This is a genomic window from Pseudomonas sp. F-14 TE3623, assembly GCF_053629015.1.
The window spans coordinates 4,812,740-4,923,777 of sequence record NZ_JBRJHM010000001.1 but is presented as its reverse complement, the minus strand read 5'-3'; the positions used below and the strand labels follow the sequence as shown (position 1 = coordinate 4,923,777).

Annotated in this window: 116 protein-coding genes and 5 pseudogenes (1 of these 121 cut by a window edge); 73 read left to right on the top strand and 48 right to left on the bottom strand. The window is 59.0% G+C overall.

Features of this window, described 5'->3' with window-relative positions; all coding sequences use genetic code 11:
• On the top strand, window positions 1–831 hold the 3' portion of the coding sequence (locus AB7M29_RS22980; protein WP_454248052.1) for an FAD/NAD(P)-binding protein. The gene continues 597 nt to the left of window position 1, outside the view; only the last 831 of its 1,428 coding nucleotides appear in the window; its start codon lies beyond the left edge, outside the window; the stop codon is at window positions 829–831.
• A gap of 514 nt (window positions 832–1,345) precedes the next feature.
• Window positions 1,346–1,705: a DUF6124 family protein gene (locus tag AB7M29_RS22975; protein ID WP_217858506.1), complete on the top strand. Its 360-nt coding sequence runs from the start codon at window positions 1,346–1,348 to the stop codon at window positions 1,703–1,705.
• Window positions 1,706–2,049: 344 nt separating this feature from the next.
• Here AB7M29_RS22975 and ppnN read toward each other — a convergent pair whose 3' ends face one another.
• Window positions 2,050–3,423, bottom strand: coding sequence for a nucleotide 5'-monophosphate nucleosidase PpnN (gene ppnN / locus AB7M29_RS22970; RefSeq protein WP_052966886.1), 1,374 nt, complete (start codon window positions 3,421–3,423; stop codon window positions 2,050–2,052).
• A gap of 226 nt (window positions 3,424–3,649) precedes the next feature.
• Between ppnN and AB7M29_RS22965 the strand changes: the two genes are divergently transcribed.
• Complete coding sequence (locus AB7M29_RS22965; RefSeq protein WP_217858507.1) at window positions 3,650–4,177, top strand: DUF3087 domain-containing protein; 528 nt, start codon at window positions 3,650–3,652, stop codon at window positions 4,175–4,177.
• A gap of 150 nt (window positions 4,178–4,327) precedes the next feature.
• Complete coding sequence (locus AB7M29_RS22960; RefSeq protein WP_217858508.1) at window positions 4,328–5,905, top strand: sensor domain-containing diguanylate cyclase; 1,578 nt, start codon at window positions 4,328–4,330, stop codon at window positions 5,903–5,905.
• A 15-nt stretch (window positions 5,906–5,920) separates the two neighbouring features.
• On the opposite strand, the gene AB7M29_RS22955 is transcribed toward AB7M29_RS22960, so the two are convergent.
• Both AB7M29_RS22955 and dapA read right to left on the bottom strand, forming a co-directional pair.
• Complete coding sequence (locus AB7M29_RS22955) at window positions 5,921–6,307, bottom strand: DUF2784 domain-containing protein (protein WP_123360792.1); 387 nt, start codon at window positions 6,305–6,307, stop codon at window positions 5,921–5,923.
• Window positions 6,308–6,367: 60 nt separating this feature from the next.
• The gene (gene dapA / locus AB7M29_RS22950; RefSeq protein ID WP_217858509.1) at window positions 6,368–7,243 is read right to left on the bottom strand and encodes a 4-hydroxy-tetrahydrodipicolinate synthase; all 876 of its coding nucleotides are present in this window, start codon (window positions 7,241–7,243) and stop codon (window positions 6,368–6,370) included.
• Between the two features lie 393 nt (window positions 7,244–7,636).
• On the opposite strand from dapA, the gene AB7M29_RS22945 reads away from it, so the two are divergent.
• From AB7M29_RS22945 to AB7M29_RS22920, 6 genes are all read left to right on the top strand, one after another.
• Window positions 7,637–8,335 (top strand): AzlC family ABC transporter permease, encoded by a 699-nt coding sequence (locus AB7M29_RS22945; protein WP_032830637.1) that lies wholly within the window; start codon window positions 7,637–7,639, stop codon window positions 8,333–8,335.
• The gene (locus AB7M29_RS22940; RefSeq protein ID WP_162830927.1) at window positions 8,335–8,646 is read left to right on the top strand and encodes an AzlD domain-containing protein; all 312 of its coding nucleotides are present in this window, start codon (window positions 8,335–8,337) and stop codon (window positions 8,644–8,646) included. Before AB7M29_RS22945 ends, AB7M29_RS22940 begins: the two co-directional genes overlap by 1 nt.
• Window positions 8,647–8,713: 67 nt before the next feature.
• Complete coding sequence (locus AB7M29_RS22935; RefSeq protein ID WP_217858510.1) at window positions 8,714–8,872, top strand: hypothetical protein; 159 nt, start codon at window positions 8,714–8,716, stop codon at window positions 8,870–8,872.
• A gap of 345 nt (window positions 8,873–9,217) precedes the next feature.
• Window positions 9,218–10,165 (top strand): ABC transporter substrate-binding protein, encoded by a 948-nt coding sequence (locus AB7M29_RS22930; RefSeq protein ID WP_454248051.1) that lies wholly within the window; start codon window positions 9,218–9,220, stop codon window positions 10,163–10,165.
• Window positions 10,166–10,334: 169 nt separating this feature from the next.
• Window positions 10,335–11,234, top strand: coding sequence for a polysaccharide deacetylase family protein (locus AB7M29_RS22925; RefSeq protein ID WP_454248050.1), 900 nt, complete (start codon window positions 10,335–10,337; stop codon window positions 11,232–11,234).
• Between the two features lie 134 nt (window positions 11,235–11,368).
• Entirely contained in the window at window positions 11,369–11,620 is a 252-nt protein-coding gene (locus AB7M29_RS22920; RefSeq protein ID WP_454248049.1) for a DUF1652 domain-containing protein, read from the top strand.
• On the opposite strand, the gene AB7M29_RS22915 is transcribed toward AB7M29_RS22920, so the two are convergent.
• Entirely contained in the window at window positions 11,617–12,507 is an 891-nt protein-coding gene (locus AB7M29_RS22915; protein WP_217858513.1) for a LysR family transcriptional regulator, read from the bottom strand. The two genes, AB7M29_RS22920 and AB7M29_RS22915, sit on opposite strands and share 4 nt — an antisense overlap.
• A 127-nt stretch (window positions 12,508–12,634) precedes the next feature.
• Here AB7M29_RS22915 and AB7M29_RS22910 point away from each other — a divergent pair, with 127 nt between their 5' ends.
• The 8 genes from AB7M29_RS22910 (at window position 12,635) to AB7M29_RS22875 (ending at window position 20,249) form a co-directional block, all read left to right on the top strand.
• Window positions 12,635–13,783: a muconate cycloisomerase family protein gene (locus AB7M29_RS22910; RefSeq protein WP_454248048.1), complete on the top strand. Its 1,149-nt coding sequence runs from the start codon at window positions 12,635–12,637 to the stop codon at window positions 13,781–13,783.
• Window positions 13,784–13,793: 10 nt separating this feature from the next.
• A complete protein-coding gene (gene catC, locus AB7M29_RS22905) occupies window positions 13,794–14,084 on the top strand; it encodes a muconolactone Delta-isomerase (RefSeq protein ID WP_007936026.1) in 291 nt (96 codons plus the stop codon).
• Between the two features lie 55 nt (window positions 14,085–14,139).
• Complete coding sequence (gene catA / locus AB7M29_RS22900) at window positions 14,140–15,069, top strand: catechol 1,2-dioxygenase (protein ID WP_454248047.1); 930 nt, start codon at window positions 14,140–14,142, stop codon at window positions 15,067–15,069.
• 192 nt (window positions 15,070–15,261) lie between these two features.
• Entirely contained in the window at window positions 15,262–16,221 is a 960-nt protein-coding gene (locus AB7M29_RS22895; RefSeq protein WP_302470707.1) for an AraC family transcriptional regulator, read from the top strand.
• 175 nt (window positions 16,222–16,396) lie between these two features.
• Window positions 16,397–17,761, top strand: a complete 1,365-nt coding sequence (benA, locus tag AB7M29_RS22890) for a benzoate 1,2-dioxygenase large subunit (protein WP_050683358.1) — start codon at window positions 16,397–16,399, stop codon at window positions 17,759–17,761.
• Window positions 17,758–18,246, top strand: coding sequence for a benzoate 1,2-dioxygenase small subunit (gene benB, locus AB7M29_RS22885; RefSeq protein ID WP_217858517.1), 489 nt, complete (start codon window positions 17,758–17,760; stop codon window positions 18,244–18,246). Before benA ends, benB begins: the two co-directional genes overlap by 4 nt.
• A gap of 10 nt (window positions 18,247–18,256) precedes the next feature.
• Entirely contained in the window at window positions 18,257–19,270 is a 1,014-nt protein-coding gene (gene benC, locus AB7M29_RS22880) for a benzoate 1,2-dioxygenase electron transfer component BenC (protein WP_454248046.1), read from the top strand.
• A 205-nt stretch (window positions 19,271–19,475) separates the two neighbouring features.
• The gene (locus AB7M29_RS22875) at window positions 19,476–20,249 is read left to right on the top strand and encodes a 1,6-dihydroxycyclohexa-2,4-diene-1-carboxylate dehydrogenase (RefSeq protein WP_448724510.1); all 774 of its coding nucleotides are present in this window, start codon (window positions 19,476–19,478) and stop codon (window positions 20,247–20,249) included.
• A 33-nt stretch (window positions 20,250–20,282) separates the two neighbouring features.
• Here the strand turns inward: AB7M29_RS22875 and AB7M29_RS22870 are convergent, their stop codons facing one another.
• Complete coding sequence (locus AB7M29_RS22870; protein ID WP_217858518.1) at window positions 20,283–20,645, bottom strand: NUDIX hydrolase; 363 nt, start codon at window positions 20,643–20,645, stop codon at window positions 20,283–20,285.
• A gap of 221 nt (window positions 20,646–20,866) precedes the next feature.
• On the opposite strand from AB7M29_RS22870, the gene AB7M29_RS22865 reads away from it, so the two are divergent.
• Window positions 20,867–21,085: a hypothetical protein gene (locus AB7M29_RS22865; protein ID WP_038982785.1), complete on the top strand. Its 219-nt coding sequence runs from the start codon at window positions 20,867–20,869 to the stop codon at window positions 21,083–21,085.
• A gap of 53 nt (window positions 21,086–21,138) precedes the next feature.
• Here AB7M29_RS22865 and osmE read toward each other — a convergent pair whose 3' ends face one another.
• Window positions 21,139–21,501, bottom strand: coding sequence for an osmotically-inducible lipoprotein OsmE (gene osmE, locus AB7M29_RS22860; RefSeq protein WP_217858519.1), 363 nt, complete (start codon window positions 21,499–21,501; stop codon window positions 21,139–21,141).
• 11 nt (window positions 21,502–21,512) lie between these two features.
• Window positions 21,513–21,752, bottom strand: coding sequence for a hypothetical protein (locus AB7M29_RS22855; protein WP_052964464.1), 240 nt, complete (start codon window positions 21,750–21,752; stop codon window positions 21,513–21,515).
• 91 nt (window positions 21,753–21,843) lie between these two features.
• On the opposite strand from AB7M29_RS22855, the gene AB7M29_RS22850 reads away from it, so the two are divergent.
• The 4 genes from AB7M29_RS22850 (at window position 21,844) to AB7M29_RS22835 (ending at window position 24,167) form a co-directional block, all read left to right on the top strand.
• A complete protein-coding gene (locus AB7M29_RS22850; protein ID WP_217858520.1) occupies window positions 21,844–23,070 on the top strand; it encodes an RtcB family protein in 1,227 nt (408 codons plus the stop codon).
• A gap of 98 nt (window positions 23,071–23,168) precedes the next feature.
• The gene (locus tag AB7M29_RS22845) at window positions 23,169–23,405 is read left to right on the top strand and encodes a hypothetical protein (protein ID WP_217858521.1); all 237 of its coding nucleotides are present in this window, start codon (window positions 23,169–23,171) and stop codon (window positions 23,403–23,405) included.
• 63 nt (window positions 23,406–23,468) lie between these two features.
• Window positions 23,469–23,804, top strand: coding sequence for a hypothetical protein (locus tag AB7M29_RS22840; RefSeq protein WP_201060746.1), 336 nt, complete (start codon window positions 23,469–23,471; stop codon window positions 23,802–23,804).
• Window positions 23,805–23,936: 132 nt separating this feature from the next.
• Window positions 23,937–24,167 (top strand): hypothetical protein, encoded by a 231-nt coding sequence (locus tag AB7M29_RS22835; RefSeq protein WP_454248045.1) that lies wholly within the window; start codon window positions 23,937–23,939, stop codon window positions 24,165–24,167.
• 263 nt (window positions 24,168–24,430) lie between these two features.
• On the opposite strand, the gene AB7M29_RS22830 is transcribed toward AB7M29_RS22835, so the two are convergent.
• A complete protein-coding gene (locus AB7M29_RS22830; protein ID WP_080370446.1) occupies window positions 24,431–24,625 on the bottom strand; it encodes a hypothetical protein in 195 nt (64 codons plus the stop codon).
• A 188-nt stretch (window positions 24,626–24,813) separates the two neighbouring features.
• Here AB7M29_RS22830 and AB7M29_RS22825 point away from each other — a divergent pair, with 188 nt between their 5' ends.
• The 3 genes from AB7M29_RS22825 (at window position 24,814) to AB7M29_RS22815 (ending at window position 25,914) form a co-directional block, all read left to right on the top strand.
• Window positions 24,814–25,008 carry a hypothetical protein gene (locus tag AB7M29_RS22825; protein ID WP_454248044.1) on the top strand — a complete coding sequence of 65 codons (195 nt, stop codon included), beginning with the start codon at window positions 24,814–24,816 and terminating at the stop codon, window positions 25,006–25,008.
• A 119-nt stretch (window positions 25,009–25,127) separates the two neighbouring features.
• Window positions 25,128–25,433, top strand: coding sequence for a hypothetical protein (locus tag AB7M29_RS22820; protein WP_217858523.1), 306 nt, complete (start codon window positions 25,128–25,130; stop codon window positions 25,431–25,433).
• A 226-nt stretch (window positions 25,434–25,659) separates the two neighbouring features.
• A complete protein-coding gene (locus AB7M29_RS22815; RefSeq protein WP_217858524.1) occupies window positions 25,660–25,914 on the top strand; it encodes a hypothetical protein in 255 nt (84 codons plus the stop codon).
• A 182-nt stretch (window positions 25,915–26,096) separates the two neighbouring features.
• Here the strand turns inward: AB7M29_RS22815 and AB7M29_RS22810 are convergent, their stop codons facing one another.
• The 3 genes from AB7M29_RS22810 to AB7M29_RS22800 form a co-directional block, all read right to left on the bottom strand.
• On the bottom strand, window positions 26,097–26,513 hold the full coding sequence (locus tag AB7M29_RS22810; RefSeq protein ID WP_038982771.1) for a CBS domain-containing protein: 417 nt from the start codon (window positions 26,511–26,513) through the stop codon (window positions 26,097–26,099).
• A gap of 76 nt (window positions 26,514–26,589) precedes the next feature.
• The gene (locus tag AB7M29_RS22805; RefSeq protein WP_454248043.1) at window positions 26,590–27,300 is read right to left on the bottom strand and encodes an SOS response-associated peptidase family protein; all 711 of its coding nucleotides are present in this window, start codon (window positions 27,298–27,300) and stop codon (window positions 26,590–26,592) included.
• Window positions 27,301–27,383: 83 nt separating this feature from the next.
• Window positions 27,384–27,647 carry a hypothetical protein gene (locus AB7M29_RS22800; RefSeq protein WP_454248042.1) on the bottom strand — a complete coding sequence of 88 codons (264 nt, stop codon included), beginning with the start codon at window positions 27,645–27,647 and terminating at the stop codon, window positions 27,384–27,386.
• Window positions 27,648–27,920: 273 nt separating this feature from the next.
• Between AB7M29_RS22800 and AB7M29_RS22795 the strand changes: the two genes are divergently transcribed.
• The 10 genes from AB7M29_RS22795 to AB7M29_RS22750 all read left to right on the top strand — a co-directional run bounded on the left by AB7M29_RS22795 (window position 27,921) and on the right by AB7M29_RS22750 (window position 40,003).
• A complete protein-coding gene (locus AB7M29_RS22795; protein WP_454248041.1) occupies window positions 27,921–28,364 on the top strand; it encodes a CopD family copper resistance protein in 444 nt (147 codons plus the stop codon).
• Window positions 28,365–28,480: 116 nt separating this feature from the next.
• The gene (locus AB7M29_RS22790; RefSeq protein WP_454248040.1) at window positions 28,481–29,827 is read left to right on the top strand and encodes a coproporphyrinogen III oxidase; all 1,347 of its coding nucleotides are present in this window, start codon (window positions 28,481–28,483) and stop codon (window positions 29,825–29,827) included.
• Window positions 29,828–29,849: 22 nt separating this feature from the next.
• Window positions 29,850–31,238 (top strand): oxygen-independent coproporphyrinogen III oxidase, encoded by a 1,389-nt coding sequence (hemN, locus tag AB7M29_RS22785; RefSeq protein WP_217858528.1) that lies wholly within the window; start codon window positions 29,850–29,852, stop codon window positions 31,236–31,238.
• 109 nt (window positions 31,239–31,347) lie between these two features.
• Window positions 31,348–33,528, top strand: coding sequence for a transcriptional regulator NosR (nosR, locus tag AB7M29_RS22780; RefSeq protein WP_454248039.1), 2,181 nt, complete (start codon window positions 31,348–31,350; stop codon window positions 33,526–33,528).
• Window positions 33,529–33,581: 53 nt separating this feature from the next.
• Window positions 33,582–35,504, top strand: coding sequence for a TAT-dependent nitrous-oxide reductase (nosZ, locus tag AB7M29_RS22775; protein ID WP_437180808.1), 1,923 nt, complete (start codon window positions 33,582–33,584; stop codon window positions 35,502–35,504).
• A gap of 27 nt (window positions 35,505–35,531) precedes the next feature.
• Window positions 35,532–36,824: a nitrous oxide reductase family maturation protein NosD gene (locus tag AB7M29_RS22770; protein WP_454248038.1), complete on the top strand. Its 1,293-nt coding sequence runs from the start codon at window positions 35,532–35,534 to the stop codon at window positions 36,822–36,824.
• On the top strand, window positions 36,821–37,744 hold the full coding sequence (locus AB7M29_RS22765) for an ABC transporter ATP-binding protein (protein ID WP_454248037.1): 924 nt from the start codon (window positions 36,821–36,823) through the stop codon (window positions 37,742–37,744). Before AB7M29_RS22770 ends, AB7M29_RS22765 begins: the two co-directional genes overlap by 4 nt.
• Window positions 37,741–38,571, top strand: coding sequence for an ABC transporter permease (locus tag AB7M29_RS22760; protein WP_030130697.1), 831 nt, complete (start codon window positions 37,741–37,743; stop codon window positions 38,569–38,571). Before AB7M29_RS22765 ends, AB7M29_RS22760 begins: the two co-directional genes overlap by 4 nt.
• 31 nt (window positions 38,572–38,602) lie before the next feature.
• Window positions 38,603–39,130, top strand: coding sequence for a nitrous oxide reductase accessory protein NosL (locus AB7M29_RS22755; protein WP_217858532.1), 528 nt, complete (start codon window positions 38,603–38,605; stop codon window positions 39,128–39,130).
• Window positions 39,131–39,259: 129 nt separating this feature from the next.
• Window positions 39,260–40,003: an SDR family NAD(P)-dependent oxidoreductase gene (locus tag AB7M29_RS22750; protein WP_217858533.1), complete on the top strand. Its 744-nt coding sequence runs from the start codon at window positions 39,260–39,262 to the stop codon at window positions 40,001–40,003.
• Window positions 40,004–40,716: 713 nt separating this feature from the next.
• On the opposite strand, the gene AB7M29_RS22745 is transcribed toward AB7M29_RS22750, so the two are convergent.
• From AB7M29_RS22745 to AB7M29_RS22695, 11 genes are read right to left on the bottom strand one after another with little or no spacing between them, the layout of a single operon-like run.
• A complete protein-coding gene (locus tag AB7M29_RS22745) occupies window positions 40,717–42,210 on the bottom strand; it encodes a cytochrome D1 domain-containing protein (RefSeq protein WP_454248036.1) in 1,494 nt (497 codons plus the stop codon).
• Window positions 42,207–43,046, bottom strand: a complete 840-nt coding sequence (gene cobA / locus AB7M29_RS22740; protein ID WP_454248035.1) for a uroporphyrinogen-III C-methyltransferase — start codon at window positions 43,044–43,046, stop codon at window positions 42,207–42,209. Before cobA ends, AB7M29_RS22745 begins: the two co-directional genes overlap by 4 nt.
• Before the next feature lie 51 nt (window positions 43,047–43,097).
• A complete protein-coding gene (gene nirJ / locus AB7M29_RS22735) occupies window positions 43,098–44,276 on the bottom strand; it encodes a heme d1 biosynthesis radical SAM protein NirJ (protein WP_217858536.1) in 1,179 nt (392 codons plus the stop codon).
• 26 nt (window positions 44,277–44,302) lie between these two features.
• Window positions 44,303–44,806, bottom strand: a complete 504-nt coding sequence (ahbB, locus tag AB7M29_RS22730; protein WP_217858537.1) for a siroheme decarboxylase subunit beta — start codon at window positions 44,804–44,806, stop codon at window positions 44,303–44,305.
• Window positions 44,781–45,224 (bottom strand): Lrp/AsnC family transcriptional regulator, encoded by a 444-nt coding sequence (locus AB7M29_RS22725; protein WP_008075024.1) that lies wholly within the window; start codon window positions 45,222–45,224, stop codon window positions 44,781–44,783. Before AB7M29_RS22725 ends, ahbB (AB7M29_RS22730) begins: the two co-directional genes overlap by 26 nt.
• On the bottom strand, window positions 45,217–45,732 hold the full coding sequence (gene ahbB / locus AB7M29_RS22720) for a siroheme decarboxylase subunit beta (RefSeq protein WP_217858538.1): 516 nt from the start codon (window positions 45,730–45,732) through the stop codon (window positions 45,217–45,219). Before ahbB (AB7M29_RS22720) ends, AB7M29_RS22725 begins: the two co-directional genes overlap by 8 nt.
• A complete protein-coding gene (locus AB7M29_RS22715; RefSeq protein WP_201060731.1) occupies window positions 45,729–46,187 on the bottom strand; it encodes a hypothetical protein in 459 nt (152 codons plus the stop codon). The genes ahbB (AB7M29_RS22720) and AB7M29_RS22715 overlap by 4 nt, the downstream gene beginning before the upstream one ends.
• Before the next feature lies 1 nt (window position 46,188).
• Window positions 46,189–47,367: a cytochrome D1 domain-containing protein gene (locus AB7M29_RS22710; protein ID WP_217858539.1), complete on the bottom strand. Its 1,179-nt coding sequence runs from the start codon at window positions 47,365–47,367 to the stop codon at window positions 46,189–46,191.
• On the bottom strand, window positions 47,364–47,690 hold the full coding sequence (locus AB7M29_RS22705) for a c-type cytochrome (protein WP_454248034.1): 327 nt from the start codon (window positions 47,688–47,690) through the stop codon (window positions 47,364–47,366). The genes AB7M29_RS22710 and AB7M29_RS22705 overlap by 4 nt, the downstream gene beginning before the upstream one ends.
• Before the next feature lie 16 nt (window positions 47,691–47,706).
• Window positions 47,707–48,021 (bottom strand): c-type cytochrome, encoded by a 315-nt coding sequence (locus AB7M29_RS22700; RefSeq protein ID WP_052964437.1) that lies wholly within the window; start codon window positions 48,019–48,021, stop codon window positions 47,707–47,709.
• Window positions 48,022–48,045: 24 nt separating this feature from the next.
• Window positions 48,046–49,737, bottom strand: coding sequence for a cytochrome D1 domain-containing protein (locus AB7M29_RS22695; RefSeq protein ID WP_454248033.1), 1,692 nt, complete (start codon window positions 49,735–49,737; stop codon window positions 48,046–48,048).
• A gap of 208 nt (window positions 49,738–49,945) precedes the next feature.
• Between AB7M29_RS22695 and AB7M29_RS22690 the strand changes: the two genes are divergently transcribed.
• The 6 genes from AB7M29_RS22690 to AB7M29_RS22665 all read left to right on the top strand — a co-directional run bounded on the left by AB7M29_RS22690 (window position 49,946) and on the right by AB7M29_RS22665 (window position 55,606).
• Window positions 49,946–50,728, top strand: coding sequence for an AAA family ATPase (locus tag AB7M29_RS22690; RefSeq protein WP_454248752.1), 783 nt, complete (start codon window positions 49,946–49,948; stop codon window positions 50,726–50,728).
• A complete protein-coding gene (locus AB7M29_RS22685; protein WP_454248032.1) occupies window positions 50,712–51,299 on the top strand; it encodes a cytochrome c oxidase subunit 3 in 588 nt (195 codons plus the stop codon). The genes AB7M29_RS22690 and AB7M29_RS22685 overlap by 17 nt, the downstream gene beginning before the upstream one ends.
• Before the next feature lie 11 nt (window positions 51,300–51,310).
• A complete protein-coding gene (locus AB7M29_RS22680) occupies window positions 51,311–51,568 on the top strand; it encodes a cytochrome C oxidase subunit IV family protein (protein ID WP_454248031.1) in 258 nt (85 codons plus the stop codon).
• A 246-nt stretch (window positions 51,569–51,814) separates the two neighbouring features.
• On the top strand, window positions 51,815–52,255 hold the full coding sequence (locus AB7M29_RS22675; RefSeq protein ID WP_038982840.1) for a c-type cytochrome: 441 nt from the start codon (window positions 51,815–51,817) through the stop codon (window positions 52,253–52,255).
• Between the two features lie 3 nt (window positions 52,256–52,258).
• Complete coding sequence (locus AB7M29_RS22670) at window positions 52,259–53,686, top strand: cbb3-type cytochrome c oxidase subunit I (protein ID WP_454248030.1); 1,428 nt, start codon at window positions 52,259–52,261, stop codon at window positions 53,684–53,686.
• A 78-nt stretch (window positions 53,687–53,764) separates the two neighbouring features.
• Window positions 53,765–55,606, top strand: a complete 1,842-nt coding sequence (locus AB7M29_RS22665) for a VWA domain-containing protein (protein ID WP_454248029.1) — start codon at window positions 53,765–53,767, stop codon at window positions 55,604–55,606.
• 23 nt (window positions 55,607–55,629) lie between these two features.
• Here AB7M29_RS22665 and AB7M29_RS22660 read toward each other — a convergent pair whose 3' ends face one another.
• Together AB7M29_RS22660 and AB7M29_RS22655 are read right to left on the bottom strand one after the other, a co-directional pair.
• Entirely contained in the window at window positions 55,630–55,821 is a 192-nt protein-coding gene (locus tag AB7M29_RS22660) for a protein DnrP (RefSeq protein WP_217856517.1), read from the bottom strand.
• Window positions 55,822–55,826: 5 nt separating this feature from the next.
• The gene (locus tag AB7M29_RS22655; protein WP_217856464.1) at window positions 55,827–56,510 is read right to left on the bottom strand and encodes a Crp/Fnr family transcriptional regulator; all 684 of its coding nucleotides are present in this window, start codon (window positions 56,508–56,510) and stop codon (window positions 55,827–55,829) included.
• Between the two features lie 617 nt (window positions 56,511–57,127).
• Here AB7M29_RS22655 and AB7M29_RS22650 point away from each other — a divergent pair.
• The gene (locus AB7M29_RS22650) at window positions 57,128–58,318 is read left to right on the top strand and encodes an NnrS family protein (protein ID WP_454248028.1); all 1,191 of its coding nucleotides are present in this window, start codon (window positions 57,128–57,130) and stop codon (window positions 58,316–58,318) included.
• Window positions 58,319–58,346: 28 nt separating this feature from the next.
• Window positions 58,347–58,784, top strand: a complete 438-nt coding sequence (locus AB7M29_RS22645) for a hypothetical protein (RefSeq protein WP_454248027.1) — start codon at window positions 58,347–58,349, stop codon at window positions 58,782–58,784.
• Between the two features lie 75 nt (window positions 58,785–58,859).
• Here the strand turns inward: AB7M29_RS22645 and ytfE are convergent, their stop codons facing one another.
• On the bottom strand, window positions 58,860–59,534 hold the full coding sequence (gene ytfE / locus AB7M29_RS22640) for an iron-sulfur cluster repair protein YtfE (protein WP_008075057.1): 675 nt from the start codon (window positions 59,532–59,534) through the stop codon (window positions 58,860–58,862).
• 154 nt (window positions 59,535–59,688) lie between these two features.
• Here ytfE and norR point away from each other — a divergent pair, with 154 nt between their 5' ends.
• The 7 genes from norR (at window position 59,689) to ubiT (ending at window position 66,471) form a co-directional block, all read left to right on the top strand.
• Window positions 59,689–61,218: a nitric oxide reductase transcriptional regulator NorR gene (gene norR, locus AB7M29_RS22635; RefSeq protein WP_454248026.1), complete on the top strand. Its 1,530-nt coding sequence runs from the start codon at window positions 59,689–59,691 to the stop codon at window positions 61,216–61,218.
• A gap of 78 nt (window positions 61,219–61,296) precedes the next feature.
• Window positions 61,297–61,944, top strand: coding sequence for a pyridoxamine 5'-phosphate oxidase (gene pdxH, locus AB7M29_RS22630; RefSeq protein WP_454248025.1), 648 nt, complete (start codon window positions 61,297–61,299; stop codon window positions 61,942–61,944).
• 247 nt (window positions 61,945–62,191) lie between these two features.
• Complete coding sequence (moaB, locus tag AB7M29_RS22625) at window positions 62,192–62,746, top strand: molybdenum cofactor biosynthesis protein B (protein WP_201060718.1); 555 nt, start codon at window positions 62,192–62,194, stop codon at window positions 62,744–62,746.
• The gene (locus tag AB7M29_RS22620) at window positions 62,743–63,978 is read left to right on the top strand and encodes a molybdopterin molybdotransferase MoeA (RefSeq protein ID WP_454248024.1); all 1,236 of its coding nucleotides are present in this window, start codon (window positions 62,743–62,745) and stop codon (window positions 63,976–63,978) included. The genes moaB and AB7M29_RS22620 overlap by 4 nt, the downstream gene beginning before the upstream one ends.
• A gap of 132 nt (window positions 63,979–64,110) precedes the next feature.
• Window positions 64,111–65,106 carry a ubiquinone anaerobic biosynthesis protein UbiU gene (gene ubiU, locus AB7M29_RS22615; RefSeq protein WP_454248023.1) on the top strand — a complete coding sequence of 332 codons (996 nt, stop codon included), beginning with the start codon at window positions 64,111–64,113 and terminating at the stop codon, window positions 65,104–65,106.
• 10 nt (window positions 65,107–65,116) lie between these two features.
• Entirely contained in the window at window positions 65,117–66,007 is an 891-nt protein-coding gene (locus tag AB7M29_RS22610; RefSeq protein WP_217856452.1) for a U32 family peptidase, read from the top strand.
• Window positions 66,001–66,471 carry a ubiquinone anaerobic biosynthesis accessory factor UbiT gene (gene ubiT / locus AB7M29_RS22605; protein WP_454248022.1) on the top strand — a complete coding sequence of 157 codons (471 nt, stop codon included), beginning with the start codon at window positions 66,001–66,003 and terminating at the stop codon, window positions 66,469–66,471. Before AB7M29_RS22610 ends, ubiT begins: the two co-directional genes overlap by 7 nt.
• A 123-nt stretch (window positions 66,472–66,594) precedes the next feature.
• Here the strand turns inward: ubiT and AB7M29_RS22600 are convergent, their stop codons facing one another.
• The 4 genes from AB7M29_RS22600 to AB7M29_RS22585 form a co-directional block, all read right to left on the bottom strand.
• A complete protein-coding gene (locus AB7M29_RS22600) occupies window positions 66,595–66,993 on the bottom strand; it encodes a putative zinc-binding protein (RefSeq protein ID WP_454248021.1) in 399 nt (132 codons plus the stop codon).
• Between the two features lie 74 nt (window positions 66,994–67,067).
• Window positions 67,068–67,742, bottom strand: coding sequence for a Crp/Fnr family transcriptional regulator (locus tag AB7M29_RS22595; protein WP_201060713.1), 675 nt, complete (start codon window positions 67,740–67,742; stop codon window positions 67,068–67,070).
• Between the two features lie 86 nt (window positions 67,743–67,828).
• Window positions 67,829–68,476, bottom strand: a complete 648-nt coding sequence (narL, locus tag AB7M29_RS22590) for a two-component system response regulator NarL (RefSeq protein WP_052964418.1) — start codon at window positions 68,474–68,476, stop codon at window positions 67,829–67,831.
• Window positions 68,473–70,275, bottom strand: a complete 1,803-nt coding sequence (locus AB7M29_RS22585) for a HAMP domain-containing protein (protein ID WP_217856444.1) — start codon at window positions 70,273–70,275, stop codon at window positions 68,473–68,475. The genes narL and AB7M29_RS22585 overlap by 4 nt, the downstream gene beginning before the upstream one ends.
• Window positions 70,276–70,579: 304 nt before the next feature.
• Between AB7M29_RS22585 and AB7M29_RS22580 the strand changes: the two genes are divergently transcribed.
• The 11 genes from AB7M29_RS22580 to AB7M29_RS22530 all read left to right on the top strand — a co-directional run bounded on the left by AB7M29_RS22580 (window position 70,580) and on the right by AB7M29_RS22530 (window position 85,235).
• The gene (locus AB7M29_RS22580; protein ID WP_454248020.1) at window positions 70,580–71,884 is read left to right on the top strand and encodes an MFS transporter; all 1,305 of its coding nucleotides are present in this window, start codon (window positions 70,580–70,582) and stop codon (window positions 71,882–71,884) included.
• On the top strand, window positions 71,862–73,259 hold the full coding sequence (locus AB7M29_RS22575) for a NarK family nitrate/nitrite MFS transporter (RefSeq protein WP_454248019.1): 1,398 nt from the start codon (window positions 71,862–71,864) through the stop codon (window positions 73,257–73,259). The genes AB7M29_RS22580 and AB7M29_RS22575 overlap by 23 nt, the downstream gene beginning before the upstream one ends.
• Window positions 73,260–73,328: 69 nt before the next feature.
• Window positions 73,329–77,102, top strand: a complete 3,774-nt coding sequence (locus AB7M29_RS22570) for a nitrate reductase subunit alpha (protein WP_454248018.1) — start codon at window positions 73,329–73,331, stop codon at window positions 77,100–77,102.
• A gap of 1 nt (window position 77,103) precedes the next feature.
• The gene (gene narH, locus AB7M29_RS22565; protein ID WP_038982852.1) at window positions 77,104–78,642 is read left to right on the top strand and encodes a nitrate reductase subunit beta; all 1,539 of its coding nucleotides are present in this window, start codon (window positions 77,104–77,106) and stop codon (window positions 78,640–78,642) included.
• Between the two features lie 2 nt (window positions 78,643–78,644).
• Window positions 78,645–79,400: a nitrate reductase molybdenum cofactor assembly chaperone gene (narJ, locus tag AB7M29_RS22560; RefSeq protein ID WP_048392506.1), complete on the top strand. Its 756-nt coding sequence runs from the start codon at window positions 78,645–78,647 to the stop codon at window positions 79,398–79,400.
• Complete coding sequence (gene narI, locus AB7M29_RS22555) at window positions 79,393–80,073, top strand: respiratory nitrate reductase subunit gamma (RefSeq protein ID WP_048392509.1); 681 nt, start codon at window positions 79,393–79,395, stop codon at window positions 80,071–80,073. The genes narJ and narI overlap by 8 nt, the downstream gene beginning before the upstream one ends.
• A gap of 10 nt (window positions 80,074–80,083) precedes the next feature.
• A complete protein-coding gene (locus AB7M29_RS22550) occupies window positions 80,084–81,043 on the top strand; it encodes a peptidylprolyl isomerase (RefSeq protein WP_454248017.1) in 960 nt (319 codons plus the stop codon).
• Between the two features lie 25 nt (window positions 81,044–81,068).
• A complete protein-coding gene (gene moaA, locus AB7M29_RS22545; protein ID WP_038982858.1) occupies window positions 81,069–82,061 on the top strand; it encodes a GTP 3',8-cyclase MoaA in 993 nt (330 codons plus the stop codon).
• A gap of 266 nt (window positions 82,062–82,327) precedes the next feature.
• On the top strand, window positions 82,328–84,343 hold the full coding sequence (locus AB7M29_RS22540) for a ribonucleoside triphosphate reductase (RefSeq protein WP_454248016.1): 2,016 nt from the start codon (window positions 82,328–82,330) through the stop codon (window positions 84,341–84,343).
• Window positions 84,344–84,375: 32 nt separating this feature from the next.
• Entirely contained in the window at window positions 84,376–84,543 is a 168-nt protein-coding gene (gene nrdD, locus AB7M29_RS22535) for an anaerobic ribonucleoside-triphosphate reductase (protein WP_017338867.1), read from the top strand.
• Entirely contained in the window at window positions 84,540–85,235 is a 696-nt protein-coding gene (locus AB7M29_RS22530) for an anaerobic ribonucleoside-triphosphate reductase activating protein (RefSeq protein WP_187326478.1), read from the top strand. Before nrdD ends, AB7M29_RS22530 begins: the two co-directional genes overlap by 4 nt.
• Window positions 85,236–85,251: 16 nt before the next feature.
• Here AB7M29_RS22530 and AB7M29_RS22525 read toward each other — a convergent pair whose 3' ends face one another.
• From AB7M29_RS22525 to AB7M29_RS22510, 4 genes are read right to left on the bottom strand one after another with little or no spacing between them, the layout of a single operon-like run.
• The gene (locus tag AB7M29_RS22525) at window positions 85,252–86,631 is read right to left on the bottom strand and encodes a 4Fe-4S binding protein (protein ID WP_454248015.1); all 1,380 of its coding nucleotides are present in this window, start codon (window positions 86,629–86,631) and stop codon (window positions 85,252–85,254) included.
• Complete coding sequence (locus tag AB7M29_RS22520; RefSeq protein WP_217856425.1) at window positions 86,619–87,473, bottom strand: FTR1 family iron permease; 855 nt, start codon at window positions 87,471–87,473, stop codon at window positions 86,619–86,621. The genes AB7M29_RS22525 and AB7M29_RS22520 overlap by 13 nt, the downstream gene beginning before the upstream one ends.
• Before the next feature lie 22 nt (window positions 87,474–87,495).
• Window positions 87,496–87,828 (bottom strand): cupredoxin domain-containing protein, encoded by a 333-nt coding sequence (locus tag AB7M29_RS22515; RefSeq protein ID WP_217856423.1) that lies wholly within the window; start codon window positions 87,826–87,828, stop codon window positions 87,496–87,498.
• Window positions 87,829–88,359, bottom strand: a complete 531-nt coding sequence (locus tag AB7M29_RS22510) for an iron transporter (RefSeq protein ID WP_217856421.1) — start codon at window positions 88,357–88,359, stop codon at window positions 87,829–87,831.
• Window positions 88,360–88,566: 207 nt separating this feature from the next.
• On the opposite strand from AB7M29_RS22510, the gene AB7M29_RS22505 reads away from it, so the two are divergent.
• On the top strand, window positions 88,567–88,812 hold the full coding sequence (locus tag AB7M29_RS22505) for a DUF3079 domain-containing protein (RefSeq protein ID WP_217856419.1): 246 nt from the start codon (window positions 88,567–88,569) through the stop codon (window positions 88,810–88,812).
• 93 nt (window positions 88,813–88,905) lie between these two features.
• On the opposite strand, the gene AB7M29_RS22500 is transcribed toward AB7M29_RS22505, so the two are convergent.
• The 3 genes from AB7M29_RS22500 to AB7M29_RS22490 all read right to left on the bottom strand — a co-directional run bounded on the left by AB7M29_RS22500 (window position 88,906) and on the right by AB7M29_RS22490 (window position 91,291).
• Window positions 88,906–89,580: a polysaccharide lyase family 7 protein gene (locus tag AB7M29_RS22500; RefSeq protein WP_217856417.1), complete on the bottom strand. Its 675-nt coding sequence runs from the start codon at window positions 89,578–89,580 to the stop codon at window positions 88,906–88,908.
• A gap of 282 nt (window positions 89,581–89,862) precedes the next feature.
• Complete coding sequence (locus AB7M29_RS22495; RefSeq protein ID WP_454248014.1) at window positions 89,863–90,654, bottom strand: XRE family transcriptional regulator; 792 nt, start codon at window positions 90,652–90,654, stop codon at window positions 89,863–89,865.
• 103 nt (window positions 90,655–90,757) lie between these two features.
• On the bottom strand, window positions 90,758–91,291 hold the full coding sequence (locus AB7M29_RS22490) for an HD domain-containing protein (protein WP_225922990.1): 534 nt from the start codon (window positions 91,289–91,291) through the stop codon (window positions 90,758–90,760).
• A gap of 286 nt (window positions 91,292–91,577) precedes the next feature.
• On the opposite strand from AB7M29_RS22490, the gene AB7M29_RS22485 reads away from it, so the two are divergent.
• Window positions 91,578–91,937, top strand: a complete 360-nt coding sequence (locus tag AB7M29_RS22485; RefSeq protein WP_052964391.1) for a VOC family protein — start codon at window positions 91,578–91,580, stop codon at window positions 91,935–91,937.
• A gap of 121 nt (window positions 91,938–92,058) precedes the next feature.
• Here the strand turns inward: AB7M29_RS22485 and AB7M29_RS22480 are convergent, their stop codons facing one another.
• The 7 genes and pseudogenes from AB7M29_RS22480 to AB7M29_RS22450 form a co-directional block, all read right to left on the bottom strand.
• Complete coding sequence (locus tag AB7M29_RS22480; protein ID WP_007895617.1) at window positions 92,059–92,259, bottom strand: hypothetical protein; 201 nt, start codon at window positions 92,257–92,259, stop codon at window positions 92,059–92,061.
• 18 nt (window positions 92,260–92,277) lie between these two features.
• Window positions 92,278–92,343 (bottom strand): annotated as a pseudogene (locus AB7M29_RS22475) (transcriptional regulator); the annotation flags it as partial.
• 406 nt (window positions 92,344–92,749) lie between these two features.
• Window positions 92,750–93,772 carry an XdhC family protein gene (locus tag AB7M29_RS22470; protein ID WP_217856407.1) on the bottom strand — a complete coding sequence of 341 codons (1,023 nt, stop codon included), beginning with the start codon at window positions 93,770–93,772 and terminating at the stop codon, window positions 92,750–92,752.
• 11 nt (window positions 93,773–93,783) lie between these two features.
• Window positions 93,784–95,136 carry a c-type cytochrome gene (locus AB7M29_RS22465; protein ID WP_454248013.1) on the bottom strand — a complete coding sequence of 451 codons (1,353 nt, stop codon included), beginning with the start codon at window positions 95,134–95,136 and terminating at the stop codon, window positions 93,784–93,786.
• Window positions 95,137–95,153: 17 nt separating this feature from the next.
• Window positions 95,154–97,403: a molybdopterin cofactor-binding domain-containing protein gene (locus tag AB7M29_RS22460; protein ID WP_454248012.1), complete on the bottom strand. Its 2,250-nt coding sequence runs from the start codon at window positions 97,401–97,403 to the stop codon at window positions 95,154–95,156.
• Entirely contained in the window at window positions 97,403–97,858 is a 456-nt protein-coding gene (locus tag AB7M29_RS22455) for a (2Fe-2S)-binding protein (protein WP_217856401.1), read from the bottom strand. Before AB7M29_RS22455 ends, AB7M29_RS22460 begins: the two co-directional genes overlap by 1 nt.
• Before the next feature lie 180 nt (window positions 97,859–98,038).
• Window positions 98,039–98,536 (bottom strand): annotated as a pseudogene (locus tag AB7M29_RS22450) (AraC family transcriptional regulator); the annotation flags it as partial.
• Between the two features lie 231 nt (window positions 98,537–98,767).
• Between AB7M29_RS22450 and AB7M29_RS22445 the strand changes: the two are divergent.
• Together AB7M29_RS22445 and AB7M29_RS22440 are read left to right on the top strand one after the other, a co-directional pair.
• Window positions 98,768–99,964: an MFS transporter gene (locus tag AB7M29_RS22445; RefSeq protein ID WP_454248011.1), complete on the top strand. Its 1,197-nt coding sequence runs from the start codon at window positions 98,768–98,770 to the stop codon at window positions 99,962–99,964.
• Between the two features lie 81 nt (window positions 99,965–100,045).
• Window positions 100,046–100,525, top strand: a complete 480-nt coding sequence (locus AB7M29_RS22440) for a cyclophilin-like fold protein (RefSeq protein ID WP_454248010.1) — start codon at window positions 100,046–100,048, stop codon at window positions 100,523–100,525.
• Window positions 100,526–100,943: 418 nt separating this feature from the next.
• On the opposite strand, the gene AB7M29_RS22435 is transcribed toward AB7M29_RS22440, so the two are convergent.
• Window positions 100,944–101,276 (bottom strand): hypothetical protein, encoded by a 333-nt coding sequence (locus tag AB7M29_RS22435; protein ID WP_454248009.1) that lies wholly within the window; start codon window positions 101,274–101,276, stop codon window positions 100,944–100,946.
• 821 nt (window positions 101,277–102,097) lie between these two features.
• Between AB7M29_RS22435 and AB7M29_RS22430 the strand changes: the two genes are divergently transcribed.
• Window positions 102,098–102,358, top strand: a complete 261-nt coding sequence (locus tag AB7M29_RS22430) for a hypothetical protein (RefSeq protein ID WP_123722349.1) — start codon at window positions 102,098–102,100, stop codon at window positions 102,356–102,358.
• Between the two features lie 336 nt (window positions 102,359–102,694).
• A pseudogene (locus tag AB7M29_RS22425) lies at window positions 102,695–103,057 on the top strand (site-specific integrase); the annotation flags it as partial.
• Window positions 103,058–103,070: 13 nt separating this feature from the next.
• Here the strand turns inward: AB7M29_RS22425 and AB7M29_RS22420 are convergent.
• Entirely contained in the window at window positions 103,071–104,348 is a 1,278-nt protein-coding gene (locus AB7M29_RS22420; RefSeq protein ID WP_217856396.1) for a sugar MFS transporter, read from the bottom strand.
• A 287-nt stretch (window positions 104,349–104,635) separates the two neighbouring features.
• Between AB7M29_RS22420 and AB7M29_RS22415 the strand changes: the two are divergent.
• The 3 genes and pseudogenes from AB7M29_RS22415 to AB7M29_RS22405 all read left to right on the top strand — a co-directional run.
• Window positions 104,636–104,838, top strand: a pseudogene (locus AB7M29_RS22415) (transposase domain-containing protein); the annotation flags it as partial.
• Window positions 104,839–104,907: 69 nt separating this feature from the next.
• Window positions 104,908–105,315, top strand: coding sequence for a DUF3224 domain-containing protein (locus AB7M29_RS22410; RefSeq protein ID WP_030131260.1), 408 nt, complete (start codon window positions 104,908–104,910; stop codon window positions 105,313–105,315).
• Between the two features lie 117 nt (window positions 105,316–105,432).
• Window positions 105,433–105,572: pseudogene (locus tag AB7M29_RS22405) on the top strand (IS66 family transposase); the annotation flags it as partial.
• Window positions 105,573–105,676: 104 nt separating this feature from the next.
• On the opposite strand, the gene AB7M29_RS22400 reads toward AB7M29_RS22405, so the two are convergent.
• On the bottom strand, window positions 105,677–106,627 hold the full coding sequence (locus AB7M29_RS22400) for a LysR family transcriptional regulator (protein WP_217856394.1): 951 nt from the start codon (window positions 106,625–106,627) through the stop codon (window positions 105,677–105,679).
• A 237-nt stretch (window positions 106,628–106,864) separates the two neighbouring features.
• On the opposite strand from AB7M29_RS22400, the gene AB7M29_RS22395 reads away from it, so the two are divergent.
• Together AB7M29_RS22395 and umoC are read left to right on the top strand one after the other, a co-directional pair.
• Window positions 106,865–107,290, top strand: a complete 426-nt coding sequence (locus AB7M29_RS22395; RefSeq protein WP_217856392.1) for an ester cyclase — start codon at window positions 106,865–106,867, stop codon at window positions 107,288–107,290.
• Window positions 107,291–107,894: 604 nt separating this feature from the next.
• Entirely contained in the window at window positions 107,895–108,395 is a 501-nt protein-coding gene (gene umoC / locus AB7M29_RS22390; RefSeq protein WP_217856390.1) for a lysozyme inhibitor LprI family protein, read from the top strand.
• A gap of 602 nt (window positions 108,396–108,997) precedes the next feature.
• Here the strand turns inward: umoC and AB7M29_RS22385 are convergent.
• Window positions 108,998–110,191, bottom strand: a complete 1,194-nt coding sequence (locus AB7M29_RS22385; protein ID WP_217856388.1) for an MFS transporter — start codon at window positions 110,189–110,191, stop codon at window positions 108,998–109,000.
• Complete coding sequence (locus AB7M29_RS22380; protein WP_217856386.1) at window positions 110,188–110,928, bottom strand: SDR family NAD(P)-dependent oxidoreductase; 741 nt, start codon at window positions 110,926–110,928, stop codon at window positions 110,188–110,190. The genes AB7M29_RS22385 and AB7M29_RS22380 overlap by 4 nt, the downstream gene beginning before the upstream one ends.
• Window positions 110,929–111,038: the final 110 nt, after the last annotated feature.

Here is a 111,038-nt window from a genome sequence, read left to right as displayed (position 1 = left end):
GATGTGACCGCCATGCGTCAGCTCGATCCACAGTCGACGGTGCTGATCATCGGCTCGGGCCTGACCATGGTCGATGCCGTGGTGTCGCTGGAACAGGCCGGGCATCGCGGGCCGATCGAAGTGTTTTCCCGGCATGGGTTGCTGCCGCATGTGCGGCGACAGCCTCCGACCTGGGCCGATTTCTTGGCCGAGGATCACAGCATTCGCACGCCGCGTCAGTTGATGCGCGAACTGCGCCGGCATTGCCGCGACGCCATCGCCCAGGGCATCGACTGGCAAGCGCCACTCGACACCGTGCGGGCGCACATCGGGCGGCTGTGGAGTCAGGCGACGGATGTGCAGCGTCGGCAGTTTGTGCGGCATGTGCGGCCATGGTGGGAAAGCCATCACCATCGCTCGCCGCCGTTGAGCGCCGAGTTGGTGGAACGGTTGCACGGGGAAGGGCGGTTGCGGATTCAGGCTGCATCGTTCAAAGGGTTGGAGCCTTCGTTGAACGGGGAGGTCAGCATTCGCATTCGTCGTCGGGGCGAGGCACAGACTTGCGTGGTGCACGGCGCGGCGCTGATCAACTCCAGTGGCATCGAATACGACTGGCGACGAGTGGCGCGGCCATTGCCGCAGCAGCTATTGGCGCGCGGGCTGGTGCGGCCGGGGCCATTGGCGTTGGGCATTGCGGCGGCGGATGACGGCGCGGTGCTAAGCGCCGATGGGCAGACCGCCAGCCGTTTGTTCGCCATGGGCCCACCGTTGCGCGGAATGTGGTGGGAGAGCACGGCGGTGACTGATGTGGCGAGCCAGGCCAAATCTCTTGCGGCGCGATTGGCGGGTTGACAGATAGTTGGAGGGTGTTTTTTCGGGCCTCTTCGCGAGCAAGCCCGCTCCCACATTTGATCTCAGGCGTACACAGATAGTGTGTTCACCGAAGATCCCCTGTGGGAGCGGGCTTGCTCGCGAAGAGGCCGGCCCATCCACCACAAGACCCACAGTCAGACCACTAAACAAGCACTGTTTAAACGACACTTCCAGATACTCACTCAGGCTACACAGCCTTGCGCCGTTGCCTACGACTACGCCAGAATCCGCCGGCTTGTGCGCCTTGAGGCCGGGCTCTATCGTTTGCCTGTCGCTGAAAAACAGCGATCGGGTTTGGTAGCCCGGTTTGACTTGCGTGCATAGCGCACCTGATGCAGAGCCTTTTCGGCTTGCGTTTATGGTGGCCATGCGCAGGGCGCCTTCGGGCGCGCCGGTTCTCCAAGTCACCGGTCTACCAACCTTCGTATGGCCACCACCCCTTCGTTTGGTAGCGAGAGTGATGGCTCCTCTTTTCTGATTTGGAGTTTCATCTATGTTCAAACCAACACCTAACCCGCCGGAAACCGATCCAACATCCCCCTACGAATCCCTCGATTCCAAAAAGCTCAACGAAGCCGCCGACCGCGCCCTCGACCATTACCTCAAGCCGCCCATCCCCAAAGACAACAAGCGCAAACCCAGCACCATTTACCATGTCGGCGCCGAGGTCGATAACGAGACCCTACTGGTCAACGCCTGCGAATCCCTGGCGTCAGCGAGCATGATGCTCAGTGAGTTCGCCGGATTGATGGACATGCCACATCGCAACATGATGTTGGGGATTCAATCGGTGGTCATGCTTGGTGAGTTGGCCGTCAACCGGGTGCTGGATAACCTCGATCCACCTGCCTGACACTGGATCTGAAGTGACTGGGCATCTGTGGCGAGGGAGCTTGCTCCCGCTCGGCTGCGCAGCAGTCGCAAAACGGCATATGCGGTGTGCCAGAAAAAATGCGGTTGCAGAATTTGGGGTCGCTTCGCAACCCAGCGGGAGCAAGCTCCCTCGCCACAATGGGCTCCACTGACACAGTCCCCAAAAACAAGAAACCCCGCTTCACGCGGGGCTTCTTGTCAAAGTGTAGGAGCGGGCTTGCTCGCGAAAGCTGCTTAACATTCAACAGAGATGTCGACTGTTACGCCGCCTTCGCGAGCAAGCCCGCTCCCACAGGGGGGATGTTAAAGCTCACATCAATATTGTTACGCCACCACTCGATAACACGGCACATACTCCGCGCCACCCGGCAGTTTCATCCGGTGCTGGGCGACGAAGGCTTTGAGCAGTTTGTCCAGCGGCTGCATGACGGCGGCATCGCCACGGATCTGGTATGGCCCGTGTTCTTCGATCAGGCGGATGCCCTTGTCCTTGACGTTGCCGGCGACGATGCCGGAGAACGCGCGGCGCAGGTTGGCGGCCAGTTCGTGGGATGGCAGATTGCGGCTCAATTGCAGGTTGGCCATGTTGGCGTGGGTCGGGTCGAACGGGCGCTGGAAGCCTTCGTCGATTTTCAGCAGCCAGTTGAAATGGAACGCGTCGTTGCGTTCGCGACGGAATTGTTTGACCTCTTTGAGGCCCTGAGTCATCTGTCGCGCCACTTCAACCGGGTCGTCGATGATGATCTCGTAGTGCTGCTGCGCGGCTTCGCCGAGGGTGGCACCGACGAAGGCGTGCAACTGCTCCAGGTACGGTGCGGCGCTTTTCGGCCCGGTGAGGACCACGGGGAAGGGCAGGCTTTCGTTGTCCGGGTGCATCAGGATGCCGAGCAGGTACAGGAATTCTTCGGCCGTGCCCGCGCCGCCCGGGAAAATGATGATGCCGTGGCCGACGCGGACGAACGCTTCCAGGCGTTTCTCGATGTCCGGCAGGATCACCAGTTCGTTGACGATCGGGTTCGGTGCTTCGGCGGCGATGATCCCGGGTTCGGTCAAGCCGAGGTAGCGGCCACCGTGGATGCGCTGTTTGGCGTGGGCGATGGTCGCACCCTTCATCGGGCCTTTCATCACGCCTGGGCCGCAACCGGTGCAGATGTCCAGGCTGCGCAGGCCGAGTTCGTGGCCGACTTTCTTGGTGTATTTGTATTCTTCGGTGTTGATCGAGTGGCCGCCCCAGCACACCACGATTTTCGGTTCGACGCCGGGGCGCAGGGTGCGGGCGTTGCGCAGCAAGTGGAAGACGTAGTCGCTGATGCCCTGGGAGGTGCTCAGGTCGATGCTCAAGGCGTCGAGTTCGTTTTCGGTGTAGACGATGTCGCGCAGGGCGCTGAAGAGCATTTCCCGGGTGCTGGCGATCATTTCGCCATCGACGAAAGCGTCGGCCGGGGCGTTCAGCAGTTCCAGGCGTACGCCACGGTCTTGCTGGTGAATGCGGATTTCGAAGTCTTTGTAGGCTTCCAGGATGGTCTTGGCGTTATCGACGTGGGCGCCGGTATTGAGGATGGCCAGGGCGCACTGGCGGAAAAGGGTGTAGGTGAGGCCGGTTCCGGCTTCGCTCAGTTGCTGTACTTCACGTTGGGACAGTGTTTCCAGGCTGCCTTTAGGGCTGACCGAGGCGTTGATTACATGTCGTTGGGTCATTCAATGATCCTTAAAACGATGTCACCCGCCGGCAGGCGCATGGCATCCGAATAGTGTGTATCCATGGAGAAGATGGCACGAACTGCGCTGTATCGCCATGTTCCCCGTTTGACGATGGAAAGATGAAAAGGAGCCCCAGCATAGCTAAATCCTTCGGGGAGGCGATAATGCCCCGCAGTCTTTTTGCCACAGAGCCTTTCCCATTGATGCAAGGAACCCCGTCGCGATGTTCGAAATCCAGCCAATGAATGCCGAAACCTATCGACGCCAGACGCGACGCAGCACGGTGATCATCGCCCTGATATTCCTGGCGCTGGCGATGGTGCTGTCCACGGCGGCGGTGGCGCTGTTCGGTGAGCCCGGCGGCGACAATCTGCGTTTTAACGTGGGCGGCGTGTTTGCTGCATTGTTGCTGATGGCGGCGCTGATGCGCGGCAAGTTCTGGACCCAGGAATGGATGGCGCCAGCGGTCTACGGTTGGCAGCTCAAACGCAGCCTGATGAGCATCACCAACGTCATGCACCAGGTGACGGCGGCAGTGGAGAAGGGCGATCCTAGCGCCATGAAGCTGCTGCGTTTTTATCATCTGGGACTGAGCCAGATGCACCAGTTGGACGGCAATTCCAGCGACCATAGCCAGCTGGCCCGTGAGATGGATCAGCACAAGGCGCGGATGGAAGCGCTGGGCATCGAGACCGAACAGACGCAATTGAATCCGGCCTGGCTTGAGGCGGTGAAGCAGACGCGGATGTAGCCTTACGATCGTTGACGATGAGCATTTTCGTGCAAATCACCTATCGTATTCGTTGATGAGTCATAGTGGTCCGAGCGCCAGCCACGGCCGGCTGGCGCTAAAAGGGCGAACGGGAAAATTCGCCATGTCATAAGGGATTAAGGGAGCGTCATGGGGCATCCGTCCGTCAAAGATCGTATTGAAGGCACCCGGCTCGCCACGCCTTGGGTGCCTGGGCAGGTTGAGTCGAAACTCAAGGTTCGATACGCAGTCTTCCTGCTCGTTGCGGTGTGCCTGTCCATGACGGCCATTGCGATCGGGGAAGGCTGGAACGCGCGTCAGTATCATTTGCGCGACAGTGAAGTGGCGATGTCCAACCTGGCGCAAACCCTGGCCTCGCAGGCGCAGGCCTCGATCAAGCAGGCCGACACGCTGCTGTTTGCCGTGGTGGACCGTCTCGAAAACGACGGCATGGAACCGGCGAAAATTCCCAGACTGCAACGTTTGCTCCAGGCCCAGCGCGGTGAACTGGCGCAGATCCATGGGCTGTTCGTTTTCGACGAAGAAGGACGCTGGCTCGCCGACTCCAATAACGCTGTGCGGGCCAATACCAATAACTCCGATCGTGAATATTTCATCTACCACCGTGATCACCCCGAGCGCGGCCCTCATATCGGTCCATCGATAAGAAGTCGTTCGACCGGTGAGTGGGTCATGACCGTGTCACGAAGGATCAATCACGCCGATGGGCGGTTTGCCGGTGTGGTGGCGGCTTCGATCTATCTCAACCATTTTCTGGACCTGTACAACAGCATCGACATGGGCAGTAACGGGGTGGTCAATCTGATCACCGACGACGCCCGCATCGTCGTTCGCCGCCCGTTCAACGAAGCCGAAATCGGTACCAGCGTGGCGCAGGGGCCGCTGTTTACCCAATTGTTGCCCAAGGGCGACTCGGGTACGGCGATCGTCAAATCCTACGTGGATGGGGTGGAGCGGGTGGTGGGATTTCGACGGGTAGAAGGTTATCCGCTTGTGGTATTTGTCGCGCTCGAAAAGGAAGAAGTCCTGGCCAGTTGGCGGCAGGAGTCGATACTCAGTGCGGGCATCGTGTCATTACTGCTGGGGTTTCTGGGCGTTCTCGGCTATCGCCTGATCCGCATCATGAAGCAGCAGAATCATATTCAGAACGAATTGCTGGAGGCTCAGGAAAAACTCATTGAGGTCAACCACAGCCTTAAATTGCTGGCTCTGGAGGATGCACTGACCGGGCTCTCCAACCGGCGGCAATTCGATTTGTTCATCCTGGCGGAAATGGGCCGCGCCAGACGTACCCACACCAGCCTTGCGTTGTTGATGATCGATGTCGATCACTTCAAGAGTTTCAATGATCACTATGGGCATCTGGCGGGCGATGAGTGTTTGCGCAAGATCAGCACCATCATCACCGACAACATCCAGCGCCCCGGCGATCTTGCTGCCCGCTTCGGTGGCGAGGAGTTTACGGTGGTGCTGCCCGGCACCGATTATGTGGGGGCGTTTCTGGTGGCGGAAAAGATCCGTCGCGCGGTTCAGCAAACGGACATCAAGCATAGCGGCAGCCCCGAAGGCCTGGTCACGGTCAGTATTGGGGTTTGTGCCTACAACCAGACGGCGCAGAGCCAGCCCGAAGACTTGATCGGCGCAGCAGACAAGGCGCTGTATGTGGCCAAGGCTAGTGGCCGGAACATGAGCGTCATTGCCAACTGAACTCAGCCAGACCGGTTACTGCCCTGAACGAGTCGGGTGCCGCAATCTCCATAAGCGGATCAGCCGCAGGTAGATCAGCACGTTGATCGCCAGCACCACGCTGCCCAGCCCCAGCTGAATCGTGGGTGTCAGCCCGGCCGGATAAATAATCGGCCACACGTAATGTTCGATAAAACCGCCGCCGTAGCCGGTTTGGCCGGCCGCATGGCGCATGAGGTTTTCCCAATCGGTCAGTGGGCACGTCAGGTGGAAAACTTCCACGATCACGCCCCACGCGGCGGCGGGCAGGTGCCACCAGGCCAGGTGGTGCCATTTGAGCACCAGCAGCCCGCCGAACAGCACGAACAGAATGAACAGCAAGTGAGACAGCACCAGCCCGTCGGCGGCGATTCGGTAAAGCATGTCGATTCCCTGAGGCGTTATGTGAATCGCTCCATGGTACTCGGGCTGGGTGCGTGTGCTCTATCGATTGCTGTTTTCAAGCACTGCCAATACTTCTTTCAAGCGCACCGCCGTGGCTTCGCTGCTGCATTGCATCGGCGCGCGCAGCTCGTCGTGGATCAACCCCTCAAGGGCCAGGGCGGTTTTCACCGGGGCAGGATTGGGCTCGATGAACAGGCTATGAATCATTGGCAGCAACTGGAAGAAGGTCGTTCGGCCGGCCGCTAACTGGTTGTCGCGGATTTGTTGATACAGCGTCACGAACAGCTCGGGATGAACATGGGCCGAGGCGGCAATCGCGCCTTTGGCTCCCAGACACAAAGCGCCGAAGATTTGGTTGTCTTCACCGCACAGCACGTCGACTTTGCCGCTGGCGAGCAGCGCAAGAGTGGTGGCGGGATTGCCGCCGCAGTCCTTGATCGCGACGATCCGCTCATGGGCGACGATCCGGAGCAAGGTTGCCTGCTCGAAGGCTATGCCGGTGCGATAGGGAATGTCGTAGAGAATGACCGGGATGCTGGACGCATCGGCGACGGTCTTGAAAAAGGCTTCAAGGCCGGCCTGGGACGGGCGGATGTAGTACGGCGGCGGAACCAGCAAACCCGCCAGAGAACGGTTCAGGATTTCGCTTTGAAATGTCAGCAATTCGGCAAGGTTGTTGCCGGCCAGGCCCATGACCACACGTTCTGGCGGAACCAGTTCCAGCACCGCATCGAGCACCGCCAGCTGCTCATGTTTGCCCAGCGCCGCGGCTTCCCCGGTGGTGCCGCAGACCACAATGCCATCGACGCCTTTTTCCAGCAGGTGACTGACCAGCCGCCGCAACCCGTCGAAGTCGATCGCGCCATGGTGAAACGGCGTAACGATGGGAACCCAGATACCTTGAAACGATGACATGCACTTTCTCCTGAAGGTTGACCGATTTCGTCACCGTCAGAAGCGTAGAAGGAAGTCAGCAAGAAGGAGGGAGTTTCCGCCGCGCTCAATGTCCTGTCAGCTCATCTGACGGGACAGCGCGCCCCGGTCACATGAGCGACTGTTTCTTGGATTTAAGGGCGTGCGCAACGCAACCTTGCGCCTTGGCATTCAAGCCAATGACGACAGTGTTGAGGTTGAAGGTTGCGGACATGGTTGCTTACACCCTGAATGAGGTGCTCAGTTTTAAAAGTCGGCGCGATGTTTGTCAATCTCGAAAATCAGCACCGGTCGCGTGCAAGTGCGCAAGATTGTTCAAGCCATCCGCCACGACTGCTGGCACAGTCTGGGGTCTTTCCCTGGTTGTAGAGCGTTATGTCCAACTCACTCATGCCGCGCAGTGCATTCCTTCGCGGTGCCGCGGCCATCATGCCGTTGTCCCTGGCGACCGCGCCTTGGGGGCTGCTGGCCGGTTCCATGGCCATCGAGGCCAATCTCACACCGCTGCAAGGCCAGGGGCTGTCGAGCATCGTGTTTGCCGGCGCGGCTCAATTGGTCGCCATCGGCATGCTCAAGGGCGGCGCCGGGGTCTTTTCGATTCTGCTGACCACGTTGTTGCTGACTTCCCAGCATTTGCTTTACGGGATGAGCATGCGTTCGGTGATTTCCCCGTTGCCGGGCCGCTGGCGTGTGGGGCTGGGCTTTTTGCTCACCGACGAGTTATTCGCCCTGACCAGTCAGCATGACAAACAGCAGTTCAATCGCTGGTATGCCTTGGGCGTGGGCCTGACGTTTTACATCGCCTGGAACCTCTTCACTCTGGCGGGCATTGTGCTGGGCAGCAGCATTCCGGGTCTTGAACACCTGGGGCTGGACTTCTCTATCGCGGCGACCTTTATCGCCTTGATCACACCCGTGGTGCGCAACGTTCCGACGGTGGTCTGCGTGGCGGTCTCACTGTTCTGTTCGGTGCTGTTCAGCTATTGGCAATGGGGCTCGGCCTTGGTGCTGTCGGGGTTGGCGGGCATGACCGCAGGCTTTATCTGCAACAAACTCTATGTGGGGCGCACATGATGGTCTGGGCTGTAATTATCGGGATGGGCCTGCTGGTGTTCCTGAACCGCTACGTATTTCTTGAGCCTCGACTGCCGGTGCGCTTGAGCAGCAATGCCCGGCAATTCCTCGGTTTCGCGGTCCCGGGCATGCTTACAGCAATCTGCGGACCGATCGTGTTCATGCCCGACAAGCAGCTGAACCTGCAGTGGGACAACCCCTATCTGATCAGTTCGCTGGTGGCCGTGGGTCTGGTGCTTTACACCCGCAACACCTTGCTCAGCATGTTGTTGAGCATGGGGTTCTTCTTTTTGCTGCGATGGTGGCTCTGAGTCGTCTTATCCGAAACTGTTCTACGCTTAAAAAAGATGACTGATCTTTTGAGGAAGGGAGGTGGACATGGCCACTGAACCAACGCGTCCGGACCCGGATGAGGACACCGATGAACCGACGGAGGAGGAACTCGAGCGCCAGAGACGTTCGAGGCCGGACTGGAAGCATCCTGACGACGGTAAAGAACTGTCGGACCGCGACCAGGAGCGCCCGTTGAAGCCCTGACAGATCTGCACATGCCAAAGCCCCGCCATAGATAGCGGGCTTTTTAATTTCCGATGCCTGAAATGCAATCACCTGTGGGAGCGGGCTTGCTCGCGAATACGGTGTGTCATTCAGCATTGATTTTGACTGTCACACCGCTTTCGCGAGCAAGCCCGCTCCCACAGGGAAGAGGAGGCAATCCCCCCGCCGCGCTCATCGGGATGTACCGGGAAATGCAGTTTGTTGAGCCACTGTTGCTGGGTAAGCACTCACTGTTCCCGGTCATGAGCTTATGCATAAATAGAATTTAAAATTGCACCTGTAAGAGCGTTATGGTCTATAAAAATAACCCTCCAGGAGCCCCGGATGAACCTGTCCCGATACCTGCGCGGTCTGTTGACCAGCGCCCTGTTTGCCGCGCCTTTGACCTACGCTGCCGATCCTGTGGTGTTGCACATCGGCGATCAGAATTACTACAACATTCGCGCCTCGGTGGAAGCGTCGGGTGTGTTGGAAGGGGCGCCCTATACCGTCGACTGGAAGCACTTTCAGGCCGCTGCGCCGCTGGCCGAAGCGCTGAACACCGGCGCATTGGACCTGGGTTTTCTCGGTGATTCAGGTTTTCTGTTTCTGGCCGCCAAACAGGCGCCAGTGAAGCTGATCGGTGTGTCGCGGCAGAACCCGGACACCATCGCCTTGCTGGTGCCCAAGGACTCGCCGGTCAAAACCATCGCCGACCTCAAGGGCAAGAAAGTCGCTTACTGGCCCGGCGCCTGGAGCCAGCAGTTGACCCTGCGCGCCTTGGAACAAGCCGATTTGCCGGATAACTACGTCGACTTCATCAAACTGATGCCGATTGACGCCGCCGCCGCGTTACCCCAAGGCAGCATCGATGCGTTTCCGGTCTGGGAACCCTACATTTCCCAGCAGATTCTGTTCTCCGGCGCCCGGCCGATTCTCACCGCCAAAAACCTGATGCCCGGCCTGAGCGCCATCGCCGCTTCGACGCCTTCGATCGACAGCAAGCGCGAAGCCATTGCCGACTTCCTGGGGCGCCTGAAAAAGGCCCGGGCCTGGGTCGACACCCACTCCGACGAGTACGCCGATCTCTGGGCGAAAAAGGCCAACCTTGATCAGAACGTGTCACGTCATTGGTTGCGCCAGGCGCACATGACCGTTGGCCCGGTGGATCAACAAGCCGCGGCGGATCTGCAAAGCACTGCGGACTTCCTGTTCAAGGTCAAGGCATTGCCGGCCGCCTTGGCGACGGCACCGATTATCGACAGCTCGTTCCAGCAGGCGCTGACGCAATAACCGAAAATCGAAGGCATAACGCGAGTCCGGGAGCGGGCGCTGGAACCAAACACTGTGTACCCTTATCCAACCTCGGCTTGCAGCGATCTGCAGGCCGGTCGAGGGATGAATGGGCGAGGGGTTTTTGCCATTAAACGTGATGACCGCAAGGTCTGGTCCAAGGCAAAACATGAAGCAGCTAGTCAAGGTTCTCTCCGCGTTCGCCATCGCAGTCGGCTTGTTTGGCTGCATCGCCGGGCCCATTGAAATGACGCCGCAGACGCAACAGGGTCTGCGCACACAAGCGCCGATCCGCTTTCTGCTGACCTTCGACGACGGACCCAGCGCGTCCGGTTTTTACAACCCGACCGTCACCGTGCTCGACAGCCTCGCGCGCAATCCGCTGCAGCCCGACATTAAAGCCGTATTCTTCGTGCAGACCCGTGACTCACGCGCCGGCGGCAGTGAAGCGGGTCGACAGATCATGCGTCGCGAGCATGCCGAAGGTCACCTGCTGGGCTTCCACACCGCCACGCGCCGGCACACCAACCATCGTTCACTGGACCCGGAAGAACTGGAGCAGTCGCTCACTGATGGCGGCGCAGACATCGCCGCGATCACTAGCGCTGCGCCGACCCTGGTCCGTCCGCCGTTCTGGAACTACGACAAGCGCACCTTCGCCGCCTATCAGCAACATGGCATGCACGTATTGCTGACCGACCTGAGCGCCAATGACGGCAAGATCTGGGGCTTCAACGCCAGCCCCCGTCGGCGGGCCAATATGCTGCGGCAACTGTCCGAAGTCCGCGAGCGCATCGCCCTCGGCGAGTTGCCGACGGTGGACGGGGTGATTCCGGTAGTAGTGACCTTTCATGATCTCAATCGTTACACCGCCCGGCATACCCGGGAATACCTGCAAATTCTCCTCGACAGTGCCAGTGCCACAGGCCTGGTCACGGCGCAGAAAGCGTTTTACGACGACACGGCAGCACTGCAGCGGGCGGCCATGGCGCGTACTGTCCGTGACAGTTCTGAGGCGGTTGAGCTACCAGGGATCTGGAACTGGTTGTGGGACGGGGATGCTCACTGAGGGATGTCGGGACGATTAACTGTTCAAAGTGAGAAGTAGCTAACACTAATTGTTAGCGTTCGCTGGCGCGGGTTTATTGAAGTTGATCTACGCTGAGTGGATCCAATCGGAAAACCGTCCCGAGGGCGCTCGCCATGGTTCCAGTTCCCCAGCTTTGCAGCATTGTGGAGTCCGGTTTCAAACCGCTGTCCTGCGAATGCACCGTGAATCGCGATGAAACGTTGCGGATCAAGGTCTTCGATCGCACCACCGGGCGGATTGAGCTCTTGATTACCGGTGTATCGCCCGACGAGTTGATCAGTGTCCGCGATATTTCCAACCTGATCGGCGAACTTCGCACGGAAATGCGCGCCGGGCGCCGAGCCTTCGCTGGTGTAATGGCCTAGGGGCTGTCGCGCGGCAGCAGTTCATCGATCATCTGCAAACAATGATTCAACCCCGGCGATACATCGCCCACGCGCCTGCTGAGGATGATCGGCGAGGTGGCGTTGTCTTCCAGCACCGGGGTGAAGCCAATGTCGTCGCGGTGCAGCAACTGTACTGAGGCTGGTACCAGCGTTACCCCGATTCCCGCCCCCACCAGACCGATTGCTGTTTGCAGCTCGTTGGTCCATTGCGCCACGTTGATGTGTACGCCATAGGATTCGAATAACGCGATCACATGATCGGCGTAACTGGGGCGCGGGTTGCCGGGGTAGAGCACGAAGGGTTCTTTTGCCAGTTCACGAAGGCTGATCGGCCCGGCCAGTAATGGATGGCCGGCGGGGAGGGCGGCGACCAGCCGGTCTTCAGTCAAAACAGTCTGGATGATCGCCGGGTCGTCGATGCGGATTCGCCCGAAGCCGATATCGATGCGCCCGGCCTTGAGCGCCTGCACCTGTTGCAACGTGGTCATTTCCGAGAGCCCCAACTCAAGCGCCAGCGGCTCACCGCTGCGCAGTCGGCGAATCAGTTCCGGCAGCACGCCATAGAGGGTCGATGGCGCAAAGCCGATGCCCAGCCAGGTCTTTTCACCCAAACCAATCCGTCGTGTGTTGTCGCAAACCTTGCCCAACTGTTCGAGCAGGGCGGTGGAATGTTCATGGAAAAACCGTCCGGCGTCGGTCAGCTTCAGCGGTCGGCCGCGCTCCAGCAGAAGCACCCCGAGTTCGTCTTCCAGCTGCTGGATCTGCCGGCTCAGCGGCGGTTGGGCGATGTGCAGCAGTTCGGCGGCGCGGGTGAAGTTGAGGGTTTGAGCCAACACCTGAAAATACCGCAGGTGACGCAGTTCCATGAGGCCTCCGGACGTTGATCTGTTAAATACCTATAAGGTATCGAGCCAGACCAATTCTATATTGGCCGCCCGGAAAAAGCCGTACGAGAATCCGTTCCAGAACTTTAAGAACCTGACGGGTATCGACATGCATGCAACTGCCATTGAATCGATCGAGACGATCATCGTCGATCTGCCGACCATTCGCCCGCACAAGCTGGCGATGCACACCATGCAGAACCAGACCCTGGTGATCATTCGTGTGCGCTGTGCCGACGGCATTGAAGGGGTCGGTGAATCGACCACCATTGGCGGTCTGGCCTATGGCAACGAAAGCCCGGACAGCATCAAGACCAACATCGATAAACACTTCACGCCATTGCTGCTTGGCCAGGACAGCGGCAATGTGAATGCCGCGATGTTGCGCCTGGAGCGCAGCATTCGTGGCAACACCTTCGCCAAATCGGGTATCGAAAGCGCCTTGCTCGACGCCCAGGGCAAGCGCCTGGGCCTGCCGGTCAGCGAACTGCTGGGCGGCCGCGTTCGCGATGCGCTGCCGGTGGCCTGGACCCTGGCCAGCGGCGACACCGCCAAGGACATCGCCGAAGCGGAAAAAATGCTCGACCTGCGTCGGCATCGGATCTTCAAGCTGAAAATCGGCGCAGGGGAGGTCAACCGCGACCTGGCCCACGTCATTGCGATCAAAAAGGCGCTGGGCGATCGCGCCAGCGTGCGGGTCGATGTCAATCAGGCCTGGGATGAAGCGGTCGCGTTGCGCGCCTGCCGGATTCTCGGCAGCAACGGCATCGACCTGATCGAACAACCGATCTCGCGCAATAACCGCGCCGGCATGGTGCGCCTGAATACCGTGAGCCCGGCGCCGATCATGGCCGATGAATCCATCGAATGCGTGGAGGATGCCTTCAACCTGGCCCGCGAGGGTGCCGCTTCGGTATTCGCCCTGAAAATCGCCAAGAACGGCGGTCCGCGCGCCGTGTTGCGAACCGCCGCGATTGCCGAGGCGGCCGGTATCGGCCTTTACGGCGGCACCATGCTCGAAGGCGGTATCGGCACGCTGGCCTCGGCCCATGCCTTTGTCACGCTGAACACACTGGGCTGGGACACCGAGCTGTTCGGCCCGCTGCTGCTCACCGAAGACATCCTCAGTGAGCCGTTGGTCTACCGCGATTTCCAACTGCACGTCCCGCAAACACCGGGGCTGGGCCTGAGCCTGGATGAGGAACGCCTGGCGTTTTTCCGTAGGGACAAGACATCCATTGCCGTTCATCAAGCCTGAGGAGGGCATCATGCTGTTTCACGTAAAAATGACTGTGAATTTACCGGTCGACATGAACCCGGAACGCGCCGCTCAGCTCAAGGCCGACGAAAAAGCCCTGGCCCAGCGCCTGCAAGAGCAAGGCAAGTGGCGTCATCTGTGGCGCATCGCCGGGCTCTATGCCAATTACAGCGTGTTCGATGTCGACAGCGTTCAGGAACTGCACGACTTGCTGATGCAATTGCCGCTGTACCCGTACATGGCCATCGAGGTCAACGCGCTGTGCCGGCATCCTTCTTCCATTCGCGAGGATGACCGCTGAACCCAGCCTGTTCAGTTCGCTACGCTAATAATTACAAGATGAGGAACCCACCAAAATGAACGTCAAGATTTCCCACACTGCCAGTGCCCAGAAGTTTCTCGAAGACGCCAGCGGTCTGCATAATGAAGCCGGCGATCCGCGGGTCAAAGCGCTGATTTACCGGATCCTGCGCGATTCGGTGAACATCATCGAAGACCTGGCCGTAACCCCGGAAGAGTTCTGGAAAGCCGTCAACTACCTCAACGTGCTGGGTGCGCGTCAAGAGGCCGGGTTGGTGGTGGCCGGGCTCGGTCTGGAGCATTACCTCGACCTGCTGATGGATGCCGAAGATGAGCAGGCCGGCAAGGCCGGCGGCACACCGCGGACCATCGAAGGGCCGCTGTATGTGGCGGGGGCGCCACTATCGGAAGGCGAAGCGCGGCTGGATGACGGCGTCGATCCGGGTGTGGTGCTGTTCATGCAGGGCCAGGTCAAGAATACCGCCGGCGAACCGTTGGCCGGCGCGGTGGTGGATGTCTGGCACGCCAATACCGGCGGTACTTATTCGTACTTCGATACCACTCAATCGGAATTCAACCTGCGTCGTCGTATCGTCACCGATGCCGAGGGCCGGTACCGTTTTCGCAGCATCGTGCCGTCGGGCTACGGTTGCCCGCCGGACGGTCCGACCCAGCAATTGCTCGATCAACTGGGCCGTCATGGTCAGCGGCCGGCGCACATCCACTTCTTCATTTCGGCAGCGGATCATCGTCACCTGACCACCCAGATCAACCTCGATGGCGATCAGTACCTGCATGACGATTTCGCCTATGCCACCCGTGATGAGCTGATTGCCAAAATCACCTTCAGCGATGATCCGCAGCGTGCGGCGGCCCATGGCGTGAGCGGTCGTTTTGCCGAAATCGATTTTGACTTCACGCTGCAGTCGTCTGCCCAGCCTGAGGAGCAGCAACGCCACGAACGGGTTCGCGCGCTCGAGGACTGATCCCCTCGACCCGCCGAACCTTTGTGGGAGCGAGCCTGCTCGTGAAAGCGGAGTGTCAGTCAATGTTGATGTTGAAGCTGATGACCCTTTCGCGAGCAGGCCCGCTCCCACAGGTCGGTCAACTGACACATCGATGCGAGCACTGCTCTAGAATCGCCCGACGCACCCTATAACAACAATGAGAGCGAACCGATGATGCAAGCGCAATTGTTGAGTCATCGCAGCAGAGTCTTCGACCATGCCGACCCCTACGCGGTGTCGGGCTACGTCAATCAGCATGTCGGCAATCATTGCCTCCAGATGCCCAAGGCCGGCCGACCGCTGGCCAGCCTCGATCATCGCAAATTCGCCAGCCTCGACCTGTGCCGCATCAGTTACGGCGCCAGCGTGCGGGTCACGTCCGGTGCGCTGGACAGCATCTATCACTTGCAAGTATTGCTGCGTGGCAACTGCCTGTGGCGTGGGCATGGTCAGGAACACTACTTCGCGCCTGGCGAGTTACTGCTGATCAACCCCGATGATCCGGTGGATCTGACCTATTCGAGTGATTGCGAAAAATTCATCCTGAAAGTCCCCACGCGGATGCTGGAGTCGGTGTGCGAAGAGCAGCGCTGGCGGTATCCGGGGCAGGGCATACGGTTTCTGGAGAACCGTTATCAGCTCAATGAGCTGGAAGGTTTCGTCGGTCTGCTGGCGATGATTTGCCAGGAAGCCGAGGCCACCGAACAGATTCCCCGGGTGCAGGAGCACTATGCGCAAATCGTTGTCAGCAAGATGCTTGGCCTGATGAAGACCAACGTCATGCGCACTGATCCCGGCTCACCCTCGGCCACGTTCGAGGCGCTGGTCGATTACATCGCGTGCAACCTCAAGCAGGACATCGACAGCGAAGAACTGGCACGCCAGGCGCGAATGAGCCTGCGTTCGCTGTACGGGTTATTCGAACGCAACGCGGGGGACACGCCGAAAAACTACATTCGGCAGAAAAAGCTCGAACGCATCCACGCCAACCTGAGCGACCCGACCTGCAACGTGCGCAACGTCACGGAAGTGGCCATGGATTACGGCTTTCTGCACCTGGGCCGGTTCTCCGACAGCTACCGCAAACAGTTCGGCGAGTTGCCATCGGACACCCTCAAACGCCGCCATTGACCTCGCAAACGCCACCCACCGTTTGATCGTTCCCACACAGAGCGTGGGAAACGATCAGGCATCAGCACTAACGGATTGCAGTAAACGGATACAGGTCTGCACCCCGCGGATAGTGCGCCCCATCCCCTCGTCCTAGCATGGCCCTGCCTGAATAAAAACAATGGAGGCGGCGGCCATGACCCTGCGACCTGAATACCTTCACTCCCTGCTTGAAGAAGACCCTGAGCAGGGCATCTATCGCTGCAAGCGCGAGATGTTCACCGATCCGCGGCTGTTCGACCTTGAGATGGAACACATCTTTGAAGGCAACTGGCTGTACCTCGCACACGAAAGCCAGATCCCCAACAACAACGATTTCTACACCACCACCATGGGGCGTCAGTCGATCTTCATCGCGCGCAACAAGGACGGTGAACTGAACGCCTTTATCAACGCATGCAGCCACCGTGGAGCGATGCTCTGCCGGCACAAGACCGGCAACAAGAGTTCGTACACTTGCCCCTTCCACGGTTGGACCTTCAACAACTCCGGCAAGCTGCTCAAGGTCAAGGACCCGGCGGCGGCCGGCTACCCGGCGAGCTTCAATTGCGAAGGCTCCCACGACCTGACCAAAGTCGCGCGTTTCGAATCCTATCGCGGCTTCCTGTTCGGCAGCCTCAAGGCCGACGTGGTGCCGCTGGTTGAGCACCTGGGCGAGTCGGCGAAGATCATCGACATGATCGTCGATCAGTCCGCCGATGGCCTGGAAGTGCTGCGCGGTTCCTCCAGCTACATCTACGAAGGCAACTGGAAACTCACCGCCGAAAACGGTGCCGACGGTTATCACGTCAGCTCGGTGCACTGGAACTACGCGGCGACCCAGAACCAGCGCAAACAGCGCGAAGCCGGCGATTGCAATCCGACCATGAGCGCCGGCACTTGGGCCAAGCAGGGCGGTGGTTTCTATTCCTTCGACAAGGGCCACATGCTGCTCTGGACCCGTTGGTCCAACCCCGAGGACCGTCCGCTGTACGAGCGTCGCGACGAGTTGGCCCGGGACTTCGGCCAGGCGCGCGCCAACTGGATGATCGAGAACTCGCGCAACCTGTGCCTGTACCCGAACGTGTACCTGATGGACCAGTTCAGCTCGCAGATTCGCATCGCCCGGCCGATCTCGGTCAACCGCACCGAAATCACCATTTACTGCATCGCCCCCAAAGGCGAAAGCGACCACGCCCGTTCGAGCCGGATTCGTCAGTACGAGGATTTCTTCAACGTCAGCGGCATGGCGACCCCGGACGATCTGGAAGAGTTTCGCTCCTGCCAGACGGGTTACCAGGGCAGCGTGACCGCCTGGAACGACATGTCCCGTGGCGCCGAACACTGGGTGGAAGGCGCCGATGACGCGGCCAAAGAGATCGACCTGCATCCTCTGCTCAGCGGCGTGCGTACCGAAGACGAAGGCCTGTTCGTGCTGCAACACAAGTATTGGCAGCAAACGATGCTCAAGGCGTTGGCCGCTGAACAGTCCGGACTGATTGCAGTGGAGGCCGTGCAATGATCCTCACTTATGACAACCTGCGCGACTTTCTCTACCGCGAAGCACGCTACCTCGACGACAAACAATGGGACGACTGGCTGGAGTTGTACGCGCCGGACGCTACATTCTGGATGCCGTCCTGGGACGACAACGACGAGCTGACTGAAGACCCACAGCGGGAAATCTCGCTGATCTGGTACGGCAACCGCACAGGCCTGGAAGACCGCATCTTCCGCATCAAGACTGAGCGTTCCAGCGCCAGCGTGCCGGACACCCGCACCTCGCACAACCTCAGCAATATCGAGCTGATCGAACAGGCCGACGGGCTGTGCAAGGTGCGCTTCAACTGGCACACCCTGAGCTTTCGCTACAAGACCGTCGACAGTTATTTCGGCAGCAGTTTCTACACCCTCGATATACGCGGTGAAAACCCGCTGATCAAGGCCAAAAAAGTGATCCTGAAGAACGACTACGTTCGCCAGGTCATTGATGTTTACCACCTCTGAGGCGGCCGTCATGACTCATTCCATTGCGTTCAATTTTGAAGACGGCGTCACCCGATTCATCGACGCCAATGCGGGGGAAACCGTGGCCGACGCCGCGTATCGCCAGGGCATCAATATTCCACTGGACTGCCGCGACGGCGCTTGCGGAACCTGCAAGTGCTTCGCCGAGGCTGGCCGCTACGACTTGGGTGAGGACTACATCGAAGACGCCCTCAGCGCCGACGAAGCGCAACAGGGTTTTGTCCTGACCTGCCAGATGCGGGCGCAGAGCGATTGCGTGGTGCGGGTGCCGGTTTCATCGGATGTCTGCCGTACCCGTCAGGCCAGTTATGACGCGACCATCAGCGCCGTGCGTCAGTTGTCCGACAGCACCATCGCGCTGTCGATCAAGGGCGAAGCCCTGAGCAAACTGGCGTTCCTGCCGGGGCAGTATGTGAACCTCGGGGTTCCCGGTAGCGAGCAGACTCGCGCTTACTCGTTCAGCTCGTTGCAGCGTGACGGCGAAGTCAGCTTTCTGATTCGCAACGTGCCCGGCGGCTTGATGAGCAGTTTCCTGACCGGCATGGCCAAGGCCGGCGACAGCATGAGCCTGGCCGGACCGTTGGGCAGCTTCTATTTGCGCGACATTCGCCGGCCATTGTTGCTGCTGGCCGGTGGCACCGGTCTGGCGCCGTTCACCGCGATGCTGGAAAGAATCGCCGAACAGGGCAGCGAGCATCCGCTGCATTTGATCTACGGCGTGACCAACGATTTCGATTTGGTGGAACTTGATCGACTCGAAGCCTTCGCCGCACGCATTCCGAACTTCAGCTTCAGCGCCTGCGTGGCCAATCCCGACAGTCGGCACCCGCTCAAGGGCTACGTGACCCAGCACATCGAGCCACGGCATTTGAACGATGGCGACATCGACGTCTACCTGTGCGGCCCGCCGCCGATGGTCGAAGCGGTCAGCCAGTTCATCCGCGAACAAGGCATTACGCCGGTGAACTTCTACTACGAGAAATTTGCCGCCAGCGCGGCTTGAGTCGCGCTGTTGCGCGAGTGCGGCGCTACACCGATACCGTCCTCGGCAACGATTCAATGTGGGAGCGGGCTTGCTCGCGAAGAGGGCGGAGAATCCAACAGAGATGTCGACTGTGAGACCGCTTTCGCGAGCAAGCCCGCTCCCACAGGTCAGTGCTTTATCTGGTATGCCCTAACTGAACGGCATCCGTCATCACGAGGTACACATGAACAGATTCCACGACAAAGTCGCGCTGATTACCGGTGCCGCTCAGGGCATCGGCCGGCGCGTGGCTGAGCGCATGGCCGCCGAAGGTGCGCGACTGATTCTGGTCGACCGCTCCGATCTGGTGTTCGAACTCCAGAAGGAATTGGGGCAGAGCAGCCAGGTACTTGCCCTGACCGCCGACCTTGAGCAATACAGCGAATGCAGCCGTGTGATGCGCACCGCTGTCGAACGTTTTGATCGCCTCGATGTGCTGGTCAACAACGTTGGCGGCACGATCTGGGCCAAGCCTTTCGAGCACTATGAAGAGGCGCAGATCGAGGCCGAAGTCCGCCGTTCATTGTTCCCTACATTGTGGTGTTGCCATGCTGCGCTGCCGTTCATGCTCGAACAAGGCAGCGGTGCCATCGTCAACATTTCGTCCATTGCGACCCGCAGCATCAATCGCGTGCCGTACGGTGCGGCGAAGGGCGGGGTCAATGCGCTGACCGCTTGCCTGGCGTTCGAAACGGCCGGTCGTGGCGTGCGGGTCAACGCGACCGCCCCCGGTGGTACCGAGGCGCCGCCACGGCTGATCCCGCGCAACGCCGCGCAGCAAAGCGCTCAGGAAAAGCTCTGGTATCAGCAGATTGTCGACCAGACCCTCGACAGCAGTTTGATGAAGCGCTATGGCACGCTGGATGAGCAGGCAAGCGCTATCCTGTTTCTGGCCAGCGACGAAGCCTCCTACATCACCGGCATGATCATGCCGGTTGGTGGCGGCGATCTGGGCTGAGTGGCTTGCAGTCGCGCGGTTAATACCTGTGATCTACAAGCGACGCTGAAACGCTTTGACGATTCTGAGCGTGGCGTCGCTTGTTTTCAGATTGTGCACGGCGTCCAGCGGATGCCAGATGCAGTCAAAGATTTCATTCTGTGGCCGAGCCGCTGCCAGGTTTACGACCGACGCCTCGTACACATGGTGCCGGGTGCTGGTCGTTTCCCATTCCATCAAGTACAGCATGTCATCGACCTCAAGCCCTGTTTCTTCATAGAGCTCTCGCATGGCCGCGCCCGCAATGGTTTCGCCAGGCTCGATTTTTCCGCCGGGCAAAGTCCAGCGACATCTGCGTTTGCGCACCAGGAGAATATGCCGATCCTGCTCGCAAATGATGGTTGCACGTACTTTCATGGGTTACCCGACTGCTGCCTGTCACAAAACAGTCATAAAAATGCAATATTCAGACCGAAATCCGCAGAAGTGTCTGCTTCAAGGGTTGGAGTCGACAGGGCGGCTGAAAGTGCAATGAAATGCCGGAATCCTGACGCGACGTCTGGTTGGCACTTCAGTGAAGGTCGGGTGTAAGGTAGTTGAGTTGATCCAGGACTATCACTGCCGAAATGGAGGTGACTATGAGCGTTCCGATGCTGACTAAAATGCACATGAACGGCTATGACGTACTCAGCGTAAACAACGGCCCCTGGCGGGTGTGCACCAAAGGTGACCGGCTTGGAGCCTTTGGCAGCAGAGAGGAGGCACTGGCCTATGCGGCTTCGCTTCCCGCCTACAGAGCGCGGTCGGGCAAAGCGTCGCGTAGCCACAAATCAGAAAGCCAGAAATCAGACAAATAGTGTGCTTGAAGCCCCGGTTCGCTGGGGCTTTTAATCGCTGTCAGGCGTGGAGATCAGTAGCCGCTGCCACCCATCCCGCCTGTGGAGGGGGAATATTCTCTGGCTTTTTGTTGGGCTCGACTCCATTGCGCACAGGTCATGAAACTTTTGTGGTCGACCTTGCCTCGGCTGTCGAAACTGACGTTATACGGCTGCTGATGGCCGGCCTGGGTCAGCTTGTAGTCAAAGCAGGTGCCAGGTTCCACCGTGCGCTGCGTTATCGATAAAGGCTGGCCGGCAATCTGCTGGACTTGTTCCTTGCTCATGCCGGTCTCGACCTTGGCGACCAGCGGTTGGTCTCGATAAACGTGTGATTCCGTGTTGCAGCCACCTGACGCCGCCAGCACGGCGATCAGCGCGCATAGACGCTTGTTCATGGCAGCGCTCTCTAGTGAGCTTTCGTTCGACTGATGGATTTTGCTTTTACTTCTTCAGCATAGCCCGCCAGTCGCTCTTCATCGCCCTGGAACAACGCGCACAGCCTTAGCGTTGCCTCTGCGTCTACATCATTGCCGGCCAGGCGCAACTGCTCTGCAATGCGCAAAAGCTCTACCGCCGACCACCTCAGGTCCGAGGCCACACCTTGCAGGTCGCGCCGAAGTTGCTGTTCATATTCATTAAGCCACATGATGACCTCCTGCAATTCCCCGCTACGAAATAGTAGTCCCATTTGCCTGTCCGGAGCGTTATGTTCGTCTGATCGCAAGAGAGTCGAAATCATGCAACAACCTGTCTACCAACTGCTGGAAGTCGCCAACGGCAAGCCGATCAAACTCTGGACCGAGGGTGTGCCGGTTGAAAGCGAAGCCCGGCAGCAACTGATCAATACCGCGAAGATGCCGTTCATCTTCAAGCACCTGGCGGTGATGCCGGATGTGCATCTGGGCAAAGGGTCCACCATCGGCAGCGTGATACCCACGGTGGGCGCGATCATTCCGGCGGCCGTGGGGGTGGACATCGGCTGCGGCATGATTGCCGCGCGCACTTCACTGACCGCCGCCGACTTGCCGGACAACCTGCACGGCCTGCGCAGCGCCATCGAAAAGGTCGTGCCCCATGGCCGCACGTTGAGCCGTGGCCGCCGCGATGAAGGCGCCTGGAATCACGTTCCACAGCAAGCCGATCAAGCCTGGGCAGCGCTCAGTTCTCGGTTCAAGGCGATCACCGACAAGTACCCGAAACTTGCCAGTACCAACAACCGCCATCACCTGGGCACCCTCGGTACCGGCAATCACTTCATCGAGGTCTGCCTGGACGAGGCCAACCGCGTCTGGTTCATGCTGCACAGCGGTTCTCGCGGCGTTGGCAATGCCATCGGGACTCTGTTCATTCAATTGGCCCAGGCGGATATGCGCCAGCACATCGCCAATCTGCCGGACCGCGATCTGGCCTATTTCAAGGAAGGCAGCCGGCATTTCGACGACTACGTCGAAGCGGTGGGCTGGGCTCAGGACTTCGCCCGGCAGAACCGCGCGTTGATGATGCAGGCGGTGATTCAGGCAGCGCGGCAAGTGATTCGCAAACCCTTCGAGGTCGCGCTGGAGGCTGTGAACTGCCACCACAATTACGTGCAGAAAGAGCGGCACTTCGGTGAAGACGTCCTGGTCACCCGCAAGGGCGCGGTGTCGGCGAAGAAGGGCGAGCTGGGGATCATTCCTGGCTCCATGGGGGCCAAAAGCTTCATCGTTCGAGGTCTCGGCAACGAGCAATCGTTCTGTTCCTGCAGCCACGGTGCCGGTCGGACCATGAGCCGCACCAAAGCCAAAAATACCTTCACTGTCGCAGACCAGATCCGCGCGACCGCTCATGTGGAGTGTCGCAAGGATGCGGCGGTCATCGATGAGATTCCGATGGCTTACAAGGACATCGATAAAGTCATGTACGCCCAGCGTGATCTGGTGGAAGTACTGCACACCTTGCGACAGGTGGTCTGCGTGAAGGGGTAGAGCGGGAACGGCTTCCATTGGTCGGGAACATTAACGCGAATGAACAGCTCTGCTGTCGTATTGAGGTATTGATCTATTCGCTAGGGAGGCCATCTCGAATGACGACTACCGATGATTTCAGACACCATGCGCATGAGCTGATTGTTGACCTGGACGCGGCAACCACGGAAATGATGCAACTCATCTCGGCCCATCAGTTGAGCGGCCCGGAATGGGAGCGGGTCACAAAATGGCAGCATGAAGCGTACGAGCGATGGATGACGTATCTGAATGCGAGATCGTATCCCGATTCTGGCTCGGGGGCCGAGCCGGGGCAGGACGAAGCCCCTGTATAGAGACCGTCGGGTGTCCACTGGATGTACAGATTACATTTCCCGTTTTTCAGGATAGGAAGCGTTATGCGCATATTGATAGCGGGAGTAGCGGTGGCTGTGTTGGCAGGCTGTTCATTACCCGCATCCGTGGTTCCCGGCGAGCCCAATATCAGCAAATACAGTGATAAGGCGCCCAAGGAATATGCCGCGTGTGTATTGCCGTTGTGGCGTCAGGACATTCCGGGATCGACGCAATCAGCAATTTCCAATGGCTACCGGATCACCGCACCGAGCATCATCACGGCTGACGAAATTCTGGTTATCGTGAAATCGAAGGATGGCAGCCAGGTATCGCTTTACCAAGGGCCACCGTGGGCCAAGTCAGGGGCGCTACGCCAAGCTGTCCGGGATTGTTTGTAACGCTCGCTTCGTTCGTACTTTGTTCGTTCGTGCGTGACGGCCTGTGCCGTATGTCGGAGCCATATGTCGGAATCCAGGAACGGTCATTCCTGAAATAACTTCCAAGAGCAGACAGTCCCTGGGAGTTTGGCTATGAATGATGATCGAAAAAAGGCAGCCCTCGATGCCTGGTACCGGCTTTTGAGAGAACCGGAGGCCGGGATGGATTGTGAAGAACACTACGACAAACTGCTGAAAGCGGCGGATGAAATGGAGGGAGCCGGGATCATCAACAACGCCGAATGGCGTGAGCTGGTGCGAGATGCCCGGGGAGCTTTTTCCGCTACAAGCGATGGTATCGGGAGCGGAACAGTCAGCAGATGACTTAAAAATAGTGTGGATATTTAATGAGTTAGGAGATTTAGTAACTGGATAGTGAGTCAGAATATCTTGTTACAAGTCGCGCAATTGGGTAATATCGCCCCGCGTTCACCACCACGGTTTATGCATTTTTAAAGCCCAGGCGTCCATCAGCTGCCTGGGCTTTTTTTTGTCTGGAATTTGGAATGGCTTATGAGCGCGCTGCCGGCAGAGAGCCAGCAGCGTCGATGATGAGCGTGATGGACAAACGTTATTGATGCCTGTCGTTACCCGGCCGGATCAGCCTTGCGACGATCGCTGCCGGATGGGTTGCCAGTGTCAAGAAGCCTCCTCTCCACCAGGACATTTTGCAGGGCCTGGCGTGCCGAAGGGCTTAGCTGATGTTCTCTCTCCTTGAGCTCGAGCAAGATGGGGTTGGACCATCCACGATAGGTTTGCTCGGAAGTTCGAGTAGATGTCATCTATCTCTCCTTTGATGAATCGCCCGACAACACAGTGGGCGAAGTCCTGTGCGCTAAAAATCCTAGTTGAGGAAACGACTTGTCGCCAGTGAGCGGATTGCAATGAGGTGCCGGTCATCCTTCGCGACGCGGGTAGTCCACGATTCGGGCGTAAACTTAAGAGGCTACCTCATCAAAAGGAGCCGCATATGATCGCCGACCAAATGAATAGACAGGAGTCGGAGCAAAGCGATGTTTGGGATCAATACTTCTGTGCCGCGTTGATTGCGGAAAGCAATCTGACGGCACCGGTGGTTGGAGAAGCCACCCACGAAGACAGGCAGAATCTGTTAATCCAAAGGGCCAAAGCACTCGCCGATAAGATGCTGGAAAACAGAAGATAACCGGAGCCCAGCCATTGCGCTGGGCTCTTCACTTTTTGATGTTCTTATCTTCTTCCAAGTGAACGCTCCTTGGTCATGGATCGTCTACAGTTGATAGTTCATGGATACGGAGATCGAACATGAAGTGCCTAATCTGTCAGGCTGCCTCTAATACTGTTCATGCGGCTGGAGAATGGTCAGAAGTCAAATGCTCGGCCGGATGTGGACGCTACAAGGTCTCGGCGAACCTTGTGGCGAAAATGAAATTCAAGAACGAGTTCTTTGACATCGAACGCACAAGACGATGGCTTGAGATGGCGCGCAATGACGATCCGGTGCCGTTGATATCCACCTATGACTACTTCGTTTCCTTATTGCATCGCGACACCGAGGAAAGGTCGGTCATCGCGCCGATTCGTTCCAGGCAGCCGTTGGTTGCGGATTAGAATCCGCCCCCGGTGAACTGCGCAGACTCTGTAGGAGCAGCCTTCGGCAGCTCCTGCAGGGGTTCACGCAGGCATTGCTCGATCTATCGACAAAAAACAAGCAACCTCCATGGATAGCCCCTGTCGATATCAACATGTCCCCGCTATTTTCGTCATCACACCCTACCCAGGTTGTCAGCATTTATGGCGGGCTGAAAGCGGCTAACTGAATGATCAGGAGGTGGCTATGAGCTGTCCGCTGTGTGGAAACACTAATGCGCTGGAAGATCTTTCGTTCGGGGGCGGCTTGCGCATTTATTGTGAGCCGTGTGGTGGTTTCTATCGGATTTCAACAACCCTGAATGCCTTGGCCGACGGAAGAACCTATGACACCGAGCGCACTCGAGCCCGACTGAAAAAGAAGCGTGAAACCGACAAGTTGGAAGACCAGGAGCCGGCGCTAGGCGCGGAGGACAAAGACCTGCTCGTCGAGCCAAACTGATGTGTCGCGCAATAAGCATGCGCCCCAGCGAACGGCGCACTGGGTGGGGGAAGGTTATCTCTGCGAGGCGGTTGCGGTGGATGTGTGCACAAGGACTCGCCTGACCCTGAAGCCGGGTTTCGAAAGGAATTCCAGGCCAGGCGAGCGTGCCAGATCCATGCGAGCTTTAATCCTGGGCCCGATCAATGATGAGCCTGTGCCACTCCGCGCAAAACCGTGGCAGCGGCGGATTGAGATCGAGTGCTGGCAATGTTTCCCAGCGACACAACGCCAACCAGGCGTTTGTCTCGGTTGAGCACGGGCAGGCGACGCAGTTGCACGTCCGCCATGTTTTTTGCCACATGCTCTATGTCTTCATCCTCAAAGCAATAGCGGATGCCGCCAGTCATTACTTTACTGATAGGGGTTTTGCCGGGGAGTCCTTCGGCTACGGCTCTAATGGCTATATCCCGGTCCGTGATCATGCCAATCAGACGCTCTTGCTCCTCAACCATGATGGCGCCGCTATCGATCCTGGCCATCATGTTCGCGGCCTCCTGGATCGTCTGGCTTGGCTTGGCTGTTAAAACATCTTTCGTCATAACCTCCGAAATCTTCATGAAAAGACTCCTTTAAAGTGATGCTTCAGTGATTAAGGGCTGCCAATTTTTTTGACTTTGGAGGGGAAGGGCGGGTTCAGATTGTTTTGTCTCCACTCGTCATGGTGGCGGAGATAGGCTCTATCAGTTCTGAGCCCTGGTTCTTCACATTGCCCACGGCCATGTCCACTTTGAACCATTCGAAGACGTCGCAAGGTTCGCGTTCCTGCAGGAGTATCTGCTCGGCGCGCTCCTTGGGCGTGTAGGGGTCAATCCATTCCCGGGCCAGTTCGGGACTGAGCGTCACAGGCCGACGGTCGTGAAGATCCACCATGCCACCTTCACTGTCCGCGGTGATGATCACGAAGCCGTCATGCTCGTCCGGCTCCTTTTCGTACCTTGGATACTGACCAATGGCGGCGCACAGGATCGGCGCGCGATCCTTGCGACGGATCAGGTAAGGCTGTTTCTTCGGACCGCCCTCGTAAACCCATTCAAACCAGTTGTCGATGGCAATAATTGCCCGGTGCGGCCATATCTCCTTGAAGAATGGATCGTGGGCGACTTTCTCAACCCGGGCGTTGATCGGTGTCGCGTGATCCCTGGCCCAGTGCGGTCGCCAGCCCCAACGAACCCTGTCGGCGTGCAGCATGCCGCTTTCCTCGTGGAGCAAGGCGAGCTGAGTCGACGGCGCGGCGTTGTAGAGCTCGAGCGGCTGATCGCCAGCATTGTTGACCAGGGTGTTGGGCATACTCAACGCCGCCACGAACTCGTGAACACCTCGATACTGCGAAAGTCGTCCGCACATGGCTGAGCCCTCATGCTTAATCCTGAGCTTAGACAATAGTTACAGGGTGGGGCGTACCCCGAGCAGCCGAAGTTGGATGGGGGTCAATGAACCGCTGAGGACCTGGGAACCGCGACGTGATCAAATCTGGAAATCTCTTTGATCCAGAAACGACGATATTTAGTCTGGTCTGGCGCCAGCGGTTTGTGATTTGACCAGGGATGCTCAGTTTTCAAGCTGGCGCGGTACACCTCCCACTCCTTCTCCTCGGCCACTTCCTTGGCCCTTTTCTCATCATCGAACCAGCCAAGTACATAAACTTCGCCCTGATCCATTCCATGCTCGATCAGCAGATAGATATCTTTCATAAGCTTGAACCCATTACTACACGTTCTAAAATCCCCTAATGCCGGGGCATTGTTTTGACTATCGGCAGGTACTTTCGATTATTGAGTATTGTCGATGAATGGCACGAAGTCGAACTTGTGTTCGACAGCCTGGCTGATCGCGCCGCACAGGATCGGTGTTGCGCGGCCCCTGGCGGCGCGGATTCGCGGGTTTCTTGATTGATGTCAATCGCCTGAGTCGAGCTGTTCTGTATTCTCCGGAGAAACCGACAGCTGAATTGAGGGCGAACATTCATGCTCTATCCGCTGTTTCTAACCTTTCATCTGTTTGCCGCTTTGATCTTTATCGGCACGGTGTTCTTCGAAGTCCTTTTTTTGGAAAGCATCCGCAAACAGTTGCCCGCCAAAGTGATGTTGCTGGTCGAGGAGGGTATTGGCCGCCGAGCCCGCACCCTGATGCCGTGGGTGCTACTGGTATTGTTCGGCGCGGGGCTGGGCATGGTCTGGCTGCGCTATTTGCCCGTCCTTGCAACGCCAATGGCCTCATCGTTCAGCACCTTGTTGCTGTTGAAAATCCTGGTCGCCGTGAGCGTGCTGCTGCATTTCTTGGCCGCCATGTTGCTGTTCAAAAGCAGCCGAATGAACGCTCGATACCTGCATTTCATCCATGCCAGTGTGTTCTGCCATATGGTCGTCATTGTGCTGCTGGCCAAGGGGATGTTTTACCTGACGTGGTGAGCGCCTTGCCCCAAGGTCTGTCCTGCAAGCACTTGGCTTGTGCTTGATACAAGTCAAGGAGCATTGATCGCCAATCCCGGACACTGTTGATCCGCAGCCAGTCTCGGAGACCTGTCATGCTCGATTTTTCTCATGCCCCCGGCGATCTGATCGCTCGGTGCGATCAGGGCGTACTCGACCCCAACTGCCATGCCGACACACAAAAGTTTCATGACGGCATTGGCTCTCTGGATTTGCTTCGTGCCTTGCGCGTCAGCCGCCAGAAACGACGCCCGATCGCCCTGAACGTGCAGCTGCCTTCCAGCCTCCAGTCAGCCTTTTGTTCCCCGCGCGATGTCGCCTGCAAGCACGGCGAAATCGAACAGTACCTTCAACGCCTGGAACAGGAGATCGACCTCGTCGGTTGTCATCTGGGAGCGGAGCAACGGGTCGAACAATTTCACCTGAGCGGCGGAACACCCACCATCGCTCATCTCGAGCGCCTGATGAATCACCTGCGTGATCGATTCAACTTTCTCGAGCATGAGTGCGGCGACTACAGCGTCGATGTCGACCTTCACCATACCGATTGGTCGACCATGGGCGCGTTGCGCAACCAGGGATTCAATCACGTCAGCATTGGTGTTCCGGATATCGACACCGACTGTGACATGTCGGTGGCCTGCTACCAGAACCCGGCCCCCATTCATTCACTGATTGATGCCGCCCGCACCTTTGGTTATCGATCCATCAATGTCGATCTGGGTTTTGGTCATGCCTGGCAAACGCCAGAAAGCTTCGCGCTGAAGCTGGCGGCGATCATTGAGCTGGAGCCGGACAGGCTGATGGTGTTCGACTATGCCCGACCACCACGCCGTTATCGTCCAAGGCTCGGCGACAAGGTCAGGGAATTGTGCAGCCAGGACGATAAGGGCGCGATGCGCCAGATCGCCTTCGAACAGTTGATCGCCGTGGGCTATCACTACATCGGTATGGGGCAGTTTGTGCGGCCCGACGATGATCTGGCGATCGCTCAGGAACGCGGCCGATTACGTCGCACCTGTGACGGTTTTACCCGTCACGGCTATTGCGACCATATCGGCTTCGGTTTGGGGGCTATCAGTCAGATCGACGATTTGTATACGCAAAACACCGACGCCATCGAGCGTTATCAGCAGCAGCTGGACCGGGGCCAATTGCCGACGTCTCGTGGCTGGCGTTTCGAGGCGGGGGATCAGATTCGGCACATGGTCATGGAGCGCCTGGCGTGTGATCAAGAGCTGGATATCCGCGCCATCGAGCGGCGCTATGGGCTGATTTTCTCCAAGTACTTTGCATCTGTCTGGCCATTGCTGGAGCAATTGAGTCGTGACGGGTTGATTGAATTGTCGGACCGTTTCATCAGCATTCTTCCCGCCGGCCGGCCGGAAGTGGATGCCATCTGCAACCTGTTTGAAAAGGATTCGGGCAGTGCAAGGCATTAACCCACCTGCGAGTTGATTGATCATGAAACCTGCATTCGATTTCGATCGAGCCTTGGTCGAAAAGTATGACCGTCCCGGGCCGCGCTATACCTCTTACCCCACGGCGCCGCAGTTTCATCAGGCGTTTGCCGTTGACGACTACCAGCGTGCCGCCTCCGACAGCAACCTGGCGGCGGTGCCCAAGCCGTTGTCGGTGTATATCCACATTCCGTTCTGCAAGAGCCTTTGCTACTACTGCGCCTGCAACAAAATCATTACCCAGAAAACCCATCGGGCCGTCGAATACCTGACGTACCTCAAGCGTGAAATCGTGATGCAGGCCGCGTTGTTCGACAGCACGCGCAAACTCACGCAGCTGCACTTGGGCGGGGGCACGCCGACGTATTTGACCAGTGAACAGCTGGCGGACCTGATGGACTGCCTGCACCAGGCGTTCGACATGGACGACAGCGATGATCATGAGTTTTCCATCGAGGTCGATCCGCGCACCATCAACACCGAGCAGATCCAGTCGCTGCGCCAACTGGGGTTCAATCGTCTGAGCTTCGGCGTACAGGACTTCGATCCCGACGTACAAGCCGCGGTCAATCGCCAGCAAAGCGAAGAGCAGATCTATGCGCTGGTCGCGGCGGCGCGTGAGGCGCAGTTCAAGTCGATCAGCGTCGATCTGATTTACGGCCTGCCACTGCAAACCGTTACCAGTTTCGACGTCACCCTCGGCAAGATCATCGCCCTGCGCCCGGACCGGATTGCCGCCTACAGCTACGCGCATTTGCCGGAGCTGGTGCGCGCGCAACGGCTGATTCGCCCGGCGGACATGCCGCCACCGGAGCGCAAGCTGGAGTTGCTGGAGTTGACCATCCGCCGTCTGACCGAGGCCGGATATGTCTATATCGGCATGGATCACTTCGCCTTGCCGGACGACGAACTGGCGCTGGCCCGCACCCATGGCACCCTGCAACGCAACTTTCAGGGCTACTCGACCCATGCCGACTGCGACCTGATCGGCCTGGGAGTGTCTTCGATCGGCAAGGTCGGCGACAGCTACAGCCAGAGCGTCAAGGAGCTTTCGCAGTATTACGCCCGTATCGATCAAGGTTTGTTGCCGGTGCATCGTGGTTATCGCTTGAGCGCCGATGACTTGCTGCGCCGCGAAGTGATCAGCGACCTGATGTGCCACGGCAGGATCGATTTCGCCAAGTTCGAAGCCGGTCATGGCATTTGCTTCACCGAGTATTTTGCCGATGCGCTGGCGCAACTGGACGAGCAGGTGCGTGATGGACTGTTGCAGATTCACAGCGACGAGTTGGTGCTGTTGCCGCAAGGGCATTTGATGATGCGCAGTGCCGCAATGGCATTTGACGCCTATCTGGGAGGGGAGCAAAAAGGCCGGTTTTCCCGCACCGTTTGAGGCTTCTGGCGCTCTGGCGCGAGGAATTTTATCGAGTTGATTTCAATCAAGGGCGGGGCACACAGCGCTCCCTAACATTGCCGCAAGCCCCTTTGAAATCAGCGTGCTCATGACAATCCATCAGCCTTCGATACATGGCAACCTGCGCATCTGGAGCGTCGGGCTGGCGGTGATGGTCTTGCTGATGATCGCAGCGTTCGCGACGGTGCAGGCCAAGTCATACGGCGACATCGAGCAGCAGCGCATCGAGAAGGTTTTCCCTCAAACCGATTCGGTGTCCGCAGCCGAAGGCAAGTTCAAGGTGCGCACGCTGTCGGCGGCCGGCAAGGTCATCGGGTATGTGTTCCAGAGCCTGGATGTGGTGGACATTCCGGCCTACTCGGGCAAACCCATCAACACCCAGGTGATCCTCGACACCGCCGGGGTGATTCAGGACGCCTATGTGCTGGAGCACCACGAACCGATTCTGCTGATCGGCATCCCCGAAGAAAAACTCCATGGCTTCAGCGCCCGATACAAAGGGATCAAGGTCAGCCAGCGGGTGGTCGTCGGCCATTCCAGCGACCCAAGCGCGGTCACCGTGGATGCCATCGCCGGCGCAACCGTCACCGCCATGGTGGTCAATGAGGTCATCATGCGTGCCGCCCATGAGGTGGCCGTATCGTTGAAGCTGATCGAGGACAGGGGCGGGGTGGTGAACAAGCCCGCCATCGTGCGCCAGGATTTTTTCGAGCCTGCCACCTGGGAGCAACTGACCGGTAACGGCGCCATTCGCCGGTTGAACCTGACCCGTGGGCAGGTCGATGCCGCCTTCAAGGGCACCGAAGCCGAAGGCGTCGACAACGCCGGCCCGGATCAAGTCGATGACACCTTTATCGAACTGTACACCGCCCACTTGAACCCGCCGACCATTGGCCGCGCGTTGCTGGGCGACAATCAATATCGCTTCCTCATGCAGGAACTCAAACCTGGCGAGCAGGCCATCGTGGTGCTGGGACGTGGGCTGTTTTCCTATAAAGGCTCGGGTTATGTGCGCGGCGGGATTTTCGATCGGGTGCAATTGCGCCAGTTCGGCAATGTCATCAGCTTTCGCGACATGGACCATCAGCGGCTCTCCGACGTGTTTGCCAAGGGCATGCCCGAGTTCACTGAAATGTCGGTGTTCATTGTGCGCAAACCGGCCGGTTTCGATCCGGGATCGCCCTGGTCCCTGGAGCTCCTGGTGCGGCGTCAGACGGGACCGGTCAGCGGCACCTTCAGCAGCTTCGAACTGCCTTATCAACTGCCCGAACCCTACCTTGAGCGCCCCGCGCCCAGTGCCGAAGAGCTGGCGGCCATCGAGGAAGCCAGCCGGCCGATGTGGTTGAACATCTGGTACCAGAAACACTTCCAGATCGCCGTCCTCGCGAGCGCGTTGTTGCTGCTGACGGCCATCCTGTTCCTGCAAGACAAACTCACCCGCCGGCCACGCTTTCTGCACTGGCTGCGCCGTGGTTACCTGCTCTTTACCGTGGTCTTTCTGGGCTGGTATGCCCTGGGGCAGTTGTCGGTGGTCAATGTCCTGACCTTTGTGCATGCGCTGTTCGAGCACTTTCGCTGGGAGCTGTTTCTCACCGATCCGCTGATCTTCATGCTCTGGGTCTTCACCGCCGCGAGCATTTTGTTGTGGGGGCGTGGTGTGTTCTGCGGTTGGCTGTGCCCGTTTGGCGCCTTGCAAGAGTTGATCAACGAAGCCGCGCGCACGTTGAAAATTCCCCAGTACGAATTGCCCTTCGCGGTGCATGAGCGCTTGTGGGCGATCAAATACATCATCTTGCTGCTGCTGTTCGGCATCTCCCTGGAATCAATGTCCACCGCCGAGCTGTTCGCCGAGGTGGAACCCTTCAAAACCGCCATCACCCTCAAGTTCGACCGCCAGTGGTGGTTCGTGCTCTACGCGGTGGCGCTGCTGGTGATCAACATTTTCACGCGCAAAGTCTATTGCCGCTACATCTGCCCCTTGGGCGCGGCGCTGGCGATCCCGACCAAATTGCGCCTGTTCGACTGGCTCAAGCGCCGCAAGGAATGCGGCAGCCCCTGCCAGTTGTGCGCCAAGGAATGCGAGATCCAGGCGATTCATCCCGATGGCCGGATCAATGCCAACGAGTGCCACTACTGCCTCGATTGCCAGATGACCTACCACAACGAAAACAAATGCCCGCCGCTGATCAACAAGCGCAAGAAGCGCGGCAAACCGGCACCCGTGGCGGTGCAACTGATACCTGTCGTGGAAGTGACCGCTCTGGAATGAACCCCGCGAGCGCCTGTCCGCAGTGACCGTTTTTATCCCTTCAAGGAAAACACCTGATGAACGACACAGAATCCAAAAAAGTAGCTGAAGTGCCGGAATCGACCGGCCTCAGTCGTCGCGGCTTCCTGGGCACCAGTGCGGTGACCGGCGCGGTACTGGCCGGTGCCACGGCCATCGGTGGCGCAGTGTTCACCCGTGAGACCTGGGCGGCTGCGGCCAAGGACGCGCAATCGAAAACCCACGTCGGGCCGGGCGAGCTGGACGAGTACTACGGTTTCTGGAGCGGAGGCCATCAGGGCGAAGTGCGGATCATGGGCATTCCGTCGATGCGCGAGTTGTTGCGTGTTCCGGTGTTCAACGTCGACTCCGCCACTGGATGGGGCCTGACCAACGAAAGCAAACGGATCATGGGCGACAGCGCGCATTTCCAGAATGGCGACTGCCACCACCCACACTTATCGATGACCGATGGCAAGTACGACGGCAAGTATCTGTTCATCAACGACAAGGCCAACAGCCGCGTTGCGCGTATCCGTCTGGACATCATGAAGTGCGACAAGATGCTCACCGTGCCCAATGTGCAGGCCGTTCACGGGCTGCGCCTGCAGAAAATGCCGCACACAAAGTACGTGTTCGCCAATGCCGAATTCGTCATTCCGCATCCCAATGACGGCAGCACCTTCGACCTGCAGGACAAGAACAGCTACACGATGTTCAACGCCATCGATGCCGAGAAAATGGAAATGGCCTTCCAGGTCATCGTCGACGGCAACCTGGATAACACCGACGCCGACTACACCGGCAAATATGCGGCGTCGACCTGCTACAACTCGGAGAAGGCCTACGACCTGGGCGGCATGATGCGCAACGAGCGCGATTGGGTGGTGGTGTTCAACATCCAGCGCATTGAAGCGGCGATCAAGGCCGGCAAGTTCATCACCCTGGACGGCTCGAAAGTGCCGGTGGTCGACGGTCGAAAAACCGAGGGCAAGGACAGCGCATTCACCCGTTACATCCCGGTGCCGAAGAACCCCCACGGGATCAATATGACGCCCGATGGCAAGTACTTCATTGCCGCCGGCAAACTCTCGCCCACTTGCACGATCATCGCCACCGCCAAGCTGGATGATCTGTTCGACGACAAACTCAAGGACCCGCGTGACGCGGTGGTCGGCGAGCCGGAACTGGGTCTGGGCCCGCTACACACCACTTATGACGGCCGCGGAAATGCCTACACCACGCTGTTTATCGACAGCCAGGTGGTGAAGTGGAATGTCGAAGAAGCCGTTCGCGCCTACACCGGCGAGAAGGTCAACTACATCAAGCAGAAACTCGACGTGCAGTACCAGCCGGGCCACAACCATGCGTCGCTGACTGAAACCAGCGAAGCCGACGGCAAATGGCTGATGGTCCTGAGCAAATTCTCCAAGGACCGCTTCCTGCCGACCGGCCCGTTGCACCCGGAAAACGATCAGTTGATCGACATCTCCGGCGAGGAAATGAAACTGGTGCACGACGGTCCGGCCTTCGCCGAACCCCACGACTGCATCATGGCCCGGCGCGACCAGATCAAGACCAAGAAAATCTGGGACCGCAACGACCCGTTTTTCGCCGAAACCGTGGTCATCGCTGCGAAGGACGGGATCAAGCTGGAGACCGACAACAAGGTCATCCGCGACGGTAACAAAGTCCGCGTCTACATGACCTCGATGGCCCCGGCCTACGGCATGCCGGAGTTCACCGTCAAACAAGGCAACGAGGTCACGGTGACCATCACCAACATCGACCAGATTGAAGACGTGACCCACGGTTTCGTGATGACCAACCATGGCGTCAGCATGGAAATCAGCCCGCAGCAGACGTCCTCGATCACCTTTACCGCCGACAAGGCCGGCCTGCATTGGTACTACTGCAGCTGGTTTTGCCATGCGCTGCACATGGAAATGGTCGGCCGCATGAAGGTCGAGCGGGCCTGACGGCTGGCAATCGACGGGAGCGGGCCGATGACCGATATCAAGGAAAACCCGGTGAAGGTCTTTGCCCTTGTGCTCCTGTTGATGTCAGGCGGGGCACTGGCGGCGGTGCAACCGATCACCACGTTGCCGTTGCGGGTTGACGCTGAACAACGCTGGCACTTGCCGGCGGGCGAGTACCGTGGCTCGTTCAGCGTTGATCAACCGATGCAGATTGTCTGCGAGCCCGGCGCGGTGTTTCAGGCGCAAGGGCAGGGCAACGGCGTGATCGTCAGCGCACCCGATGTCCGGATCGAGGGCTGTACCTTTCTGGACTGGGGCCACGACCTCACGGCCATGAATGCAGCGGTGTTTATCCAGCCCAAAGCCCATGGCGCGGTGATTAAAGGCAATCGCCTGAAGGGTAAGGGCTTCGGTATCTGGGTCGACGGCACTCAGGATGTGAGCCTGATCGACAACCGTATTCAGGGTGATCCAACGATGCGTTCTCAGGATCGCGGCAACGGCATTCATCTGTATGCGGTGCATGGCGCCAGGGTCATCGGCAACCAGGTGCACGACACCCGCGATGGCATCTACATCGACACCTCCAACGGCAACCTGCTGCAGGGCAATACCCTGGAAGACCTGCGTTACGGCGTGCATTACATGTTCGCCAACGACAACCAATTGATAGGCAACACCACCCGCCGCACCCGCACCGGCTACGCCTTGATGCAAAGCCGCAAGCTCACAGTGATCGGCAACCGCTCCGAACAGGATCAGAACTACGGCATCCTGATGAACTACATCACCTATTCAACCTTGCGCGACAATTTCGTCACGGACGTGCGCGACGGCTCGACCGGCGACAGCATGATCAGCGGTGCCGAGGGCAAGGCGTTGTTCATCTACAACTCGCTGTTCAACAGCATCGAACACAACCACTTCGAGCACAGCGCCGTGGGCATTCACCTCACCGCCGGCTCAGAAGACAACCGCATCGCCGACAACGCGTTTATCGGCAACCAACGGCAGGTCAAATACGTCGCCACCCGCTTGCAGGAATGGTCGGTGGATGGCCGGGGCAATTACTGGAGCGATTACCTGGGCTGGGATCGCAACAACGATGGCCTGGGCGATATCGCCTACGAACCCAACGACAACGTCGACCGCTTGCTGTGGCTGTACCCGCAGGTGCGGCTGTTGATGAACAGCCCCGGGATTGAATTGCTGCGTTGGGTGCAACGGGCCTTTCCGGTGATGAAATCGCCGGGCGTCCTGGACAGCCATCCGCTGATGAATCCCACCACACGACCCCTGACCCAGGAGCCCACCGCATGAACGTCATTGACATGGAAGGCGTCAGCCAGCGCTATGGGTACACCACCGTGTTGCATCAGTTGAACCTGAGCCTGGGCGAAGGCGAAGTGCTGGGCTTGTTCGGGCACAACGGCGCGGGCAAGACCACCAGCATGAAACTGGTGCTCGGTCTGCTCCAGGCCAGTGAAGGATCGGTCAGGGTGTTCGGTCGCATGCCCAGTGATCCGCAGGTTCGGCGTTTGCTGGGCTATTTGCCGGAGAACGTGACCTTCTATCCGCAGTTGAGCGGCCTGGAGACCTTGCGTCATTTCGCCCGACTCAAAGGCGCAGCGCCCGCGCAGGTGGACGTGCTGCTGGAGGAAGTCGGCCTGGCGGGCGCTGCGCATCGACGGGTCAAGACCTATTCCAAAGGCATGCGCCAGCGCTTGGGACTGGCGCAAGCCTTGCTCGGCGAGCCGCGCTTGTTACTGCTCGACGAGCCGACCGTCGGCCTCGATCCGATCGCCACTCAAGATCTCTATCGGTTACTCGATCGGCTGCGCAGCCAGGGCACCAGCATCATTCTCTGCTCCCACGTATTGCCGGGTGTCGAGGCGCATATCAACCGTGCCGCGATTCTGACCCAGGGGCGCCTGCTGGCCCTCGGCAGTCTGCGCAGTTTGCGCGAGGAAGCCGGGTTACCGACGCTGATTCGCGCCAACGGGCTCAAGCACGCCGGGCCGTTGCAGCGATCCTGGAACAACGCTGGGCACGTCACCCAGCGCTGGGGCGTGGAGGGCCTTGAAGTGGCTGCGCTCAATGGCAACAAATTGGACCTGCTGCGCGAACTGCTTAATGAACACGAGCCAGCTGATGTGGAAATCGACCCACCGTCCCTGGAGGACATCTACCGCTATTACATGGGCCGGGCCGGCGCGACCCCCAGTGGAGAGACCGTATGAACCCGATCTGGAACATGGCCCGCAAGGAATTCAATGACGGTTTGCGCAACCGCTGGTTGTTGGCGATCAGCCTGCTGTTCGCGGTGTTGGCGACCGGCATCGCCTGGTTGGGGGCGGCGGCTTCCGGGCAATTGGGCTTCACCTCGGTGCCCGCGACCATCGCCAGCCTCGCCAGCCTGGCGACATTCCTGATGCCGCTGATTGCCTTGCTGCTGGCCTATGACGCGATTGTCGGCGAAGACGAAAGCGGCACGTTGCTGCTGTTGCTGACCTACCCGCTGGGGCGCGGGCACATCCTGCTCGGCAAATTCGTCGGCCACGGATTGATCCTGGCGCTGGCGACCCTCATCGGCTTTGGCTGCGCGATGCTCGCAATTGCCGTGCTGGTGGAGGACGTCGAACTGAACCTGCTGCTCTGGGCGTTTGGACGATTCATGCTGTCGTCGACGTTACTGGGCTGGGGCTTTCTTGGGCTGGCCTATGTGCTGAGCAGTGTGTCCGCCGAGAAATCCACGGCCGCCGGGCTAGCGCTGGGGGTGTGGTTCTTCTTCGTGCTGGTGTTCGACCTGGCGCTGTTGGCACTGCTGGTGCTCAGCGAAGGGCAGTTCAACCCGAAGGTGCTGCCGTGGTTGCTGCTGCTCAACCCCGCCGATATCTATCGCCTGATCAATCTCTCCGGTTTCGAGCCCGGCGCCGGTAGCGCTGGCGTGCTGACCCTGGGCAGCGATTTGCCAGTGCCGGGCTCGATGCTCTGGTTGTGCCTGTTGCTGTGGGTGGCAGTGCCTTTGGGCTTGGCCTGGCTGCTGTTCCGGCGACGGGCGACATGAATTCACACCTTGGTTTTTGGAGCATCTGACGATGAGTAATCTGTATTCGACGACGGCACGCGCCGTGGCGGGCCTGATGTTCGGCCTGCTGCTGGCGGCCTGTGACAAACCCGTGCAAGCCACCTACAGCGACGCCGCCGCTGCTTTTCATCCCAGTGATGAATGCCATGTTTGCGGCATGATCATCGACGGCTTCCCCGGGCCCAAGGGCGAAGTGGTCGAGCGCAGCGGCATCAAGAAATTCTGCTCCACGGCGGAGATGATCGGTTGGTGGCTGCAACCGGAAAATCATCATGGCGAGGCCCGGTTGTATGTCCACGACATGGGCCGCAGTCCGTGGAACGCACCCAATGATGCCCATCTGATCGACGCCAAGGATGCGTTTTACGTGGTCGGCACCCAGCTCAAGGGGGCAATGGGTGTGGTGTTGGCGTCCTTCTCCAGCCAACAGGCTGCGGAAAAACTGGCCGCCGACCAGGGTGGTCGTGTGCTGCGGTTCAGCGAGATCGATCAGGCGGTGCTTCAGCAGCAGCCAGCGATGTCGCACTCGACTCATTGAGCCGGCCGATTATCCGACGCGTCATCGAGAAAATCTGATCGCCGTCAAGTCAGTATTTCTGCGTCTGTTCAAAGATAGGGGCTCACAACGTCCCCAGTGCTTGGCATTAACGATGCCCAGGAGAACATGATGCAAACCGAGTTTCAGGATCGTTTGGCGGTGATCACCGGCGCCAGCTCCGGGATTGGCCTGGCGTTGTGCGCCGCGCTGTTGCCTCGCGGGGTCAAGGTGCTGGCGATGTCACGCACCGTCGGTGAATTGCCAGCCTTGCAGCAGATCTACGGTGAGCGGCTGCAATGGTGCGCGGGGGACGTCACGTGCGAGGAAGACTTGCAAGGGCTGGCCCGGAGGGCGGCGGCGCTAGGGCGGGTGGATTATCTGGTGCCCAACGCGGGCATTGCTGAAATGGCCGACAGCCTGGACATGCCGGCCTTTCAGCGCCAATGGGCGGTCAATGGTGCCGGGGCGTTGAACACACTGGCGGCGTTGCGCGGTGAGTTGGCGAATCCGGCTTCGGTGGTGTTTGTCGGTAGTTTCCTGACCGGTTCGAGCTTTCCCGGTCTGGCTGCCTGCATTGCCAGCAAGGCCGCGCTGGCGGCTCAGGCACGCACATTGGCGGTGGAGTTCGCGCGTTATGACGTGCGCATCAATCTGGTTTCCCCGGGGCCGACCGCGACCTCGATGTGGGACAACCTGGGGTTGAGCGATGGGGAGCTTGATGACGTCGCTGATACCCTTGGGAAGCGTCTGCTGCCGGGGCATTTTCTTGACGCGTCGGCGGTGGCCAATGTGATTATTTTTCAACTGTCCCAAGGCGCCCGGGGTGTCTATGGGCAGGATTGGAAGGTTGATAACGGTTATACCTTGGGGTGATGTGGTCCGTGGTTTGTTGACCGAGTACATATCCATTTCTGCGGTAATGGCGGCTTAGGGTTCCGCCCTTACGGCGGGTCACTTGGAAAAGCGCCAAGTAACCAAACGCTTTTCGCCCCTGACGTACGGTGGCTCGCCTAGGCTCGCCATACCCTCACTCCGGTCCTGCTCCGTGGGCCCGCCGCCATCGGCCATCCTTGCCGCGGTGCCCACTGCGCAGAACCTGCGTTCGGCCTTCCGACGGGGCAGGTCAACATCAAAAGCCAGATCAAAAGCCAAAGCGAGGCGGCCTGATAGCCGACCTGATGTTGGTTCGGTCAAGTCTGGTCAGCGGCGGTGTACCCGAATGCCATACCTGACAACATTTCAACTGTGGGAGCGGGCTTGCTCGCGAAGAGGCCGTGTCAGTCGACATAAATGTTGAATGTAAGTCCGCCTTCGCGAGCAAGCCCGCTCCCACAATTAATCAGTGTTGCTTCCAGAGGATGTGAACGATCAAGTCAGCGAAGCGCGCCCGCTTGATGCCTAGGTCGGCCCAGAGGCCGCCTCGCTTTTGCTGTTGCGGTAGTCGCCCCCTCGAGAAGCCAAGAGGAGGTTCTGCGCAGTGGGCAACCCGGCATGGATGCCGGGTTAGCCGCCCCCGGCCATGGATGGCCGATGGCGGCGGGCCCACGGAGCAGGACCTGACCGCAGAAACGGATATACACCAAGATCTAATGCGAAGTCCCCTCCACAAACTCAATCTTGTTACCGACGTTATATTTACCCGACGGCTTGTTCATCGGCAGGCGCTTGATCTCTTTGAGGGTATTACTGTCATACACAATCAGCGCGCCATCGGTGGCCCAGACGCTCAACAGCAAGTAGCGGCCATCGCGAGTGAACTCAACATGGGCGGCCGTCTTGCCAGGCATCGGGCGCAAAGTGTGGGCGATTTCCAGGGTCTGTTTGTCAATCAAGTGGATCGCATCGTTATCAGGCCCGAAGAACACGTCAGTCCAGGCATACCGCGAGTTGACATGACTGCGCATGAAGAACCCCGGCCCCAGCGTCGGAATTTCCTTGATCAGTTTCCAGGTCTTGAAGTCGATGACCGAGATCAGACCCTTGCTGATGTTCGGCGTGGCGAACACCCACTCACCATTACGTTTCCAGTAGGTCCCGGACCCCAGGTGCGGCATGCCCGGCAGCGGTATGTCGGTGACCACCTTGCCACTGTCGAGGTCGATCACCTGACCGCCCTTGGCCTTGCGCGACGTGGCCAGCAGTTGCTTGTAGTCCGGTGAAAAGGAAAAGTCGTCCAGCACATCCTCGGCCTGGATGCGTCGTGGTTCGAAGTCCGGTGTGCCGGCGCTCGACAGCTCCCAGACTTCCTTCACATCCTTTAGCGCCACGATGAAACTGTCTCGTGGCGGGGCGGTGTAGACCGCGCTGACCCGTGACGCGGTGCCGTCCTGGCCGATTGCGGGGATGGTTTTGACCAGCGACAGATCGCGGGCATCGAGCACCACCAGATTGCCGGGTAGATAGTTGCCCACCAGCACCCAGCGACCATCCTTGCTCACCGCCAGGTTGCGGGTATTGAGCCCGGCGCGGACCTCGGCGATCAGCTTCAGGTTGTGCAAGTCGTACAAGCTGACCCAGCCATCCCGTGAGGCGACATAGACGAAGCGCCCATCCGGCGAGAACTTCGGCCCGCCATGCACCGCAAAGTGCGAAGCAAACCGCGCCAGCACGTCGAAACGATCGCCGTCGAGGATGTCGATGTGATGGTCGCCGGCTTCCACCACCACAAACAGGTTCAGCGGATCGGCGCCATGCTGGGGCGTGTCGGGCAGTTTGCTGATATCGACGAGAATGGAATGACTGCCGCGAATGTCGTCGTTATTCCAGGTGGGCGGGGTGGCGGGTGGTTGCTGAAGGTAATCCACCAGCGCGTCGATCTGCGCGGGACTGAACACATTGGCATACCCGGTCATCTGACTCGCGGGGCGACCGTTCTGAATGACGCTGCGGATTTCATCGGGTTTGATCCGGCTCAGACTTTCCGGCAGCAAGGCCGGCCCCGTACCGCCTAAACGGTTGGCGCCATGGCAGCTTTGGCAATGCTGTTGGTAGAGGTCGGCGGCCGCGTCGGAGGGTGGAATCGCTGCGCCGGCATGGGCCGTACCGATCCATAACAAGGGGGCAAGCAGCATGCGTCTCATATCGCCACCTTACCGTGGCGTTGCAACACCGGAGCGGCGTAAAAGCGTGCCGGGTATTCCTGCTGTTGGGTCGCGAACAGATCGACCACTTTGCCGATCACCGTCAGCGTCGGAATGCCCGGTGGGCAATCCAGCGCCAGGGTCGGCAACTGGTGCAACTTGCCTCGGGCGACGTGCTGGTCGGGACGCGTGCCATTGCTGATCAGCGCCGCCGGTGTATCAGCGGCCATTCCGGCTTCGATCAAGCGCTGGGCGATAATTCCGAGGTTCGATAACCCCATGTAAAACACCAGAGTCTGGCTGCTGTCGGCGAGGCTGCTCCAGGGCAATTGCAACTCACCATCGCGCTGTAAATGCCCCGTAATAAAGCGGCAGGAGTTGACCAGATCCCGGTGGGTCAGCGGAATGCCCGCATAAGCACTGCAACCGGAAGCGGCGGTAACGCCCGGGACCACCTGGCAGTCAATGTTGCGTTGCAGCAGATATTCCAGTTCCTCGGCGCCACGGCCGAATATGAACGGGTCGCCTCCCTTGAGCCGGACCACACGCTGCCCCCGATCGGCGAGGTCGGCAAGCAGTTCGTTGATCTGTTCCTGGGGCAGGCTGTGGCAGCCGCTGGCCTTGCCGACGTAATGCCGGGCGCAGGTGAGGGGGATCAACGTCAGCAGCTCGGGGCTGATCAGGCGGTCGTAAACCACGGCGTCGGCCTGCATCAACAGGCTCCAGGCACGCAGGGTCAGCAAGCGTGGATCACCGGGGCCGGCGCCGACCAGGGCCACTTCGCCCGGTCTGAACGGGGACGCAAGTGCGGCCGGTAAAATAATCGATGGGTGCATGGGACGTCCTTGGTTCTTCATCAGGTTGACCGGGGCTCGCAGGCGGGTGCTTCAGTGCATGACGCAAGGGATGGTCATTAATGACGGCATACCGATTTCTTCATCGCTGAGATGGCAGCCGGGGTCCTGGCCCCAGAGGTCGCCTTCGGCCCAGGCGCGGGTGCGGGTATTGCCGTTGCAGATGTTCAGCCAGCGGCATTGGCCGCAACGGCCACCGACGACGCGTGGATGCACACGCAGCTGCTGCAACAAAGCGTCCGGCTGGTCCAGCCAGAGCGTGCGAAACGGCGTATGCCGGACATTGCCCACCGAGTGCTGCCACCAATAGGTGTCGGGGTGCACTTCGCCGGTGTTGTCGATGTTGGCGATACCGCTGCCCGAGGCGTTGCCGCCCCAGGCCCGGAGCATGTGTTCCAGGCGCGGGTAATGTTCGGGTAGATGCAGGCCCACCCATTGCAGCAAGAGAATCGCGTCGGCATCGTTGTTGCCGCTGACAAAATCGCTGTCGCGGCCCTGCTGGATGTCTTCCCAGGCCCGTTCGAAGATCAGCGTCATTGCCTCGCGGCTCATCTGCTGCCGGGCGTCGAGCTTGCGGCTGCGTTTGCCGCGACCGCTGTAGTTGAGGTGCGACAGATAAAACTTCTGCACGTCGTACTCGCGCATCAGCGCCAGTAACTGGGGCAATTGCTGATGGTTCTCTTGGGTCAGGGTGGTGCGCAGGCCGACGCGAATACCCTGTTCACGACAGAGACGGATCGCCCGCATGGAGCTGGCGAAACTGCCCTTGAGTTGGCGGAAGGCATCATGGGTGGCTTCCAGGCCATCGATGCTGATCCCGACATAGTCGAAATTCGCCGCGCGGATCTGTGCGATGTTTTGCTCATCGATCAGCGTGCCGTTGGTGGACAACGCGACAAAGAAACCCTTGGTGCGGGCGTAGGCGCTGAGCACAAACAGATCGTCGCGCAACAGCGGTTCACCGCCGGAAAGAATCAGGACCTTCACCCCGGCGTCGTGCAGATCGTCGATCACGGTCAGCGCGGCGGACGTATCCAGTTCGTCGCGAAAGACACTGTCGGCGGACGTGGCGTAGCAGTGTTTGCAGGTCAGGTTGCAGCGCCTGAGCAGGTTCCAGATCACCACCGGTGGCCGGTTGCTGCCCGGTGGGCTGGTTCTGGGGGCAGGCGCCTGGCCGGTCAGGGCACGCAGGTATTGGCTGATCCTCAACATGCAAATCTCCTTGAACAAGCGCGTGTTCAGCGTGGCACTGGCGGCAGCCGCAAACCGGTTTTCTTCAGGATGCGACTGCTCACCAACATCTCGTCGGCGGTGCAGGCGTCGCCCAGCAAGTAGCGCAGGTGTTCACGGTAGCTGTCGATTTCCTCGCGGCTGCGGCCGTGGACCATGGCGAACAGGTTGTAGCGCCACGCGGTTCGTCGCGGGCGTCGATAGCAATGACTGACGAAGGGCTGCGCACCGATCAGCGCGCCAAGGCGCGGCATGTCGCTATCGTGCACATCCCAGACGGTCATGCCGTTGTAGCGATAGCCCAGGCGATAGTGATTGGGGACGGCGGCGATACGCCGGATGGCGCCTTCGGCCTGCAAGCGCTTGAGCAAGTCCAGGGTGGATTCGATATTTAGGTCCAGCTGTTCGGCGAGCCAGGCCCACGGGTCGTCCAGCAATGGTAGGCCGGCCTGGGTCAACTCGATCAGACGCTGCGCCAGGGTGTCTTCAGACCGGGAAGTACAGACCGACATGGTAGGTCTCCTCTTTGGGCAAGTTGAGCAGCGGCAGGCCGGTCAGGGTTTCGATGTGCTGCAGGGTCTCGGCGATGCCTTGTTCGGTCGGGCAGCCGAGCACGAACCACATGTTCCAGGCGTGTTCGCGGCGGTAGTTGTGCGCCACTTCAGGCAGGGCCTGCAGTTGCTCGGCGACGTCTTCGAAACGCTCCTCCGGCACCGCCAGCGCAGCGAGGGTGAAGGCGCCGCCGAGTCGTTCGATGTCGAACATCGGGCCGAAGCGCGTGAGCATGCCGTCTTCCAGCAATTCGTGGAGGCGGTCGAGCAGTTCGGTGCTGCTGCTCTCCAGTTCGGCGGCCAGTGCCTGCCACGGGTGGCGCACCAGCGGCAGGCCCAGTTGCAGGCGGTTGATCAACCGACGGTCAAGGTCATCCATGGGTGGAGGCTCCGGTTGGTGAGGGTGCAAAGCGTCCGCCGCACTGTTTGAACGCGTGAGTGCTGAACAGCAGTTGATGGGGCAGATCGCTCAGCAGGTGTTCTTCCAGCAACGCCTGGATCTGTGCCTCGACCTGCGCGCGTTGGCGCCCGTGAACCATGCAGAACAGGTTGTAGCGCCACTGCGGCAGGCGTCGCGGCCGTTGGTAGCAGAGGGTAATGCCGTGCGCCCGGCCCAGGCGCTGGCCGACTTCGTCGATCAGCGCGTCCGGAACATCCAGCACCAGCATGGCGTTGGCGGTAAAACCCAGCGCGCGATGGTTAAGTACCAGGCCGACCCGGCGAAACAGCCCTTGCTCGAGCCACTGATGCATTTGCGCGAGCACCTGGTTTTCGTCGGCGTCTATCCGTTCGGCGAGGGCCTGATAGGGGCGCGATACCCGCGGCAATCCGCCTTCCAGATGCCGACGCAGCGCCAGTGCCTGTTTAGGACTCAAGCCCGGCGTCATGGGTTTTCTCCCAGGGCAAAACCGAGGTCGATGCGGTAAGCGGTCAACATCGGCAGATCCAGCGGCATGAGGCCGGTGTCTTTTTCAAGTTGTTCGAGAACGCGTTCGATGTGTTGGCGATCGGGACCGGTCAGCACAAACCACAGGTTGTAGAAATGCTCCCGCGCGTAGTTATGGTTGACCTCAGGGTATTGGCTGACGTGCTCGGCGACCTGTTGCAAGCGTTCGGCGGGCACGGCGAGGGCGGCGAGGGTGCTGGCCCCGGCGCGACTGTGTTCGAACACCGGGCCGATCCGTGAGAGGGTGCCGGCCTGATCCATTTCTTCCAGGCAAGCCATCACTTGGGCCACGCGGCAACCGAGAATCCGCGCCATCTCCTTGTACGGTTCCGCACACAGCGGCATGCCGTGCTGGAAGCGGTCGATCAATTGGCGGCTGAGCAGGTCGAGGTTCATTTCAATAGCCCATTTTTTGCGCGCGACTGCTGAAGAAGATGCCGCTCGGCGCGGTGGCGGGAAGGGTGCTCAACTGCTTCAGGCTGTACGGGTCCCAGACTTGAACCTGATCGCCATCGCGTAACGACAGCCACAACTGGTCGCCGCGAGCGGTGAATTCCATGTGCAGCACCGCCGGCCCTGGTCGCAGATCGGCGACCACGGCGTGGGTTTCAGTGTCGATAACCTGTACCCGATCGTTGTCCGGGTAGGCGAAATTGACCCACAGCTGCCGACCGTCCGGCCGCGACGTGACGAACACTGGTTGGCCGGCAACGGGGATGGCAGCGCTCTGCTGCCACGTGCGCGAATCCATCACCAGCACCTGATGACGACCGACAGCGGGCACGAAGGCCTGGTGATCGGCGACGGCCCAGCCCTCCAGGTGCGGCATCTTGTAGACGGGCAATTTCGCCTGGCCACGACCGTAATCACCGAGCACTCGCTGCACCCCGCGCTCCGGATGCCAGAGGTCGAGTTGCGCCATGCCGTCTTCGCCGAACAGTCCGGCCATGTAATAGCGACCATCCGGGGTCACCAACGCGTCGTAGGGTTGCTGGCCGATCTCGGTGAAGCGGCTGATCTGTGGCGTGTTGCCCTGACTGAAATCGGCGGTCCAGATCTCGCCGGTATCGAACAGGCTGAACACAAAACGCTGACCGGGCGCGTCGACCAGGCCGACCACCCGTGAGCGCTTGCTGCCATCGGCCAGGGGCGTGGCCGGAATGTTGGCCACCAATTGCAGGGTTTCAGCATCGAACACCTTGACCCCGCCGGGCACGTAGTTGGACACGGCGATGAGTTTGCCGTCCTGACTGATCGCACCACCGATGCTGTTACCGCCCTGTATCACCCGTTGATCGATGCGTTGGGTCAGCAGGTCGATCTTGCTCAGCCCGCCGTCGCGGCCGAACACATAGGCATAACGCTGGTCGCGGGAAAACACCACCGAGGCATGGGACAGATCGCCCAAACCCTCGAGTCGGGCCAGTGCCGTGCGGGTGTCGCTTTCGATGATTTGCACGCTGCCGGTGGCGCGCTCCACCACCACGCCCAGATCGCCGGTACCACGCAACGGAGGCTGAACACACGCGGACAACAACAGCCCGGTCGCCGCTAAAAGCAGGGTTGATCGGATCATGGTGCGGGATATCCCTGGAGAAGAAGATCGACCAGCCAACGGATGTCGTCCTGGCTGAGCAGCGGAGCCCAACCGGGCATCGCGGTGCCGGGCCGGCCTTGGCTGACGGTAGCTATCAGGCTGTCCCTGGACTTGCCCGCCAGCGTTGCGCGGGTCAGGTCGGGACCCAGTCCGCCGGTCATGTGCAGCCCATGGCAGGCGCCGCAATCCTGGGCCAACAAGTGTTCGAGTTGTGCCTGACGCTTGGCGTCGGGCGCGGCAACCGCGGTTGCGCAAATGAGGAGGAGGGCCGCCAGAATCGCAGCGTGTCGATAAACCGTCATGACGCCCTCCAGTTGGCTATTTGAGACTCAGGACCCAGGTTGCAAGTGTCTTCGCTTCTTCATCCGTCACCGGATTGGCCGGCATTGGCATCGGGCCCCAATTGCCTTGCGTACCGTTCTTGATGTGGCTGGCCAGGGTGTCCACGGCCCCGGCCACGCCGGCGTTCTTGGCCGCGACATCCTTGAGCGCCGGGCCGACCAGCTTGGTGTCGATGGAATGGCAGGCGGCGCAGGGTTTGCTCTTGAACAGCTCCTGGCCGTCTTGGGCCATGGCCGGTTGCACGCTCAGCGCAGCGGTCAGGGCGAACAGTGAAAACAGAATATTTTTCATGGGGATTCCTTGCATTGATGGAGCTCAATAGATGTCGTGTTGGGTGTTGTAGACGTTGAATTTTCCGGTGGGTGTGATCAGTCGTTTGTCCTTTATGACTGATTTGAGCTTCAGCGTTTTGTCGTCGATCACTACCAGCGCCGATTCCTCTGACTGACCGCTCCATACGGAGAACCAGACTTCATCGCCGGCCTTGTTGTATTCCGGCTGTACCACCCGCATGGCGCCTTGCTTGATGCCGGCGTACTCGGCAATGGGCAGCACGGTGTAGCCGGCGTCGAGTTTGTCGATGTTGAACACCGCCACCGACTGGCTCAGCTTGGTGTCCGGGTTGAGGGTGGTGTCGACATACAAGTGACGGGAGTCAGGGTGGGTTTTGATAAACAGCGATCCACCGCCCTGGCCCTTGAGCGAGGCGACCTGTTTCCAGGCAAATTGCGGGTGTTTGATCGGGTCGGTACCGATCAGGGAGATGCCGTCATCGCCCAGGTGGCTGGTGGCCCAGACTGGCCCATAGGTCGGGTGGTTGAAGTTGGCGCCGCGCCCCGGGTGAGGGGTTTTGCCGACCTCCACCAAAGCTGCCAACTTGCGATCTTTGGAATCGATCACGGCGACTTTGTTGGAATTATTGGCGGCGGTCATGAAGTAGCGATGGGTGCTGTCCCAGCCGCCGTCATGCAGGAAGGGCGCGGCATCGATGTAGGTGATGGTGAGGTTTTTGATGTCCTGGTAATTGACCAGCATAACCTTGCCGGTTTCCTTGACGTTGACGATGAACTCCGGCCATTCGTGGGAGGCGATGATCGCCGCGACCCGGGGTTCGGGGTGATATTCCTGCTTGTCGACGGTCATGCCGCGGGTCGAGACGATCTGTTTGGGCTCCAGGGTTTCGCCATCCATGATGGTGAATTGCGGCGGCCAATAGGAGCCGGCGACGGTGTATTTGTCTTCGTAGCCCTTGAACTTGGAGGTCTCCACCGAGCGCGCCTCGATGCCCACTTTGACTTCGGCGACCTTGGTCGGCTCCACCGGCCACAGGTCGATCATGTCGATCCGCGCGTCTCGACCAATCACCAACAGGTAGCGACCCGAGGCAGAAATGCGCGAGATGTGCACCGCATAACCGGTCTCGATCAGCTTGACGATTTTCTTGCTGTCACCGTCGATCAGGGCAATCTTGCCGTCATCGCGCAACGTCACCGAAAACAGGTTGGGCAGGTTGAGTTTGCTCAGTTGCTTCTTCGGACGATCCTCAGGCTTGACCAGCACTTTCCAGGTTTTCAGCGTCTCGGCCATGCCCCATTCAGGCGGCGTTGGCGGTGCGTGCCGAATGAACTTGGCCATTGACGTGATCTGATCCTTGGTCAGCGCATTCGACGTCCCCCAGTTCGGCATGCCCGCCGGTGAACCGTAGGTAATCAACGCCTCCAGAAACGGTTGCCCGCGGGACAGGGTGATGTCCGGTGTCAGTGGTTTACCGGTGGCGCCTTTGCGCAGAACACCGTGGCAGCCGGCGCAGCGCTGGAAGTAAATTTCCTTGGAAGAGTCGAACTCGGCCTGACTCATGTCGGGCGCTCCGGCGGATTTGACCATCAGCGGGCTGGCCGCAGCGGCAGCGGGCTCTTCGGCCCGGGCCGCATGAGTCACCGCAAGGGCCAGCGCCGAACACAATGTGGCGACAGTCAGAGCAAACGTTTTTCTATTGCTGATCAGCATTCCATTTCTCCTCAGGCAAGACCTTTGCGATGTGCTGAAACGGCAGCGCAGAACGCAGGTTCTTAGTGCCGTGCAAGGCTATGCCCGAGCAGGCCAATGCTCGCTTGACCGCGATCAAGTTTGCCGACCATGTCACTTGCCAGGTTGTCGCAGGGGCCCGTAGCGTGTGGCTTGAATCCGCTTTTGGAACAGACAGCCCATGGACCGAATCCAGTCTTGCGAACCCTTCTATCAACCGCTCAATAATGAGGAGGCGCTGTTCGAGCAAGCCTGGCGACACGGCATGCCGGTGCTGATCAAAGGCCCGACGGGGTGCGGCAAGACCCGTTTCGTCCAGCACATGGTCCATCGGTTGAAACTGCCGCTGTACACCGTGGCTTGCCATGACGATCTGAGCGCTGCCGACTTGATTGGCCGCCATTTGATTGGTGCCCAAGGCACCTGGTGGCAGGACGGGCCACTGACCCGCGCGGTGCGTGAAGGCGGCATTTGTTATCTGGACGAAGTGGTCGAAGCGCGCCAAGACACCGTGGTGGTGTTGCATCCGCTGGCCGATGATCGTCGGGAGCTGTTCCTGGAGCGCACCGGCGAAGTGCTGCAGGCGCCACCGTCATTCATGCTGGTGGTGTCGTACAACCCCGGCTACCAGAACCTGCTCAAAGGCATGAAACCCAGCACCCGACAACGCTTCGTGGCGATGCGTTTCGGCTATCCGCCGGTGGCCGATGAAGAGCGCATTGTCGCCCGGGAAGCGCAGGTGGACAGCGCGCTGGCGGCGCAAGTGGTCAGGCTGGGGCAGGCCCTGCGAAGGCTGGATCAACATGACCTGGAGGAAGTCGCCTCGACGCGGTTGTTGATTTTTACTGCGCGAATGATCCGCTCCGGCATGAGCCCGCGTGAGGCGTGCATGGCCTGCCTGGCCGAGCCGCTGAGCGATGATCCGCTGACTGTTGCGGCGCTGATGGACGTGGTTGATGTCCACTTCGGCTGAGGCCAGACGCGTTGCGCCGGGTCACTTGCCGGGTGATCTGGCGATGTGGTTTTTCATTCTGGCCGAGCTGTCTGTGTTCGCCATCCTGATTCTGACGTTCGCCGTGACCCAGGCACTCAAACCGCAGCTGTTCGGTGAAAGCCGTCAGTTGCTCAACACATCTACCGGCCTGGCGATGACCCTGAGCCTGCTCACCGCCGGGCTGTTCGCCGCGTTGGCCCAGGAGCAAGTCAAGCGCTCCCGGTCTCGCCACGGCGCTATCTACCTGCTGGCAGCCTTGCTCGCGGCCAGTGTTTACGTGGTGTTGAAGATCACCGAATACCGGCACTTGCTGGCCACGGGGCTGGGCATGGAGCACAACACGTTTTTCACCCTCTACTGGATCCTTACCGGTTTTCATTTTCTCCATGTACTGCTCGGCATGGTCATCCTCGGATGGCTGGCCGAGCGTTGCCGTCGTGGCCTGTACAACGCGGCCAACCGCAGTGGGCTTGAATCGGGTGTGCTGTATTGGCACATGGTCGATCTGATCTGGGTGGTGTTGTTTCCGCTGGTCTACGTATTGAATTGACGGGGGTTCTGATGTCGGCTTCCAGGTTTTTGCTGGTCTGCTGGGCAGCGCTGGCCACGTTAAGCGTGTGCACGGTGGTGCTGGCACAGATGGGCGCGACGTGGCTGCTGTCGGTGGCCATTTTGCTGGTGGCGGTTGGCAAGGCCTGGCTGATTGCCGATGGCTTTATGGAAATGCGCCATGCCCCGCGATTGTGGCGGCGGTTGATGGTGAGCTGGGCGTTGGTGTTGGCAGCCGTTGTAGGGCTGACGCTGATGTCAATCGACTAAGGAATACAGTCTGTAGAACAGCACGATTCTAATGTGGGAGCGGGCTTGCTCGCGAAGGGGCCGGCACATTCAATATCCATGTTGACTGACACGCCGCCTTCGCGAGCAAGCCCGCTCCCACATTCGATCTCTGTCAGTCATACGATCTATACCCGACCAAAACCATCTGCCTTTCTTGATCGCCATCAAGCAGGTTTCAACCCTTCGCTTCCTATCATGGACGGGCCAAGCAAAGAGGAAGCGACCATGTCAGAGACCTTCACCAAAGGCATGGCCAGGAATATCTACTTCGGGGGAAGCATCTTCTTCTTCCTGATATTCCTGGCCTTGACCTATCACACGGAACAGACCTTTCCAGAGCGCAGCAATGAAGCGCAGTTAACCGAATCCGTGATCCGCGGCAAGACGGTCTGGGAGCAAAACAACTGCATCGGCTGCCACACGCTGCTGGGCGAGGGCGCCTACTTTGCGCCTGAGCTGGGTAACGTGTTCCAGCGGCGCGGCGGGGAGGCGGGCTTCAAACCCTTTCTGCATGCCTGGATGAAAATGCAGCCGCTGGGCGTACCGGGCCGGCGAGCGATGCCGCAGTTCAAGTTGAGCGAGCAGGAGGTGGATGACATCGCCGAGTTCCTCAAATGGAGTTCGAACATCAACACCAATGGCTGGCCGCCAAACAAGGAGGGCTAAGAGATGAGCATTGCTAATCCGCATCTGAAATTCGCCTCGCAAGCCGTGGCCAAACCGTACTTCGTGTTTGCCCTGATGCTGTTTCTCGGTCAGGTGTTGTTCGGTTTGATCATGGGTGTGCAATACGTGGTGGGAGACTTTCTGTTCCCGATCATTCCCTTCAACGTGGCGCGGATGGTGCACACCAACCTGCTAATCGTCTGGCTGCTGTTCGGCTTCATGGGCGCTGCCTATTACCTGATTCCGGAAGAGGCCGACCGCGAACTGCACAGTCCGAAGTTAGCGATCATTCTGTTCTGGGTATTCGCCGCCGCGGGCGTGCTGACGATCCTCGGCTATCTGCTGGTGCCTTATGCGGGCCTGGCCAAACTGACCCACAACGAGTTGCTGCCGACCATGGGCCGGGAGTTCCTGGAGCAGCCGACCATTACCAAGATGGGCATTGTGGTGGTGTGCCTGGGCTTCCTTTACAACATCGGCATGACCCTGCTCAAAGGTCGCAAGACCACCGTCAGCATGGTGATGATGACCGGGTTGATCGGCCTTGCGGTGTTCTTCCTGTTCTCCTTCTACAACCCCGGCAACCTGGCCCGCGACAAGTTCTACTGGTGGTGGGTGGTGCATCTTTGGGTGGAAGGCGTGTGGGAACTGATCATGGGTTCGATGCTCGCTTTTGTCCTGATCAAGATCACCGGTGTCGACCGGGAAGTCGTGGAGAAATGGCTGTACGTGATCATCGCCATGGCGCTGATTACCGGGATCATCGGCACCGGTCACCACTTCTTCTGGATTGGTGCGCCTGAGGTCTGGTTGTGGGTCGGCTCGATTTTCTCTGCACTCGAACCGCTGCCGTTCCTGGCCATGGTGATCTTCGCCTTCAGCATGGTGAAGAATCGTCGCCGGCAACACCCGAACCGCGCCGCCACACTGTGGGCCAAGGGCACTACGGTCACCGCGTTCTTCGGTGCGGGCGTCTGGGGTTTTCTGCACACCCTGGCACCGGTCAACTTCTACACCCACGGTTCGCAACTGACGGCGGCGCACGGTCACCTGGCCTTCTACGGTGCTTACGCGATGATCGTGATGACCTTGATCAGCTACGCCATGCCGCGTTTGCGCGGGTTGGGTGAAGCCGCTGACGAGCGTTCGCAGACCTTCGAAATCTGGGGCTTCTGGTTGATGACCCTGTCGATGGTGATGATCACGCTGTTCCTGACCGCTGCCGGTGTCGTCCAGGTTTACCTGCAACGCTGGCAGGCCGACGGGATTGCGTTGCCATTCATGTCCACGGTCGAACATCTGCAGGTGCTGTTCTGGGCGCGTCTGGGCGCCGGTCTCGGCTTCTTCGCAGGCTTGCTCTGTTACCTGTTCAGCTTCAAGCAACGTAGCCGCGCAGCCTTACGCGCCCCGGCTGCGGTTGTTCCTTCATGAACGAGTGCAATGGCTAGAAAAGGTCGGCCCGGCTGATACAGCGGGCCGTTTTTTTGGTTTCCGGGAAGGGCAAGCATCATGGCGTTTACCGTCGAACTGGAAGAGTGGGTAGGCAGTATCTGGCATCGTTTCATCACACGGCGTGCCAGCCCGGACTTCCCTGAAGCAAGGGTTGAACTGGCCAGCCAGCAACGCCTGCTGGCGCTGTTGTTTCGCGCCATGGGCGGTGCCAATGGCATCGGTGTGGAAGCCGCCAGCGACCGCGACCTGCTGCTGCGCCGAAACGTGTTGCAGCAGATCGCCGGCACCTGCAAACAAGTGCCGTTGGCGTGGTGTGACGCGAGTAATTTGCGGCTGCCATCGAGCCTGGCGGTCTTCCCTGAAGTCGCACTGAATGAGGAACTCTATCGCTGGCTCGCGTTGCTGGCGGCACAGGCCGGGCCGATGCGTCACTGGGGGCGGGACAATCAACGCTGGACGCAACAGTTGTTGCGACGCTATCCCGCGCTGCGTACTCGCTATAAACGTCTGGTCGATGCCCATCTGCAATTGCGCCCCGATCCGGCCTCATTGAACGCTAGCGAAGCGGCACTGGAACGGGCGTTATGCCAGGCGCTGCGCGAACCCGGCAGTGTTGAGCATTTCCCCCGCAGCGAACGGGCCGCGTGGCCGCTGCCGCTGTGGTTGTACCCGCCGCAAAACCTCGCCAGCCCGCAGGCTGCGGATCTGGGCGATGAATCCGAAGAGTCTTTGACCACGCCACCCGGCGAACAGAAAAGCGGGCGTAAACGCGCGACACGGATCGATGAAGGCAGCCGCGACGGCGGGTTGTTAATCGTGCGCCTTGAGAACCTGTTCAGTTGGACCGAGCACGTCGACCTGGATCGCTGGTCCGACGACAGCGAAAACCCGGACGCCGCCCGAGTCGCCGACGACCTGGATGAACTGACGCTGTCGCGCACCCGCCTGCGCAAGGGCGGCGGTCTCAAGTTGCACCTGGATTTGCCACCGGCCGATGTCGACGATATTCCCCTCGGCGAGGGCATCAAGTTGCCGGAGTGGGACTACCGTAAACAACAGATGCAGGACAGCTTCGTCAATCTGCAAATGATGGTGCCCCGCGACTGTGAGGCACAGCCATTGCCTTTACGGCTGAAGGCCTCGGCGCACCGCTTGCGGCGCCAATTCGAGCATCTGCGTAATGACCGCCAGTGGTTACGCCAGCAACCTCAGGGCTCAGAGCTCGACATGCAGGCCTGGCTGGATTTTCACGTTGAGCGCGAGCATGGCCAGTGTGCCGAACGCGGTCTGTTCATGGAGCAACGGCAGACCCGCCGCGACCTGGCGTGTCTGTTGCTGGCCGACGTGTCGATGTCCACCGACGCCCATCTGAACGATGAGCATCGCGTCATCGATGTCATCCGCGACAGCCTGCTGCTGTTCGGCGAAACCTTGTCGGTGCTGGGCGATGACTTCGCCCTGTACGGGTTTTCCTCGCTGCGTCGTCAGCAAGTGCGCATGCAGGAACTCAAGGCGTTCACCCAGCGTTATGACGACACCACCCGAGGTCGTATTCAAGGTCTCAAACCGGGGTATTACACGCGCATGGGCGCCGCCATTCGCCAGGCCACGCAACTATTGGGCACGAGCAAGCGGCGCAGCAAACTGTTGCTGCTGCTCACGGATGGCAAACCCAATGATCTGGATCTGTATGAAGGGCGCTACGGTGTTGAAGACACCCGCGAAGCGGTGCTTGAGGCGCGGCGTCAGGGGCTGACGCCGTTCTGTATCACGATCGATCGCGAAGCCGGGGATTACCTGCCGTACATGTTTGGCGCCAATGGCTACACCTTGATCCGTCAGCCTGAGCAGTTACCTCTGCGCTTGCCGCAGTTGTATCGTCAGCTGACTCAACCTTGAACCCCGGTTTGATCAACGCAGCATCAGCTGATGCTGCGCGGCAGCCAGAAAAACATCGTCACGCAGAAGATCGTCAGGCCGATGCAGAACCACATGAATCGGCGCTGCCGACGTTCTCCGGCGTGTTCGGCCAGTGCCGGCAGGGGCATGCCGCATTGGCGGCACTCGATTTCTTGGGGTGGGTTGGCATGTTGGCAATACAGGCAGACGGGCATGGCGCTCACTCGAACTGTTCCAGGCGCAGACGATCAAGAATGGCGATCTGACGGCCGTCCTGAGTGATGATGTTTTCATCGATCAAGCGGCGGATGATCCGCGAAAAGGTTTCCGGCTGGATCGACAGGTGCCCGGCAATCAGTTGCTTGGCCATCGGCAGCTCGAATTGGCTGTCTATGGTTTGCTGACGAACCAGTTGCGTCAGCAAATAACGTACGACCCGGTGGGTGGCGTTTTTCAGTGACAGGGTCTCGATTTCGTTGACCCGTTGATGCAAGCGAACGCAGAGCTTGCCCAGCAGTGCAAAGGTCAGCCGGCTGTTGCTCTGCAGCAGGCGCATGTAGGTGCTGTTGGATAAGCGGTAGAGCTGGGTGGGGCAGATCGCTTCGGCCGAGGCCACATAGTTCGGGGTGTCCATCAGCATCATCGCCTCGGCGAAAGTTTGCCGATCGCTGATGACCTCAAACACTTTCTCCTGCCCATCGGGTGTCAGCCGGTAGATTTTCACCGCGCCGGCAATGATGAAATAGAACGAATCGGCCGGCTCACCTTGACGGAACAACGGCTCGCCCTTGTCGATGCTCAGCAAGTGGCTGGTACTCATCAGTTCATCCAGCTGTTCTTCGTTCAACGGCTCGAACAAGTGATGACTGCGCAGAATCTGGTGATGGACGCGATGAAGCACCATGAGAATTCATCCTGAAGATAGAGAAGGGGATCAGGTCAGACGAGACCTAGAGAAACGCCGCTGGCCAGGGCCAGGATTGAGGTCAGCACAACAAACCAGGCCAGTGGCTGGATGACTTTTTTCATGACGACTCCGGGTAATCGAGAGGGATCCAGGATTTCTAAAAGGTTGCCCATGCTGAGCAAGACGCGGGCCAGGCTTGGAGGGCCCTGCTTATTGGGGTTCTCAGGCGTGAGGGTAAAAAAGACTATGCTGTGTAGGGTTTAAATAACCCTCAAATGGTCATTTTTACCCTGACGACCGATCACCTTTGTGGCGAGGGGGCTTGCCCCCGTTCGGCTGCGCAGCAGTCGTAAAACCGGCTGAGGGGTTCTATCTGACGCGCCGCGGATGCCGGTTTCAGGAGCGCTTCGCACTCCAACGGGGGCAAGCCCCCTCGCCACAGGGGCCATCATTCTCCTAGTCCAGACAGGTTCGAATGAGCATCGGGGCACGTCCCTTGCACACTTGATCTATGACAAAGGCAATGAATCGGTAATACCCGATGATTGCCCCTGGATTTACCTCGGCGCGTGCGGGTTGGCGCCAGGTCAGCAAACAGGTAGAGGAGTGGCTTTATGCAAGTGCTTGACCGCCGTAAAGCGATGGCAATCGCGCCGCTGTTACGGCTGGCCTTCCGGCCGTTTTTCCTCGCCGGCTGCCTGTTGGCGGTGCTGGCCATTCCGCTGTGGCTGGCGGCTTTTAGTGGTTCGATGTCCGACTGGCAGCCGGCAGGCGGTTGGCTGGGCTGGCATCGGCATGAATTGTTGTTCGGGTTCGGCTTGGCGATTATCGCGGGCTTTCTGCTGACGGCCGTGCAGACCTGGACCGGTCGCCCCGGCCTCAGCGGCAAACCGTTGGCCGCTCTGTCGCTGCTGTGGTTATTGGCGCGAGTGGCCTGGCTGGCCAATGTGCCGTGGCCGTTGCTCGCGGTGCTGGAGTTGGCGTTCCCGTTGGCGGTGGCGGTGCTCATGGGCTTCACCTTGTGGAAGGTGCGGCAGAAACGTAACTACCCGATTGTGGTGGTCTTGCTGTTGTTGGCCGTGGCCGACGGGTTGTCCCTGTACGGCCTGGTCGAGGGGCATGAAGGCTGGCAGCGTCAGGGCGTGCTGACCGGTATCTGGCTGGTGGCGGCGATGATGGGGTTGATCGGCGGGCGGGTGATTCCGTTCTTCACCCAGCGTGGCCTTGGTCGGGTGGAAGGCGTTGCCGCCTGGCCCTGGCTGGATCGACTGCTGTTGGTAGGTTCGCCGCTGGTGGCGTTGTTATATGCCGCAGGACCAGCGCTCAACCCCAATGTCTGGGTGGGCCTGCTGTTCGCGGTGCTGGGTGCGGGGCATCTGCTGCGACTGGTGCGCTGGCATGACCGGGCACTGTGGCAGGTACCGTTACTGTGGTCGCTGCACCTGGCTTATGGCTGGTTGGCGGTGGCCTGTCTCGGGATGGCGCTGTGGCATTTCGGCGTGCCGATCAATCCGAGCCTGGCGGTGCATTGCCTGACCATCGGTGCCATGGGCGGCCTGGTGCTGGCGATGATCGCCCGAGTCAGCCTGGGCCACACCGGCCGCGCACTGGAGCCGCCGTCGGGCATGACCCTGGCGTTCATCTTGCTCAACTTGGCGTGTCTGAGCCGGGTCGTGTTGATCGAGTTCTTTCCCTTGCCGGCATTGTGGTTGGCCGGTGTGTGCTGGGCGCTGGCGTTTGCGCTGTATGCCTGGCGCTACGGGCCGATGCTGCTGCGGGCCCGGGTCGACGGTCATCCGGGATGATCACGCGAACTGACAGAGGCGGGCGCTGATGTATCCCTTTTTACTGGTCACGCATTTGCTGGCAGCGATTGCCTTCATCGGCACACTGTTTTTCGAGGTGGTCATCTGGCATCGCGCGCGCCAGCAGTTGGCGGATCCCGCGCAAGCCACGGCGGATCAGGCGATTGCCGTGCGTTCGCGCAAAGTGCTGCATGGCGTGGTGCTGTTGTTGTATGGCGCCGGCATCGGCCTGGCGTGGCAGTACCGGGGCGCATTGAGTCAGCCGCTGGCCAGCAGCTTTGGTACGTTGCTGAGCCTGAAGATCCTGTTGGCCCTGAGCATCATCGGTCATTACTTGCTGTTGGCCTATTGGCTGACCCATGCGCGCCTGACCGCGACTCGCGCAAGCTGGATTCGCCGCAGCATCCTTGGGCACATGGTGTTGATCGTGATCCTGGCCAAGGCGATGTTCTATTGGCAGGGTTGATCATAAGCAGTCCCGGATAAACAAAACCCGCGTCAACCGATGGGCTGCCGCGGGTTGGGTGTGACTGGCGATCGATCAGTGACGAGGGTTCAGGGCGTTGATGAACAGCACGTTGTTTTCCAGATGGATGTGTTGCATCAGGTCGTCTTTGAATTCCAGCAGCCCGCGATAGAGCGCACGCCAGGTGTTACAGGCATCGGCAGGCGGGATGATGTGATTGGTCAGGGCGAGCATCTTCTCAAGTGCTTCGCCATGTTGATCATGTTCGAAGCGCAGCACCTGGATCGGCGGAGCCGCTTGAGCACCGATGCCTTGTTGCAGCATCGGGAACAGCACCTGTTCTTCCTTGAGCATGTGGCCTTCGAGTTCTTGTTGCATGTCGGTCAGGAGATCGGCCAGGCCGTTGGGGCAGCTGCTGCGCGCGCCATGGACTTGCTCGACGCGGCGGGCCAGACGGATCAGTTCCGGCAGTTGCTCGCGGTGACGGGCGTGGTAGCGCGCCAGAAGGTGGGCGATCAGCAGTTCCAAAGGTTCGTTGCGCCAGTCGTGCTGGGTTTCGCCGGCGTCTTGCAGAATGTTCAGAGCGTCGGCAATGAGGACCGGATCGAGGTTTTTGCCAAGGGCCGCTTCACGCAGGCTTTTATGCCCGCCGCAACAGAAGTCCAGTTTGAAGGTATGGAAGATTCGGGTGGCACCGGGAATGTCGCAGGCCAGTTGGCCGAGGCTTTGTTCCAATAGGGTCTGGCTCATCAGGGTTCCTTGTTTGGGTTTCAACGGTTCTCCAGGCTCATTGCATCCGGCATGCCATATTTAAGTGATTGAAAAACATGGATTAATTTTTAGTTGTGGTGATAGGCACCCTGACGCTTTAGGGTGAATCCAACCATAGAGGGTGATTACTACCATGCTGCGAGAAAGCCTGGCAGCCGACCTGATCGTCGAGTTGCCCAATGCCGTGCGGTTGCAACGATTGGTGCAGACCCTGCGCGAATACTTCAACAGTGGCGCCGTGGGCTTGTTGCGTCTGGATGACGACAGCCTCAGGCCGGTGGCGACGGTGGGGCTGGTTCATGAAGCGTTGGGGCGCCGGTTCGTCATTGCCCAGCATCCACGGCTGGCGGCAATCATGGCGTCGCGCGAGCCGACCTGGTTCGAACCCGACAGTCGCCTGCCAGACCCCTACGACGGCTTGCTCGACAATCACGTCGGCGAACCGCTGCCGGTGCATGACTGCATGGGCGTGAGTCTTTATGTCGAAGGACGGATCTGGGGCGCGATCACCCTCGATGCGCTGCACGCCGGGACCTTCGACAGTCGGGCGCGGGAGGAGCTCAAGCGCTGCACCTTGCAGATCGAAGCCGCCGTGCGGGTCACCCGTCTGGAACAGGAAAACCGTAGCTTGCGTCTGTCCCGCAGCGATCCCCAGGACTTGCGAATGCCGGTCGAGGAGGGCGAGATCCTCGGGCAGAGTGAGGTGCTGCATCAATTGCTCAATGAGCTGGATGTACTGGCCGACTCCGATCTGCCGGTATTGCTGTTGGGCGAGACCGGCGTCGGCAAAGAGCTGTTCGCCCGGCGCTTGCATCGTCTTTCACGGCGCCACCACAAACCGCTGATCCACGTTAACTGCGCCGCTTTGCCGGAGTCGCTGGCAGAGAGTGAGTTGTTCGGGCATGTCAAAGGCGCGTTTTCCGGCGCCACCAGTGACCGTGCCGGACGCTTCGATGCCGCCAACGGAGGCACGCTGTTTCTCGATGAAGTCGGGGAACTGCCCTTGAGCGTGCAAGCGAAGTTACTGCGCACCCTGCAGAACGGTGAGATCCAGCGCCTCGGCGCCGACAAGCCGCTGCACGTCGATGTGCGGATCATCGCCGCCACTAACCGGCATCTGCCGGACAGCATCCGCGACGGTTTTTTTCGCGCCGATCTGTATCACCGGCTCTCGGTGTATCCGGTGCCGATTCCGCCCCTGCGCGAGCGCGCTAACGATGTGTTGATGCTGGCCGGGCATTTCCTTGAACTCAATCGGGCGCGGCTCGGCCTGCGTGGTTTGCGCCTGTCGCCGGCGGCCGAACGCGCGCTGCTGCTTTATACCTGGCCGGGCAATGTACGCGAACTGGAACACGTGATCAGTCGGGCGGCGTTGAAGCAGCTCAGTCGTGGGACGAGTCGCGCGTTGATCATGACGCTGGAGCCTGAAATTCTCGATCTCGACAGTGCGATGGCGGCATCGGGGACGGTGGTCGAACCATCCCCGGACGTTACGGCTGATCTGCCGTTCCAGCCCTTGGGCGAAGCCGTCGACGATTACCAGCGCAAGAAAATCCTCCAGGCCCTGAGCCTGTCCGGGGAAAACTGGGCCAGCGCCGCGCGAATCCTGGAAGTCGACCCCAGCAACCTGCACAAACTGGCGCGGCGGCTGCGTCTCAAGTAGGCGACAGTGTTGATGGCGGTCAAGGTGGCTTTGCGCAGTGCCTCGCACACTGCGTAAAACCTTCCGGAGATCACCGTCATGCCGCTTTCCCTGGCTCAGATGCGCCGTAACTACACCCTTAATGGCTTGCAAGATGAGGCTGCGCTGGACGATCCGCTGGCGATGTTTCGGCAGTGGTTGCAACAGGCCCGCGACACCGAGTGCGCACCTGTCGAGGCCAATAGCATGGTGCTGGCGACGGTCGACCTTGAAGGACGGCCGCACTGTCGGGTTCTGCTGCTCAAGGGGTTGAGCGATGAAGGCTTTACTTTTTTCGGCAACTACCAGAGCGACAAGGGTCAGCAACTGGCCGCTAATCCCTATGCCGCGATGACGTTTTTCTGGCCGGGACTGGAGCGTCAGGTGCGTATCGAAGGGCAGGTGTCCAGACTCGATCCGGCGTTGTCGGATGCGTACTTCGATTCTCGTTCCATGGCCAGTCGCCTGGGGGCCTGGGCTTCACCGCAGAGTCGCCCGCTGGCCAGTCGTGCAGCGCTGGAATCCATGCTGGCTGAAACCATCAAACGCTTCGTTGGCCAGACCGTGTCGCGTCCCGAGCATTGGGGCGGCTACTGCCTGCGCCCTGAACGTCTGGAGTTCTGGCAGGGGCGGGCTGACCGTTTGCATGATCGACTCGACTACCGTTTGCGCGATGGTTTGTGGAAGCGAAGCCGGTTGGCGCCTTGAGCCCCATTGCGCAGAACCTGTAGCGACGGAGGACAATGTGGGAGCGGGCTTGCTCGCGAATGCGGTGTGTCAGTCGACATTAATGTTGTTTGACACACTGCATTCGCGAGCAAGCCCGCTCCCACAGGTCTTTGTGCCTGAGCATTCTACTTATGTCCCCGACGAGGTACCTCCTTGGAGGAATTGGCTCGCTCGCTATTCCGGTTCAGGCTTCGGGCCATACCCTCATCTACGGGAAGACCTGGATATGGCCCATCTGGCGCAACGCACGTTTGAACCCCTGAACATCGCCGTACTGACCATCAGCGATACGCGCACTTTTGACACCGACACTTCGGGGCAGACCCTGACGGATTTGCTGCAAACAGCCGGGCATGTGTTGATCGATCGCGATCTGGTCAAAGACGACATTTATCAGATCCGCGCTACCGTTTCCCGGTGGATCGCCGACCCCAAGGTGCAAGTGGTTTTGATGACCGGCGGCACCGGTTTCACCGCTCGCGACAACACACCGCAAGCGGTCTTGCCATTGCTGGACAAACATGTGGAAGGCTTCGGCGAACTGTTCCGGCAGGTGTCTCTGGAGGAGATCGGCATGTCCAGCCTGCAGTCCCGGGCACTGGCCGGCATGAGTAACGGCGTGCTGGTGTGCTGCGTTCCAGGCTCGCCGGGTGCCTGCCGGACGGCCTGGAACAAGATCCTCCTCGAACAGTTGGACAGTCGCACCGGCCCGTGCAATTTCGCCCCGCATTTGAAACCGCAAGCACAGCGGATCATCGACGCCTGCGGGACGCGCACATGACTGGCCGGGTGTGCGACATCGGCAACCTGATGCCTGTGGACGAGGCCATCAGCCGTCTGCTGGACCAGGCACCGCCGCCGCCTCTGGCGCAAATGGTTCGTCTGGATCAAGCCATGGGGCGGGTGCTGGCGGCGGATGTTCATTCCCCGGTGAACCTGCCGGCCTGGGACAACAGTGCCATGGACGGCTATGCCCTCAGGGCGGCTGACCTGCCCCAGGCGGGTGGCTTTTTGGCGATTGGCGGGCGCATTGCGGCGGGGGATCAAGCGTGCTCGCCCTTGCTCGCGCAGCAGGCGGTGCAGATTTTTACCGGCGCGCCATTGCCACCGGGCTCCGATACCGTGGTGCCGCAAGAGCGCTGCCGGGTCGAGGGCCAGCGCGTCTGGTTCCCGCCTGTATCCGTTGGTGATCATGTGCGCAAGGAGGGTGAGGAAGTTCGCCGCGGGAATCTGTTGCTCAAGGCCGGCAAACGCCTGCGCGCACAAGAACTGGGGTTGCTGGCTGGCGCTGGTATCGCGCGGGTCGAGGTCTATCGGCCGTTGCAGGTGTGCCTGCTCAGCAGCGGTAATGAACTGCGTGAGCCGGGCGATGCCTTGGCGCCGGGGCAGATTTACAACAGCAACCGGTATTGTCTCGCCGCGTTGTTGCGCGGCTGGGGCGTCGAGGTGCACGACTATGGCGTCATGGTCGATGAGTTGGCGGCCAGCCGGCATGCCTTGAGCCTGGCGTCTTCGGAATGCGATCTGCTGCTCAGCTCCGGTGGCGTGTCGGTGGGCGAGGAAGATCACCTCAAACAGGCGATCGAGGAACTGGGCAACGTGGATTTCTGGCGGCTGGCCATCCAGCCGGGCAAGCCACTGGCCTTTGGCGAAGTGGCCGGTAAACCGTGGATCGGCATGCCGGGAAATCCTTCGGCGGCGCTGATCACCGCGTTGGTGGTGGTGCGTCCGTTCCTGCTCAGGGCCCAAGGCGTGACTGACGTGCTGCCGGTGCCGTTGGCCGTGCCCGCCGGGTTCGACTGGTTGCAACGTAACAAGCGTCGGCAGTACCTGCGGGCCAGATTGACGCCCGGCGCCGACGGCCAGTTGAGCGTGGAACTGCACCCTCAGCAAAGCTCGGCCATGTTGACCGCCGCGTGCTGGGCCGATGGGCTGGCGGTGATCGAGTGCGATCAGCAAGTGCTCAAGCACGACAACGTGATGTTCCTGTCCTTCGCCGACCTGATGCATTGATGGCAATTGATTGCCGTCAAGGCCGTGCCTGCCGGTCTGGCTAGACTGGCAGCGCCTTTTTCGATCGCCCCGGACCTTTGCGTCATGGGCATCAGGCGATGGCCCGGATGCGTTTTTTCATGAGGATTACCCATGCAACTGGTCTGCCCGGCAGGGAACCTGCCTGCGCTTAAAGCGGCGGTGCGCCAAGGCGCCGATGCCATCTATGTCGGCTTTCGCGATGACACCAACGCCCGGCATTTCGCGGGGCTGAACATGGACGACAAACAGTTCGACGCCGCGGTCGCCCATATCCGTCAGCATCAACGAAAACTCTACGTCGCGGTCAACACGTACCCGCAACCCAAGGGTTGGGAGCGCTGGCAGCGAGCGGTGGATCGCGCCGCTGATTTCGGCGTCGATGCGCTGATCGCCGCCGACCCCGGGGTGCTCAACTACGCCAGTCAGCGGCATCCACAACTGGCGTTGCACCTGTCGGTCCAGGGCTCGGCGACCCATGCCGCGGCGCTGGAGTTTTATGCGCAGCGCTATGGCATTCGCCGCGCGGTGCTGCCGCGGGTGTTGTCGTTGGCGCAAGTACGCCAGGTCGCCGCCAGCAGCCCGGTGCCCATCGAAGTCTTTGGCTTCGGCAGCTTGTGCATCATGGCCGAGGGGCGTTGCCATCTGTCTTCCTACATTACCGGCGAGTCGCCGAACCTGTGCGGTGTCTGTTCGCCGGCCAAGGCGGTGCGCTGGAGCGAAGACGCCGAAGGCTTGAACGCACGGCTCAGCGAAGTGCTGATCGATCGCTACACCCCTGACGAACCGGCCGGTTACCCGACCTTGTGCAAGGGCCGTTTCCTGGTCGGCGGCAAACGCTTTCATGCGCTGGAGGAGCCCACCAGTCTCGACACCCTGGACTTGCTGCCGGAACTGACGGCCATCGGCGTCGAAGCGGTGAAAATTGAAGGCCGCCAACGCAGCCCGGCCTATGTCGAACAAGTCACCCGCGTCTGGCGCGCGGCACTGGACGCCCATCGTGGCGCGCCGGGCAGTTTTCGGGTCAAGGAGGAATGGCGTCAGGTGCTGGCCGGTTTGTCCGAAGGCAGCCAGACCACTCTGGGTGCTTATCATCGATCATGGCAATGAGGGATTCGACATGAAACTCAGCCTGGGACCGGTTCTGTTTTATTGGGACAAAGAGCAACTCAGCAACTTTTACGCCGAGATGTCGGCCTTGCCCCTGGACGTGATTTATCTGGGGGAAACCGTGTGCTCGAAACGCCGGGCCTTTTCGCTGGATCAATGGCTGGGGTTGGGACGCGAGTTGCAGGAATGCAGCCAGGCGCAACTGGTGCTTTCCAGTCTGACGCTGATCGAAGCGGCGTCCGAACTCTCCAGCCTGCGCCGGCTGTGCGACAACGGCCAATTGCTGGTGGAAGCCAACGACATGGGCGCGGTGCAATTCCTGGCTGAGCGCAAGTTGCCGTTCGTGGGCGGCCCGGCCCTCAATCTGTACAACGGTCATGCGCTGGCGCAATTGCTCGACAGCGGAATGACCCGCTGGGTGCCGCCTGTGGAATGTTCAGCGGCGCTGATTAGTGATGTGATCGAACAGGTACGCGAACTGGGCCGTGCAGTGCCGGAAGTTGAAATTTTTGCGTATGGGCATTTGCCGTTGGCCTATTCCGCACGCTGCTTCACCGCCCGTGCGGAAAACCGGCCCAAGGATGACTGCCAGTTTTGTTGCATCAACTACCCCGACGGCCTGGCGCTGACCAGTCAGGAAGGGCAGGCGCTGTTCACCATCAACGGTATTCAGACAATGTCGGCCGAGGTGACCAATCTGCTGGCCGATTACTCCGGGCTGGTGGCCTGCGGCGCCGATCTGTTGCGCTTGAGCCCTCGTGCTCAGGGCATGGCCGAAGTGGTCGCTGCCTATCAACGGGTTCGTCTGGGCGAGACACCGCCGCTGTTTGTAGAAGGGTGCAATGGTTATTGGCATGGCCAGGCCGGCATGCTGCGCGTCGAGGAGGTCGGCCTGTGTTGAATCGAAAAAAGTGGCTGTTGAAAGGTGCCGACCGGTTGTTGCCGCTGGTGCGCCGGGTGCCTTTTTCCGTGCAGCGCCTGGCGTTGCAACAGGCGCTGAATCGTTACCTCGCCGAGCCGTTGCGCGATGGTGAGTTCGAGGTTTTGCGTGGGCGTTGGTTGTGTTTGCGGATTCCTGATCTGGGGTTGTCCTGGTACTTGACTCTCAGCGGTAAAGGGCTGCGGATTGCCGAGCACGCCGTGGCGCATGTGACGATCAGTGGTAATTGGCGGGAGTTTTTATTGCTGGCGAGCCGTCAGGAAGATCCGGATACACTGTTCTTTCGCCGGCGTTTGGTGATTGAGGGTGATACGGAGTTGGGGTTGGCGTTGAAGAACCTGATCGACAGTCTGGATCCTGATGTGTTGCCTGTGTGGTTGTGGCGCAATCTGGAGCGGGCGGGGAAGGGGTTGGCGGCAGGATGACCGACACAGATTAAGTGTGGGAGCGAGCCTGCTCGCGATGAGGCAGGTACATTCAACATTGATGTCGACTGACACTCCCTTATCGCGAACTGGCTCGCTCCCACATTGGATTTTTGTTGTTCTTCAGGCCATCGTTTCCCGGCGGCTTTCATGCTGGCGAGCATCACTGGCAATCAACTGCCTGATCCCTTCAAACAACTCATCACTCTGCGCCTGCGTGCAATCCTCACCATGGCGTTTACGCAGCCCGTAATGACTGAGAATCAGGTGCACATCAGCATGCAGGCCATGTTGCTTGAGGCAGTTTTCAACGCATTGCAACGGGCAGCCATCCAGCGCGAAGATCCGGCGCCCCGAGCGCGCTTTGTTGACCAGCGCCGCCACATGCCCGCCGACACCGGCGATGCAGGACATTTCAGCCAGGCCGCTGCGGTCCAGTCGCACGGCCAGGGTGTTGGCCAGTTGGGCGACGTTGGAGCAACCTGAGCAGGAGTAAACCAAAGGCAGGGTTGAACGGGGCATTTGTACTCTCCGTGGATGGACGCTGCCAGTGTGCAAGGCGCGTGGCATTGCGCCTTGATGACGGTCAATTCCGACTATTGGAAAGCCGCCAGCTCTTCTTCAGCGAGAATGCTGATATGGCGACGCTCCATGGCGATCAGGCCGCACTCCACCAGGCGATGCAAAATCCGCGAGAAGGTTTCCGGTTGAATCCCCAGCTTCGACGCCACCAGGCGTTTGGACACCTGCAAGACAATCTGGCCGGTGACCGGGTGGCGTTCCTGGAACAGAAAATTGATCACCCGACGGCTCGCACTGGCCATGGTCAAGGTATCGATGTCGCGCAGACGCAGGTGCAGGTGAACGCTCATGCTCGCGAGGATCGCCAGGCAGACTTTCGGCTGGTCCTCCAGGGCATTGCGGTAATGGTTGCCCTCGATACTCACCAGCACGCTGTCCTTCAGCGCGGTGGCGCTCACCGGGTAGAGCCGGGCCTGGCTGAACAGCAAGGCTTCGGCAAAGGTCTGGCCGGGCTGGATGATCTCCACCAGGTTCTCCTGGCCTTCGCCGGTGAGCCGGTACAACTTGACCTGGCCGCTGACCAGCAGGAAAAAACGCTTGGCCGGATCCCCTTGATGCATGAGCGTGCTGTGACAACTCAGGCGCTTGAGCATGGCCAGGTTGCAGACTTCCTCGAAGACTTTCTCCGGCAGTTGGCTGAACAGATGATGACGACGCAACGTTAAAACGATGGAAGGGTGGGTCAGCATGGCGTACCTCCGCTGACCGTCATAGTAGAGAGCGCAGGCCAATTGACCTATGCCTCTGCAGGCCTACCTCCAAGGAGGGATGCCCGTCAGCCCGCACTGCGCAGATGCTCCATGGCCCACACTGCCGCCTCCACCCGCGAGCGCAAGCCGAGTTTGTGCAGCAGGTTTTTCACGTGGACCTTGACCGTCCCTTCGGTGATGCCCAGCTTGTGCCCGATGACCTTGTTGCTGAAGCCGCTGGCGATGGTTTTCAACACCTGACGCTCACGCTCGGTCAGTTCCACCACGGCCTGGCGCGGCGGCGAGCGCAGCGCCTGGGCCATGACTTGAGTCAGGCCGGGGCTAATGACCAAGGCGCCGTTCAAGGCATCGCGGATGTACTGGATCAACAGTTCGGGTTCCATGTCCTTGAGCAGATAACCGTCGGCATCCAGCCGTAGTGCGTCGCGAATATCGTCTTCGGCGTCCGACACAGTGAACAGCAGCACTTTGCCGGTGTAGTGCATCGCCCGTAATCGGCGCAGGGTTTCGATGCCATTCATTTGCGGCATGTTGTTGTCGAGCAAGACCAGATCCGGTCGAAGCGGCTCAATCAGGCCGAGTGCTTCTTCACCCTGGCTGGCTTCGCCGACGATCAGGAAATCATCTTCGAGTTCGAGCATCTGACGAATGCCGTGACGCATCATCGGATGGTCGTCTACCAGCAGGATTCTGTGTTGCGGGGACGGGGTCATGTGACGCTACCTTCTGTTTGCTGCCCGAGAAATTCCGGGTGGAATTCCAGCTGGACACGGGTGCCTTGGGGTTCCCTGGAGATGATCTGCAGCTGGCCGTGCAAGCTGCGAGCCCGCTCATCCATGATGTTCAGGCCGTGGTGTTCGCGTTGATCGACATTGCCGCTGAAGCCGCGACCGTCGTCTTCGACCGACAGCCTGACCGTCTCGCCGTCCTGGCGCAGTTGTAGCCAGGCGTTTTGCGCATGGGCGTGGCGCAAGCAGTTGGAGAGCGCCTCGCGGGTGATCTGCAGAATATGTATTTGTTCGCTGGCCGATAGCTGAAAGGCCAGCGTGTCGACGTGCAGATGCACCTGAAACTCCCCGCGACGGGAAAATTCCTCGGCGGTGTCCTTGAGTTCCTGCACCAGTCCCGCGTCGTGAATCTGCAAACGAAAAGTCGTCAGCAACTCGCGTAACTGGCGGTAGGCATTGTTCAGTCCCTCGCGCAATTCGGCGGTGACGGTTTCCAGGGTCTGGACCGGTTCGCCCCGGCGCATCAGGGTCTGCATGCGGCTGACTTGCAGCTTCATGTAGGACAGGGCCTGGGCCAGTGAATCGTGCAGCTCGCGGGCGATGATCGTGCGTTCTTCGAGCAGCAGCAGGCGATGATCCTGTTCCCGTTGGCGCTTGAGCGACAGTGAGGTGCCGATCAGGTTGGCCAAGGCCTGGATCAGTCGGGTTTCCCAGGCTTGCATGGAATGCCCGTCGACAAAGTGCGCCTTGAGCTCACCCAGTTCACTGCCCTGGTTGCTGATGCTGAAGGCTTGCGGATTGGCTTTATGGTGCTTCTGGCAAGTAGCGCAGTCGCTACTGGCGCAGACTTCGCGGATATTCGCGCCATGCAGGGCCAGTAGCTGTTGGGCCGGTGCCTGCAGTTGGCCTTGCAGACACAGCGACAGGCGCAAGCCGGGCAGGCGTTGCTGGAAGCGTCGAATCAATTCATCGAGGCCTTCGGCATTGGCCAGGCGTGTGGCCAGGCTTCGGCTGCTTTGATACAGAAGCTCCAGGGCGGCATTGGCTTGTTGCAGGTTCAGGGTTTTTTGCCGGACCTGACTTTCCAGAGTGCGGTGCGACTCTTCGATCGTTTCGGCCATGGTGTTGAAACTGGTGGCCAACTGGCCCAGCTCGTCCTGGGACTGATGGTTGACCCGCACCTTGAAGTCGCCGCGACGAAAGCGCTGGGTTGCGTCCACCAACTCCTTGAGGGGCGTGACGACACCGTACTGCAACTCGTACAACCCGATCAGCAGGACAATCATGGTGGTGAACAAGGCCATGCCCTGGATCGCCTGTTGCCAGCCCTGCTTTTGTTCACTTTGACGCTGCAACAGATTGACGAACTGGTTCAGTTGCTCAACGAAGGAATGAGCCTGGACTTGAAAGGCTGCCGCATCACCGCGCTCAAGTGCCGGGCGTAAATCCTCGTTCCATTGTTGCTGGATTTGCCCATAGCTGACTTGCAGGGCGGCGGTCGGGCCATCTTCCAGCACGGCCTTGAGTGACTGGCTGGTGAGACGGGTTTGCAGGCTGTCGGTGATAGCGGCGATTTCTGAGGGCGTTGCCCCCGCGGCCAGTTTCCAGCTCAGGTGATAGGTCTCCATGCGCACCGAGCCTGCGGTGTTGATGGCGGCGGCATCGCCCTGGCTGAACCAGGCGATCAGCCCGGCGCTCAACGAACTGGCGAGCGCCAGCACGGCGATCAGGATCACCGCCAGCCCGGCGCGAGCGGGCAGGGAGCTGCGCAACCAGCGCATCATCGGCGCAGGTTCGGGGAAAAGATCAGAAAACAAAGCATGCAAAGTTCCAGCGTGGGGTTTTGCCGCCGATCCCGGGCGCGCTACCTCTAAAGAGTTGTCGACTGTTCCTTGTCAGCAAAAGCGTCGGTTAAAACCCTTAACGAGCTGATAAATAAAGGGTTTTAAGGCTTTATTGCACTACCTCCTTAGAGGTAGACCGCACAAGCATAGGCCTATGCCCCCATGGGCTTCGTTGACATGGGTCAAGTTTTTGCGGGGTTGGCCTCTCTAGTCTGCCGCCATGGCTAACTGACTGGAGAGCATTGTGAACCCACCGCGTGTACGACAAGGCTTGGTGCTGGGCATGAGCACGCTGGCCTTCACTGTGTGCTTCATGGTCTGGATGATGTTTGCCGTGCTCGGGGTGCCGATCAAGGACCTTCTCCAGCTCAACGAAACCCAGTTCGGCCTGCTGGCCGCGACCCCGGTCCTGACCGGCTCGTTGGTGCGTTTGCCGCTGGGTTTGCTGACCGACCGTTTTGGCGGACGCAGTGTGTTCTTCCTGCTGATGCTGGCCTGCGTCGCGCCGCTGTATTTGATCAGTCACGCCACCGCCTACTGGCAGTTCCTGGTGCTGGGTTTGTTCGTCGGCCTGGCCGGCGGCTCGTTCTCGGTCGGGATTGCCTACGTCGCCAAATGGTTCGACAAGGAGAACCAGGGCTTTGCGATGGGCATCTTCGGCGCCGGTAACGCCGGGGCGGCGGTGACCAAGTTTCTCGCCCCGGCACTGATCGCCGCCGGCAGCTGGCAGCTGGTGCCAAAAGTCTTCAGCGCGATCCTCTTTATTACCGCGCTGCTGTTCTGGTTTCTCAGTGCCGAAAACAAGGACCACTGCAGTGCCAACGGCGCCACCTTGCGTGAGCAACTGCGCTCGCTGAAAGACCCTGCGGTGTGGCGCTACTGCCAGTACTACTCGATCGTCTTCGGCGGCTATGTGGCCCTCGCGTTGTGGATGACCAAGTACTACGTGCAGGAATACGGTTTCAGCCTGCAAAGCGCGGCGCTGCTGGCGGCCTGTTTTTCCCTGCCCGGTGGCGTGCTGCGCGCTGTCGGTGGCTGGATGTCTGATCGCTGGGGTGCGCAAAGCGTGACCTGGTGGGTGTTGTGGGTCAGCTGGATCTGCCTGTTCCTGCTCTCGTATCCCCAGACCCAACTGCAAGTGCAGACCATCAACGGCCCGGTGGATTTCCACATCGGCCTGAGCCCTGCGCTGTTCACCGTGCTGCTGTTCGTCATGGGCATCGCCTTCGCGTTCGGCAAGGCCTCGGTCTTCAAATACATCGCCAATGACTACCCGAAAAACATGGGCGCGGTGTCCGGCATCGTCGGCCTCGCCGGTGGTTTGGGCGGTTTTGTGCTGCCGATCCTGTTCGGCGCCCTGGTGGACCTCACCGGCGTGCGCTCTTCCTGCTTCATGTTGATGTACGGCGTGGTCTGGGTCTCCCTCACCTGGATGTACTTCAGCGAAATACGCAAAAGCCCGGTGCTGGGTAAAGCGCCGCTGCTGACCCCGTCCCCGATTTCCAGCATTGCCCTAGGAGAAGAACATGTCCGTTCTGCAAAAGCCTGACAAAGGCCCGGTCATTCATGACTGGCGCCCCGAGGACCCCGCGTTCTGGGGAAGTAGCGGCAAACAGACCGCCACCCGCAACTTGTGGATTTCCATTCCTGCGCTGTTGTTGGCCTTCGCGGTGTGGATGGTCTGGAGCACGGTGATTGTGCGTTTGAACGCCATCGGCTTCAGCTTCACCACCGACCAACTGTTCTGGCTGGCGGCGTTGCCGGGGCTGTCCGGTGCAACCTTGCGCGTCTTCTATTCGTTCATGGTGCCGATCTTCGGTGGCCGTCGCTGGACCGCCCTGAGCACCGCGTCGCTGTTGTTGCCATCGATCTGGATGGGCTTCGCCGTGCAGGACCCGAGTACTTCGTACAGCGTGTTCGTATTGATTGCCTTGCTCTGCGGTTTTGGTGGCGGCAACTTTGCATCGAGCATGTCCAACATCAGCTTCTTCTACCCCAAGTCGCAGCAGGGCACGGCCCTGGGCCTCAATGCCGGGTTGGGTAACCTGGGCGTCTCGGTGATGCAGTTCTGCGTGCCGCTGGTGATCACCTTCGGGGTGTTCGGCTTCATGGGCGGCTCGCCGCAAGCACTGCCGGACGGTGGTCAGTTGTGGCTGCAGAACGCCGGTTTCATCTGGGTGCCCTTCATTGTCCTGGTGACGGTGTTGGCCTGGTTCGGCATGAATGACCTGTCCAGTGCCCGCGCTTCTTTCAGCGAACAGGCGGTGATCTTCAAACGCAAACACAACTGGTTGATGTGCTGGTTGTACCTGGCGACCTTCGGTTCGTTCATTGGTTTCTCCGCCGCGTTTCCGCTGCTGATCAAAACCTCCTTCCCTGACGTGATTGCCTTGAAGTTTGCCTTTCTCGGTCCACTGGTTGGCGCTCTGGTACGGCCATTGGGTGGCTGGCTGGCCGACAAGCTCGGTGGCGCGAAAGTGACCTTGTGGAACTTCGTGCTGATGATCGTGATGGTGTTCGGTGTTCTGCACTTTCTGCCGCAAAGCGGCCAGGGCGGTAACTTCTACGGCTTCCTCGGTATGTTCATGCTGCTGTTCATCACCACTGGCGTCGGCAACGGTTCCACCTTCCGCATGATCCCGGTGATCTTCCGCACCCAACATGAAAAAGCCTCGGCCGGAAAACCATCCGCCGTGCGCGAACAAGCGCTGAAGAATGCCGGCAAAGAGTCAGCCGCCGTCCTGGGCTTCAGTTCAGCCATGGGCGCCTTCGGTGCGTTCTTCATTCCCAAATCCTTCGGCTCTTCGATGGCCCTGACCGGCGGCCCGGAGATGGCCTTCTACATGTTCGTCGGCTTTTACCTGAGCTGCATCGTGGTGACCTGGTGGTGGTACGCGCGCAAAGGCGCCGCCACACCCTGCTGAGACGACCCGAATTCAACCATTGCGTGGGCGGGGCACAGACTCCGCGACAAAGCCTGAGAGGACTACACCGTGAGTCATTTACTGGATCAATTGCGGTTTTTCAACCGTAAGCAAAACGAGTTTTCCGACGGTCATGGAGAGACCCGCAAAGAGTCTCGCGACTGGGAGAACGTCTACCGTTCGCGCTGGCAGTACGACAAGATCGTACGGTCCACCCACGGGGTGAACTGCACCGGCTCCTGCTCGTGGAAAATCTACGTCAAGAACGGCCTGATCACCTGGGAAACCCAGCAGACCGACTACCCGCGTACCCGCAACGATCTGCCTAACCATGAGCCCCGTGGCTGCCCGCGTGGTGCCAGTTACAGCTGGTACATCTACAGCGCCAACCGGCTCAAGTACCCGAAAATCCGCAAGCCGTTGCTCAAACTCTGGCGTGATGCGCGGCAGACCATGGCGCCGGTCGAAGCCTGGGCCAGCATTGTCGAGGACAAGGCCAAGGCCGACTCCTATAAAAGCAAACGCGGCATGGGTGGCTTCATTCGTTCCAACTGGGAAGAAGTCAACGAGATCATCGCGGCGGCCAACGTCTACACCATCAAGCAATACGGCCCGGACCGGATCGTCGGCTTCTCGCCGATTCCGGCCATGTCGATGGTCAGCTATGCGGCCGGTTCGCGTTATCTGTCGCTGATCGGCGGCGCTTGCCTGAGTTTCTACGACTGGTACTGTGACTTGCCACCGGCCTCGCCGATGGTCTGGGGCGAGCAGACCGACGTGCCGGAATCGGCCGACTGGTACAACTCCAACTACATTATTGCCTGGGGCTCCAACGTCCCGCAGACCCGTACCCCCGACGCGCACTTCTTTACCGAAGTCCGCTACAAGGGCACCAAGACTGTGGCGATTACCCCGGATTACTCGGAAGTCGCCAAGCTCACCGACCTGTGGCTGAACCCTAAACAAGGCACCGACGCGGCGCTGGCCCAGGCGTTCAACCATGTGATCTTCAAAGAATTCCACCTGGACAAACCGAGCGCTTATTTCACTGACTACGCCAAGCGCTTCACCGATTTGCCGGTGCTGGTGCTGCTCAAGCAAATGGTCGACAAGGCACCGGGCGCCGGTTACCAGCCGGACCGTTTCTTGCGCGCGAGCGACTTGACCGACAACCTCGGCCAGGAAAACAACCCGGAATGGAAAACCATCGCGCTGGATGTCAGCGGCGAACTGGTTTCCCCTCAAGGCTCCATCGGTTATCGCTGGGGCGAGAAGGGCAAGTGGAACATCCTGCCTCGTGAAGGCGGCGAAGGCCGTGAGATCGATCTGAAGCTGAGCCTGATCGGTGATGACGTCGCCGAAGTGGCGTTCCCGTATTTTGCCGGCGAGTCCCACGAGCACTTCCAGCACGTAGCTGGCGATGCTGTGCAATACCGCCGCGTGCCGGTTCACAGCGTGGTGCTGGCGGACGGCAGCGTGGCCAAAGTCGCCACCGTGTTCGACCTGTCCGCAGCCAATCTGGCCATCGATCGCGGCCTCGGCGGCGAAAACGTCGCCAAGGATTACGACGACGCCTCGGTGCCCGGCACCCCGGCGTGGCAGGAGCAGATCACCGGCGTCAGCCGCGAGAAAGCCATCCAGATTGCCCGTGAGTTCGCCGACAACGCCGACAAGACCAAGGGTCGCTCGATGATCATCGTCGGCGCGGCGATGAACCACTGGTACCACATGGACATGAACTACCGCGGGCTGATCAACATGCTCATGCTCTGCGGGTGTGTCGGTCAGACCGGTGGCGGCTGGGCGCACTACGTCGGCCAGGAAAAACTCCGTCCGCAATGCGGCTGGCTGCCCCTGGCGTTCGGTCTGGACTGGAACCGTCCGCCTCGCCAAATGAACGGCACCAGCTTCTTCTACGCCCACAGTTCGCAATGGCGCCACGAGAAGATGAGCATGCACGACGTGCTCTCGCCATTGGCCGATAAATCACAATTCCCTGAGCATGCCCTGGACTACAACATCCGCGCCGAACGCGCCGGCTGGTTGCCCAGCGCGCCGCAACTCAACACTAACCCTTTGCACATTTGCCGCGACGCGGCTGCGGCCGGCATGGACCCCAAAGACTACGTGGTCAAGTCGCTGCAGGACGGTTCGCTGCGCTTCTCCTGCGAACAGCCGGACAGCCCGGTCAACTTCCCGCGCAACATGTTCATCTGGCGTTCCAACCTGCTGGGCTCCTCGGGCAAGGGCCATGAGTACATGCTCAAGTACCTGCTCGGTACCAAGAACGGGGTGATGAACGAAGACATCGGCCAGGTCGGCGATTGCAAACCGGAAGAAGCCGAATGGGTGGACGAGGGCGCCATCGGCAAGCTCGATCTGGTCACCACGCTGGACTTCCGCATGTCCTCGACCTGCGTCTATTCCGACATCGTCTTGCCGACCGCGACCTGGTACGAAAAAGACGACATGAACACTTCGGACATGCACCCGTTCATTCACCCGTTGTCGGCCGCCATCGACCCGGCGTGGGAATCGCGTTCCGACTGGGAAATCTACAAAGGCATCGCCAAGGCGTTTTCCAGCATGTCCGAAGGGCATCTGGGCGTTGAAAAGGATTTGGTGACCATCCCGTTGATGCACGACAGCGTCGGCGAACTGGCCCAACCGTTTGGCGGCACCGACTGGAAAAGCGCCGGCGTGGCACCGGAGCCGGGCAAGAACGCGCCAAACCTGCACGTGGTGGAGCGTGACTACCCGAACATCTACAAACAGTTCTCGTCCCTCGGGCCATTGCTGGAAAAACACGGCAACGGCGGCAAAGGCATCAACTGGAACACCGAAGACGAAGTGAAATTCCTCGGTGAACTCAATCACAAAGAAGGCGATGCCGGTATCAGTCACGGCCGTCCGAAAATCGACACGGCCATCGACGCCGCCGAAGTGATTCTGTCCCTGGCACCGGAAACCAACGGCCAGGTGGCGGTCAAGGCCTGGGCCGCGTTGTCGGAATTCACCGGCATCGACCACAGCCATCTGGCGCTGTCCAAGGCCCACGAGGCGATTCGTTTCCGCGACATTCAGGCACAGCCGCGCAAGATCATTTCCAGCCCGACCTGGTCGGGTCTCGAAGACGATCACGTCAGCTACAACGCCGGCTACACCAACGTTCACGAAGGGATCCCATGGCGCACCATCACCGGTCGCCAGCAGTTCTACCAGGATCACCCGTGGATGCAGGCGTTCGGCGAGCAATTGATGAGTTATCGCCCGCCCGTCAACACCCGCACCATCGAAGGGGTGAAAGGCAAGCGCAGCAACGGCGAGACCGAAATCGTCCTGAACTGGATTACCCCGCACCAGAAATGGGGCATCCACAGCACCTACAGCGACAACTTGCTGATGCTGACCCTCAGCCGTGGCGGGCCGATTGTCTGGCTCTCGGAGAACGACGCGAAACGCGCCGGCATCGAGGACAACGACTGGATCGAATGCTTCAACGTCAACGGTGCACTGACCGCCCGGGCGGTGGTCAGCCAGCGCGTCAAGGACGGCATGGTGATGATGTATCACGCACAGGAACGGATCGTGAACGTGCCAGGTTCCGAAACCACCAAGACCCGTGGCGGCCACCACAACTCGGTCACCCGCGTCGTGCTCAAACCGACCCACATGATCGGCGGCTATGCCCAGCAGGCTTACGGTTTCAACTATTACGGCACCGTCGGTTGCAACCGCGACGAATTCGTCGTGGTGCGCAAAATGTCCAAAGTCGACTGGCTCGATGGTTCAAGTGGCGATGACCTGCCACGTCCGCTGCCGACCGATATCGAGGAGAACTGAGATGAAGATTCGCTCACAAATCGGCATGGTTCTGAACCTGGACAAATGCATCGGTTGCCACACCTGTTCGATCACCTGCAAAAACGTCTGGACCAGCCGTGAAGGCATGGAATACGCCTGGTTCAACAACGTCGAATCGAAACCCGGGATCGGCTACCCGAAAGAATGGGAAAACCAGGACAAGTGGAAGGGCGGCTGGATCCGCAACGCCAACGGCACGATCAACCCGCGCATCGGCGGTAAATTCCGCGTATTGGCGAACATCTTCGCCAACCCGGATCTGCCGAGCCTCGACGATTACTACGAACCGTTCGACTTCGATTACCAGCACCTGCACACCGCGCCGCTGGGCGAGCATCAGCCCACTGCGCGTCCGCGCTCGCTGATTTCCGGCAAGCGCATGGAAAAAATCGAGTGGGGCCCGAACTGGGAAGAAATCCTCGGCACCGAATTCGCCAAGCGTCGCAAGGACAAGAACTTCGACAAGATCCAGGCGGATATTTACGGCGAATACGAAAACACTTTCATGATGTATTTGCCGCGCCTGTGCGAGCACTGCCTCAACCCGACGTGCGCAGCGTCGTGCCCGAGCGGGGCGATCTACAAGCGTGAAGAAGACGGCATCGTCCTGATCGACCAGGAGAAATGCCGTGGCTGGCGGATGTGCATCAGCGGCTGTCCGTACAAGAAGATCTATTTCAACTGGAAGAGCGGCAAGTCCGAGAAATGCATCTTCTGCTACCCGCGTATCGAAGCCGGGATGCCAACTGTTTGCGCGGAAACCTGCGTCGGGCGCATTCGTTACCTCGGGGTGCTGCTGTATGACGCCGACCGCATCAGCGAAGTGGCGAGCACTGCCAATGAGCAGGACCTGTACGAGAAACAACTGGAGATCTTCCTCGACCCGAATGACCCGGCAGTGATTCGTCAGGCCTTGGCCGATGGCGTACCGCAGTCGGTGATTGATTCAGCCCAGCGTTCGCCGGTCTACAAAATGGCCGTGGACTGGAAACTCGCACTGCCGCTGCACCCGGAATACCGCACCTTGCCGATGGTCTGGTACGTGCCGCCGCTGTCGCCGATCCAGAACGCCGCCACTGCCGGCACCGTCGGTATGAACGGGGTGATCCCGGATGTCGACAGCCTGCGTATTCCACTGAAGTACCTGGCCAACCTGCTGACCGCCGGCGATGAAAAACCGGTCAAGCGTGCGCTTAAACGCTTGCTGGCGATGCGCGCCTACAAACGTTCCGAGCAAGTCGATGGCGTTCAGGACCTGCAAGTACTGAAGGATGTCGGCTTGAGCGTGGCCCAGGTCGAGGAGATGTACCGCTACTTGGCGATTGCCAACTATGAAGACCGCTTTGTGGTACCGAGCGCGCACCGTGAAGACGCCATGAGCGACGCCTTTGCCGAACGCTCCGGTTGCGGCTTCAGTTTCGGTAGCGGCTGCAGCGGCAGTTCCGACACCAACATGTTCGGTGCGAAGAAAGCCAACCGCCGCGACATCCTGAAAACCGTCCAGTTGTGGGAGGAATGAGCATGCAAATTCTCAAAGTGATTTCGCTGCTGCTCGATTACCCGACCGAGACGCTGATTGGCGGGCGTGACGAACTGGAGCAGGCGATTATCCAGTCACGGGAAATCAGCCCCAAGCAACGCGGCGCGTTGTTCGAGTTGCTCGAGCTGATCTGCGGCAATGACCTGATGGATGGGCAGGAGCACTACGGGGCGCTGTTCGGCCGAGGTCGCTCGCTATCGCTGTTGTTATTCGAGCACGTGCACGGCGAGTCCCGCGACCGTGGCCAGGCCATGGTCGACATGATGGCGCAATACGAAGAAGCCGGTTTTGCCATCGGCGTCAAAGAGCTGCCGGACTATATCCCGCTGTACCTGGAGTTCCTGTCCACCCGCGAAGACATCGAGGCCCGCGAGGGCCTGGCGGATGTTTCGCACTTGCTGGCCTTGCTCGCCGCACGTCTGGAAGAGCGCGAAAGCGCCTATGCCAGCTGCTTCCGGGCACTGCTGCAAATTGCCGGGGCCGAGCCTCATCAAGCAGTGGCTGACCTGCGGGCGCAGGTCGCCGCGGAACCCCGTGACGACTCCCTCGAAGCCCTCGACAAGATCTGGGAAGAGGAGGCCGTGGACTTTCTCCAGGCCGAACAGCAGGACCGTTGCAGTGGACTGCCAAGCGCACCGGGCAAGGCTCGGGAAGAAAGCGCGGTGCCGTTGCACTGGGTGGATTTTCAGCATGAAGGGTTGGCCGCCGCGCCAGCCAAGGAGGTCGGTAATGTCTAAATGGAATCTATTGTTGTTCGGGATCTATCCCTACGTCGCCCTGGCCATTTGCCTGATCGGCAGTTGGGCCCGCTTCGACCTGTCGCAATACAGCTGGAAGGCAGGTTCGAGCCAGATGCTCAACCAACGCGGCATGCGCGTGGCGAGCAACTTGTTCCATATCGGTGTGTTGTTCGTGCTGGCCGGGCACTTCGTCGGCCTGCTGACGCCTGCGTCGGTTTATCACCATGTCATCAGCACTGAGAACAAGCAGTTGCTGGCGATGGTGTCCGGCGGATTCTTTGGCCTGCTGTGCTTGATCGGCTTGCTGATGCTGGTCAATCGGCGGCTCACCGATCCACGGGTACGTGCCACCTCCAGCCCTTCGGACATTCTGATTCTGCTGGTGCTGCTAGCGCAGTTGCTACTCGGTCTGCTGACGATTGCGGCGTCCACCGCGCATATGGATGGCTCGGTGATGGTAATGCTCGCTGATTGGGCGCAGAACACCGTGCTGTTGCGGCCGATGGAAGCGGCGGCGGCCATCGCGCCGGTCGGGCTGACCTACAAGCTGCACGTGTTTCTCGGTTTGACCCTGTTTGTGCTGTTCCCCTTCACCCGTCTCGTACACATGATCAGCGCACCGATCTGGTACCTGGGGCGTCGTTATCAAATCGTTCGTCAGAAGTACTGAGGAGACAATCATGTCAGGTGGATGTGGATGTGGTGGTGGTAACGGCAGCAGCGGTGGCTGCGGCTCTTCCAAAAAAGTAGAGGACGTTCTCGATATCGCGCCGGTCGCAGCGGCGCAGTTTGAAGCACTCCCGGTTGAGCCGGCGGCTGCCGATGACGCCCCGGCGCAGTTGATCGCCAGCAGCGAGCAGGAGTGGCCGATCATCAGCGTCAACGAGGTGTCGATCACGCCGGAAGCGATGGCCCAGGAGCTGCAATATCACCCGGCCGAAAGCCGCGAAGAGGCGGTCTATCTGGCCGCCCGGGCGCTGGTGATCCGCGAATTGTTGCAGCAGCGCATCGCCGAACTCGGCGTGTCGATGGAGATTGGCGCTGGCGAGAACGAAGAAGAAGCGGCCACGCGCTTGCTGCTCGAACGCGAGGTGCACGTGCCGCAGTGCGATGAGGAAACCAGTCTGCGTTACTACGAAAACAATCGTGGGCGCTTTCACAGCGCACCGTTGCTGGCGGTTCGGCACATCCTGCTCGAATGCGCGCCGGATGATGTCGAGGCGCGCGCCATTGCGCATGATCAGGCGGAAATTCTGCTGCAACGTCTGGATGAATTCCCCGGCAGTTTCGCCGAGCTGGCTGTGAAGTATTCGGCCTGCCCGTCGAAGGCTCAGGGCGGTTCCCTGGGGCAAATCAGCAAGGGCCAGACCGTGCCCGAACTGGAACGTCAGCTGTTCACTCTGGCGCCGGGCCTGGCCAGCAAACCGCTGGAAAGTCGCTACGGCTGGCATGTGGTCAGTGTCGATCAGCGGATCGAAGGCATGCCGTTGCCCTATGAAGTGGTGTCGACGGCGATCCGCACGCAGTTGCAGCAAGGCGTCTGGCAAAAAGCCCTGGTGCAGTACCTGCAAACCCTGATCGGTGCGGCGGATATTCGCGGCATCCACTTGCAGGGCGCCGACTCACCGCTGGTACAGTGAGCATCGAGGCAAACCGGGAGATGTGATGAACGCTGTAATGCAGGATGGCTTTGGACGGCAGATCGATTATCTGCGGATGTCGGTGACGGACCGTTGTGATTTTCGCTGTGTGTATTGCATGGCGAAAAACATGACCTTCCTGCCGCGTCAGCAGGTGCTCACGCTGGAGGAGTTGCAGCGTCTGGCAACGCTGTTCGTCGGGTTGGGCGTACGCAAAATCCGCCTGACCGGCGGCGAGCCGCTGATTCGTCCGGGCATTGTCGAACTGTGCCGCAACATCGCCGCGCTACCCGGTTTGCGCGAACTGGTGATGACCAGCAACGGCTCGCAACTGGGCCGTCTGGCCCGGCCATTGGCGGAGGCGGGGGTCAAGCGGATGAACATCAGCCTCGATAGCCTGGACGGGCAGAAATTCCGCGCAATCACCCGCATCGGCGATCTTGATCAGGTGCTCAACGGCATTGAAGCGGCGCGGGACGCGGGGTTTGAGCGGATCAAACTCAACTGCGTGGTGATGAAAGGGCGCAACTTCGATGAAGTCCCGGCGCTGGTGCAATACGCCATCGATCAGCGCATCGACATCAGTTTTATCGAAGAAATGCCCTTGGGCGACGTCGGGCGCTCACGGGGAGAATCGTTTTGTTCCAGCGACGAGGTACGGGCGCTGATCGCCAGCCAACATCGCTTGCTCGACAGCACTGAAAACAGCGGCGGACCGGCGCGCTACGTGCGCCTGGAACGCCATCCCGATACCCGGATCGGTTTCATTTCACCCAACAGCCACAACTTCTGTGGCAGCTGTAATCGGGTGCGGATGACTGTTGAAGGGAAGCTGTTGCTTTGTCTGGGGCAGGAGGACGCGCTGGATTTAAGAGGATTGCTGCGGCGTTATCCGCTGGATGATCAGCCCGTGATCAACGCGGTGCAGAAGGCCTTGCGCGGCAAGCCGTTGCGCCACGATTTCAGCCCCGAAGGGGAGGTGCAGATAGTGCGGTTCATGAACATGAGTGGCGGTTGAGCTGTTCTGTAAAACACAGCAAATCCAATGTGGGAGCGGGCTTGCTCGCGAAAGCGGTCTATCAGTCAACAATGATGTTGAATGTGATGGCCTCTTCGCGAGCAAGCCCGCTCCCACATTGGATTTTCTTTTGTCGTCATCGGGCGTTTTTTTTCACCGGCAAATCTTGATATCGATCAATTGCAGATCAGCCCTTTGTCCGTAGTCTTCACTGCATGTTGTGTTTGTTTGTCTATAAACATCTATATGTAGTATCTGGAGGCCGAATGCAGAGCACGCTGATCTCAGTAGGATGTAACCGCTTGCACAAGCGCGATGGCAGTCTGGTCGCCTTCGATGCCGACAAAATCCGTCAGGCGTTGATCGCTGCCGGCAAGGCTACGGGGGAGTACACCGAGGTTGAGGTTGAAGGTTTGCTTCAGGCGGTACTCGCTCGGCTGGACGGTCTGCCAAGGCTGCATGTCGAGCAGATCCAGGATCGTGTCGAACGGGTATTGATGGACGCCGGTTTCTTCTTCGCCATGCGCGCCTACATCGTCTACCGCGAACAACACGGGCGTTTGCGTCGTGACCGCCGGACCATGGTCGAAGTGGCGACCTCGATGAACGAGTACCTGGACCGTGAAGACTGGCGAGTCCAGGCCAACGCCAATCAGGGGTATTCCCTGGGTGGGCTGGTGTTGAACGTGTCGGGCAAGGTCACTGCCAATTACTGGCTGGACGAGGTGTACAGCGAGGCCATCGGCCAGGCCCACCGCGAGGCGGATTTGCATGTGCACGACCTGGACATGCTCGCCGGCTACTGCGCCGGCTGGTCGCTGCGCACCCTGTTGCACGAGGGGCTCAACGGTGTGCCGGGGCGTGTCGAAGCCGGTCCGCCGAAGCACTTGAGCAGCGCTTTGGGGCAGATGGTGAATTTCCTCGGCACCCTGCAAAACGAATGGGCCGGTGCCCAGGCGTTCAGCTCGTTCGACATCTACCTGGCGCCCTATGTGCGCAAGGACCAGTTGAGTTATCAAGAGGTGCGCCAGGCGATTCAGGAGTTCATCTACAACCTCAACGTGCCGTCACGCTGGGGTACTCAGACGCCGTTCACCAACCTGACCTTTGATTGGGTGTGCCCGCAGGATTTGCGTGAGCAGATACCCGTCATCGGCGGGGAGGAAATGCCGTTTGCCTATGGCGACCTGCAAGTCGAAATGGACCTGCTCAATCGCGCCTACATCGAGGTGATGCAGGCTGGCGATGCGAAAGGGCGAGTGTTCACCTTTCCGATCCCGACCTACAACATCACTCATGACTTTCCGTGGGACAGTGAAAACGCTGATCGTCTGTTCGAGATGACGGCGCGCTACGGTTTGCCGTACTTCCAGAACTTCCTCAATTCGGATCTGCAGCCCAATCAGGTGCGCTCGATGTGCTGCCGGTTGCAGCTCGATGTGCGCGAGTTGCTCAAGCGCGGCGGCGGTTTGTTCGGTTCGGCGGAACAGACTGGGTCGCTCGGCGTGGTGACCATCAACTGCGCGCGTCTGGGCTATGTGTTCAAGGGCAACACCAGTGGTTTGTTGCAGCGACTGGACACGCTGATGGAACTGGCGATGGAGAGCCTGGAGGTCAAGCGCAAAGTCATTCAGCACCACATGGACGCCGGTTTGTACCCTTACACCAAGCGTTACCTGGGCACCTTGCGCAACCATTTCTCCACCATAGGCCTCAATGGTATGCATGAAATGCTGCGCAATTTCACCGGCGACGAGGAGGGCATGCACACCGAACAGGGCCGCAAGTTTGCCCTGAATATGCTCGACCATGTGCGCGCCACGTTGCTGCGTTTCCAGGAGGAAACCGGTCATCTCTACAACCTGGAAGCGACACCGGCCGAGGGCACCACATACCGCTTTGCCAAGGAAGACCTCAAGCGTTATCCGGACATTCTCCAGGCCGGCAGTGTGCAGGCGCCGTATTACACCAACTCCTCGCAACTGCCCGTGGGCTACACCGAAGATCCCTTCGAAGCCCTGGAACTTCAAGACGAACTGCAATGCAAATACACCGGCGGCACAGTCTTGCACCTGTACATGGCCGAGCGGATTTCCTCGACTCAAGCCTGCAAGCAACTGGTGCGAAAAGCCCTTGGACGTTTCCGCCTGCCGTACCTGACCGTGACCCCGACCTTTTCCATCTGCCCGGTGCACGGCTACCTCGATGGCGAACATGAGTTCTGCCCCAAATGCGACGAGGTCCTGCTGCTGCAAGAACAGAAAGCCGGCGCCGTTCATTGATTTCGATCCACTCAACCGCAAGGAGCTTCACCATGACTGCATCGCAAACACTGCCCCAGGCTCAACGTCAACGCTGCGAAGTCTGGACCCGGGTGATGGGCTATCACCGTCCTGTGTCGGCGTTCAATCCGGGTAAACAGTCGGAGCACCGTGAGCGGGTGCACTTCACTGAAAGCGCGGCACTGGCCGGACGCCAATGAGTCGAATGCTTCGGGTCGGGGGCATGGTGCCCCTGACCACTATCGACTATCCGGGACAGCTCGCCTGCGTGCTGTTTTGCCAGGGTTGCGCCTGGCGTTGTCGTTATTGTCATAACCCGCAGCTGATTCCCCCTCGTGGCAGTGAGGAAGTGGATTGGCGGCGGGTGTTGGCGTTTCTGCAACGTCGTCAGGATCTGCTTGATGCCGTGGTGTTCAGCGGCGGTGAACCGACTCTGCAGGACGGCTTGCTTAGCGCCATGGACGAAGTGCGGGACATGGGATTTCGCATCGGCTTGCACAGCGCCGGGATCAAGCCGGCCGCGTTCGCCAAGGCATTGACCGGTGCTGATTGGGTCGGTTTCGATGTCAAGGCGCTGCCCGAGGATTGCCAGGCCATCACCCGGGTCGAGGGCAGTGGAACCGCCAACTGGCGCAGCCTCGAGCATCTGCTGGCCAGTGGTGTCGACTACGAATGTCGCACCACCGTGCACTGGCATCTGTTCGAGCCGGCGCGTCTGCTGATCCTGGCAAAACGCTTGAATGCACTCGGCGTTAAACGCTTTGCCGTGCAACTGGTTCGTACCGAGCGGATGTTCGATCCGCTGTTGCCGAGCGTTTCGGCGCAAGCGTTGCTGCCAGAGTTGTGGGAGGCCATGCGCGAGTTGTTTCCAGCCTTCGTGTTGCGCGGGTAAAGGGGGCTGGGGGAACTCAAGCCCAGCCCCAGAATTGCAACCACCAGCCAAATCCCACCATGCCTTCGGCCAGGAGCAGGCAGGCGATGGCGGACCCGCGTCGCACCTGGGAAAGACCTTCGCGACTCAGCCGTTTCCAACCCAGTAGCAGGCTCCAGCCCATCGCGGCCAATAACAGACAGGCCCTGGCCGGTTGCACCCATTCCAGCAGCAGACCTTCATAACGCAGCAATTTGACGGTGGTGGCCGACAGCCCGAGAAACAGTCCGGCACCCCCCAGGGGCGTGAGTGTCAGCGCCAGGGGCCAATACAGTGTGCGATCTTGCGCCAGTCGGGCCGTCAGGCGCAGAAGCAGCATCAACGCCGTGCCGAGCAAGATCGAACTCAAGCTCAGGTAAGCGACGATGCTGAAACCGTCGAGCCAGCTGAAGCTGTCGTTGAGCTGCGGGTAATGGGTCAGCAGCCACCAGGGAGCATTGTCCTGCAGGGCCCAGAGCTGGTTGTGTTCGACCAGCCACTGGGCCAGGGATTGTTTGAGGGCGACAAACCATGGGCTGACCGTCCATTGAAACGCGCCCATGGCCAAGCCGATCACGCCGAACAGCAGCAAGCGTGCGTCCCAAGGGGACAGGGTCCGCGCCGTTGCGTGAAGAATCTCCTGATTGCTGGAGCGAGCGATCAGTTGGACGGCACCGCGTTGCCCGCTGCAGCGTCCGCAGGCGTGGCAATCACTGGCGCCTTGCAGGCGGCGGATATCGAGCAGGGGAGCGCAGTTGGGCGGCGGCAGGCGCGGTGCGGCATTTTCTAGCCAGCGTTGTTCATCGACCTGAAAGTGCACAGGGGCAAGCCGGGCGAGCAGGGCGAAGACTCCGCTGACCGGGCACAGGTAACGGCACCAGACTCGCTTGCCCCGGGCGAACAACAACCCGACGATGACCGCTGCCACGGTCGAACCGCCCAGAATCAACAGCGCGGCCTGGGCGTAGTCATAGACGCTGATCAACTGGCCGTAGAGGGTCGTCAGGCAGAACGCCAAGGTAGGCCAGCCGCCCCAACGCAACCAGCGCGGCACACCCAGGCCTTTACCGTAATGGCTGGCCCATTCGCTGAGCGAACCTTCCGGGCACAGAACGCCACACCAGAGTCGGCCGAAGAACACCATCGACAGCAACACGAACGGCCACCAGATTCCCCAGAATAGAAACTGCGCGAGCAAGGTCAGGTTGTCGAGTATCCGTGCCTGGCTGTCTGGCAGCGGCAACAGCGCCGGGGTCACCAACAGCACCGCATAAAACACTACAACAGCCCACTGGACCGCACGGATGACGGGCGCATGGCGACGCATCCCGTCGCCCAGTCGTTGGAGCCATCGATTGCGTCGGCTCAGGTTGGGCATGGCAGGTTCTCCGCAGTCCGTTGCCGCAGCCAGCCGCCGACGGCCAGCCAATAACCGATCCACACCAACAAGGTCAGGCCACTGGGGCTTGCCCGATAACCGGCGAAACCTGCAAGAAAGCCACCCAATCCGTGGCTGTCGCTCAGCAACGTGCTGCTGTCCCAAAGCGCTTCGCCAACGAGGCTGTAAACCATGTCCGGCAAATCCAGGGCGAGCAATTGGCCGCCGATTCGCTCGGTGCCGCTGACCAGCAAGGCCGCGCCGAGCATGAGCAGGATGACTTCGCTGATGGCAAAAAATCGTTGCCATGAAATGAATCGGCGACTGCTGTGCAGCAGCGTAATGGTCAGCGCCGACAGCACCAGCCCCAACACGCCGCCGATGGCAAACAAACCGAGCTGCGGACCTCGCAACCGGGCGCCGGCGCCATAGAGAAAGACCACCGTTTCGCTGCCTTCGCGGCTGATCGCGAGCATTGCCAGCAGTAATAGACCAGCGCCACCTTGTCGAGCCAGGTGGCTGTCGGCGTGTCGTCGCAAATCGTGGTTGAGGCTGCGCCCGTGGCGATGCATCCAGCCCACCATCTGCACCATCAACAGGCTGGCAACCAGCGCGAGTGCGGCCTGGAACCATTCACTGGCTGACCCGCTCATGGCCTCACCGGCAAACAGAATCAACACCGCCAGCAGGCCCGAGAGCATCAACCCCAGCACCACACCCGCCCAGAGGAATTTGACCAGACGATTAGGTTGGCCTTGCTGGCTGGCCCAAACCTGGAGAATACCGATCACCAGTAACGCCTCGACACTTTCGCGCCAGACGATGAACATTGATTGATTCATGCAAGCTCCGTGCGCTGACAGGTTATTTCGCGAGGATGCCGCCTTCGGGCAATTGCGGATTGAACTCATCGAAAAAGGGGTAGTGACCGGGCCTCAGGGGGTGAATGACCACGAAGGTCGTCACACCCGGCGACAGGACTTTTTCAACCCGCAACGGCGTGCTCTCGAACTCGGCCGGACCTTGGCCGACGTTCTTCAGAACGATCTTGAAGCGCTGTCCGGCCGGCACCTCCAGCAAGGCCGGCGTGAAGTGGCCATCGCGCAGGATCAGCTCAAAGCTGGGTAACTGGGCATAAGCCGTCACTGGCACAACGACTCCGGCGAGGATCAGCCAGGCAATGCGCAGGCGCTTCATTCAATAGCCGCCTTTTTTACCGATGCCGGCGTAGATGAATTCGTAGTGCAGTTCGCAGCGTTCAAACCAGGGAGCGACACCGGTTTCCTTATCGGTGTGGCGCCCGAGGGAACCATGACCGCCGGGTGGCAGGACGGTGAACGTCAGCTGATATTTACCGGGGCCAAGCAGCTTCACATTGTCGCCATAGTGCGGACCGTCATTGGCCACCATGGCGTGAAAATCGCCTTTGACCTCGGGGTCGCTGCCGTGTTTTTTCAGGTTGAAAGAGACGTTCAGGTAGGGCACGAAACTGCCTTCCTGAAAGCCCTGCCGATTGTCCGCCGTGGCCCGGATATCGGCTTCCAGGTGGACGTCGGAATCCGCGGTCGCGCGCATCATCCCCGCAGGTGCCATTTCTATCGGCTGCAAATACACCGCCCCGACTTCCAGCCCGGGACACAACTGGGGTTCCCCGATCGGGTATTCCTTGGCGTGAGCCAGTGGTGTGAGCAAGAGCAGGGCGAGTGATAGCGAAAAAGGGGTACGCATAATAGCTTCCTGAACACTGACGAGTAGGAGCCCGAGTCTAGGAAGCTTTGCTGAGAACAATAATGATTGTTATCAAGTTTTGAGCAATTAAACCGATGGCTCGGGATTGCGCAGAGGGGCTCGATGTCGATTCTTGATATGTATCAAGGCTGGTGTTGCGCAAGGGCTGTAGGTTGGAACGAAGCCACTCAATGATCGGAGATCGGCATGGCCAAGAACTTCCCCGTCAACCCCAAACACCCCGAGCGGATTTGTTGGGGATGCGACCTGTATTGTCCGGCGAAGTCCTTGGCGTGCGGCAATGGTTCCGAGCGCACGATGCATCCGGCGGAGATGTTTGGAGAGGATTGGCACCTGCCTGGCGACTGGGGCCTTGATGCGGTCATTACTACAGACAAGGTGGTGGATGACTTTCAATCACTGCCTGATGATGCGCTGCACGCAAAGCGTTGATCCGTTTTTGTAGGAGCCAGCGGTGCGGCGATCCGGCTTGCTGGCGAAGGCGCGCTTAAGGACGCCTTCGCCGGCAAGCCTGGCTCCTACAGGTCAAGCATGGGTGATGGAAAGGTCGCTGATGATGCACACCGAACCGTCTTCGGGGTCAGTGGTGTCGGAGTAATCGATCTGGTTGTACACACCGCCGTGGAAGGCCAGCGTTTTCGTGTCCCAGGTGTTGTCGAGGCGCATGATTGCGGAGGTCGATTTGACGCCGTTACAGCTCGCCGAAACGGAGACAGCGCCGCTCGAATTGGCGTGAATGTTGATTTTGAACAGTGCACCAAGCGGCACGTTTTCCAGAACCGTCGTGTTCACCGGGTCTTCTTGAAGATAACTCGACCGGAACCCCATGGTGATTCGGCCTTTGTTCCAAAACACTTTTACAGGTGGTCGCTCTGAACCCTGCACATGAATCTGGCCGATCACGACCTTCTGCAGCGAGTTGACTTTGGTTAGCCGCATTTCTTGTCGGTTCCAGTGGTCAGCAGCGCTGGCGAATAGCCAATAACCCGGCTCCTTCCACTCGCAGCGCGTCCGGTGCGTGCTTTTGCTCGAAGCACCGAGCGTCGGCGCCGTCATTTGCAGCGAGCCATCCGGAAGCATCGAAACGACTTCCGGACATTCAAGCAGGGCCCGCCAACCGATGAGCTCAAGTGCGATGGGGTTGGTCTCGGAGATAGGAAGCGGTGTAGCGATTGTGTAGTTGCTGATGTCTACAGTCATGGTTATTTACCTCAGTTCATTGATGTCACCTTTTGCTCCATTGAGCCTTTCGCTTTTGATGTAGGCCTACATCCCACTGCCCACTCGATGAATGGGCAGAAGTGATGCTTTCGTTATTGCTCGCGCCGCGACTTTTGATGCGGGTGGTGTTGTCTTGGCTTGAAGTAAAAGTAGCAGTGCTTATATTTTAAGTAAATAGCGCTGCTAATAATATTTTCCACGGACATAAGAAAGCCCGCGCCAGGCGGGCTTCATTTGGTAAAAAACGGGTCTACGGTTCAATCAGCGGGCAAACATCCCCCACCAGAACACGTGGCCCAGGATCACGATTTGCTGTTCCTGGATTTCTGCGAAGATATAGTCCTCATCCGGATGCTCGTCGCGATTGAAGCTGCGCAGGCGGATGCCCGTTGGTAGGCGGTAAACCTGCTTCACACGTAGCTGACCGCTGTGGTTGATGGCGTACATGTCGCCGTCAACGATATCGCCCAGTGAGCTCTTGCCGACGTTGATGCCTATGGTTGCGCCGTCACGCAGCACTGGCAGCATGCTGTTGCCGCTGACAACCACGCACTTCGCGTTGCTGAACTGAACGCCGTTATGGCGAAGGTCTTTCTTGAAAAAGCGCAGCCGTGCGCTATCGCTTTCCTCAATCACGAAACGGCCTGATCCGGCCGCCAGTTCCACTTCGCGCAGGAAGGGCACGTAGACCTCATCGTCATCCAGGGGCGTGTCGTCATCCCAAGGCTGGATGTCCGACATCAATACGCTTGGCTGGATGCGCTCGGAAGGCTGGACGCTGGCAACGGTCGACATCAGGCGTGGGCTCACTTCACTGGCATCGAAGCGCAAGGCTTTTGCCAGTTTCAGGAGTGCCTCGACGTTCAGTGGAACCTTGCCGGTTGCGTACTGACTGAATGCGCTTTGGCCAGACCATCCGCAGGCCTCAGCCACATCTGCTTGAGTGAGATTTGATCCAGCCGCTTTGGCAGCAGACTTTCGCTGGATGTAAATAGCCTTGAGCCTGATGCTTTCGGCGATTTCTTCAGGGGTAAGGGGGCGGCGTGTTTTCATGGCGACAAGAGTATGATATTTCAGCAAATAGCGCTGCTAGTAATTTTGGCCAATAAAGCAGCTATGCTGCTATATAGGGTGGGTGACGAGTGAATTACTACATTCAGAGCCGCATCATTGGCAGTGGACTCAGTGGGTTCGTTAGCAGTCGCTTGAGCGAAAGCTGAACTAAGCGAAAGTGAAATCCTGCATCAGGAAAGGCCGAAAACACCTCACGTCGCTTCTGTCGTGAGAGTCCAAAAGTAACCGCTCCGTGGGATACGTCGATCCAATCGGCTTTCCGAAAAACCTCTGCAAGGTTCTGTGGATCGGTATGGGAACGAGTAATTTTATGGTGGTTGTGAATGATCGAGATAATCTCTTCCGTCCAACCCAGCTTATCGATTTCCCGAAGGAAGTCTTTTGCCAATTGCTCTGACGGGGGCAAATAATCAAACGTCCTGGCCGTCCATATGCCAAGGTCATGAAATACCCCGGCCACCACTATTTTTTCCAGGTCTACAGCATCCAGCATGTTGAGCGAGCAACAAAAGTTGATGACTCGGTACACATGATTTCGGTATCCGGTGAAGTCATTGCCGAGGTATCCGGCATAGCGCTGAAGCAGCTCGTCCAGCAGCTCAATTTTGATGAGCAATATTCCATCCTCCTTGTTTGGAAGTGGCTACTTTATAGGCTTGGACGCGCATCTGCACGGATACCCCAACTGACGACGAAGCCGCATCAGGTTTTCCGCCTTCGCTTCCAGCCAATCAACCTCAGTCAGGTCGTCTTGGCTCACCGGAGGCGGCAGAATTGGAACTGAGCCTTGCGTTGTGCTGACATGGGCGCCTCCAGAGTGGCGGGATGAGTTGGATGTGGCGTGTTGAGGATTTACGTCTAAGATGGCTAGCTGATTTGAGTGACCAACCAGGGAGGGTGATATGAAGCCAGCAATCAATGCGGTGATCATTTATGCGAAGGATGTCGCGAAGACATCTGATTTCTACACTCGGCATTTTGGGTTTTCCGCATTGCCGGAGCTCAATGGCATCACGGAACTGACTTCGTCAGCAGGTGGCGCCAAGCTACTTCTGCACAAGGCGGCCAAAGGCCTAAAGAACGGTCAGGCGTGCGTCAAAATCGTTTTTGACGTGGACGACGTTCAGGCTTTCAAGGAGACCTCTGCAGAAAAGGGGCTGCTTTTTGGCCCGACACACGAGGCAGAGGGATACAGTTTTTCCAATGCCAAAGATCCAGACCAAAATAATGTCAGCATTTCCAGTCGTGCATTCAGATCGTGACCTGATCCAAAATCACTCGGCTGCACTCCGTTCCGCTGGTTGCCGGTGGAAACTCGAGCAGCCCCATCAGCCATCCACCTTGCTGTTTATACTCCCAGCCTTCAGCCGGGACGTGTACATTTCAATGAAGAACCCTGCGGCTCTCTCCAATCCTGATCCGATCGAGCGCCCTGTTTAACGCGTCCAAGGCATCGAGGAGGGCTTTCGCCTCAGCTTCCCGGCCATCGCCCCAGAGGCGTTCAGCCATTTTGTTCAGCGCCTGGATAGAGCGCTCAATGTCAGCAGCCGTCGCTGCTTTGCTTTCCTGATGTTTCTTTGGCATTGATCAACCTTTCTTCAGGTAGACCAGCTTCACGCGGAGCTGACCGTTGTGGTTGATCGCGTACATGTCGCCGTCGACGATATCGTCTGCGTGAGACCGGCGGGCTCAGCACGCTCGGTCTGGTTTAGACCTGCATGGCGACGGGCGGCTTTGAGTCTTTCTTTAAATTCCATCCGCGAAGTATTACGGGCGCTCCCATACCCTTGCAAGTCGGTATTCCCATAACCGTGCAATATGGGTATTTCTGTATTGGGCGTACATCTGGCCAACTAGCGGGCGCTTGCCTCGGCTTTCGATGAACACCCATTGGGCACCACACCCATTGCTCCGAGCTGGGAGTGCTTGTCGGCCAGCCAAAATGAAATCCGGATCGCTTAAGTCGCGACCTACACGAAGGCAGTAGGGTGCGGAGGCCGTTACTGGAAGAACCGTATGCGGGGAAGAGCTGACAACCGGCGGGGACCCTGGAGATTTTCAACCAAGCATAGGTCTACGGTGATGAGGCTACAGATTCGATGGAATGTTTAGCTTGGGCGACACTGAACTCACTTGGCAAGCTAGCACCATTCTTGGCCGCAAGGATCTCGGCCATCACACTGACGGCGATTTCTGCAGGCGTCTTACTGCCAATGTAGATGCCGATCGGTCCGTGCAGACGCTCAAGTGACGCCTGGGTCTCACCAAAATGCTCAATCAGGCGTTCGCGGCGCAGCTGGCTGTTGCGCCGCGAGCCGATGGCGCCAATGTAAAACGCCGGGCTATGGAGGGCTTCGAGCAATGCGAGATCGTCGAGTTTGGGATCATGACTCAAGGCGACGATGCAGGTTCTCAGATCGACCGCGAAGTCGCGGACAACATCATCGGGCATGCCGACGATTCGCTCCACGCCGGTCACCGCCCAAGTCTCGATGTATTCCGGACGTGGATCGCAAACCGATACTTTGAAGCCGTTGAACAACGCCATGGTGGCTAGATACTCGGCCAGCGCGCCGGCACCTATCATGAGCATTCGATACCCTGGCCCCAAGGTATTGAGCATATGCTTGCCGTCGAAACTGAATTGCTCCGGTGTCGCGGTGGGTTGGAGCGTGACTTGACCGAACGCCACTGCCAGGCAGCGGCGCACCAGCCGCCCGTCATCCAGATGGGCCAGCAGTTCATCGAGCGACTGCCAAGACGGGTTGAACTCGAGAATCAGCTCAAGCGTACCGCCGCAGGGCAAGCCGAATCGATGCGCATCATCGGCGCTGACGCCATAGCGCACCACTTCCGGTGCGCCGTCCTTCAAGCCACTCCCACCATAGGCCGTGGTATAGCGATGGATCAGGTCATCCTCAATGCAACCACCGGACACGCTGCCGACCACCCGACCGTCGTTACGCAAGGCCATCATCGACCCTGTCGGGCGCGGTGAGGAGCCCCAGGTTCGCGCCACGGTGGCCAGTAGCACGCGTTCTCCGGCCGCGAGCCAGTCCCGCGCGGTGCGCAGTACCAGCAAATCGATGCTTTCCATCAAACTCTCCTCTAGCGCATGTGGAGGATGGTCGGGCTGCTGCTAGCCGGATCGGTGTGTTCACGCAGCTTGCCAACCGCCTGCGCATCGACAGCACTACCCTGATTGCCCCAGGCGCTGCGCATGAATGTCAGGACCTCGGCGATATGTTGATCCGACAGCTGCTCGCGGAAGGCGGGCATGCGATAGGCGTCCGGCACGCCGGCGGCCACGATACGCTGCGAGCCGTTGAGGGTGATGTTGATCGCCGATGCACTCTCTTTGGCCAATGCGGAGGTCGCTCCGGCCAGTGGCGGCATCCATTCGGGCTGCCCTTTGCCGTCCAGACCATGGCATGACGCACACCGCGTCACGTAGGTGTGGGCACCGGGAGTGTCCAGACGCTCAGCGGCAGATACCTTCTGATACTGCCAGGACGCTCCATCGCGTTGAGGATCCCCGGGCAGCGATTTCAGGTAGTGGGCAATCGCAGTCAAATCATCATCGGTCATGAACTGCGTGGAGTTGTTGAACGCCTCGGTCATCGAGCCGTAGACCACCGCGTGTCTGTTGCGCCCAGTCTTGAGAAACTGCACGATCTCCGGCTCGCTCCATCTGCCCAGACCCGTGTTGTGGTCATCACGCAGGCTCGGGGCATACCAGCCATCCAGCAAGGCGCCGGCGAGGAACGGCGCACCGGATTCGTCGAGTGCCTTCTCATTGAACGCCAGGCCGCGTGGCGTATGGCAACTGCCACAGTGCCCGGCACCCTGAACCAGGTAAGCACCGCGGTTCCACATTTCATCCTGCGAAGGTCTTGCAACATAGGGCTCGGCGTCAACAAACACACCGTTCCACAGTGCTATAGGCCAGCGCAGGTTCAATGGCCAGGGAATTTCACTCTGGATGTTCGCCTGTTTGACCGGCGCCACGCCTTTCATGAAGAACGCATACAGCGCACGCACGTCGTCATCACTGAGCTTTGCGTAAGACGGGTAGGGCATTGCCGGGTACAAACGGCGGCTATCGGGTGCCACACCGTGGCGGACGGCACGGTCGAAATCCGCCAGGCTGTAGTGGCCGATCCCGGTTTCAGTGTCCGGTGTGATATTGGTCGCATGGATCGCTCCCAGCGGTGTGGCCATTTCCAGGCCGCCGGCGAACGGTGCTCCGCCTGGCACGCTGTGGCAAGCCACGCAATCGCTGAGCCTGGCGACGTATTCGCCACGGGCGACCAGCGCAGGGTCGATATCGGCCACGGCTATGTGGTGGTTTTCAAAAGGCGAGGCGGGCTCGCGAGTGACATACCAGGCCAGCAGGCCTGCCGCTACCAGGCACGGCACCGCCAGCCAGCCAGCGGTTCTTGCGAATCGGCTGTTATTCATGGACGCTCCGGCGTTGATCAGGTGAAGGTGTGTCGGCTCATGGGCAGGCTTCGAACCCGTTGCCCGGTCAGCGTTGCCACCGCGTTCGCGACGGCTGGCGCGACGGCCGGCAACGGCGGTTCGCCGATGCCACCCATTTTTTCCCCGCTCTCGACGACACGAACGTGTACCCGTGCCATCCGCGCAGGCGGCAGGATCGGATACAGGTCGTAGTTGCGAGCCCGAGGTTTGCCATCAACCCACACTGACTCCTCTACCAGTGTCTGAGACAGCCCCAGCGCAACGGCGCCATTAACCTGAGCCTCGACAATCGCCGGATTGACGATGCTGCCGGGGTCAATCGCCTGCCAGATGTCGTGCACCTTGACCTGACCGTTCTCGATGGATACCTCGGCGATCACCGCCGTCTGTGTACCGAACGGCGAAGCCATCGCCACGCCTCGCGCGCGTTTGGTGCCGTCCTCGGCTGTAAACGGCCCACGCTTCCAGCCTCCCGACAGCTCACCCACCGCCTGCAGCAGTGTGGTCAGGCGCTTGTTGTCACGCAGCAAATGCAGGCGCAGTTCGAACGGGTCCTTGCCGCCTTTGTCGGCCAGTTCGTCAAGGAACGACTCATAGAAGAAGTCGTTGAGCGAATTGCCCACCGAACGCCAGTAGCCCAACATTGCCGGGCCTTTGACATAGATCTGCGCGATCCGCTTGTTGGGGATCGCATAGGACTTGCCCGACAACCCTTCAAGCGCAGTGGGGTCTAGCTTTTCACCCTGTTTGCCGGCGATGGCCTCAGTAGGACCTTCGGTGGCACTGATCGCTTCGATTGCCAGCGGCCAGCCGTCGTTATCCAGCGCGGCTCGGAAATTCACCGCTGCAACGGGACGGAGCACGTCACGCAAAAACTCCTCCTCTCGACTCCAGATCAGTTTGACCGGGCGGCCAACCGCCTTGGACAGCTCGATCGCCTGGGGATAAGGACTGGCTGAGTCGTAGAGGAAATGCCGACCGAAGAATCCACCCAGCAGTGGTGAATGCAATGTGATGCGAGACGGATCCAGCCCCGTGCGTTTGGCGATATCCGCACGGAACATGTCCGGCGCCTGATTAGGCAGCCAGACTTCCAGCGAACCGTCCGGATTGAATCTGGCCAGCGCAGAAGGCGGTTCCAATTGCCCGTGGTTCAGATATTGGTTGTGATAGGTGGCGTCGACTCGAGACTTGGCATCACTGAGAATCGAAGCAACGTTCCCTTCATTCTCGTCATCCCTGGCTGGGCCCTTTTCTTCAGCGAGTCGCTTGAGCCAGTCATCGCTGGAAAAATCTGCGGGCATCGGCCGTACTTTGCTGTCGACCGTTGGCTCTTGCCAGTCGACCTGAATCGCTTCTACCGCACGTTTTGCGTGCCACCAGCGCTCGGCGACCACTGCCACGGCACCCGGCAGACGATGCACGGAGTGAACGCCTTTCATGGTCTTGACTTGGTCTTCGTTGCGCACGTTGCCCACTGTCATACCCAAGCGTGGGGCATGCTGAACGGCGGCGTGCAGCATGCCTTCGACCTTCAGATCGATGCTGTAGAGCGCCTTGCCCGTGGACTTGTCATAGGCATCGACGCGCTTCACGGGCTTACCGATCCAGCGGAACTGGCTCGGATCACGAAGTTGCACTGTGTCAGGGGCGGGAACCGGCAGATCCATCGCGCGCTCGGCCAATTCACCGTACGCCAACGAACGGCCCGACGCGGCATGCACCACTTTGCCAGGTTCGGTGGTCAATTCGCCCACCGGCACCCCAAGCTTCTCCGCGCCCGCCTGCAGCAGCATGGCGCGGGCAAGCGCGCCGAGGCGGCGCATGACCGGGTAACTCATGCGCACCGACATGCTGCCACCGGTGATGCGCATGCCGTTGTCCATGACCACATAGGCCTCGCCGGGCGGCGCGGCTTCGACCAGGAAGGTCGCCGGGTCGGCATCCAGTTCTTCACCGACGATCTGCGCCATCGCGGTGAACGTACCTTGCCCACCTTCCATGAACGGGCACAGCAGACGCACGCGGTTGTCCGGGCGAATTTCCAGAAACGCCGGGACCTGCGTGCCACGCTCGGGGGTCGCAGCCGCCGCCGCTTGCACGCGTGTCGAACCGAGCGGCAGGCCGAAGCCGAGCACCAGTGCGCCCACGGCTGTACCGGTCAGAAAACGTCTGCGCGACAAATTGACCGGTTCGTGCAGATCAAGCGCTGATGCTTCCTGGGAAGGGTCGATACGAACGTTCATCATGCGTCTCCCTTATCGGCAAGCTCATGCATGGCGGCATGAATGGCGTTGTAAGTGCCGCAGCGGCACAGATTGACCATCGCGGCCTCGATCTGTGCGTCACTCGGCTTGGGGTTTTGTTTGAGCAGTGCAGTGGCTGCCATCACCTGCCCGGACTGGCAGTAACCGCATTGGGCGACCTGAAGATCGACCCAGGTGGAGACGACTCGCTTGCCCACTTCATCGGCCTCGATGGCCTCAATGGTGGTGACCTCCCGGCCGACCACACCAGCCACCGGCGTGACGCACGAGCGCACCACATTGCCGTCCACCAGTACGGAGCAGGCACCACACTGCGCCAGTCCGCAGCCGTACTTGGTACCGGTCATGCCCAGATCATCGCGGATCACCCACAGCAAGGGCGTATCGGCGTCGGCATCGACTTGATAGGTCTTCTGGTTGATTCGTAGTTCCATGGCTCACCCGCTTGATCATCGGTTGACTTGCATTGTTATTAGTAGTGAAACGCTGCGAGGCGCATCACCGGAAAAGCTTGTCTTTCGTTCAACTTGCCGCGTTGCCGAGCGCTTCTGTTTCGAGTGGCTGTCCACGCAGCAGCGCAATGTCACGACTGGGCGCGGTACCGAACAGGCGGCCAGAATCAGCGGCGCCAGCACCGGGATCGCCTCGGGTTCATCGAGCAATGCCAGCAGGCGATCGAGCGCGCCTTCTAGGGCAGGCGACATGCTGCCAATGCCCGCGCCCGTACCCGTTGATTGATGTCGCTTCGCAGGCAAGCCACTTTTGGTGATTACCTCGGCGAGCAGGCTGACATCCAGTTTCAGTACGAGGCCGACACAGGGCTGTTCGGGACTGGCAACAATCACTTCGGAGTTGGCTGGCAGATCCAGTGACGTGACCAGAAAACGCGAAGGGCCGTAGCTGTAACCCTCACCACCCACCCACAACCGTTTTTCACCACGGCCCACCAGAATCAGGCTCGGCTCGATCATGCACACGGCGGGGGGCGCCGGCAGGTCGCGACGAAACAGCGACAGGCCGGGAATAGATGTCGCGAAGTCACCCGGTACGCTCACGCGCGGGTCAATGTTCAACGCCAAAGGTGATTCATGGCGCTGGGGTATATGAATCATGGTTGGTCGCTCCTGTTGTCCGAACTCTAATCCGCTGAACAGACGTTTCCTATCCATCACCCTGCAGCCTCAGAGGATCAGGCAAGCATTCAAGAGGAATGCACTAGGGCTCAAGCAGATCGACCGGGAGAATGTGTCGATCTGTTACAGGGGGAGTGCCCACGCGGGCGACAAACTGCTCGCCCCCCTGCGCATCACACCAACACGCTTTTCGCACCACAGGTAATTTCCATGACTTTTCCTTCTACAGAAAAACGCGGCTGGAGTGCCGTGCTGGCCATGTCGTTGGCCGCATTCGCCTTGGTCGCATCAGAATTCATGCCTGTCAGTCTGCTGACTCCCATTGCGGCAGACCTGCACATCACGGAAGGCCAGGCAGGGCAGGGCATTTCGGTGTCCGGTGCATTTGCATTGATCACAAGCCTGGTCATTGCATCGATCGCCGCTCGCGTCGAACGCAAGAAGTTGCTGCTGTGTCTGACCTTGCTAATGATCGGGTCAGGTACGGTCGTCGCGCTCGCGCCGGGCTACCCCTCATTCATGCTTGGGCGTGCCTTGATCGGGATAGCCATCGGTGGTTTCTGGTCATTGTCGGCGGCGACCGCAATGCGCCTGGTGCCGCCTGATCAAGTTTCCCGAGCGCTGGCCATTGTCAATGGTGGAAACGCTCTGGCCACGGTAATCGCAGCTCCGGCGGGCAGCTTCCTTGGCTCGCTGATAGGCTGGCGCGGCGCGTTCTTCTGTGTTGTACCTGTCGCAGCACTTGCGGCCGTGTGGCTGCTGATAAGTCTTCCGTCCTTCAAGACCGAGCGCCAAACAGGTAGCGGCAACGCCTTGCGGCTGATGAAACAGTTGCCAGTCGCATTGGGAATGGTAGCCGTCAGCGTATTTTTCATGGGGCAGTTCATGCTGTTCACTTACCTGCGCCCGTTTCTTGAGGTCGTGACCGGTGTTAGCGTCTCAACATTGTCTTTCATGCTGCTGGGGCTGGGACTTGCAGGTTTTATCGGAACCTTTCTGATCGAAAGATTCATGGGTAGCGGCCTGTACCGCACGCTGACGGTTATCCCGTTGATCATGGCTGGCATCGCACTGGCTCTAGTGAGCTTCGGCGAATCGCCGATGCTGACCGCAGTGCTGCTCGGACTATGGGGATTGGTCGCCACTGCCGCTCCCGTCGGATGGTGGACATGGCTGGCCCAAACGCTGCCTGATGATGCTGAAGCCGGTGGAGGCATGCTTGTGGCCATTGTCCAACTGGCTATCGCAGGCGGTGCAATTATCGGCGGCTTGGCATTTGATCTAAGTGGTTACAAAGCCACATTCGAGCTCAGCGCAGCCGTGTTGGTCGCCGCGTCTGCGCTCGCTTGGTTAGCGGGTCGCAATGCCACTGAAGTTCATCTTGCCGAGTCGAACGCGACTGCCTGACAAAATCAGGAAGGGCTCGGCGCATGGGGTATCGACATGAGAAAAAGAAACGCTCGATCGACTGTGTGGTTGAGCCTCTCGATGATTGTAATCTGTGCATCGATAAGTCCTGCTGCCATGGCCCAAAACTCATCGCTGCACGAAGGCCCTGATCAAGCAGGACCGATCAAAGAGGTTCCTGCGATGCCAGCCAGATCAACCATGCTGACCAAGGTCAGACTCAAGTTTGAAGGCCATGAGGCGGTGGTTGAGTTGAATGACAACCCGGCTTCCCGCGATCTTGTGTCCATGCTGCCACTCACGTTGAAGTTCAGTGACTACAACAACGTCGAGAAGATCGCTTATCCGCCCCGGAAGTTCTCAACCGATACGGCACCCTTTGGACTAAAGCCATCCGTGGGAGATTTAGCGCTCTATGCGCCATGGGGCAATTTGGTGGTGTACTACCGCAGCTTCAAGAGTTCCGGTGATCTCGTTCATCTAGGCCGTTTTATTTCAGGGATCCAGCAGCTTGCAGCGATGGAAGGGGAGTTCAGTGCCCGTTTAGAGGTGAGCGAGTAGTTGGGGGCTCCGTTCTGTTCATTTATTGGGCATTGGGACCTCCTGGGTCATACCAGCTGCAACGATGAGCCCTGCTTCAAACTGCACGCGGCTAGATGTCGTCCTGTTTGATGGATCTTCATTAACCCTACTTCAAAGACGCAGCAGGCGTTCGGCATTGCCGTGAGCTATGAGTGCTTGGCCGGAGGCCTCCTGCGGACACCCCACATACCATCATCACTAAAAGCCCCGAATATCTCAGGGCCTGGTTGCTCAATCCCTCGCCGATCCACAACCACGGGGTTGTATAGGTCGACCTCGATAGTGGCGTCATCGTTCGGCTGAACCTTAACTGCTCGCCGAGTGACCATCTTCCGGCCTTCCAGGATGGCGCGCACCATCGGGGCTGAGAACAAGATCGGCCGTTCTTTTATGTCGGTCATGGCGTCACCCGCCGGCCCCAGATGCAAACAGGGCCATCCTCGGCGTCGTGGATCGAAAGGATGAACCAGCCAGGCTCGTTTGGGGGCTGAATCTCCCAAGCCGAACAATCAACCTGACCTTCCTTCATGTAAACGTTGAACACGTCGGTCGATACGTCGCTTTCCATATAGGTGATCTTCGTTTCCACCTGGTGGCGCTTGCACCAATCGTTGAACTGCTCCTCGGTAATTTCGTCATCGAACTCCGAGAGGTAGTCAGGGTGCGACCACCAGCCGTCCGCATCGCGATGGACCGGAAGCGAATCAATCAAAACAGTTTCTTCAGGCATGACAGTTCCTTTGCCGCTATAGCGGCTATCAAGTTCGTATGGGAGAGAGGTATCGTTGCCGCCATTAAAAAATGGAGGTGGGACGTGGTCGTACACGGAGTTGAATATCGGTTTTGCTGCGCTTCAAGCGTTGTTGAAGGTCACGATGGCCTAGCGCTGGAGTGCTGGAGAGGCAACAAAGGGCCCCTATTTGAAATTTTCAGAAACGACGAGAGGCTTCGCTTTGAGGTGACTCTGTTCGTACAGGACGTTCCGCTTGAGCTGCTTGAATACGCTGTCCCGATCGCCCGAGAACGCTTAGGGGATTTTGTCCCCTATCCCTGATGCCACTGGATCGTTACCGCTATAGCGGCTGACTTTGAAGGAAGAGGGAGCAGCTGATTTGCCTGAACACTGAGGCAGGAGCCCAGAATGCGTACATGCAATATTTGCAAGCGTCCTCTCGATACCGCGCCAGAGCTCGAAGATTGCGGAGGCGATTGTCTTGAGTGCATGGCTGAATGCGGAGATCCTGATGCACAACTGGCAATGCAACAGATTCTTCTGGTTCGCAGTCGTGCAAGCGGTTCAGGCAAAGGTGATGACGAGTGCCGGGATTAGCCGCTAGCTTTGAAGGTGGGGAAGTTCAGATCGGTGAAGCCGGTCATGGGGGGCACTGAAGTAGATGCGTTTCATGCGGCGCGATCCAGTTGGTATGTATTCCACGCGGCCTGGTCTGCACTCGTAATGGGGCGTCCTATGCCGGGTCATGCCCGGGCGGTGGAAGGGTTGATAGAGGCGAGATCAGCTACAGTTGATAGATGATTCAAAAGGAGGTGCGTATGAGCATCACTGTCTGCGTCGTATGTGGCGATAGCGCCGAGAAAGCTTATCCAGTAGGCAGTTTTGATGAGTTTAAATGTTCGAACTGTGGCTACTACTCAGTCGATCGGCAGCTGATTGACGAGATGGAGGCAGCAGGTCAGGTCTTTGACACCGAGCGTACCCAACAGTACTTAATGATCCATTCTCAGCCGGGCCAAGTGCCTGCGATTACGCGTATCGAGACTACGAAGCATCAACTGATTGTGGAGAGTGTGTGAAAAGGTAAGGATTGGTCAGGTTGCCACCTGCTGCTTTTCCTGATGTAGCGCTTCCTGCACTGCTTTGATGACCCTCCGTAGATATGTGAACCCTCGACTGCCAGCGCTGCATCCCAGAATCCGCTGGCCCAGCCTGAGTCCGCGCGCGTTTCCCCTTGCCTGATGACCAACACCGCCGACATCAGTACGGCGTTGTCTTCACATTGGTCGAAGCCAGCAAAACCGAAAATTCAACCCTAATCCTAGGGACTGTAAACGTTCAGGGCACAGCCACCGGCCCCTTCCCATCCTGGCTATTGATGGGGAGTCCGCTGGAAGGTGTTTGAAAGCTGTGGAATGAGACTGATATTCGCAACAAAAGACCTGTCGTTAGCAGGTCGATCTTTCGAAGGTTTTCCGCTGTTGGTTGGCTCAGATGGCTGGCCTGTTGAGCCCGTGCAATCCTTCCTCAGGCATATTCTCGTGGAGTCCGGTGAGGCACGAAGCGAACTGACTTGGGAAGCCTACGGACGTCGTCTGTACGACTACTTCGCTTTCTTGGAAGCCAATGGATTGGTCTGGGGTGAAGAGAGCCCCGCTAACGGTCTGAGCGTCCTATCTCGTTACCGGGACTGGTCTCAAGGCGAGCTGGGGCTCGATCCTGGCACGGCGAACAAGCGGTTGAATCTAATCGTTAGCCTCTACCAATGGGCTAGCCGCGCGCCAGGGAATGCTAGTGCTTCGGAGCGCGGGCATACCAACCGTAAATTGCGATGCCGGCATAACAGGTCGCTGGCACGCTCAATGCCATCGCGAGCGTCGAGAGGTCGGCCGCATACCCTGTCAATGGCGGAATAAATGCCCCGCCAACAATGGCGCAACAGAACAGGCCCGAACCTTCCGCCGCGCGATGACCGAGCCCTGCGGTCGCAAGGGTAAAGATCGTCGGAAACATGATGGAGTTGAACAGCCCGACGGCCAGCAGCGACCATCCGGCAACAACGCCTTGTGTGGTGGCAGAGATCGTCAACAGCACAATGACTGCCGTGGCGGCAAAGGCCAGCAGTTTCCCGGGCGCGAAAGTGCGCATCAGCGCCGAGCCGATAAAGCGGCCAACCAGGGCGCCACCCCAATAGAAGGCAACATGCTTGCCTGCGGCTTCGGCGGGAAGGGCCAGGGTTGTCGGCAGCATGAGGTAGTCGGTGATGAGGCTGCCAATCGTGACTTCGGCGCCGACATAGAGAAATATGCAAACGGTGCCGAGTGCAAAGCGCGGCTGCTTTAGAAGGTCGAGCGCAGCGAGTGGATTGAGACGTTCAGGTCTTGTTGACGGTTGCAGCTCATTTCTTTTCAGCCAGACGATCAAGGCGACGATGCAGATGAAGAGCGTAATGCTTGCATAGGTGTTGCTGATCACGCTGGCTTCCTGCGACAGGAAGGACGTCAGTTCTGCTGGCGACAACGCGGAGGTATCTACCGCATTGAGGGAGCCCAGGATCAGTATGGCACCCAGGTAGGGCGCGACCGTGGTTCCCAGCGAATTGAACGCATGGCCGAGGGTGAGGCGGCTGGGGGCCATTGCGGCGGTTCCGAGTAGTGAAAGCAGCGGGTTCGCAACGACCTGAACGGTTGTCACGCCAATCGCAAGCACAAAGAGGGCGCCGAGGAAGGCTGGAAACAATGCGGACTGGGTGGCAGGAATGAAGAGCAGGCATCCACCAGCCATCAGCAGCAACCCGAGGACGGCCGCTCTCATGTAGCCGATTCGCGAAATGAGCAGGCCTGCGGGTATGGCGAAAATGAAATAGGCAAAAAAGAATGACGACTGCACAAGCATGGCCTCGGTATAGCTGAGGCTGAAGAGGTGCTTGAGTTTTGGCACCAGGACATCGTTAAGGCTGGTGATGCTGCCGAGGATGAAAAACAGCGCGAACACGTAGGTGCTCATCCGTTGGGCGTGGGGTGTTGCCAAACTGTTGGTGACAGTCGCGCTAGCACTAGCGTTCGTCATCACGGGCTTCCTCTTTCTTGTGATTGTTACTTTCAAGGAAAGCTCTATCGAGCCTCAGGCACCTTGATAGTGAGACAGCGCTATCTTTGTGCGGTGAAGTACTCGCCAAAGGAGGGTGCGCTGCCATCTGATTTTTTGTCTGTAGCCGCTACCGCTCACCCAAAGTCCGGGGCCAGTCGTTAGAGGGCGCTACCTTAGTGCCTGACTTTTCGTTTGGCAAGCCGCTGGATCTCTTGGGGGTTATGCCGAGATAAGGGGTAAATTCGCTCATTTGGGCTGCAGCAGGGCCGTGGGCACTTGGACGCTCGAACTGGTTGTTCGCCGGGTCGCTACGCAGCGGTAAGCGGGCAGCTGCGATCATGAGCTTGATTCAGTCAGCCCGCATGAATGGGCATGATCCTTATGCGTATCTCAAAGATGTGCTGACGCGCCTGCCGACGGAGCGAGTGAGATCGATCAACTGCTGCCACAGCATTGGGTCTCGGCCTGACGTTCTCAACGTGAGGGTGCTCTTGCATTAGAATGACCGCTCAACTCATATGGAACAGGACTGATCCGAATGGAAGCGCGAGCCACTTTTTCCTCCAAGAATTTCAAACCAACTGACCTGACTCCCACGCCCGAAATTACAACAGGCTTACCAGTGTCGATCAGCTCCATGGAAAAGTCCTATACAGGAGCTATCGATGGTATTTCTTCAACAGCTTTTACTGCGGCGTTCGACCAAGCGTCAAGAAGGGGCAGCTACATCGCGATGGAGAGCTTCAAGGGTACGGTGAATGGGGTAGAGGGTTCCTTTAACTTCATTCATTCCGCCTCCACGACCGGAATTGATCGTGCAGATGAGTTTTTCTGCATAGTTGGAGGCAGTGGTACGGATGGTTTGAAAGGGATATCAGGGTCAGGAGGGATCACAATTGACATCGATGGAACGCACCATATTTGGTTGAATTACCACCTCGAATAATTTAACAAGCCGAAAAGGGCACCGCCCCTGACGCATCAGGGAGGTGTCTTCGCTAGGTGGTTAACGTGGCTTTGCCGGACGCTTACTTTTATGGAGTAGCGGCTTAATCCTTAATCACCGTTCATCAAAACGCTGCATGACTGGATGCGGCCCAGCGTGACCTTGTACCCAACGGATCAGCTACGGCCAAAGCCCTGGATTACAGCCTTAAGCGCTGGGTAGCGCTGACGTGCTATCTGGGCGAAGGGCAGCTGCCGACCCAAAGCAGACCTTCAGGGCTCCCAACTATTGGCCGATTGCTTCCTGTTCTCAAGGCTATCCATCCATACGATGGGCTAGTGCAAAGATTAGAACCCTTCTCTTACACAAGGTACTCCCCCGTTTTTGGGGGGCTGTGCATAACCTCTCTTAGTGCGTCTAATAAAGCGGAGGCGGCAGGTGACAATGTAGCGTCTCCCAGTCGGGAAACACCGATTTGCTCCAGAATTAAAGGTTCGAAAGCCGGGAGGCGAACTAGCTCATTACTATGTGCTGGGTCAGAAATAACTGATTGAGGTAATATTCCAAGAAGATCGGTCTGTTTTAATAACCAAAGTATATTAAAGAATGATGCTGTTTCTATAGTTGCATGTGGTGGGTCAATGTCCTTTCGATGAAAAATGTTATCGAACTGCTTCCGTAAAGTAGTTTCTATTGGCGGCAGAATCCATGCTTCGCGCGCGAGCTCTTCCAGTTTAACCCCAGATTGCTGAGCAAGAGGGTGGTCACGGCGCGCAACGATGATGGCGTTTTCGCTAAAGAGCGCCTCCTGAGCGACAACGACGCTTGAGCTGACATCGGAAAGTCTCCCAATCAAGAAGTCCAATTCGCCTGAGATGAGCCGAGGTATCAGTTCTCCGCTCACACCATCGACGATTTTGATGCGGATGCTTGGTCGGCTTGCCCAGAGTCGCGCGATGGCTGCAGGCACAAGATAACTTGACCCTGTTAACACGCTTCCTATGGCAACACGCCCGGCATGCCCTTTTCCAAGAGCGTCGATTGCTTGGGATACATGATCCAGCTGGGCAAGGATCATCCGGCTGCGCTGCACAAAGTCCCGACCAAGCTCTGTAGGCGTAACCCCCCTGCGATTCCGAGTGTAGAGCTGAGCCTCTACAGCCTCTTCCAGATCTTGTAGCAGCTTGCTCGCTGTAGGCTGTGAGAGGTTCAGCGAGCGTGCAGCGTGCAAAACACTGCCATATTCAAACAATGCAATCGCCAAGCGGAAATGCCTGACTGTCGCCCATTTTTCCAACCGTTCCAGACTCATGTGGTATTCCTACAGCTGATATCACATCTACTATATTATAGATTTACGAATACCATAACCCCTCCTAGAATGTGCCTGACGCGCTGGGGCGTTCCAATTAAACACTTGCGACGTGTGCAAAAGGTCTTGTCCGTATTGATTTAACATCTCTGGGATACGACTCATTTTAAGCGGGGCGGCCTTTTATAAAGTCCTTGAATTTATTGCCTGTTATCAATGTGAGAGGAGTAAGGTTGTATGAGCGTCAAAAATCTAGAAACGGTGAAGAGCTACTTTAAATACTGTGTGGATGGTAAGGACGTTGAGCGAGTTTCCGAGTATTTCGATGTCGACGTGGTCGTGCATCGGCCGGACTGCGATGCTCCGATAGGTGGTTTGGAAAATTTCAAGCGAGCCTTGAGCGCAAATGTTCTCGAACGCTATAAGACAATTAAAACTACGTTCAGCAAGGAAGTTGTCACAGATGACGTTGTTGTAGTCGCGTTGACACACTGTGCAACTGGCTCCAATACATGGCACGGCTTTAACGTAGAAGGCAAGAGCTTGACGTGGACGGCCCTGACGTATTTCCGGTTCAACAAAGAGGGTAAAGTGATCGAGGAGATCGTTGAACGGAACGAACTGTTCATGGCAAAGCAACTCGGAATCATCAGTTACGAGTAACACTTAGTTAAATCTCAAGGGAGCTAAATCCACCGTGGTGAAATTATTTTCTCTACGGTGGTCAGAGGCCGCTATTGGCCGAGGCTGTGTAAAAACGCTTTAGAACACGATCGACAGTCGGGGCTGGAGCAAAAATCGCGCTCCTACGCAAATTTCTGGTCTGCTGATTACACATGCACCAGCAGATTTTACGTAGCAACGCAGACTTCAAAATGGCGCATGCGTTTTTACACACTCTGGGTCGCTTTCTGCCTGTCACGACCGACCGAAATCAACTGTGGATTCAACCGGTCGATGCAACACAATCAAAACTGTCCAGCAGCAGTTCCATCTTTTAATTGTTGGCGGAATGACCCGATTGCTTGGCGTCGATCAGAGCTTGGCCGATGCGCCCATACAGGTCTATTTGCCGGGCGCCGAAACTGTTGCTGATGCTTGTTCTTGGTGGCGTTGAACAGCTTGCCCTGGATGCGGTCATACAGGTCTGGGACTGTGAGCACTACTTACCTCAACGGGCCTAATCCTGCGTACGCAGTACACAATCGGCTTTGCACTAAAAGTTGTTTCTGGCCCCTCGATAAATACATCAAAAGGATAGATAAAAATGAGAAAACTCATTTCTGTGGTCGCTGTAGCGACTTCATTTGCTATCGGTACGGCATTTGCTCAAGTACCCGCGAAACCTGATGTAAACCCAATCACAAATGGCACGGTCAATGTGGCTGCTACGTCTACTACCACCGCAGCAAAAACTGCAGTGACCAGCGACGCTCGAGCTGGAGCATTGAACGAATGCTACGACACCATTGGCGATCAGCCCCGGACCGTCTTGCAGTCTTGTCTTGAGCGTAAGATTCGCGAAGCCACGTCACAAATGCATATCGCCTACAAAAAACTGGAAGCCAAGACAAAGGAGATCGATTCGAGTGCGACGGCCAAAGCGCTTACCTCGCTGCTCGCCTCTCAGAAGGCTTTCGAGACGTTCAAGGATGCACAGTGCCAGTGGGAAGGAGACTCCATGATGGGGGGCTCGGGCTCTGGAGATGTTTTAAATGCCTGCAAAGTCGATTTGATCCGGTGGAGAACAAAGAAACTTTCCGATTGAATTTATTGACGGTTCAAAGTAAAGGTGATCGGGGAGCAACTTTTCTGTTCGGGTATGAATAATCTGAATCTGCACGAATCTATTTCCCTTATAAGGGAGCAGCGGTCTGAGTAGCAGCCGAGCGATCGTAATTTCTTTGCGCGATTGTCCACCAGTCGCCGGCTTCTGGCCAAGAAGAAGGTGTGGGTTGAACGTCCACTTTTGGCCGAGGGTGTGTAAAAACGTTTTTGAGCGCGACGGGTACTCAAAACTGGACTGAAAATCGCGCTTCTACGCAAAATCCACATCTGCTGACGTGCCGATAAATTTCAGATTTAACGTAGACGCGCACACTTCAATTTTGGCGAAGCGTTTTTTTGAAGTCTGCGTTGCTACGTAAAATCTGCTGGTGCATGTGTAATCAGCAGACCAGAAATTTGCGTAGGAGCGCGATTTTTGCTCCAGCCCCGACTGTCGATCGTGTTCTAAAGCATTTTACACAGCCTCGACCCATAGCTGTCGTTGGGAATGGCAAAAAATCAACAGGATCGGACTTTCCAGCGCCCACTAAACGCAATGATGACAATCCTTGTTAATACAACAACAGGTGAAATTGAATCGTCTCATTCAATGCATCGGTGATTTCTTACTAGGCCAGCTCGGGCGAGTACGATGCATAGTATTGTCGCCAGCGCCCCAAAAATGGCTGGTACCCAGCCGATTGCAGCAACTCCCCCACGATCTATGGCCCATCCGCCGCAAAAAGCTCCAATCGCTATCCCCAGGTTCGCGCAGGATAAGTTCATAGTCATGGCGAACGCTGGCGCCTGTCCTCCGGCCATCGTTACCCGCACTTGGCTAAGCGTGACTCCGGCAGTGTGGGCGACACTCCAGATCACGAGCAGCACGGCTATGACCGGCAATACATTATGAAACGCTCCGGCCAGATTGACTGCCACGACCAGGGCGGCCGCACTCGCCACAGTCGCGACAACGGGTGCACGATCAGCTACCCGAGCTGCGACACTGTTACCCATCAGCCCAATGGCGCTGAACAGCAATAGCGTCAGTGCAATCTGTGAGCCACTGAGATTCAGATACCCGTCCAGCCAGGCGGCGAGAAAGGTGTACGCGGCAAACATGGAGGCGAAGAGCAGGACGGAGAGCAGCAGATGTCCCAGGAACAGGGCGTTTCGTAGCAAGTTAAGCGGCAAAGCGATGCTGGGAATCTCCGGGACTCGATAGTTGGGATAGCGACCCCATGTCACTGCGGCTGCCACCAAGGAAAACAACGACAGCAGCACGAATGGCAGTCGCCAATTGCCCCATTTCGCCAGTGCAGCACCCGCAGGCAGGGCGACCAATACTCCAATGACAAAGCCCAGGTTGGCATTTGCCAGCGCTCGACCTCTTTGATCCGGCATGGCGAGTGATGCCACGGCCGCAGCACCCACGCTGACGAACGCCGGAAGCATTGCGCCCTGAATAATGCGTGTGGTCAGCAGAACACTAAAATTGGATGAAGAGGCCATCACTGTGTTGCCGACGCTGTAAAGCAACAACGTGAACACCAGCACGGAGCGTGGAGACCAACGACTGCCTAGCAGCGTGAGTCCAGGGCCGGCCACCGCCGCGGATAACGCGAACAATCCTGTCAGGCGTCCCGCCTCTGCAAGCGAAATGCCTAGATCGTTGGCGATCAGTGGCAGCAAACCGATCACAATGAACTCAGTTGCCACCACCACGCTGATGGCGGGCACAAGTACCCAGAGCACTTGCTTGAGCCGTGCATCGGCAGAGATGGTGGCGACGTTCACGCGTTGGCACCGCCATCGATGGTCAAACCACTGCCGTTGATCGAGCGAGCTTCGTCTCGAGCAACAAATGCAACCAGCGCTGCAACATCCTCCACTCGGCCGTAACTCTTGATCGCCATGCGATTAAGCTGGGCTTCAGAACGCGGACCATTGGCGGGGTTCATGTCCGTGTCAGTAGAGCCAGGGTGCACAATATTGACGGTGATGCCTCGCGGCCCGAGGTCTCGTGCCAAACCTTTGGTCCAACCGATCAATGCCGCCTTGCTCATCGAGTACAAGCTCATACCCGCGTCAGGCACTCGTTCGGCGAGGTTACTGCCGGTGGAAATGATTCTGCCTCCTTTTGGCAGATAAACCAGTGCTGCTTGCGAGGCCAGCAGCACCGCTCTTACGTTGACTGCAAGGGTGTCATCGATGTCTTTAACGCTCATAGTTTCAACCGGGCCACCACGGATGATGCCCGCGTTATTGACCAGGATATCGAGCCCACCCAGTTCAGCAGCTGCGCGATCGACTGCCTGTCGGATCGAATCTGGCGATGCTGCGTCCATTTGGATCGCGACCGCGCGGCGGCCGGCGTTGTTTAGCTCTTCGACGATGACCTGGGCGGCATCCGCTGATTGCTCATAAGCAATCGCAACGTCAGCGCCCTCTGCTGCGAGCCTGCGAGCGATGGCCGCGCCGATACCGCGGCTTCCACCGGTGACAAATGCGCGCTTACCGATAAGTGACAACATGGTGAGTCCTCTATTTATGTGATGATCGATACAGAATATAATTCTCCGAAAACACGCGTCAACAATTAATATAACGATCAACACATAAATGGTGAAAACACATGGCGGAT

Bases quoted from the DNA above. Each gene is read 5' to 3' on its own strand.
- AB7M29_RS22485 (WP_052964391.1), top strand. From the start codon at position 91,578: ATGAAGCCAGCAATCAATGCGGTGATCATTTATGCGAAGGATGTCGCG.
- AB7M29_RS22510 (WP_217856421.1), bottom strand. From the start codon at position 88,359: ATGCGTACCCCTTTTTCGCTATCACTCGCCCTGCTCTTGCTCACACCA.
- AB7M29_RS22670 (WP_454248030.1), top strand. From the start codon at position 52,259: ATGAGCATTGCTAATCCGCATCTGAAATTCGCCTCGCAAGCCGTGGCC.
- AB7M29_RS22795 (WP_454248041.1), top strand. From the start codon at position 27,921: ATGCTCTATCCGCTGTTTCTAACCTTTCATCTGTTTGCCGCTTTGATC.
- AB7M29_RS22665 (WP_454248029.1), top strand. From the start codon at position 53,765: ATGGCGTTTACCGTCGAACTGGAAGAGTGGGTAGGCAGTATCTGGCAT.
- AB7M29_RS22940 (WP_162830927.1), top strand. From the start codon at position 8,335: ATGGTCTGGGCTGTAATTATCGGGATGGGCCTGCTGGTGTTCCTGAAC.
- AB7M29_RS22465 (WP_454248013.1), bottom strand. From the start codon at position 95,136: ATGAATAACAGCCGATTCGCAAGAACCGCTGGCTGGCTGGCGGTGCCG.
- AB7M29_RS22895 (WP_302470707.1), top strand. From the start codon at position 15,262: ATGATGCAAGCGCAATTGTTGAGTCATCGCAGCAGAGTCTTCGACCAT.
- AB7M29_RS22430 (WP_123722349.1), top strand. From the start codon at position 102,098: ATGAGCATCACTGTCTGCGTCGTATGTGGCGATAGCGCCGAGAAAGCT.
- osmE (WP_217858519.1), bottom strand. From the start codon at position 21,501: ATGAACAAGCGTCTATGCGCGCTGATCGCCGTGCTGGCGGCGTCAGGT.
- AB7M29_RS22870 (WP_217858518.1), bottom strand. From the start codon at position 20,645: ATGAAAGTACGTGCAACCATCATTTGCGAGCAGGATCGGCATATTCTC.
- AB7M29_RS22765 (WP_454248037.1), top strand. From the start codon at position 36,821: ATGAACGTCATTGACATGGAAGGCGTCAGCCAGCGCTATGGGTACACC.
- AB7M29_RS22920 (WP_454248049.1), top strand. From the start codon at position 11,369: ATGGTTCCAGTTCCCCAGCTTTGCAGCATTGTGGAGTCCGGTTTCAAA.
- AB7M29_RS22675 (WP_038982840.1), top strand. From the start codon at position 51,815: ATGTCAGAGACCTTCACCAAAGGCATGGCCAGGAATATCTACTTCGGG.
- AB7M29_RS22410 (WP_030131260.1), top strand. From the start codon at position 104,908: ATGGAAGCGCGAGCCACTTTTTCCTCCAAGAATTTCAAACCAACTGAC.
- AB7M29_RS22435 (WP_454248009.1), bottom strand. From the start codon at position 101,276: ATGCCTGAAGAAACTGTTTTGATTGATTCGCTTCCGGTCCATCGCGAT.
- AB7M29_RS22810 (WP_038982771.1), bottom strand. From the start codon at position 26,513: ATGAAGATTTCGGAGGTTATGACGAAAGATGTTTTAACAGCCAAGCCA.
- nosR (WP_454248039.1), top strand. From the start codon at position 31,348: ATGACAATCCATCAGCCTTCGATACATGGCAACCTGCGCATCTGGAGC.
- AB7M29_RS22585 (WP_217856444.1), bottom strand. From the start codon at position 70,275: ATGATGCGCTGGTTGCGCAGCTCCCTGCCCGCTCGCGCCGGGCTGGCG.
- AB7M29_RS22520 (WP_217856425.1), bottom strand. From the start codon at position 87,473: ATGAATCAATCAATGTTCATCGTCTGGCGCGAAAGTGTCGAGGCGTTA.
- AB7M29_RS22750 (WP_217858533.1), top strand. From the start codon at position 39,260: ATGCAAACCGAGTTTCAGGATCGTTTGGCGGTGATCACCGGCGCCAGC.
- AB7M29_RS22820 (WP_217858523.1), top strand. From the start codon at position 25,128: ATGAAGTGCCTAATCTGTCAGGCTGCCTCTAATACTGTTCATGCGGCT.
- AB7M29_RS22825 (WP_454248044.1), top strand. From the start codon at position 24,814: ATGATCGCCGACCAAATGAATAGACAGGAGTCGGAGCAAAGCGATGTT.
- AB7M29_RS22645 (WP_454248027.1), top strand. From the start codon at position 58,347: ATGTATCCCTTTTTACTGGTCACGCATTTGCTGGCAGCGATTGCCTTC.
- AB7M29_RS22380 (WP_217856386.1), bottom strand. From the start codon at position 110,928: ATGTTGTCACTTATCGGTAAGCGCGCATTTGTCACCGGTGGAAGCCGC.
- AB7M29_RS22770 (WP_454248038.1), top strand. From the start codon at position 35,532: ATGACCGATATCAAGGAAAACCCGGTGAAGGTCTTTGCCCTTGTGCTC.
- narI (WP_048392509.1), top strand. From the start codon at position 79,393: ATGTCTAAATGGAATCTATTGTTGTTCGGGATCTATCCCTACGTCGCC.
- catC (WP_007936026.1), top strand. From the start codon at position 13,794: ATGCTGTTTCACGTAAAAATGACTGTGAATTTACCGGTCGACATGAAC.
- AB7M29_RS22575 (WP_454248019.1), top strand. From the start codon at position 71,862: ATGTCCGTTCTGCAAAAGCCTGACAAAGGCCCGGTCATTCATGACTGG.
- AB7M29_RS22935 (WP_217858510.1), top strand. From the start codon at position 8,714: ATGGCCACTGAACCAACGCGTCCGGACCCGGATGAGGACACCGATGAA.
- ahbB (WP_217858537.1), bottom strand. From the start codon at position 44,806: ATGTCGGTCTGTACTTCCCGGTCTGAAGACACCCTGGCGCAGCGTCTG.
- AB7M29_RS22815 (WP_217858524.1), top strand. From the start codon at position 25,660: ATGAGCTGTCCGCTGTGTGGAAACACTAATGCGCTGGAAGATCTTTCG.
- hemN (WP_217858528.1), top strand. From the start codon at position 29,850: ATGAAACCTGCATTCGATTTCGATCGAGCCTTGGTCGAAAAGTATGAC.
- AB7M29_RS22500 (WP_217856417.1), bottom strand. From the start codon at position 89,580: ATGACTGTAGACATCAGCAACTACACAATCGCTACACCGCTTCCTATC.
- AB7M29_RS22455 (WP_217856401.1), bottom strand. From the start codon at position 97,858: ATGGAACTACGAATCAACCAGAAGACCTATCAAGTCGATGCCGACGCC.
- ppnN (WP_052966886.1), bottom strand. From the start codon at position 3,423: ATGACCCAACGACATGTAATCAACGCCTCGGTCAGCCCTAAAGGCAGC.
- AB7M29_RS22540 (WP_454248016.1), top strand. From the start codon at position 82,328: ATGCAGAGCACGCTGATCTCAGTAGGATGTAACCGCTTGCACAAGCGC.
- AB7M29_RS22515 (WP_217856423.1), bottom strand. From the start codon at position 87,828: ATGAAGCGCCTGCGCATTGCCTGGCTGATCCTCGCCGGAGTCGTTGTG.
- AB7M29_RS22715 (WP_201060731.1), bottom strand. From the start codon at position 46,187: ATGAACCTCGACCTGCTCAGCCGCCAATTGATCGACCGCTTCCAGCAC.
- AB7M29_RS22955 (WP_123360792.1), bottom strand. From the start codon at position 6,307: ATGCTTTACCGAATCGCCGCCGACGGGCTGGTGCTGTCTCACTTGCTG.
- AB7M29_RS22835 (WP_454248045.1), top strand. From the start codon at position 23,937: ATGAATGATGATCGAAAAAAGGCAGCCCTCGATGCCTGGTACCGGCTT.
- AB7M29_RS22610 (WP_217856452.1), top strand. From the start codon at position 65,117: ATGAAACTCAGCCTGGGACCGGTTCTGTTTTATTGGGACAAAGAGCAA.
- AB7M29_RS22925 (WP_454248050.1), top strand. From the start codon at position 10,335: ATGAAGCAGCTAGTCAAGGTTCTCTCCGCGTTCGCCATCGCAGTCGGC.
- AB7M29_RS22595 (WP_201060713.1), bottom strand. From the start codon at position 67,742: ATGCTGACCCACCCTTCCATCGTTTTAACGTTGCGTCGTCATCATCTG.
- AB7M29_RS22945 (WP_032830637.1), top strand. From the start codon at position 7,637: ATGTCCAACTCACTCATGCCGCGCAGTGCATTCCTTCGCGGTGCCGCG.
- narJ (WP_048392506.1), top strand. From the start codon at position 78,645: ATGCAAATTCTCAAAGTGATTTCGCTGCTGCTCGATTACCCGACCGAG.
- AB7M29_RS22525 (WP_454248015.1), bottom strand. From the start codon at position 86,631: ATGCCCAACCTGAGCCGACGCAATCGATGGCTCCAACGACTGGGCGAC.
- ahbB (WP_217858538.1), bottom strand. From the start codon at position 45,732: ATGACGCCGGGCTTGAGTCCTAAACAGGCACTGGCGCTGCGTCGGCAT.
- AB7M29_RS22840 (WP_201060746.1), top strand. From the start codon at position 23,469: ATGCGCATATTGATAGCGGGAGTAGCGGTGGCTGTGTTGGCAGGCTGT.
- AB7M29_RS22480 (WP_007895617.1), bottom strand. From the start codon at position 92,259: ATGCCAAAGAAACATCAGGAAAGCAAAGCAGCGACGGCTGCTGACATT.
- AB7M29_RS22460 (WP_454248012.1), bottom strand. From the start codon at position 97,403: ATGAACGTTCGTATCGACCCTTCCCAGGAAGCATCAGCGCTTGATCTG.
- pdxH (WP_454248025.1), top strand. From the start codon at position 61,297: ATGCCGCTTTCCCTGGCTCAGATGCGCCGTAACTACACCCTTAATGGC.
- AB7M29_RS22530 (WP_187326478.1), top strand. From the start codon at position 84,540: ATGAGTCGAATGCTTCGGGTCGGGGGCATGGTGCCCCTGACCACTATC.
- AB7M29_RS22930 (WP_454248051.1), top strand. From the start codon at position 9,218: ATGAACCTGTCCCGATACCTGCGCGGTCTGTTGACCAGCGCCCTGTTT.
- AB7M29_RS22745 (WP_454248036.1), bottom strand. From the start codon at position 42,210: ATGAGACGCATGCTGCTTGCCCCCTTGTTATGGATCGGTACGGCCCAT.
- AB7M29_RS22845 (WP_217858521.1), top strand. From the start codon at position 23,169: ATGACGACTACCGATGATTTCAGACACCATGCGCATGAGCTGATTGTT.
- catA (WP_454248047.1), top strand. From the start codon at position 14,140: ATGAACGTCAAGATTTCCCACACTGCCAGTGCCCAGAAGTTTCTCGAA.
- AB7M29_RS22800 (WP_454248042.1), bottom strand. From the start codon at position 27,647: ATGAAAGATATCTATCTGCTGATCGAGCATGGAATGGATCAGGGCGAA.
- AB7M29_RS22850 (WP_217858520.1), top strand. From the start codon at position 21,844: ATGCAACAACCTGTCTACCAACTGCTGGAAGTCGCCAACGGCAAGCCG.
- AB7M29_RS22600 (WP_454248021.1), bottom strand. From the start codon at position 66,993: ATGCCCCGTTCAACCCTGCCTTTGGTTTACTCCTGCTCAGGTTGCTCC.
- AB7M29_RS22660 (WP_217856517.1), bottom strand. From the start codon at position 55,821: ATGCCCGTCTGCCTGTATTGCCAACATGCCAACCCACCCCAAGAAATC.
- AB7M29_RS22705 (WP_454248034.1), bottom strand. From the start codon at position 47,690: ATGACGGTTTATCGACACGCTGCGATTCTGGCGGCCCTCCTCCTCATT.
- cobA (WP_454248035.1), bottom strand. From the start codon at position 43,046: ATGCACCCATCGATTATTTTACCGGCCGCACTTGCGTCCCCGTTCAGA.
- AB7M29_RS22865 (WP_038982785.1), top strand. From the start codon at position 20,867: ATGAGCGTTCCGATGCTGACTAAAATGCACATGAACGGCTATGACGTA.
- AB7M29_RS22495 (WP_454248014.1), bottom strand. From the start codon at position 90,654: ATGAAAACACGCCGCCCCCTTACCCCTGAAGAAATCGCCGAAAGCATC.
- nrdD (WP_017338867.1), top strand. From the start codon at position 84,376: ATGACTGCATCGCAAACACTGCCCCAGGCTCAACGTCAACGCTGCGAA.
- AB7M29_RS22760 (WP_030130697.1), top strand. From the start codon at position 37,741: ATGAACCCGATCTGGAACATGGCCCGCAAGGAATTCAATGACGGTTTG.
- dapA (WP_217858509.1), bottom strand. From the start codon at position 7,243: ATGTCATCGTTTCAAGGTATCTGGGTTCCCATCGTTACGCCGTTTCAC.
- AB7M29_RS22725 (WP_008075024.1), bottom strand. From the start codon at position 45,224: ATGGATGACCTTGACCGTCGGTTGATCAACCGCCTGCAACTGGGCCTG.
- AB7M29_RS22875 (WP_448724510.1), top strand. From the start codon at position 19,476: ATGAACAGATTCCACGACAAAGTCGCGCTGATTACCGGTGCCGCTCAG.
- AB7M29_RS22395 (WP_217856392.1), top strand. From the start codon at position 106,865: ATGAGCGTCAAAAATCTAGAAACGGTGAAGAGCTACTTTAAATACTGT.
- AB7M29_RS22790 (WP_454248040.1), top strand. From the start codon at position 28,481: ATGCTCGATTTTTCTCATGCCCCCGGCGATCTGATCGCTCGGTGCGAT.
- narL (WP_052964418.1), bottom strand. From the start codon at position 68,476: ATGACCCCGTCCCCGCAACACAGAATCCTGCTGGTAGACGACCATCCG.
- AB7M29_RS22680 (WP_454248031.1), top strand. From the start codon at position 51,311: ATGTCGGCTTCCAGGTTTTTGCTGGTCTGCTGGGCAGCGCTGGCCACG.
- AB7M29_RS22960 (WP_217858508.1), top strand. From the start codon at position 4,328: ATGGGGCATCCGTCCGTCAAAGATCGTATTGAAGGCACCCGGCTCGCC.
- AB7M29_RS22965 (WP_217858507.1), top strand. From the start codon at position 3,650: ATGTTCGAAATCCAGCCAATGAATGCCGAAACCTATCGACGCCAGACG.
- AB7M29_RS22755 (WP_217858532.1), top strand. From the start codon at position 38,603: ATGAGTAATCTGTATTCGACGACGGCACGCGCCGTGGCGGGCCTGATG.
- nirJ (WP_217858536.1), bottom strand. From the start codon at position 44,276: ATGTTGAGGATCAGCCAATACCTGCGTGCCCTGACCGGCCAGGCGCCT.
- AB7M29_RS22695 (WP_454248033.1), bottom strand. From the start codon at position 49,737: ATGCTGATCAGCAATAGAAAAACGTTTGCTCTGACTGTCGCCACATTG.
- AB7M29_RS22440 (WP_454248010.1), top strand. From the start codon at position 100,046: ATGATTGTAATCTGTGCATCGATAAGTCCTGCTGCCATGGCCCAAAAC.
- benC (WP_454248046.1), top strand. From the start codon at position 18,257: ATGACTCATTCCATTGCGTTCAATTTTGAAGACGGCGTCACCCGATTC.
- AB7M29_RS22975 (WP_217858506.1), top strand. From the start codon at position 1,346: ATGTTCAAACCAACACCTAACCCGCCGGAAACCGATCCAACATCCCCC.
- AB7M29_RS22910 (WP_454248048.1), top strand. From the start codon at position 12,635: ATGCATGCAACTGCCATTGAATCGATCGAGACGATCATCGTCGATCTG.
- AB7M29_RS22620 (WP_454248024.1), top strand. From the start codon at position 62,743: ATGACTGGCCGGGTGTGCGACATCGGCAACCTGATGCCTGTGGACGAG.
- benB (WP_217858517.1), top strand. From the start codon at position 17,758: ATGATCCTCACTTATGACAACCTGCGCGACTTTCTCTACCGCGAAGCA.
- AB7M29_RS22805 (WP_454248043.1), bottom strand. From the start codon at position 27,300: ATGTGCGGACGACTTTCGCAGTATCGAGGTGTTCACGAGTTCGTGGCG.
- AB7M29_RS22400 (WP_217856394.1), bottom strand. From the start codon at position 106,627: ATGAGTCTGGAACGGTTGGAAAAATGGGCGACAGTCAGGCATTTCCGC.
- AB7M29_RS22830 (WP_080370446.1), bottom strand. From the start codon at position 24,625: ATGACATCTACTCGAACTTCCGAGCAAACCTATCGTGGATGGTCCAAC.
- ubiU (WP_454248023.1), top strand. From the start codon at position 64,111: ATGCAACTGGTCTGCCCGGCAGGGAACCTGCCTGCGCTTAAAGCGGCG.
- norR (WP_454248026.1), top strand. From the start codon at position 59,689: ATGCTGCGAGAAAGCCTGGCAGCCGACCTGATCGTCGAGTTGCCCAAT.
- AB7M29_RS22420 (WP_217856396.1), bottom strand. From the start codon at position 104,348: ATGACGAACGCTAGTGCTAGCGCGACTGTCACCAACAGTTTGGCAACA.
- AB7M29_RS22700 (WP_052964437.1), bottom strand. From the start codon at position 48,021: ATGAAAAATATTCTGTTTTCACTGTTCGCCCTGACCGCTGCGCTGAGC.
- moaA (WP_038982858.1), top strand. From the start codon at position 81,069: ATGAACGCTGTAATGCAGGATGGCTTTGGACGGCAGATCGATTATCTG.
- AB7M29_RS22650 (WP_454248028.1), top strand. From the start codon at position 57,128: ATGCAAGTGCTTGACCGCCGTAAAGCGATGGCAATCGCGCCGCTGTTA.
- AB7M29_RS22505 (WP_217856419.1), top strand. From the start codon at position 88,567: ATGGCCAAGAACTTCCCCGTCAACCCCAAACACCCCGAGCGGATTTGT.
- AB7M29_RS22550 (WP_454248017.1), top strand. From the start codon at position 80,084: ATGTCAGGTGGATGTGGATGTGGTGGTGGTAACGGCAGCAGCGGTGGC.
- AB7M29_RS22915 (WP_217858513.1), bottom strand. From the start codon at position 12,507: ATGGAACTGCGTCACCTGCGGTATTTTCAGGTGTTGGCTCAAACCCTC.
- AB7M29_RS22710 (WP_217858539.1), bottom strand. From the start codon at position 47,367: ATGATCCGATCAACCCTGCTTTTAGCGGCGACCGGGCTGTTGTTGTCC.
- umoC (WP_217856390.1), top strand. From the start codon at position 107,895: ATGAGAAAACTCATTTCTGTGGTCGCTGTAGCGACTTCATTTGCTATC.
- benA (WP_050683358.1), top strand. From the start codon at position 16,397: ATGACCCTGCGACCTGAATACCTTCACTCCCTGCTTGAAGAAGACCCT.
- moaB (WP_201060718.1), top strand. From the start codon at position 62,192: ATGGCCCATCTGGCGCAACGCACGTTTGAACCCCTGAACATCGCCGTA.
- narH (WP_038982852.1), top strand. From the start codon at position 77,104: ATGAAGATTCGCTCACAAATCGGCATGGTTCTGAACCTGGACAAATGC.
- AB7M29_RS22470 (WP_217856407.1), bottom strand. From the start codon at position 93,772: ATGGAAAGCATCGATTTGCTGGTACTGCGCACCGCGCGGGACTGGCTC.
- ytfE (WP_008075057.1), bottom strand. From the start codon at position 59,534: ATGAGCCAGACCCTATTGGAACAAAGCCTCGGCCAACTGGCCTGCGAC.
- AB7M29_RS22685 (WP_454248032.1), top strand. From the start codon at position 50,712: ATGTCCACTTCGGCTGAGGCCAGACGCGTTGCGCCGGGTCACTTGCCG.
- AB7M29_RS22655 (WP_217856464.1), bottom strand. From the start codon at position 56,510: ATGGTGCTTCATCGCGTCCATCACCAGATTCTGCGCAGTCATCACTTG.
- AB7M29_RS22445 (WP_454248011.1), top strand. From the start codon at position 98,768: ATGACTTTTCCTTCTACAGAAAAACGCGGCTGGAGTGCCGTGCTGGCC.
- AB7M29_RS22855 (WP_052964464.1), bottom strand. From the start codon at position 21,752: ATGTGGCTTAATGAATATGAACAGCAACTTCGGCGCGACCTGCAAGGT.